General features: G+C 71.0%; 98 protein-coding genes. 42 read left to right on the plus strand and 56 right to left on the minus strand.

Annotated features, from left to right (window positions below; genetic code table 11):
• Window positions 1–245: 245 nt before the first annotated feature.
• Window positions 246–3599, plus strand: coding sequence for an AfsR/SARP family transcriptional regulator (locus AQJ46_RS13935; RefSeq protein WP_225887329.1), 3354 nt, complete (start codon window positions 246–248; stop codon window positions 3597–3599).
• 19 nt (window positions 3600–3618) lie between these two features.
• Here AQJ46_RS13935 and AQJ46_RS13940 read toward each other — a convergent pair whose 3' ends face one another.
• From AQJ46_RS13940 to AQJ46_RS13965, 6 genes are all read right to left on the minus strand, one after another.
• Window positions 3619–4440 carry an ABC transporter permease gene (locus tag AQJ46_RS13940; protein ID WP_059205916.1) on the minus strand — a complete coding sequence of 274 codons (822 nt, stop codon included), beginning with the start codon at window positions 4438–4440 and terminating at the stop codon, window positions 3619–3621.
• The gene (locus AQJ46_RS13945; RefSeq protein WP_059205917.1) at window positions 4437–5462 is read right to left on the minus strand and encodes an ATP-binding cassette domain-containing protein; all 1026 of its coding nucleotides are present in this window, start codon (window positions 5460–5462) and stop codon (window positions 4437–4439) included. Before AQJ46_RS13945 ends, AQJ46_RS13940 begins: the two co-directional genes overlap by 4 nt.
• Before the next feature lie 130 nt (window positions 5463–5592).
• Window positions 5593–6813, minus strand: a complete 1221-nt coding sequence (locus AQJ46_RS13950; RefSeq protein ID WP_059205918.1) for an MFS transporter — start codon at window positions 6811–6813, stop codon at window positions 5593–5595.
• A gap of 103 nt (window positions 6814–6916) precedes the next feature.
• Window positions 6917–7966, minus strand: a complete 1050-nt coding sequence (locus AQJ46_RS13955; RefSeq protein WP_059205919.1) for an endonuclease/exonuclease/phosphatase family protein — start codon at window positions 7964–7966, stop codon at window positions 6917–6919.
• 223 nt (window positions 7967–8189) lie between these two features.
• Window positions 8190–8813, minus strand: coding sequence for a TetR/AcrR family transcriptional regulator (locus AQJ46_RS13960; RefSeq protein ID WP_059205920.1), 624 nt, complete (start codon window positions 8811–8813; stop codon window positions 8190–8192).
• Window positions 8814–9131: 318 nt separating this feature from the next.
• Window positions 9132–10718: an MFS transporter gene (locus AQJ46_RS13965; RefSeq protein ID WP_057611697.1), complete on the minus strand. Its 1587-nt coding sequence runs from the start codon at window positions 10716–10718 to the stop codon at window positions 9132–9134.
• Between the two features lie 181 nt (window positions 10719–10899).
• Here AQJ46_RS13965 and panB point away from each other — a divergent pair, with 181 nt between their 5' ends.
• Both panB and AQJ46_RS13975 read left to right on the plus strand, forming a co-directional pair.
• Window positions 10900–11766, plus strand: a complete 867-nt coding sequence (gene panB, locus AQJ46_RS13970; RefSeq protein ID WP_059205921.1) for a 3-methyl-2-oxobutanoate hydroxymethyltransferase — start codon at window positions 10900–10902, stop codon at window positions 11764–11766.
• A 132-nt stretch (window positions 11767–11898) separates the two neighbouring features.
• Complete coding sequence (locus AQJ46_RS13975) at window positions 11899–12432, plus strand: VOC family protein (protein ID WP_059205922.1); 534 nt, start codon at window positions 11899–11901, stop codon at window positions 12430–12432.
• Between the two features lie 28 nt (window positions 12433–12460).
• Here the strand turns inward: AQJ46_RS13975 and AQJ46_RS13980 are convergent, their stop codons facing one another.
• On the minus strand, window positions 12461–14488 hold the full coding sequence (locus AQJ46_RS13980) for an NAD(+) synthase (protein ID WP_059205923.1): 2028 nt from the start codon (window positions 14486–14488) through the stop codon (window positions 12461–12463).
• Between the two features lie 102 nt (window positions 14489–14590).
• On the opposite strand from AQJ46_RS13980, the gene AQJ46_RS13985 reads away from it, so the two are divergent.
• Window positions 14591–15019 (plus strand): hypothetical protein, encoded by a 429-nt coding sequence (locus AQJ46_RS13985; protein ID WP_225887330.1) that lies wholly within the window; start codon window positions 14591–14593, stop codon window positions 15017–15019.
• Between the two features lie 79 nt (window positions 15020–15098).
• Here the strand turns inward: AQJ46_RS13985 and AQJ46_RS13990 are convergent, their stop codons facing one another.
• From AQJ46_RS13990 to AQJ46_RS14000, 3 genes are all read right to left on the minus strand, one after another.
• The gene (locus tag AQJ46_RS13990) at window positions 15099–17039 is read right to left on the minus strand and encodes a S53 family peptidase (RefSeq protein ID WP_059205925.1); all 1941 of its coding nucleotides are present in this window, start codon (window positions 17037–17039) and stop codon (window positions 15099–15101) included.
• Window positions 17040–17210: 171 nt separating this feature from the next.
• A complete protein-coding gene (locus tag AQJ46_RS13995) occupies window positions 17211–17813 on the minus strand; it encodes a DUF305 domain-containing protein (RefSeq protein ID WP_208616934.1) in 603 nt (200 codons plus the stop codon).
• 11 nt (window positions 17814–17824) lie between these two features.
• Entirely contained in the window at window positions 17825–18484 is a 660-nt protein-coding gene (locus tag AQJ46_RS14000; protein WP_059205927.1) for a DUF3105 domain-containing protein, read from the minus strand.
• Between the two features lie 339 nt (window positions 18485–18823).
• Here AQJ46_RS14000 and glnA (AQJ46_RS14005) point away from each other — a divergent pair, with 339 nt between their 5' ends.
• Window positions 18824–20185 carry a type I glutamate--ammonia ligase gene (glnA, locus tag AQJ46_RS14005; protein ID WP_057611816.1) on the plus strand — a complete coding sequence of 454 codons (1362 nt, stop codon included), beginning with the start codon at window positions 18824–18826 and terminating at the stop codon, window positions 20183–20185.
• Between the two features lie 93 nt (window positions 20186–20278).
• Here glnA (AQJ46_RS14005) and AQJ46_RS14010 read toward each other — a convergent pair whose 3' ends face one another.
• From AQJ46_RS14010 to AQJ46_RS14025, 4 genes are all read right to left on the minus strand, one after another.
• Entirely contained in the window at window positions 20279–20842 is a 564-nt protein-coding gene (locus AQJ46_RS14010; RefSeq protein WP_059205928.1) for a dihydrofolate reductase family protein, read from the minus strand.
• A 72-nt stretch (window positions 20843–20914) separates the two neighbouring features.
• Window positions 20915–21349: a VOC family protein gene (locus tag AQJ46_RS14015; protein ID WP_057611706.1), complete on the minus strand. Its 435-nt coding sequence runs from the start codon at window positions 21347–21349 to the stop codon at window positions 20915–20917.
• A 40-nt stretch (window positions 21350–21389) separates the two neighbouring features.
• On the minus strand, window positions 21390–21899 hold the full coding sequence (locus AQJ46_RS14020) for a pyridoxamine 5'-phosphate oxidase family protein (RefSeq protein WP_059205929.1): 510 nt from the start codon (window positions 21897–21899) through the stop codon (window positions 21390–21392).
• Window positions 21899–22642: a helix-turn-helix transcriptional regulator gene (locus AQJ46_RS14025; protein WP_059205930.1), complete on the minus strand. Its 744-nt coding sequence runs from the start codon at window positions 22640–22642 to the stop codon at window positions 21899–21901. The genes AQJ46_RS14020 and AQJ46_RS14025 overlap by 1 nt, the downstream gene beginning before the upstream one ends.
• A gap of 161 nt (window positions 22643–22803) precedes the next feature.
• Between AQJ46_RS14025 and AQJ46_RS14030 the strand changes: the two genes are divergently transcribed.
• Both AQJ46_RS14030 and AQJ46_RS14035 read left to right on the plus strand, forming a co-directional pair.
• Window positions 22804–23646: a hypothetical protein gene (locus tag AQJ46_RS14030; RefSeq protein ID WP_059205931.1), complete on the plus strand. Its 843-nt coding sequence runs from the start codon at window positions 22804–22806 to the stop codon at window positions 23644–23646.
• Window positions 23647–24396: 750 nt separating this feature from the next.
• Complete coding sequence (locus AQJ46_RS14035; RefSeq protein ID WP_059205932.1) at window positions 24397–27384, plus strand: bifunctional [glutamine synthetase] adenylyltransferase/[glutamine synthetase]-adenylyl-L-tyrosine phosphorylase; 2988 nt, start codon at window positions 24397–24399, stop codon at window positions 27382–27384.
• Here AQJ46_RS14035 and AQJ46_RS14040 read toward each other — a convergent pair.
• Window positions 27372–28298, minus strand: a complete 927-nt coding sequence (locus AQJ46_RS14040; RefSeq protein WP_059205933.1) for a DMT family transporter — start codon at window positions 28296–28298, stop codon at window positions 27372–27374. The two genes, AQJ46_RS14035 and AQJ46_RS14040, sit on opposite strands and share 13 nt — an antisense overlap.
• A 72-nt stretch (window positions 28299–28370) precedes the next feature.
• Between AQJ46_RS14040 and AQJ46_RS14045 the strand changes: the two genes are divergently transcribed.
• On the plus strand, window positions 28371–29252 hold the full coding sequence (locus AQJ46_RS14045) for a LysR family transcriptional regulator (RefSeq protein WP_059205934.1): 882 nt from the start codon (window positions 28371–28373) through the stop codon (window positions 29250–29252).
• A 482-nt stretch (window positions 29253–29734) separates the two neighbouring features.
• Here the strand turns inward: AQJ46_RS14045 and AQJ46_RS14050 are convergent, their stop codons facing one another.
• Both AQJ46_RS14050 and AQJ46_RS14055 read right to left on the minus strand, forming a co-directional pair.
• Complete coding sequence (locus tag AQJ46_RS14050; RefSeq protein ID WP_059205935.1) at window positions 29735–30595, minus strand: phosphatase PAP2 family protein; 861 nt, start codon at window positions 30593–30595, stop codon at window positions 29735–29737.
• Window positions 30596–30726: 131 nt separating this feature from the next.
• Window positions 30727–31761 carry a LacI family DNA-binding transcriptional regulator gene (locus AQJ46_RS14055; RefSeq protein ID WP_263972870.1) on the minus strand — a complete coding sequence of 345 codons (1035 nt, stop codon included), beginning with the start codon at window positions 31759–31761 and terminating at the stop codon, window positions 30727–30729.
• 361 nt (window positions 31762–32122) lie between these two features.
• On the opposite strand from AQJ46_RS14055, the gene AQJ46_RS14060 reads away from it, so the two are divergent.
• The 9 genes from AQJ46_RS14060 to AQJ46_RS14100 all read left to right on the plus strand — a co-directional run bounded on the left by AQJ46_RS14060 (window position 32123) and on the right by AQJ46_RS14100 (window position 47079).
• The gene (locus tag AQJ46_RS14060) at window positions 32123–33391 is read left to right on the plus strand and encodes an extracellular solute-binding protein (protein WP_059205937.1); all 1269 of its coding nucleotides are present in this window, start codon (window positions 32123–32125) and stop codon (window positions 33389–33391) included.
• Between the two features lie 133 nt (window positions 33392–33524).
• On the plus strand, window positions 33525–34529 hold the full coding sequence (locus AQJ46_RS14065) for a carbohydrate ABC transporter permease (RefSeq protein ID WP_059205938.1): 1005 nt from the start codon (window positions 33525–33527) through the stop codon (window positions 34527–34529).
• 13 nt (window positions 34530–34542) lie between these two features.
• Window positions 34543–35451, plus strand: coding sequence for a sugar ABC transporter permease (locus AQJ46_RS14070; protein ID WP_059205939.1), 909 nt, complete (start codon window positions 34543–34545; stop codon window positions 35449–35451).
• A gap of 109 nt (window positions 35452–35560) precedes the next feature.
• Complete coding sequence (locus AQJ46_RS14075; protein WP_059205940.1) at window positions 35561–37276, plus strand: glycoside hydrolase family 13 protein; 1716 nt, start codon at window positions 35561–35563, stop codon at window positions 37274–37276.
• Window positions 37277–37403: 127 nt separating this feature from the next.
• A complete protein-coding gene (locus AQJ46_RS14080) occupies window positions 37404–37970 on the plus strand; it encodes a dihydrofolate reductase family protein (protein ID WP_059205941.1) in 567 nt (188 codons plus the stop codon).
• Between the two features lie 122 nt (window positions 37971–38092).
• Complete coding sequence (locus AQJ46_RS14085) at window positions 38093–39478, plus strand: alpha-amylase (RefSeq protein WP_059205942.1); 1386 nt, start codon at window positions 38093–38095, stop codon at window positions 39476–39478.
• Window positions 39479–39604: 126 nt separating this feature from the next.
• Window positions 39605–45004: a pullulanase-type alpha-1,6-glucosidase gene (pulA, locus tag AQJ46_RS14090; protein WP_059205943.1), complete on the plus strand. Its 5400-nt coding sequence runs from the start codon at window positions 39605–39607 to the stop codon at window positions 45002–45004.
• Between the two features lie 73 nt (window positions 45005–45077).
• Window positions 45078–46697: a fused response regulator/phosphatase gene (locus tag AQJ46_RS14095; protein WP_059205944.1), complete on the plus strand. Its 1620-nt coding sequence runs from the start codon at window positions 45078–45080 to the stop codon at window positions 46695–46697.
• A gap of 28 nt (window positions 46698–46725) precedes the next feature.
• Window positions 46726–47079 (plus strand): 5-carboxymethyl-2-hydroxymuconate Delta-isomerase, encoded by a 354-nt coding sequence (locus AQJ46_RS14100; protein WP_057611721.1) that lies wholly within the window; start codon window positions 46726–46728, stop codon window positions 47077–47079.
• Here AQJ46_RS14100 and AQJ46_RS14105 read toward each other — a convergent pair.
• The 3 genes from AQJ46_RS14105 to AQJ46_RS14115 form a co-directional block, all read right to left on the minus strand.
• Window positions 47076–47765, minus strand: a complete 690-nt coding sequence (locus AQJ46_RS14105) for a TetR/AcrR family transcriptional regulator (protein ID WP_079072261.1) — start codon at window positions 47763–47765, stop codon at window positions 47076–47078. The genes AQJ46_RS14100 and AQJ46_RS14105 overlap by 4 nt on opposite strands.
• A 64-nt stretch (window positions 47766–47829) precedes the next feature.
• On the minus strand, window positions 47830–49755 hold the full coding sequence (locus AQJ46_RS14110) for a hypothetical protein (RefSeq protein ID WP_059205945.1): 1926 nt from the start codon (window positions 49753–49755) through the stop codon (window positions 47830–47832).
• 48 nt (window positions 49756–49803) lie between these two features.
• Entirely contained in the window at window positions 49804–50313 is a 510-nt protein-coding gene (locus tag AQJ46_RS14115; RefSeq protein WP_225887331.1) for a tetratricopeptide repeat protein, read from the minus strand.
• A 130-nt stretch (window positions 50314–50443) separates the two neighbouring features.
• On the opposite strand from AQJ46_RS14115, the gene AQJ46_RS14120 reads away from it, so the two are divergent.
• Window positions 50444–50878: a hypothetical protein gene (locus tag AQJ46_RS14120; protein WP_063803809.1), complete on the plus strand. Its 435-nt coding sequence runs from the start codon at window positions 50444–50446 to the stop codon at window positions 50876–50878.
• Window positions 50879–50937: 59 nt separating this feature from the next.
• Here AQJ46_RS14120 and AQJ46_RS14125 read toward each other — a convergent pair whose 3' ends face one another.
• From AQJ46_RS14125 to AQJ46_RS14135, 3 genes are all read right to left on the minus strand, one after another.
• On the minus strand, window positions 50938–52548 hold the full coding sequence (locus tag AQJ46_RS14125) for a DUF1996 domain-containing protein (RefSeq protein WP_059205947.1): 1611 nt from the start codon (window positions 52546–52548) through the stop codon (window positions 50938–50940).
• Window positions 52549–52730: 182 nt separating this feature from the next.
• Complete coding sequence (locus tag AQJ46_RS14130; protein WP_059205948.1) at window positions 52731–53384, minus strand: LuxR C-terminal-related transcriptional regulator; 654 nt, start codon at window positions 53382–53384, stop codon at window positions 52731–52733.
• Window positions 53375–54640 carry a sensor histidine kinase gene (locus AQJ46_RS14135; RefSeq protein WP_059205949.1) on the minus strand — a complete coding sequence of 422 codons (1266 nt, stop codon included), beginning with the start codon at window positions 54638–54640 and terminating at the stop codon, window positions 53375–53377. Before AQJ46_RS14135 ends, AQJ46_RS14130 begins: the two co-directional genes overlap by 10 nt.
• Window positions 54641–54897: 257 nt before the next feature.
• Here AQJ46_RS14135 and glnII point away from each other — a divergent pair, with 257 nt between their 5' ends.
• The 3 genes from glnII to AQJ46_RS14150 all read left to right on the plus strand — a co-directional run bounded on the left by glnII (window position 54898) and on the right by AQJ46_RS14150 (window position 57900).
• Window positions 54898–55926 (plus strand): glutamine synthetase, encoded by a 1029-nt coding sequence (glnII, locus tag AQJ46_RS14140; protein ID WP_057611728.1) that lies wholly within the window; start codon window positions 54898–54900, stop codon window positions 55924–55926.
• 345 nt (window positions 55927–56271) lie between these two features.
• Window positions 56272–56832, plus strand: coding sequence for a winged helix-turn-helix domain-containing protein (locus tag AQJ46_RS14145; RefSeq protein WP_059205950.1), 561 nt, complete (start codon window positions 56272–56274; stop codon window positions 56830–56832).
• Window positions 56833–56892: 60 nt separating this feature from the next.
• A complete protein-coding gene (locus AQJ46_RS14150) occupies window positions 56893–57900 on the plus strand; it encodes an SDR family oxidoreductase (protein WP_059205951.1) in 1008 nt (335 codons plus the stop codon).
• Window positions 57901–57924: 24 nt separating this feature from the next.
• Here the strand turns inward: AQJ46_RS14150 and AQJ46_RS14155 are convergent, their stop codons facing one another.
• Entirely contained in the window at window positions 57925–58374 is a 450-nt protein-coding gene (locus AQJ46_RS14155; RefSeq protein ID WP_059205952.1) for a MarR family winged helix-turn-helix transcriptional regulator, read from the minus strand.
• A 66-nt stretch (window positions 58375–58440) separates the two neighbouring features.
• Here AQJ46_RS14155 and AQJ46_RS14160 point away from each other — a divergent pair, with 66 nt between their 5' ends.
• Window positions 58441–59307, plus strand: a complete 867-nt coding sequence (locus AQJ46_RS14160; RefSeq protein WP_059205953.1) for an alpha/beta fold hydrolase — start codon at window positions 58441–58443, stop codon at window positions 59305–59307.
• A gap of 2 nt (window positions 59308–59309) precedes the next feature.
• Here AQJ46_RS14160 and AQJ46_RS14165 read toward each other — a convergent pair whose 3' ends face one another.
• Both AQJ46_RS14165 and AQJ46_RS14170 read right to left on the minus strand, forming a co-directional pair.
• Window positions 59310–59960 (minus strand): RlpA-like double-psi beta-barrel domain-containing protein, encoded by a 651-nt coding sequence (locus AQJ46_RS14165; RefSeq protein ID WP_059205954.1) that lies wholly within the window; start codon window positions 59958–59960, stop codon window positions 59310–59312.
• A gap of 107 nt (window positions 59961–60067) precedes the next feature.
• Window positions 60068–60430, minus strand: a complete 363-nt coding sequence (locus AQJ46_RS14170; protein ID WP_059206334.1) for an arsenate reductase family protein — start codon at window positions 60428–60430, stop codon at window positions 60068–60070.
• Between the two features lie 165 nt (window positions 60431–60595).
• Here AQJ46_RS14170 and AQJ46_RS14175 point away from each other — a divergent pair, with 165 nt between their 5' ends.
• The gene (locus AQJ46_RS14175; protein ID WP_059205955.1) at window positions 60596–60910 is read left to right on the plus strand and encodes a hypothetical protein; all 315 of its coding nucleotides are present in this window, start codon (window positions 60596–60598) and stop codon (window positions 60908–60910) included.
• A gap of 41 nt (window positions 60911–60951) precedes the next feature.
• Here the strand turns inward: AQJ46_RS14175 and AQJ46_RS14180 are convergent, their stop codons facing one another.
• Complete coding sequence (locus AQJ46_RS14180; RefSeq protein WP_059205956.1) at window positions 60952–62151, minus strand: winged helix DNA-binding domain-containing protein; 1200 nt, start codon at window positions 62149–62151, stop codon at window positions 60952–60954.
• Window positions 62152–62394: 243 nt separating this feature from the next.
• Between AQJ46_RS14180 and AQJ46_RS14185 the strand changes: the two genes are divergently transcribed.
• Window positions 62395–63735 carry a DUF2252 domain-containing protein gene (locus tag AQJ46_RS14185; RefSeq protein ID WP_059205957.1) on the plus strand — a complete coding sequence of 447 codons (1341 nt, stop codon included), beginning with the start codon at window positions 62395–62397 and terminating at the stop codon, window positions 63733–63735.
• A 20-nt stretch (window positions 63736–63755) separates the two neighbouring features.
• On the opposite strand, the gene AQJ46_RS14190 is transcribed toward AQJ46_RS14185, so the two are convergent.
• Window positions 63756–65390, minus strand: a complete 1635-nt coding sequence (locus AQJ46_RS14190) for an alpha/beta fold hydrolase (RefSeq protein WP_059205958.1) — start codon at window positions 65388–65390, stop codon at window positions 63756–63758.
• A gap of 106 nt (window positions 65391–65496) precedes the next feature.
• Here AQJ46_RS14190 and AQJ46_RS14195 point away from each other — a divergent pair, with 106 nt between their 5' ends.
• Window positions 65497–65784, plus strand: coding sequence for a hypothetical protein (locus tag AQJ46_RS14195; RefSeq protein ID WP_059205959.1), 288 nt, complete (start codon window positions 65497–65499; stop codon window positions 65782–65784).
• 4 nt (window positions 65785–65788) lie between these two features.
• Here the strand turns inward: AQJ46_RS14195 and pspAB are convergent, their stop codons facing one another.
• The 5 genes from pspAB to glnA (AQJ46_RS14220) all read right to left on the minus strand — a co-directional run bounded on the left by pspAB (window position 65789) and on the right by glnA (AQJ46_RS14220) (window position 70609).
• On the minus strand, window positions 65789–66373 hold the full coding sequence (pspAB, locus tag AQJ46_RS14200) for a PspA-associated protein PspAB (RefSeq protein WP_059205960.1): 585 nt from the start codon (window positions 66371–66373) through the stop codon (window positions 65789–65791).
• Window positions 66374–66375: 2 nt separating this feature from the next.
• Window positions 66376–67299, minus strand: coding sequence for a zinc metalloprotease HtpX (htpX, locus tag AQJ46_RS14205; RefSeq protein ID WP_059206335.1), 924 nt, complete (start codon window positions 67297–67299; stop codon window positions 66376–66378).
• 97 nt (window positions 67300–67396) lie between these two features.
• Window positions 67397–68794 (minus strand): hypothetical protein, encoded by a 1398-nt coding sequence (locus tag AQJ46_RS14210; protein WP_079072262.1) that lies wholly within the window; start codon window positions 68792–68794, stop codon window positions 67397–67399.
• A 25-nt stretch (window positions 68795–68819) separates the two neighbouring features.
• Window positions 68820–69077, minus strand: coding sequence for an SCO2583/SCO2584 N-terminal domain-containing protein (locus AQJ46_RS14215; protein ID WP_057611741.1), 258 nt, complete (start codon window positions 69075–69077; stop codon window positions 68820–68822).
• A gap of 122 nt (window positions 69078–69199) precedes the next feature.
• Window positions 69200–70609 (minus strand): type I glutamate--ammonia ligase, encoded by a 1410-nt coding sequence (glnA, locus tag AQJ46_RS14220; RefSeq protein WP_057611742.1) that lies wholly within the window; start codon window positions 70607–70609, stop codon window positions 69200–69202.
• Between the two features lie 200 nt (window positions 70610–70809).
• Between glnA (AQJ46_RS14220) and AQJ46_RS14225 the strand changes: the two genes are divergently transcribed.
• Window positions 70810–71280: an RDD family protein gene (locus AQJ46_RS14225; protein ID WP_059205961.1), complete on the plus strand. Its 471-nt coding sequence runs from the start codon at window positions 70810–70812 to the stop codon at window positions 71278–71280.
• A 60-nt stretch (window positions 71281–71340) separates the two neighbouring features.
• Here the strand turns inward: AQJ46_RS14225 and AQJ46_RS14230 are convergent, their stop codons facing one another.
• From AQJ46_RS14230 to lipB, 4 genes are all read right to left on the minus strand, one after another.
• Window positions 71341–72042 carry a DUF4191 domain-containing protein gene (locus tag AQJ46_RS14230; protein ID WP_057611744.1) on the minus strand — a complete coding sequence of 234 codons (702 nt, stop codon included), beginning with the start codon at window positions 72040–72042 and terminating at the stop codon, window positions 71341–71343.
• A gap of 65 nt (window positions 72043–72107) precedes the next feature.
• Window positions 72108–72320, minus strand: coding sequence for an SCO2195 family GlnR-regulated protein (locus tag AQJ46_RS14235; RefSeq protein ID WP_059205962.1), 213 nt, complete (start codon window positions 72318–72320; stop codon window positions 72108–72110).
• 289 nt (window positions 72321–72609) lie between these two features.
• Complete coding sequence (gene lipA / locus AQJ46_RS14240; protein ID WP_059205963.1) at window positions 72610–73575, minus strand: lipoyl synthase; 966 nt, start codon at window positions 73573–73575, stop codon at window positions 72610–72612.
• Between the two features lie 74 nt (window positions 73576–73649).
• A complete protein-coding gene (lipB, locus tag AQJ46_RS14245) occupies window positions 73650–74450 on the minus strand; it encodes a lipoyl(octanoyl) transferase LipB (RefSeq protein ID WP_057611747.1) in 801 nt (266 codons plus the stop codon).
• 243 nt (window positions 74451–74693) lie between these two features.
• On the opposite strand from lipB, the gene AQJ46_RS14250 reads away from it, so the two are divergent.
• Window positions 74694–76127 carry a hypothetical protein gene (locus tag AQJ46_RS14250; RefSeq protein ID WP_059205964.1) on the plus strand — a complete coding sequence of 478 codons (1434 nt, stop codon included), beginning with the start codon at window positions 74694–74696 and terminating at the stop codon, window positions 76125–76127.
• A gap of 99 nt (window positions 76128–76226) precedes the next feature.
• On the opposite strand, the gene AQJ46_RS14255 is transcribed toward AQJ46_RS14250, so the two are convergent.
• Entirely contained in the window at window positions 76227–77666 is a 1440-nt protein-coding gene (locus AQJ46_RS14255) for an NAD(P)/FAD-dependent oxidoreductase (RefSeq protein WP_059205965.1), read from the minus strand.
• A gap of 171 nt (window positions 77667–77837) precedes the next feature.
• Window positions 77838–78731, minus strand: a complete 894-nt coding sequence (locus AQJ46_RS14260) for a TIGR01777 family oxidoreductase (protein WP_208616935.1) — start codon at window positions 78729–78731, stop codon at window positions 77838–77840.
• A gap of 72 nt (window positions 78732–78803) precedes the next feature.
• Between AQJ46_RS14260 and AQJ46_RS14265 the strand changes: the two genes are divergently transcribed.
• Window positions 78804–79292, plus strand: coding sequence for a GNAT family N-acetyltransferase (locus tag AQJ46_RS14265; RefSeq protein ID WP_059205967.1), 489 nt, complete (start codon window positions 78804–78806; stop codon window positions 79290–79292).
• A 182-nt stretch (window positions 79293–79474) separates the two neighbouring features.
• Here AQJ46_RS14265 and AQJ46_RS14270 read toward each other — a convergent pair whose 3' ends face one another.
• Window positions 79475–80659: a MarP family serine protease gene (locus AQJ46_RS14270; protein WP_059206337.1), complete on the minus strand. Its 1185-nt coding sequence runs from the start codon at window positions 80657–80659 to the stop codon at window positions 79475–79477.
• A 1673-nt stretch (window positions 80660–82332) separates the two neighbouring features.
• Between AQJ46_RS14270 and AQJ46_RS14275 the strand changes: the two genes are divergently transcribed.
• Window positions 82333–83085 carry a peptidoglycan recognition protein family protein gene (locus tag AQJ46_RS14275; RefSeq protein WP_059205968.1) on the plus strand — a complete coding sequence of 251 codons (753 nt, stop codon included), beginning with the start codon at window positions 82333–82335 and terminating at the stop codon, window positions 83083–83085.
• 9 nt (window positions 83086–83094) lie between these two features.
• Here the strand turns inward: AQJ46_RS14275 and AQJ46_RS14280 are convergent, their stop codons facing one another.
• Window positions 83095–84222 (minus strand): lipid II:glycine glycyltransferase FemX, encoded by a 1128-nt coding sequence (locus tag AQJ46_RS14280; RefSeq protein ID WP_059205969.1) that lies wholly within the window; start codon window positions 84220–84222, stop codon window positions 83095–83097.
• 159 nt (window positions 84223–84381) lie between these two features.
• Between AQJ46_RS14280 and AQJ46_RS14285 the strand changes: the two genes are divergently transcribed.
• A complete protein-coding gene (locus tag AQJ46_RS14285; RefSeq protein ID WP_059205970.1) occupies window positions 84382–84618 on the plus strand; it encodes a hypothetical protein in 237 nt (78 codons plus the stop codon).
• Between the two features lie 27 nt (window positions 84619–84645).
• On the opposite strand, the gene AQJ46_RS14290 is transcribed toward AQJ46_RS14285, so the two are convergent.
• The 4 genes from AQJ46_RS14290 to AQJ46_RS14305 all read right to left on the minus strand — a co-directional run bounded on the left by AQJ46_RS14290 (window position 84646) and on the right by AQJ46_RS14305 (window position 89964).
• Window positions 84646–85164 (minus strand): DUF4240 domain-containing protein, encoded by a 519-nt coding sequence (locus AQJ46_RS14290; protein ID WP_059205971.1) that lies wholly within the window; start codon window positions 85162–85164, stop codon window positions 84646–84648.
• A gap of 56 nt (window positions 85165–85220) precedes the next feature.
• On the minus strand, window positions 85221–86219 hold the full coding sequence (locus AQJ46_RS14295; RefSeq protein WP_059205972.1) for a helix-turn-helix transcriptional regulator: 999 nt from the start codon (window positions 86217–86219) through the stop codon (window positions 85221–85223).
• Window positions 86220–86376: 157 nt separating this feature from the next.
• Window positions 86377–89079 (minus strand): pyruvate dehydrogenase (acetyl-transferring), homodimeric type, encoded by a 2703-nt coding sequence (gene aceE, locus AQJ46_RS14300; RefSeq protein WP_059205973.1) that lies wholly within the window; start codon window positions 89077–89079, stop codon window positions 86377–86379.
• Window positions 89080–89340: 261 nt separating this feature from the next.
• On the minus strand, window positions 89341–89964 hold the full coding sequence (locus tag AQJ46_RS14305; protein WP_020115869.1) for a GntR family transcriptional regulator: 624 nt from the start codon (window positions 89962–89964) through the stop codon (window positions 89341–89343).
• Window positions 89965–90177: 213 nt separating this feature from the next.
• Between AQJ46_RS14305 and AQJ46_RS14310 the strand changes: the two genes are divergently transcribed.
• On the plus strand, window positions 90178–90849 hold the full coding sequence (locus tag AQJ46_RS14310) for a hypothetical protein (RefSeq protein ID WP_059205974.1): 672 nt from the start codon (window positions 90178–90180) through the stop codon (window positions 90847–90849).
• 58 nt (window positions 90850–90907) lie between these two features.
• Here the strand turns inward: AQJ46_RS14310 and sucB are convergent, their stop codons facing one another.
• The 3 genes from sucB to AQJ46_RS14325 all read right to left on the minus strand — a co-directional run bounded on the left by sucB (window position 90908) and on the right by AQJ46_RS14325 (window position 95983).
• Entirely contained in the window at window positions 90908–92692 is a 1785-nt protein-coding gene (gene sucB / locus AQJ46_RS14315) for a 2-oxoglutarate dehydrogenase, E2 component, dihydrolipoamide succinyltransferase (RefSeq protein WP_059205975.1), read from the minus strand.
• 61 nt (window positions 92693–92753) lie between these two features.
• Entirely contained in the window at window positions 92754–94142 is a 1389-nt protein-coding gene (lpdA, locus tag AQJ46_RS14320) for a dihydrolipoyl dehydrogenase (protein ID WP_057611760.1), read from the minus strand.
• Window positions 94143–94456: 314 nt separating this feature from the next.
• On the minus strand, window positions 94457–95983 hold the full coding sequence (locus AQJ46_RS14325; protein ID WP_059205976.1) for a leucyl aminopeptidase: 1527 nt from the start codon (window positions 95981–95983) through the stop codon (window positions 94457–94459).
• 229 nt (window positions 95984–96212) lie between these two features.
• On the opposite strand from AQJ46_RS14325, the gene AQJ46_RS14330 reads away from it, so the two are divergent.
• Complete coding sequence (locus AQJ46_RS14330; protein WP_059205977.1) at window positions 96213–97004, plus strand: endo alpha-1,4 polygalactosaminidase; 792 nt, start codon at window positions 96213–96215, stop codon at window positions 97002–97004.
• On the opposite strand, the gene cobS is transcribed toward AQJ46_RS14330, so the two are convergent.
• Entirely contained in the window at window positions 97001–97783 is a 783-nt protein-coding gene (cobS, locus tag AQJ46_RS14335) for an adenosylcobinamide-GDP ribazoletransferase (protein ID WP_059205978.1), read from the minus strand. The two genes, AQJ46_RS14330 and cobS, sit on opposite strands and share 4 nt — an antisense overlap.
• Window positions 97784–97856: 73 nt before the next feature.
• Between cobS and AQJ46_RS14340 the strand changes: the two genes are divergently transcribed.
• The gene (locus AQJ46_RS14340) at window positions 97857–98615 is read left to right on the plus strand and encodes a hypothetical protein (protein ID WP_057611764.1); all 759 of its coding nucleotides are present in this window, start codon (window positions 97857–97859) and stop codon (window positions 98613–98615) included.
• A 209-nt stretch (window positions 98616–98824) separates the two neighbouring features.
• Here the strand turns inward: AQJ46_RS14340 and AQJ46_RS56535 are convergent, their stop codons facing one another.
• From AQJ46_RS56535 to cobT, 3 genes are all read right to left on the minus strand, one after another.
• Entirely contained in the window at window positions 98825–99517 is a 693-nt protein-coding gene (locus tag AQJ46_RS56535; RefSeq protein WP_059205979.1) for a hypothetical protein, read from the minus strand.
• 10 nt (window positions 99518–99527) lie between these two features.
• A complete protein-coding gene (locus AQJ46_RS14350) occupies window positions 99528–101294 on the minus strand; it encodes a phosphatidylglycerol lysyltransferase domain-containing protein (RefSeq protein ID WP_059205980.1) in 1767 nt (588 codons plus the stop codon).
• A 61-nt stretch (window positions 101295–101355) separates the two neighbouring features.
• A complete protein-coding gene (cobT, locus tag AQJ46_RS14355) occupies window positions 101356–102444 on the minus strand; it encodes a nicotinate-nucleotide--dimethylbenzimidazole phosphoribosyltransferase (RefSeq protein WP_059205981.1) in 1089 nt (362 codons plus the stop codon).
• A gap of 126 nt (window positions 102445–102570) precedes the next feature.
• On the opposite strand from cobT, the gene AQJ46_RS14360 reads away from it, so the two are divergent.
• On the plus strand, window positions 102571–103182 hold the full coding sequence (locus AQJ46_RS14360; protein WP_318656718.1) for a class I SAM-dependent methyltransferase: 612 nt from the start codon (window positions 102571–102573) through the stop codon (window positions 103180–103182).
• On the opposite strand, the gene AQJ46_RS14365 is transcribed toward AQJ46_RS14360, so the two are convergent.
• The gene (locus AQJ46_RS14365; protein ID WP_059205982.1) at window positions 103171–104373 is read right to left on the minus strand and encodes a bifunctional adenosylcobinamide kinase/adenosylcobinamide-phosphate guanylyltransferase; all 1203 of its coding nucleotides are present in this window, start codon (window positions 104371–104373) and stop codon (window positions 103171–103173) included. The genes AQJ46_RS14360 and AQJ46_RS14365 overlap by 12 nt on opposite strands.
• A gap of 115 nt (window positions 104374–104488) precedes the next feature.
• On the opposite strand from AQJ46_RS14365, the gene AQJ46_RS14370 reads away from it, so the two are divergent.
• The gene (locus AQJ46_RS14370) at window positions 104489–104704 is read left to right on the plus strand and encodes a hypothetical protein (protein WP_057611769.1); all 216 of its coding nucleotides are present in this window, start codon (window positions 104489–104491) and stop codon (window positions 104702–104704) included.
• A gap of 58 nt (window positions 104705–104762) precedes the next feature.
• Here AQJ46_RS14370 and AQJ46_RS14375 read toward each other — a convergent pair whose 3' ends face one another.
• Entirely contained in the window at window positions 104763–105464 is a 702-nt protein-coding gene (locus tag AQJ46_RS14375; RefSeq protein ID WP_057611770.1) for a class I SAM-dependent methyltransferase, read from the minus strand.
• Between the two features lie 83 nt (window positions 105465–105547).
• Window positions 105548–106225 (minus strand): DUF3043 domain-containing protein, encoded by a 678-nt coding sequence (locus tag AQJ46_RS14380; protein ID WP_007381502.1) that lies wholly within the window; start codon window positions 106223–106225, stop codon window positions 105548–105550.
• A 218-nt stretch (window positions 106226–106443) separates the two neighbouring features.
• On the opposite strand from AQJ46_RS14380, the gene AQJ46_RS14385 reads away from it, so the two are divergent.
• The 7 genes from AQJ46_RS14385 to AQJ46_RS14415 all read left to right on the plus strand — a co-directional run bounded on the left by AQJ46_RS14385 (window position 106444) and on the right by AQJ46_RS14415 (window position 113571).
• The gene (locus AQJ46_RS14385) at window positions 106444–107226 is read left to right on the plus strand and encodes a PspA/IM30 family protein (RefSeq protein WP_242435893.1); all 783 of its coding nucleotides are present in this window, start codon (window positions 106444–106446) and stop codon (window positions 107224–107226) included.
• A 22-nt stretch (window positions 107227–107248) separates the two neighbouring features.
• On the plus strand, window positions 107249–107527 hold the full coding sequence (gene pspAA, locus AQJ46_RS14390) for a PspA-associated protein PspAA (protein WP_057611772.1): 279 nt from the start codon (window positions 107249–107251) through the stop codon (window positions 107525–107527).
• Window positions 107528–107642: 115 nt separating this feature from the next.
• Window positions 107643–108863, plus strand: a complete 1221-nt coding sequence (locus AQJ46_RS14395; protein WP_059205983.1) for a sensor histidine kinase — start codon at window positions 107643–107645, stop codon at window positions 108861–108863.
• Between the two features lie 28 nt (window positions 108864–108891).
• Window positions 108892–109569: a response regulator gene (locus AQJ46_RS14400; protein ID WP_059205984.1), complete on the plus strand. Its 678-nt coding sequence runs from the start codon at window positions 108892–108894 to the stop codon at window positions 109567–109569.
• Window positions 109570–109695: 126 nt separating this feature from the next.
• Window positions 109696–110118 carry a YciI family protein gene (locus AQJ46_RS14405; protein WP_059205985.1) on the plus strand — a complete coding sequence of 141 codons (423 nt, stop codon included), beginning with the start codon at window positions 109696–109698 and terminating at the stop codon, window positions 110116–110118.
• On the plus strand, window positions 110111–111256 hold the full coding sequence (locus tag AQJ46_RS14410; RefSeq protein ID WP_059205986.1) for an RNA polymerase sigma factor: 1146 nt from the start codon (window positions 110111–110113) through the stop codon (window positions 111254–111256). Before AQJ46_RS14405 ends, AQJ46_RS14410 begins: the two co-directional genes overlap by 8 nt.
• Window positions 111257–111336: 80 nt before the next feature.
• Window positions 111337–113571 (plus strand): protein kinase domain-containing protein, encoded by a 2235-nt coding sequence (locus AQJ46_RS14415; protein WP_059205987.1) that lies wholly within the window; start codon window positions 111337–111339, stop codon window positions 113569–113571.
• Between the two features lie 18 nt (window positions 113572–113589).
• Here the strand turns inward: AQJ46_RS14415 and nadA are convergent, their stop codons facing one another.
• Window positions 113590–114774 carry a quinolinate synthase NadA gene (gene nadA, locus AQJ46_RS14420; protein ID WP_057611825.1) on the minus strand — a complete coding sequence of 395 codons (1185 nt, stop codon included), beginning with the start codon at window positions 114772–114774 and terminating at the stop codon, window positions 113590–113592.
• Window positions 114775–114882: the final 108 nt, after the last annotated feature.

The following is a 114882-nucleotide window of genomic DNA, read 5'->3' on the forward strand; positions in this document are numbered from 1 at the left end:
CCCGGGTCCGGCCCATCCGTCCGAGGGCGACCGGCCCGTCACCCCGCCGAGGGAGCCCGAGGGCCTGCCGGCCGGCGAGCTGGCGGGGCTGAGAGGGGCGTGAGTCCGCGGTGGTGGGGCCGCGGGCCGCCCGCGCTCACCGCAACTCCCCGGGCCCGGCCCGTCCATCCGTAGGCGTACGACCCTCAACACCCCGCGAGCGGAACCCCGTGACCGGCCCCGACCACACCGGAGACAATGGACCCGTGCGCTATCGCATCCTCGGCACCACCCAGGCACTCCGTCCCGACGGTACGTCCGTCCCGGTCGGCGGCACGCGGCTGCGCGCGCTGCTGACCGTTCTCGCTCTGCGGCCCGGTCGTACCGTCCCCGTGAGCCTGCTCGTGGACGAGGTGTGGGGTGACGACCCGCCGGCCGACGCCACCGGCGCGCTGCAGGCGCTGGTCGGGCGGCTCAGGCGCGCGCTCGGGGCGGACGCGGTCGCCTCGGTGGACGGCGGTTACCGGCTGACGGCGGGGCCGGACGACATCGACCTGCACCGTTTCGAGCGGCTCGCCGGTGACGGTGTGCGGGCGTTGTCCGACGGAGACCCCGCGAAGGCGGCCGTGGTCCTGGACGACGCCCTCGCTCTGTGGCGGGGTCCGGCCCTGGCCGATCTGCCCGACCGCACGGCCGAAGCGGCGCGCGCGGAGGCCCGCCGGCTGGACGCCCTGCGCGCCCGTCACACCGCCGCGCTCGCCCTCGGCCACGCCGACCAGTCCCTCCCCGAACTGACCGCCCTCTGCGACACCCACCCCCTCGACGAACCCCTCCAGTCCCTCCGGCTGCGCGCCCTGCGCGACACGGGCCGCACCGCGGAGGCACTGGCCGCGTACGAGTCCGTACGACAGCTGCTCGCGGACCAGCTGGGAGCGGACCCGGGTGTCGAACTGCGGGCGCTGCACGGGGAGTTGCTGCGGCCGGAGCCGTCCGCTGCGGACGGACAGGGCGGAAGGGGTGGCCGTCGGGAGACCGGCTCCGGCGCAGCGGGCGATCGCGCATCCGCCGACCCCGCTCGTCCGGCCACGGCCCCCACCCCGCCCTCCGGCAACCTCCGTGCCCGTCTCACCTCCTTCGTCGGCCGGGAAGCCGACATCGATGCCATCCGCGAGGACCTCGCGGCCGCGCGGCTCGTCACGCTGCTCGGGCCGGGCGGGGCCGGGAAGACGCGGCTTTCGCAGGAGGCCGCCGAGGCCGTGGGGGACGTGGTGCGGGACGGGGTGTGGCTGGCCGAACTCGCGCCGGTCGACGACCCGGACGCCGTGCCCGAGGCCGTGCTCACCGCCGTCGGCGCCCGCGAGACCGTGCTGTACGGCGCCGGTGCCGAGGCCATGCGTGCCGCCGGGAGCGAGCGGCTGGACGACCCCGTCGAGCGGCTCGCCGAGCACTGCGGCCGGCGCAGCATGCTGCTGATCCTCGACAACTGCGAGCACGTGGTCGACGCGGCAGCCCGTCTGACGGAGACGCTCCTGGAGCGCTGCCCCGGGCTGACCGTCCTGGCCACCAGCCGCGAACCGCTCGGCGTACCGGGGGAGTTGCTGCGGCCCGTGGAGCCGCTGCCCGAGCCGGTCGCGCTGCGGCTGCTCGCCGACCGGGGGGCCGCGGCCCGGCCTGGATTCCGGGTCGACGGCGACGAGGGGACCGCGGCGGCCTGTGCGGAGATCTGCCGGCGCCTCGACGGGCTGCCCCTCGGAATCGAGCTCGCCGCCGCCCGGCTCCGGATGCTGACGCCACGCCAGATCGCCGACCGGCTCGACGACCGCTTCCGGCTGCTCACCTCCGGCAGTCGTACCGTGCTGCCCCGCCAGCAGACGCTGCGGGCCGTCGTCGACTGGTCGTGGGACCTGCTCGACGGCGAGGAACGGGACGTCCTGCGGCGGCTGTCGGTGTTCGCCGGCGGCTGTGATCTGGCCGCCGCCGAGGCGGTGTGCGGCCCCTTCGCGCTGGACGCGCTCGGCTCACTCGTCGACAAGTCCCTTGTGGTGGCCGCTCCTTCGGGAGACGGCGAGATGCGCTACCGGCTCCTGGAGACCGTCGCCGAATACGCCGGCGAGCGCCTCGACGAGACGGACGGCTCGCGCGCCGAGGCCGAGCGCGCGCATCTGGAGTACTACCGCGAACTCGCCCGCACCACCGACCCGTTGCTGCGCGGCCCGCACCAACTCGCCGCCATCGAGCGCCTGGAGCGCGAGTACGAGAACCTCCGCACCGCCCTGCGCCGGGCCGTCGCCGACCGCGACGAGCAGGAGGGGCTGTGCCTGGTCCTGTCGCTGGCCTGGTACTGGCAGATGCGTGACCTGCGCATCGAGGCCCGCAACTGGTCCCGCGACGTCCAGGGCCTCGGCCCCGATCCCTTCGCCGAGCCGGTCCGCCCCGCCGCGCCGGTGTGGGAGCGCTGCACGGACACCCCGCCGCCGTGGACCGGCGAGCTGCTGGAAGAGGCCCGGCGCGGCGCGCACCTCGTCCATCTCGCCTGCATGGACACCGAGTTGGACACCTGGCAGAACCAGCACGCGCAGGCGAAGCTGCGGGCCATCGCCGCCACCTACGAGCCCGGCATGGCGCAGACCTGCCGGATGCCGGGCTCCCTGTGGTTCTTCGCCATCATGCTCACCGGGGACATGGAGCGGCTGCGGAAGGTCATCCAGGCGACCGTCGACACCTGCCGGGTCACCCCGGGCTACGAGTGGGAGCTCGCCGCGGCCCTCCAGTGGCGGGCCAACCTGCTCGCCAACCGCTCCGACTGGGCCGGCGACGCCATCCAGGACGCTGAGGAGGCGCTGGAGATCTACCAGCGGCTCGGCGACCTGTGGGGCACCGCCGAGGCGCTCTCCGCACGCGCCGAGGCCCATGAGCGCAAGGGTGAATGGCGCTTGGCCGCGGCCGACTACGAGCGGGCGATCGAGCGGGCCGAACAGCTCGGCGCCCGCGCCCAGAAGTCCGTGCTCAACGCCCGGCTGGGCAGCGTGCTGCTGGAGACGGGTGAGGCCGAGCGCGGCGAGCTCCTGCTGCGCGAGGTGATCGCCGACCGGGACGGTGCCCGCAACGAGGCGATGCCCGCCTCCCGGATGTTCCTCGCGGCCCGGCTCGGCCTGACCGGCCGCATCTCCGAGGCGCGCGAGCAACTGCGGCTGCTGCGGCAGCAGTTCGGCATCGCCCACTTCGTCATCTTCGACGCCTTCATCCTCGGCTCGGAGGCCTGGCTGGAGGCGATCGACGGCTGCTACGAGGAGTGCCTGACGCTGACCCGCCGGGCGCTGGAGAAGTCCGAGGACCCCCTGGCCCTGACCATCGCCCCGCATATGCGCACCATGTACCTGCACGTCGCCGCCCTCGCCCTCGCCAAGGCGGACGGCGGCGCCCGCGCCCGCGACGGTGCCCGCTGCCTCAGGGCCGGGGACGCGTTGCTGCCGCACAGCCACTTCCCGACGTCCGTCGAGCGCAGCGTGCGGGGCGACGCCGAGCAGGAGCTGCGCGCGGTGCTCGGCGACGCGGTCTACGAGTCGGCGTACGCCGAGGGCGGCGGCCTCTCCCCTCAGGAGGCCGCCGCCCTGGTGTGACGCGCACCGACGCCGAACTTCAGTTCTTCGTACGGAACTTGTGGATCGCGTAGGGTGCCGCCACGGCCGTGATCGCCGCCGACCAGCCGAGCGTCACCCACAGGTCGTGGGCGACCGGACCGCCCACCATCAGCCCGCGGGCCGCGTCGGCGAGCGTGGACAGCGGGTTGTAGTCGGTGAAGTGCTGGAGCCAGCCCGGCATGGAGTTCGTCGGCGCGAAGATCGACGAGCCGAACTGGAGCGGGAACAGCACCAGGAAGCCCATCGCCTGCACGGACTGCGCGTTCTTGAGGATCACGCCCAGGGTGAGGAACACCCACATGATCGAGGAGGCGAACACGGCGGACAGGCCGACCGCCGCGAGAAGCCCGGCCCAGTGATTGATGTCGAACCCGACCAGGACGGCGACGATCATCAGCACGGTGGTCGCGAACAGCATCCGCAGCAGTTCCACGGAGATCTTCGCGAACAGCACCGAGCCACGCCCGATCGGCAGGGACCGGAAGCGGTCCATGACACCGGAGTTGAAGTCCTGGCTGAAACCGGTGCCCACGCCCTGGGACAGGGTCATGCTCATCATCGCGATCATGCCCGGGATGACGTACTGGACGTATCCGTCCTGCCCGCCGCCCAGAGCCTGTCCGATCGAGCCGCCGAAGACGTAGACGAACAGCAGGGTGAAGACGACCGGCATCAGTATGGCGTCGAACATCGACTCCGGGTCCTGCCGGATCCACAGCAGGTTGCGGCGGACGAGGGCGCCGGTGTGCCGGAGATGCCCGCGCAGGGGGATCCGGGCGTCGGCGTCGACGGTGGTTGCGGTTGCGGTTGCGGCGCTCATACGGCGACCTCCTCGCGGGTGTCGGTGGGGACGGTGTCCTGCGGGGCACTGGCGCGGTGGCCGGTGAGGGACAGGAACACCTCGTCCAGGCTGGGCAGTTCGGTGGTGATGGAGGAGAGGGTGATGCCCCGCGCGGTGACCGCGCCGACCACGGCGGTCAGCTGCTCGTCGCTGAGGATCGGGACGATGACGGTGCCGCTTTCGGTGTCCACGGTGCTGGTGGCGAGCCCGGTGATGCCGAGCTCGTCGATCCACCCGGCGAGCGGCTGCAGGTGCAGCGGATCGACGGGCCGTACCCGCAGCGAGCGCCCGCCGACCTTGGCCTTGAGCTCCTCGATGGCGCCGGCGGCGATGACCTTGCCGTGGTCCACCACGGTCAGCTCGGAGGCGAGCTGCTCGGCCTCCTCCATGTACTGGGTGGTCAGCAGGACGGTGACCCCGTCCCCGACCATCCGCTTGACCTCGTCCCACACCTCGTTGCGGGTGCGCGGGTCGAGACCGGTGGTCGGCTCGTCCAGGAAGAGCACCTGGGGCCGGCCGATCATCGAGGCGGCGAGGTCGAGCCGGCGCCGCATACCGCCGGAGTAGGTGCTCGCCGGCCGCTTCGCCGCGTCCGTGAGCGAGAAGCGCTCCAGCAGTTCGTCGGCTCGGGTGCGGGCCTCCTTGCGGGGCAGGTCGAGCAGCCGCCCGATCATGTAGAGGTTCTCCCAGCCCGGCAGCTTCTCGTCCACCGAGGCGTACTGCCCGGTGAGCCCGATGACCCGGCGCAGTTGACGGGGCTGGCGCACGGCGTCGTATCCGGCGACGGTGGCCTGCCCGGCGTCCGGGGTGAGGAGGGTGGACAGAATGCGCACGAGGGTGGTCTTGCCGGCGCCGTTCGGCCCGAGCACACCCATCACGGTGCCCTCGCGCACGTCCAGGTCGACGCCGTCCAGCGCCTTGGTCTCGCCGTAGTGCTTGACCAGCCCCCGCACGGAAACGGCGGAGTCCCCGCTCTGGGGGTTCTTGTCGATTCGCGTCATACCGAGGACGGTGCCAGCCCCCACCGACAAACCACCGACAGGTCGCCTACACGGGCCTACAGGGTGCCGACAGAGCAAAAAAAGGGGGCGCCCGGCGTTCACCGGGCGCCCCTTCTCGTCGTACGACCGCTCAATGCCGTACGGCTTCCGCCTGCTCCGGCAGATGGGTCGCGACCACACGCTCCCGCCCGGGCGACACGCCCACGCGCCGCCGGTCCACGACCGCGGCCACCGCGGCGACCCCGAGGCCCAGCACGGCCAGGGCCGCACCCGTCAGTGCCGGGGACGTCGCACCGAGGCCCGCGGCCAGGGCGAGGCCGCCGATCCAGGCGCCGCCGGCGTTGGCCAGGTTGAAGGCGGCCTGGTTGGCGGAGGAGGCCAGGGAAGGGGCGGCCGACGCCTTCTCCATGACCATCAGCTGGAGCGGGGAGCCGGTCACGAAGGCCGCCGTGCCCAGCAGCACGACCGCCACGGCCGCGCTCCACTGCGTCGACATCAGCACCGGGAACAGGGCCAGGACCACGATCAGCGAGGTCAGGCCGCCGAACAGGGTGCCGCGCAGCGAGTGGTCGGCGAGCCGTCCGCCGACCAGGTTGCCCGCCGTCGCGCCGACGCCGAACAGCGCGAGCAGCAGCGTCACGCTGGAGTCGGCGTAGCCGGCGGAGTCCGTGAGCATCGGCGTGATGTAGCTGTACGCGGAGAACAGCGCGCCGAAGCCCGCGACCGTCGTGCCGAGCGCCAGCCAGACGGGCACCGACTTCAGTGCGACCAGTTCGCGGCGCAGGCCCACCGCGGGGGCGTGCGCGTGGTCGTGCGGGATGAGGAGCGCCAGGGAGGCTATCGCCGCCAGGCCGATCGCGCTGACGCCGAGGAAGGTCGCCCGCCAGCCCAGGTGCTGGCCCATGAGGGTGGCGACGGGCACGCCCGCGATGTTGGCGAGGGTCAGGCCGAGGAACATCAGGGACACCGAGCGGGCCTTGCGCTCCGGCGCCACCATCCCGGTGGCGACGACCGCGCCCACGCCGAAGAAGGCACCGTGCGGCAGACCGCTCAGGAAGCGGGCCGCGAGCAGCCAGTGTTCGCCGGGGGCGAGGGCGGAGAGCGCGTTGCCGGCCACGAACAGGCCCATCAGGCCGATGAGGACCGTACGGCGGGACATCCGGGCGGTGACCGCGGCGAGCAGCGGGGCGCCGATCACCACGCCCAGCGCGTACGCCGAGACCAGATGGCCGGCGGTGGGGATCGAGATGCCGAGGTCACGTGCGACGTCGGGCAGCAGGCCCATCATCACGAATTCGGTGGTGCCGAGACCAAAAGCGCCGACGGCCAGTGCGAGCAGGGCCAAGGGCATGAAGAGCCGAGCCTTTCAGGGGAGAGCGGAGTTCCGTACGCATGTATGTTCAAGTACGGAACAAATACTCCCGGGCCCGGTATTCCAAGGGGCTTCCGGCGAGTTACGGCGAGGTGGCGAGGTTCACACGAGCCGCCACCGGCAGATGGTCGCTGCCGGTCTCGGGCAGCGTCCACGAGCTCACCGGCTCCACGCCCTGCACCATGATCTGGTCGATCCGCGCCATCGGGAACGACGCCGGCCAGCTGAACCCGAAGCCGCTGCCCGCCGCGCCCTGCGTGGAGCGCATCTGGGAGGTGACGGCGTTGAGCGCGCGGTCGTTCATCGTGCCGTTGAGGTCGCCGAGCAGGATCTTGCGGGGGAGTTTCTCGTCGGCGATGGCCTCGCCCAGCGCGTCGGCGCTCTTGTCGCGCTGCCGGGCGGTGAACCCGGCCTCCATCTTCACCCGCACGGACGGCAGGTGGGCGACGTAGACCGCGACCTGCCCGTCCGGGGCGGCCACCGTGGCCCGCATCGCCCGCGTCCAGCCCAGCTTGATGTCGACGGCCTTCACACCGGTCAGCGGGTCCTTGCTCCACAGCCCCACGGTGCCCTCGACCGCGTGGTACTTGTACGTCGACGCCAGCGCCTTCTCGTACACCGGCACCGCCGAGGCGGTCAGCTCCTCCAGGGCGACCACGTCCGCGCCGGAGGCGGCCACGTCCCGGGCGGTGCCGGACGGGTCGGGGTTGTCGGCGTTGACGTTGTGGGTGGCCACCGTGAGGTCACCGCCGGTGGCGGACTTGTCGGAGAGCAGCCCGCCGAAGAGGTTCAGCCACACGGCCGCCGGGAGCAGCACCGCGATCAGCGCGGTCGCGGACCTGCGGAGGAAACCGCACAGGAGCAGCACCGGGACGAACAGACCCAGCCAGGGCAGGAAGGTCTCGATGAGACTGCCGAGGTTGCCGATGGCGTTGGGGATCTGCGCGTGCAGCAGCATCACCAGGGCGACGAGCACCGCGAGGGCGGTCAGGACGAGGCCGCGGCGCCAGATCCGCCGGTCACCGCGCCAGCCGGAGACCAGCCGCTCGAGCAGGCGCCGGAACCGGTCTCTCCGGCGCTCGGGTCCCGAGCCGCCTTCCGCCGTTTCCGTCATGTATGCCTGCTGCGCCATACCGTCGCCTCACTACCTGCCGTGCACGCCGTTCGCCCCGTTGCCGTGGGGTCTCGGACACCCCATAAGACCCTAGGGGATGATCGGCCTCCATCTCGTCGTCCCATGACGACCGTACGGGGGCGATGACGTACAAGTCGCCTTCCGGAGTTCCCTGTCCCGGCGGGGAAAGCGCCCTCTGTGACGAAACGCGCACACTCGGGCCCCGGGGTCCGGACAGGCTCTAGGAACTGACGGGGCGTAGGCCCTCGAGGACGGTGTCGACGATCTGTTCCGAGAGGCCCTCGGGCAGCGCGGCGTTGGGCTGCATGATGGTGCGGAAGAGCATGGGCCCGATGAACAGGTCGTTGACCAGCTCGACGTCGATGTCCGCGCGGAGTTCGCCGTTGGCCTGCCCCCGGCGCAGGATGGCGACCTGTTTGCGGCGCCGGGGCGCGACGACGATCGCGTGGTAGGCGTCCCACACCTTCGGGCTGCTCTTCATCTGGGCGAAGACACTGTGCAGCAGCGCCGAGGAACGGGTCATCAGCCCGCGCTGCCGCAACTGCTCGAGCAGCGCCACGAGATCGTCGCGCATCGAGGTGCCGGGCAGTTCGGCGTCCGGGGGCTCGGCGGTGCGCACGACGTCGACGAAGAGCTCCTCCTTGCCGTTCCAGCGGCGGTAGATGGTGGCCTTGCCGACGCCCGCGGTACGGGCGATGCGCTCGATGGACAGTTCGGCGAGCGGCACGCCGTCCTCGAGCAGCTTGATGACGGCCTCGATGATGGACCGCTCCACGGCCTCACTGCGGGGCCGGCCCCGTACGGGCCCCGTCTGCCTGCGCTGACTCTCGGCGAGGCCGCTCACGTCGCTTGGTCCTCTCTGTGGGATGAGGATGATTCTCCCTGCCCTACGGCGGCGAGGAGGGGCGGGGTTCGGCCGTTGTCCGGGACGGGACCGGTCCGAGCCCGCGCCGGTGACCTCCTCGTTTCCCGGCCCCGACGCGTTGGGCGGCGGCACCGTATCCCCCGGGCGTTACCTCGGTGCCGCCGCGTCCGGCCGCTACCGGCTTCCTGCTTCCGTCCGGTCGGGGCGCCTTGTCCGGAGGTTGGCGTCCGACTTCCGCCCGGTCCGGTCGCCCGGCCCAGGCGCCACCGTCCCGCCTCCGCCTCCGCCCCGGCCGGGTCACTCGCTCGCGGGTACCAAGTCCTGTTCCTCCTGTCCCTGCTGAGGCTCTGTCGGGCGGCCCGGCAGGAACAGGGCCACCACGAGGGCGCCGACCAGGGCCACGCCCGCTCCGCACAGCGCGGTGACGTGCATCGCGTGCAGGAAGGCGTCGTTGGCCGGGCCGACCAGGGCGTCGCCCCGGGGGCCGAGCTTCGCGGCGACGCCGAGGGTGGCCTCGATGGACTCGCCCGCGGTGTGCCGTACGCCTGCCGGAACCGACCCGAGATGGGACTCGATGCTGTTGCGGTAGGCCGTGGAGAGCACCGAGCCGAGGACGGCGATGCCCAGCGCGCCGCCGACCTGCCGGAAGGTGTTGCTGAGCGCGGACGCGGAGCCGGCCTTCTCGCGCGGCAGGGCCTGCATGATGACGACGCTGGTCGGGGTCATGATGTGCGCCATGCCGGTGCCCATGAGGAAGAAGATCACCTCGAGGAGCCAGATCGGCGTGTCCGCCTCCAGCGCGGCGAACGCGACCAGCATCGCGGCGATCAGCAGCATGCCGCCCGTGGTCGTCGCCCGGTTGCCGAAGCGGTCGACGACCAGCCGGGCACGCGGCGCGAAGATCAGCTGCGCGGCGGCCAGCGGCAGCATCAGCAGACCGGTCTGCAGCGGCGAGTAGCCCCGCACGCTCTGGGTGTAGAAGACCGAGAAGAAGGTCACGCCCATCAGCGCGAAGAACACCAGCCCTATGGCGCCGATCGCGGCCGAGAAGACCTTGTTCTTGAAGTAGGTGACATCGATCGACGGATGGTCGCTGCGCTTCTCGAACACCACGAAGGCGACGAGCACGGCGAGACCGGCACCGATGGTGGCCAGCACGGTCGCGTCCGTGAAGTCGGCGAGCTGGCCGCCCTTGATGATGCCGTAGACGAGCAGGACCAGGCCGATGACCGACAGCACGACACCGACGGGATCGATCCGGCCGGGGTTCGGGTCACGGGAGTCGGGCACCAGCCACAGCATCAGCCCGAGGGCGAGCACCACGATCGGCACGTTGATGAGGAAGACGGAGCCCCACCAGAAGTGGTCGAGGAGCACACCGCCGGTGATCGGCCCGATGGCGATGGCGAGTCCGACGCCACCCGCCCAGATGCCGATGGCCTTGGGCTGCTCGTCGCGCTCGAAGACGTTCATCAGGACGGCGAGCGTGGCCGGCATGACGAACGCCGCGCCGAGGCCCATCAGCGCGCGGAAGGTGATCAGCTGGACCGGCGAGCCGGAGAAGGCGGCGAGGGCGGAGCCGGCGCCGAACACGACCAGCCCGCCCAGCAGCACCTTCTTGCGGCCGAGCCGGTCGCCGAGCAGGCCCGCGGTGAACAGGAGGCCCGCGAAGACCAGGGTGTAGGCGTTGATCGCCCACTCCAGTTCACTCTGGGTGGCGCCCAGTCCGGTCGGCGCGGGAGTCGAGATCGTCTTGATCGCGACGTTCAGGATCGAGTTGTCGAGCACCACGATCAGCAGGCTCAGCATCAGAACGCCGAGGATCGCCCAGCGGCGCCGGTGCACCGCTTCCGGTACCCGGGAGTCAGGGACTGCGGTAGTCATGCGAGCGAGCCTAGCGTCATTACGATACGGGACCGTCTCGTATCGTAAGTCTTTACCGAGATCTTACGTGCCTGAACGGTCACATCCACCACCTCTGGCCCTGACCGGCACGAGGTGCCACCATGGAGCTGATCCGGGGACGCCGTGAGGGCGCCTCGAGATGACGTAAGGAGCCGTTGCAATGACGCAGCTTTCGGCTGCCCACACCAAGCCCTCCGACGGCAGCAAGGCGCTGTACGGGGGGAAGGGCACCCGCCGCATCACTGTTCGGGACATCGCCCTCGCCAAGGAACGCGGCGAGAAGTGGCCCATGCTCACCGCCTATGACGCGATGACCGCGTCCGTCTTCGACGAGGCCGGCATCCCGGTCATGCTCGTCGGCGACTCGGCGGGCAACTGCCATCTCGGGTACGAGACCACCGTGCCCGTCACGATGGACGAGATGACCATGCTGTCGGCGGCCGTCGTACGGGGCACCTCGCGCGCCCTGATCGTCGGTGACCTGCCCTTCGGTTCGTACCAGGAGGGCCCGGTGCAGGCACTGCGCTCGGCGACCCGGCTGGTCAAGGAGGCGGGCGTCGGCGCCGTGAAGCTCGAGGGCGGCGAGCGCTCCCACGAGCAGATCCGGCTGCTGGTGGAGTCCGGCATCCCGGTCATGGCCCACATCGGTCTGACCCCGCAGTCCGTCAACTCCATGGGCTACCGCGTCCAGGGCCGTGGCGAGGAGGCGGCCCAGCAGCTGCTGCGCGACGCGAAGGCCGTCCAGGACGCGGGCGCGTTCGCCGTCGTCCTGGAGCTGGTCCCGGCGGAGCTCGCGGCCGAGGTCACCCGGGTCCTGCACATCCCGACGGTCGGGATCGGCGCGGGCCCCGAGACCGACGCGCAGGTCCTCGTCTGGACCGACATGCTGGGCCTCACCGGCGGCCGCGTGCCGAAGTTCGTGAAGCAGTACGCCAACCTGCGCGAGGTCATGGGCAACGCCGTGAAGGCCTTCGCGGAGGATGTCGTAGGCGGCACGTTCCCGCTGGAGGAGCACTCCGTCCACTAGAGCCACAGCGGCACCACAGCGCCCCGCCGATCATCCCCCGTCGGCGGGGCGTTCCGCATCCAGGACAGGAACTGACCTATTGCGCTCCTGACGTCGTGGTCGTCGACAGCCGAGAGCCGCGAAGGAGCCGACATGTCCGAGCAGACCAGCGCCGCGCCCGAGGGCTACACCACCGTCGCGCCCTGGGTCGTCACCGACGACACCGGTGCCTTCCTCGACTTCGTCACCGAGGTGTTCGAAGGCGAGGAGCTCGCCCGGGTGGCCACCGAGTCCGGCGCGATCGGGCACGGCGAGATCCGGATCGGCGACACCGTCGTCCTGGCCTTCGACCGGAGCGCGGACTGGCCCGTCATGCCGAGCCTGCTGCGGGTGTTCGTCACGGACGCGGACGAGACGTTCGCCCGGGCTCTCAAGGCCGGCGCAACGGTGGTCACGTCCTTGGCGGACAGTGCCTTCGGTCAGCGCGGCGGCCGTATCAAGGACCCCTTCGGCAACATCTGGTGGGTGGTCGCCCACGTCGAGGACGTCCCCGAGCAGGAGATGTGGAAGCGGCTCCAGGAGCCCGTGTACGCGGAGGCGATGCGGGTGGCGCAGGAGACCTTCGACGCGGAGATGACCGGGCGGGGCAGCGGGCGCAGCAGCGCACCGGTCAGGACGGACGGCTGACCTCCGCAGCCGCCCGCCTCCCACCGGCCTAGTCGAACCGCTCCAGATCCCGCAGCCAGGCACGCGCGGAGCTGTCCGACGGGGCCCGCCAGTCACCGCGGGGCGACAGCGAACCGCCGGCCGAGACCTTCGGCCCGTTGGGCATCGCCGACCGCTTGAACTGCGCGAACGCGAAGAAGCGCTTGCAGAACACCTCAAGCCACCGCCGGATCTCGGGCAGGTCGTAGGTCCCGCGCTTGGCCTCGGGGAAGCCCGGAGGCCAGGCACCCGCATCGACGTCGTGCCAGGCGTGCCAGGCGAGGAAGGCGATCTTCGACGGCCGGAAGCCGTAGCGCAGCACATGGAAGAGCGTGAAGTCGTGCAGCGCGTACGGGCCGATCTTGGACTCGGTGGACTGCATCTCCTCGCCCGGTACGAGCTCCGGGCTGATCTCGGTGTCGAGGATCGCGGCGAGGATGTCGCCGGTCTCCTCGTCGAACTGCTCGCTGCTGATGACCCAGCGGATCAGATGCTGCATCAGCGTCTTCGGCACACCGGAGTTGACGTTGTAGTGGCTCATCTGGTCGCCCACGCCGTACGTGGACCAGCCGAGCGCCAGCTCGGAGAGGTCGCCGGTGCCGAGCACGATCCCACCGCGCTGGTTGGCCAGCCGGAACAGGTAGTCGGTGCGCAGGCCCGCCTGGACGTTCTCGAAGGTGACGTCGTAGACCGGCTCACCGGAGGCGAAGGGGTGGTCCATCTCCTGGAGCATCAGCCGTGCGGTCGGCGTGATGTCCAGCTCGGCCGCGGTGACGCCGAGGGCCCGCATCAGCCTGTGGGCGTTGCCCTTGGTGTGGTCGCTGGTGGCGAAACCGGGCAGCGTCCAGGCCAGGATGTCGCTGCGCGGGCGGCCCGCGCGGTCCATCGCGCGGGCGGCGACGATCAGCGCGTGCGTGGAGTCGAGGCCGCCGGACACCCCGATGACGACCTTCGGACCGCCGATCGCCGCGAGCCGCTGCTGGAGGCCCGCGACCTGGATGTTGTAGGCCTCGTAGCAGTCCTGGGCGAGCCGGTCGGCGTCGGCCGGCACGAACGGGAAGCGCTCCAGGCGGCGCTCGAGACCCAGGTCGCCGGACGGCGGGTCGAGCTCGAACGACACCGTCCGGAAGTCTCCGGTCCGCTCCTGATGGGTACGCCGGTTCTCGTCGAACGTGCCCATCCGCATCCGCTCCTGCCGCAGCAGGTCCAGGTCCACGTCGGCCACCGCGTACTCGTCGCCGAGCGGGAACCGGGTCGTCTCGGCCAGCAGCAGGCCGTTCTCGTAGACCATGGCCTGGCCGTCCCAGGACAGGTCGGTGGTCGACTCGCCGAGACCGGCCGCCGCGTACACGTAGGCGGCGAGGCAGCGGGAGGACGCCGAGCGGCACAGCAGCTTTCGGTCCTCGGCCCGCCCGACGGTGATCGGGCTGCCGGAGAGGTTGACCAGGACGGTCGCGCCCGCGAGGGCCGCCTCGGCGCTGGGCGGCACCGGCACCCACATGTCCTCGCAGATCTCCGCGTGCAGCACGAGCCCGGGGACGTCGGCCGCCGCGAACAGCAGGTCCACACCGAAGGGCACCTGCGAGCCGGCCACGCGGATCGACCCGCCGCGCTCGTCGGCGCCGTCGCCGATCTGCCGACGCTCGTAGAACTCCCGGTAGTTGGGCGGGTACGACTTCGGTACGACACCGAGGACCCGGCCGCGGTGCACGATCACCGCGCAGTTGTAGACCCGGTTGCGGTGACGCAGCGGGGCGCCGACGACCAGCACCGGGAGCACGTCGGCCGACCCGGCCACCACCTCCGCGAGCGCCGCCTCGACCTCGTCGAGCAGCGCGTCCTGGAGCAGCAGGTCCTCGATGGAGTAGCCGCACAGCCCCATCTCCGGGAAGACGGCGACGGCGACCCCCTCGTCGCCGCACCGGCGCGCGTGACGCAGAACCGCTTCGGCGTTGGCGGGCGGGTCCGCGATGACGGTGTGACCCGTACACGCGGCGACGCGTGCGAACCCGTGCTGATAGATCGACCAGAAGTTCAAGGCAGTCACGCGATCAGTGTAATCGTCAGAGCGACGCGATAGGGGAGGGGGTCGTGCCCCGCCCCTTGCCGGATTGTCGTGACCTTGCCTTCAATGAGCGGCATGAGCGGCATAAGTGGTATGAGCGGCACGCGAGATGACGGTCCGGGCCGTGCGGCGGGATGGGGCTGGTTCCTGGCCTGGCTCCTGGTGGGAGCGTGCGGCGGTATCGGCCTCGCGGCGATCCTGACGGTGGGCGTGGTCTTCGTCGTACTCGCCGCGGTGGCCGCGGTGTTCCTGCTCCGCACCGGGCCCGGACGCGCTGTCGTGGGCGGCGTCTCGGGAGTGGCCCTGCCGCTGTTCTACCTCGCGTACCTGAACCGGGGCGGTCCGGGGGAGGTGTGCCACGCGGTGCCGGGCGGTCAGTCCTGCACCGACGAGTACATGCCCGTTCCGTTCCTCGTCGCCGGGGTGCTCGTGCTGGTGGCGGGTTGCGTGATCCACGTGATGACCGGCCGCCGCGGGCGAGCGGGCCGCGTGTCGGGAAGCTAGCGGGGGCGGGACATGCGCGAGGGCCCGGCCCCGAAGGTTCGCACCTTCGGGACCGGACCCCTGGGAACACGCGTCCGGGTCAGCGCCTGCCGAACGACTGCACGTAACCGTTCGCGGGCGTACCCACGCCGGTGACGTCGTCGTATCCCTTCACCGCGGACAGCGAGCTGTCCTTGCCGAGGCTGCGGACCGAGACGGTCAGACCACCGCTGGCGTCATAGCCGTTGACGAAGTCGGTGCGGGCCACCGCGAGTCCGGACCCCGTGGGGTTGTCCGTGACGTCGTGGAAGGCCTTCGAGCCGTACTTCGCGTAGATCGACGGGTTGGCGAACCCGATCGCCTTGCCGCCCCGCGCCTGCTGGGCGAGCGCCTGTATGGCCGCGATCACCGGCGAGGCCAGCGACGTGCCGCCGATGCGGTACTCGCTGTACTGCTGCGAGCCGTCGGGGAAGGTCTGCGTCTGCCCCACCAGGAAGCCGGTGTTCGGGTCGGCGATCGCGGAGATGTCCGGGACGACACGGTTGCCGGCGGCGTTGTTGGCCGTGGCGAGCGCGTTCGGGACGACACCCTTCTGGTAGAAGGGCTCGGCGACCGTCTTGCTGGTGCCGCCGCCCGCGCCCGAGGTGAACGCGCCGGGGAAGTTCGTCCAGCTCTTGCCGTCCGCGGACAGCAGGGCCTTCTCGGTGCCCCAGCCGGTCTCCCACAGGTACTTGTCGCCCTTGCCGACAGCGAGGGAAGTACCGCCGACCGCCGTCACCCACGCCGAGTTGGCCGGGGTGTCGACCTGCTTCGTCCCGGTGTTGGCGACCTCGTCGCCGTTGTCGCCGGAGGAGAAGTAGAAGCCGATGCCCTCGACCGCGCCGAACTGGAAGACCTGGTCGTAGGCGGCCGCGAGATCCGGCGTCTGGTTGGCCTCGATGTCGCCCCACGAGTTGGAGACGATGTCGGCCAGGTGGTTGTCGACGACCTTGCTGAGCGAGTCGAGCAGATCGTCGTCGTAGCAGGACGCGGCACCCACGTACGTGATGTTCGCGTCCGGCGCGACCGCGTGCACGGCCTCGACGTCGAGGGTCTCCTCGCCGTACCAGCCCGACGCCCCGCACTCCTCGGTCTTGGTGTAGTTCTTCGGCAGGACCTGCTTCAGCTGGCCGCTGGAGTAGGCCGCGTCACCGTTCTTCTTCGCGTACGTGGCCGCGTCGAAGGCGATGGTCGGGGAGGCGTAGGCGTCGGTGATGGCGACGCGCACTCCCTTGCCGGTGTACGTGCCCGCACCGTAGGCGGCGCGCAGCTGCTTGCCCGTGTAGCCCTTGATCGCGTACGGGATCTTCGAGCCGTAGGCCGCGGGCAGCGTGCTCGCGGTGTTCGAGCCGTAGTACGAGGAGAACGGCCCGGCGTTCTTGAACACGGCGTCCGGCGGCGGCAGTTGTTCCTTGCTGCTCGCCTTGTGCGGCGCGTTGTCCAGGCCCGTGACGGTCAGGACGGCACCGTCGAGGGCGGCCGGCGCGGAGGCGGCCTTGGCCGGGGCGTGGTAGGTCTTCGAGCCCTTGGTGTAGTTGTGCAGCTGGGTCCCGAAGGCCTTCTCGACGGCGGCCACGTCACCGCTGACGGCGACGTAGTGCTCGGTCACGTCCGTGACCTTCAGTCCGGCGGACGTCAGCCAGGACTTGACCGCAGCGACCTGAGCGGGGGTGGCGCCGAAACGCTGCTTCACCTGCTGCGCGCTCAGGTACTTGCCGTACGACGCCGAGCTCGGGTCGGCCACGGCCTTCGCGTAGGCGGCGAGCCCGGTGGCGTCCTTGCCGGCGAGGTAGACCCGGGCGGAGACCTTGGAACTGTCCGCGGTGGCGCCCTTGTCGGCCTTGGCCGTGGCCCACGCGGGCTTGGTCCCGGCCAGCGTGTCCCGGTTCGGGTTGTCCGCGGCGTGGGCCGCGGGTATGCCGAGCGCCAGCGCGCCCGCGAGCATGGGCAGTGTCGCCGCCATGCTCACTCCGGCGCGCACCTTGGCGCGATTGGATCTCATGGAACCCCCTGTGCGGTTCGTCGCGAGTGATCACTCGACCGTCGTCACTCTTTCGATGAACGGTTCATGCCAGGGGAATGCGAATCCCAAGAAGAGCCCAATTAACCTAATGACAAAGCCATTTGAGGATTAAGACGCTGCGAAGACCGAGGGATAACCCTAAGCGACCCTCTAGGAACGCGCTTTCGCGCCCCGCTCCTTCAACATGCCCGCCATCAGGTCGATCTCCGACTGCTGCGCGTCGACCATCCCTTGCGCGAGCCGCTTCTCCACACCGACCGTGCACCTTTCGACACAGCCCTTCGCCATGTGGATGCCGCCCTGGTGATGGTCCGTCATCAACTGCAGATAGAAGATCTCGGCCTGCTTGCCGTTCAGCGTGCCCAGCTTCTTCATCTCGCTGTCGGTCGCCATGCCCGGCATCAGCGAACCCTCGCCCGCCGACGGCATGTCGCCCATGTCCATCCACGTCATCGGCGGATCCGCCGACACCTTCGGCAGCTCCCACAGATCCAGCCAGCCCAGCAGCATCCCGCGCTGGTTGGCCTGCGTCTGCGCGATGTCGTAGGCGAGCCGCCGCACCTCGACGTCCTTGGTGTGATCGCGCACGATGTACGACATCTCGACGGCCTGCTGATGGTGTACGGCCATGTCACGCGCGAAACCGGCGTCCGCGGACCCGGCGGACGGGGTGTCGGCCGAGCCGCCGTCCTCGGCCACGGCGTAGGTGATCGCGCCGGCCGCGACGAGCACGCCCGCCACGGCGACGGCCACTCCCGCGAACCTCACTGCGACAGACCGCTCGTGCACGCCGCGCCCGGCTCGGGCGTCTGGGCGCCCTGCACGAACTTCTCGAAGAACTTGTCGACGTTCGGGTCGTTCGCCCCCGTCACCGTCCGCTGGTGGCCCCACGCCGACAGCATGATCGGGTCCTTCTGCTTGTCGTCGGGGCTCATCAGCGTGTACGGCGTCTTCTTCACCTTCGCCGCGAGCGCCTCGACGTCGGACTTCTTGGCCTTGTCGGTGTACGTCACCCAGACCGCGCCGTGCTCCAGCGAGTGCACGGCGTTCATGTTGTTGAGCGCCTTGGCGTAGACGTCGCCGTTGCAGTTCATCCAGACCTGGTTGTGGTCACCGCCGACCGGCGGCTCCATCGGGTAGTCCACCGTCTTGGCGACATGGTTGCGGCCCAGCGTGCCCTTCCAGGTCTTCACACCGTCGGAGCCCGTGACGAAGTGCCCCTTCCCCTTGCCGTCGGCCGCCGTGCCGTCGTCGGACTGCGACTGCACCAGCACGATGCCGCCGACGACCAGACCGGCGACGACGACCACGCTCGCGGCGATCGTGAGGATCCGGTTGCGGCGCTCTCTGGCCTGTTCGGCGCGCCGCATCTCCTCTATGCGCGCCTTGCGTGCCGCGGCGGTGCTCTTCTTGGCGGAACCCATGAGGTGTGTCCTTCTGGGGGAAAGGGGCGGGTCGGATGGTGACGATCGGTCTGCTGATCGTAGTGGGGCGGGGGTGACTTCTCGCAGGGAGCCCACAGGAAACCCGGGCGCGGGGTGAGACGGGGAGGGCCGGGCATTACGTATGACGGTCCGAGCAGGCAAGATGGGCGGCAGAGCAGTACATCCGCCGCACGTGAGGCGTTCACTCCCGGGTCGCCGGGACGATCAAGGTCGGCAACGCGCACGAAATGCTGTTGTGGTGTGATGCTCAGGTGCCCGACCGCCTCCTGCGGGACACGGAGACAGGCGGCCTGACCAGCAAGGATGGGGAAGCGGAAGATGGACAAGCAGCAGGAGTTCGTGCTCCGGACCTTGGAGGAACGCGACATCCGGTTCGTACGTCTGTGGTTCACGGACGTGCTGGGCTTCCTCAAGTCCGTGGCCGTGGCCCCGGCGGAGCTGGAGCAGGCCTTCGACGAGGGAATCGGGTTCGACGGCTCCGCGATCGAGGGCTTCGCGCGCGTATACGAGTCCGACATGATCGCCAAGCCGGACCCGTCGACCTTCCAGGTCCTTCCGTGGCGGGCCGAGGCCCCCGGTACGGCCCGGATGTTCTGCGACATCCTCATGCCGGACGGCTCCCCGTCCTTCGCGGACCCCAGGTATGTGCTGAAGCGCGCCCTGGCCCGCACCTCCGACCTGGGCTTCACGTTCTACACCCACCCGGAGATCGAGTTCTTCCTGCTGAAGGACCGCCCGCTGGACGGCTCGCGCCCGACCCCGGCCGACAACTCCGGCTACTTCGACCACACCCCCCAGAACATCGGCATGGACTTCCGCCGCCAGGCGATCACCATGCTGGAGTCGATGGGCATCTCGGTCGAGTTCTCCCACCACGAGGGCGCCCCGGGCCAGCAGGAGATCGACCTCCGCTACGCCGACGCGCTCTCCACGGCGGACAACATCATGACGTTCCGCCTGGTCATGAAGCAGGTGGCGCTGGAGCAGGGCGTCCAGGCGACCTTCATGCCGAAGCCGTTCTCCGAGCACCCCGGCAGCGGCATGCACACGCACCTCTCCCTCTTCGAGGGCGACCGCAACGCGTTCTACGAGTCGGGCGCGGAGTACCAGCTCTCCAAGGTCGGCCGCTCCTTCATCGCGGGCCTGCTCAAGCACGCGGCGGAGATCGCGGCGGTCACCAACCAGTGGGTGAACTCGTACAAGCGCATCTGGGGCGGCTCCGAGCGCACCGCGGGCGCCGGCGGCGAGGCCCCCTCCTACATCTGCTGGGGCCACAACAACCGCTCCGCCCTGGTCCGCGTCCCGATGTACAAGCCCGGCAAGACCGGCTCGGCCCGTATCGAGGTCCGCTCCATCGACTCCGGCGCCAACCCGTACCTGGCGTACGCCCTGCTCCTGGCCGCCGGCCTCAAGGGCGTCGAGGAGGGCTACGAGCTCCCGCCGGGCGCCGAGGACGACGTCTGGGCCCTCTCCAACTCCGAGCGCCGCGCCATGGGCATCGAGCCCCTGCCCCAGAACCTGGGCGAGGCCCTCACCCTGATGGAGCGCAGCGACCTGGTGGCCGAGACCCTGGGCGAGCACGTCTTTGACTTCTTCCTCCGGAACAAGCGGCAGGAGTGGGAGGAGTACCGCAGCGAGGTCACGGCCTTCGAGCTGCGGAAGAACCTGCCGGTGCTGTAGACGCAGGTCGGGGCGGGTTGCCTGCCCTTTCGGCGCGTGGGGCTGACGATCGCGGACCGTCGGCCCCGCCGCGATCCGGCCTCGGAGGGCCCTTCAGCGCCTGGTCTCGTACCTGGTCAGCATGATGCCCTCGGGAAACGTCCGGGTCTCCACCAGGCTCAGGTTCACCCAGTTGTCCAGGGCGGTGAAGAACGGCGTGCCGCCACCCACCAGGACCGGATGGGCGACGATCACGTACTCGTCGATCAGCCCGGCCCGCATGGCCGCCGCGGCGAGTGTGGCACCGCCGATGTCCATGGGCCCGCCGTCGTCGGCCTTGAGCCTGGTGATCTCGGTGACCGCGTCGCCGGTGACCAGACGGGTGTTCCAGTCGACCGTGCTGGTCTTGGAGGAGAACACCACCTTCGGCATGTCCCGCCAGCGGCCGGCGTACTCGATCGCCGGCGGTGTGGCACCCGGCTGCTTGTCGGCGGTCGGCCAGTGGGAGCTCATCGTCTCCCACAGCTTGCGCCCGTACAGCGCCAGGCCGGTCGCGTCCACCCGGTCCGACCACCACTGGAACAGCTCGTCGCTCGGCACGCCCCAGCCGAGGTCGTCGCCGGGCGCGGCGATGTAGCCGTCCAGGCTCATGTTCATGGCGAAGGTCAGTTTCCGCATGGCGTCAGCCTCCCGTGAGTCGGTATGCGGCGTGCCGAAGGGGCGCGGCGGACCGCGCCCCTTCCGCGGTTGCTACTGCGCCGCCTGCTGGGCCAGTACCTGGTGCAGCGGCTCCGTCTCGCGGCGCTTGTACTCCTGGATCGCCCAGCCGTTGCCGTCCGGGTCCTTGAAGTACATGAACGTGGCGCCGTCCTGCGGGGCGAACTGGACCGGTTCGCTCACGTCCAGGCCGCGGGAGGTGAGTTCCTCGTACGCCGCCTTCGCGTCCGTCACACACAGTTGCATGCCGTGGTACGTCCCGGGCTGCGGGGCTCCCGTCGGCACCTGGAGGCCGTCCACCAAGGCGATGGAACAGCCGGAGCCGGGCGGGGTCAGCTGGCAGATGCGGACCCCCTCCATCACCTCGCCGTCCAGATCCACGTGGAAGCCGACCTTGTCCCGGTAGAACTCCTTGGCGCGGTCGACGTCCGTGACCGGCAGCAGGATCACTTCGAGGCTCATGTCCATGGCGTGACTCCCTTGTCGACGTCAGTGCATAGGGCCGTTCTCAGAAGCGCCACCGCGTCTGGCTGAACGGCTGCCCCTTACCGAAGCCGAAAACCGTGCGCGGCGCCACCGCATAGACAAGGGCGTGTCCCGGTCCGTGGTGGAAGGAGCCGTCCCTCACCTCGAAGCGCCAGAAGTCGCCGTACTTCGCCTCCCACGCGGCGGCCAGCTCCCTCAGACGAGTGTCGTCGGACACCCGCACCGCCTCGCCCTCCACCACCAGGTCGTAGCCCTTGTCCCAGATGTTGGTGCCGGTCGTCAGCGTCACGTGCGCGTTGTGCGCGAGGTTCTTCGCCTTGCGTTCCTCGGGGCCGGTGCAGAAGTGCAGCGCCCCGTGCGCCCATACTCCCGGCAAGGGCGTGACGTGCGGGCGCCCGTCCGGTCGTACCGTCGAGATCCAGAACAGTTCGGCGGCGGCCAGCAGCGACTCGGCGTCGGCCCAGGAGTGCGCCGTCGCGTCGGGGTCGCTGTAGCGGGGGTCGAGATGGGTCTCGGGTTCCTTCTCGGTCATCAAAGAGCCTCCGGCTCGGGGAACACCCGGGCCACCGCGGCGGTCCGGCTCGACACTCCCAGTCTGCCGAAGGCGTTCTCCAGATGCTTGCGTACGGTGCTGGGGGAGACGACGAGCTGTGCGGCGATCTGCGCTGTGCCCATGCCGAGGGCCACGCAGCGCAGCACGTCCAGTTCGCGGTGGGTGAGGTGGACGGGCTCCCTGCGACGGCGGGCGGCGTCCTTGTAGAGCTCGTACAGGTGCGGGGCCAGCATCCGCAGAGTCGTCATCTCGTGGTCGGTGAAGGCCTTCCCGTCCTCCCGGAAGAGCTGGAAGACGCGGGTGCGGTTCGGCGCGGTCGGCAGGGCGACGCACGCGATGGTCGGGTGCGGGGCGAGGAACTCCGTGTAGATGGGGAGTCTCCGCAGCTCGCGGACCGAGCGGAAGTCGGCCATCTGCGTCGTCTCGGGAGTGTCGTGGGGCCGGGAGACCTGGGTGCACTGGGTGTGCTGGTGCCGCCAGCGCCAGTACGCGTCCATGTCGAGGTCCGCGTCCTCGTCGCCTATTTCCTGGGCGTTGAGCGGTCTCCTGGTGGAGATGTCCAGCTCGCTGAAGCTCGCGGCGTCGCACGGGATGAGCCGCATCAGCGCCGGTAACAGGCACGTCGGCGGCACTCCGCCGCTCGCGAGATCCTGCCGGGCCTCCTCCAGCACGTCCGCCATGCGGCGCAGATGGGCCTCGGCGGTGGTGTGGGGTGGGGTCATGTCGGCCTCCCCGGGCCGCTTCGGATGCCTGGACCGACGCTACGCCCGACGCGTCCGGGCCACCCCGGGATTCGCCAAATGACGAATGGGCCACGGGCCTGAAAGCGCGCACGCTCGTCTCGGACGACCGGTCCGGCCGCCCGCAGACACGGAGGCAGCTCATGCGCTCACATCCGCACCGACCCGCGGCCCCGGTCGCGGGCGTCGTTCCCCTGGCCCTGGCCCTCGCCCTGCTGGCCACCGGCTGCGAGGCGTCGACCACCCCTACCGCCACCGACGACACATTCGCTTCGGTACGGTTCACGCTGGGCGCCCGCGGAGACATCCAGGTCGCCGGCACATCCCGTACGGCGGTCACCCGGGCCGGGGACCGCACGGTGACCGGGGGCCGCGCGTACCCGTTCGACCGGCCTCCCGGCAAGCTGCTCGTGGTGCTGCGGCACTGGCCGTCAGGGGTGCGCGCGGCACGCGACGGGGTACGCCTGCTGCCGCCGCCGGACGACGCCACGATCGAGAGCGCCTACCTCGTCGACACCGGCGACTGGGCGCTGGCCGAGCTCGACGGTCACCCGGTGCAGTGGCTGCGCCGCGACACGATCCGCGTCGACACGACGAAGGCGGGCGCCGTGGGACGCACCCACCTCACCCTGTCCGGACCGCGCGGGAGTCGGCCCGGACGGGTCACGCCGCCGGACGCCCGTGCGTGCGACGGCGTCGACCCGGCCGTGAACCGGTACGTCGTCCTCCCGGAGGTCGAGTCGGGCGCGGCCGTCCCGGAGGTCCTCGCGCGGCTGCGCGAGCGGTGCCTCGACGTCCAGTACGTCTCCATGCCCGGCGGTGGCCACCGGGGCACCGTGCGGTCGATCGAGATACCGGTCGCCGGCCACACGGCCCCGGTGGCCGAGCTGCCCCCCACCGACGACAGCCCCGCCCAGGGCCGCCTACCGGGCGACAAGATCCTCACGGACCCGTCCCGACCGACGAGGGTGCTGGTGACCCGCTGACGCGCCCGCGCGGCGGCCTCCGGCCGGGAACCCGCGGTGGGTGCCGCGCGGGAGTTCCTCGGCCGGGGATCGCCCGTCCGTGACCCGCCGGGGCTTCTGCCCGGGGGCACCCGCCTCTGCCCTGCCAGGATTCCTGCCCGATGGTCACATGTCCCCGCCCTGCCGATGTTCCGGTCCGCTCGCGCCCGGGTTCCTTGCGTGGGAGTCGGGCGTGTGTGCCTCGTCGGGGTTTCTGCGCGGGGTCACTCGCTTCTGTCCTGCCGGTGTTCCGGTCCGCTCGCGCCCGGGTTCCTTGCGTGGGAGTCGGGCGTGCGAGTCCCGCCGGGGCTTCTGGCCGCGGGGGCACTCACCTCGGCCCTGCCGGCGGTTCCTGTCCAGGGATCGCCCGCCCCCGCCCTGTCGGGGTTCCGGTCCGCTCGCGCCCGGGGTCCTCCTTGCCCGGGAATCCGCCGGCCGTGACCCGCCGGAGCCCCCGCCCGGAGTCACCCGCCTCCGCCCCGCCTGGGCTCCCGCCCCGGAATTGCCCGGTTTGCGCCCTCTCGGGGCCCTCAGCAGGGATCACCCATCCGCCCCCGCCGCGACCCTCTACCCAGATAACCCGCCACCGCCGCGACCCCCACCGAGGATCACCCCCACCCCGGCCCCCGCCGAGCCCCCACCCACAAATCCAGCCATCCGCGCCCCGGCGCTCATCCCCAACTCTCCGGTTAGGCTCAATCGATACGACCTTGATCGGACGGGAGGCCGGGGATGACGGCGGCGCCGGGGCGCAGGAGCAGTACCTTCACGCGGCTTCTGCGGCACGGTTTCACCGATCCGTCGGCCGCCGAGCGGCTGCTGGACAGCGGCGAGCTGAGCGGCGTACGCAATGACCCGGTGCTGCTGGAGGCGCTCGGCGCGACCGCCGACCCCGACCTCGCCCTGCACGGTTTCGTACGGCTGCTGGAGGTGCAGCCCGGCCGGGAGCTGCTCGACACCGTGATAGCGGCGAAGCCGTTGCGCGACCGGCTGCTCGGGGTGCTCGGCGCGTCCGCCGCCCTCGCCGAGCATCTCGCCCGGCACCCCGGCGACTGGCAGGCCCTCGTCACCTACGAGCCGCGCGATCTGCACCCCGGAGTCGAGGAGTTCGAGCGCGGGCTCGCCGAGGCCACCGACCCCGTCACCCTGCGCGTCGCCTACCGCCGCTGCCTGCTGTCGATCGCCGCCCGTGACGTGTGCGGCACCACCGACCTCGCCGAGACCGCCGCCGAACTCGCCGACCTCGCCACCGCGACCCTGCGCGCCGCGCTCGCCATAGCGCGGGCGGCCGCACCCGACGACGCCGCGCTGTGCCGGCTCGCGGTGATCGCGATGGGCAAGTGCGGGGGACACGAGCTGAACTACGTCTCCGACGTGGACGTGATCTTTGTCGGTGAGGCCGTCGACGGGGCCGACGAGGGCAAGGCCCTGCGCGCCGCCACCAAGCTCGCCTCGCACATGATGCGCGTCTGCTCCGAGACCACCGTCGAGGGGTCCATCTGGCCCGTCGACGCCAACCTGCGGCCCGAGGGCAGAAACGGCCCGCTCGTGCGCACCCTGGCCAGCCACCTCGCCTACTACCAGCGCTGGGCCAAGACCTGGGAGTTCCAGGCCCTCCTCAAGGCCCGCCCGGTCGCCGGCGACCTCGAACTGGGCGAGGAGTACGTCGCCGCCCTCGAACCCCTGGTCTGGAAGGCCGCCGAGCGCGAGAACTTCGTCGCCGACGTGCAGAAGATGCGGCGCCGGGTCGTGGAGAACATCCCCGTCGCCGAGCTCGACCGGCAACTGAAGCTCGGCCCCGGCGGTCTCAGGGACGTCGAATTCGCCGTACAGCTCCTGCAGTTGGTGCACGGCCGCGAGGACCGTTCACTGCGCAGCGGCACCACCCTCAACGCTCTCCAGGCCCTCGTCGCGGGCGGCTACGTCGGCCGTGCCGACGCGGCACAGCTCGACGAGGCCTACCGCTTCCTGCGGTCCATGGAGCACCGCATCCAGCTCTACCGGCTGCGCCGCACCCACCTGGTCCCCGAGGACGAGACCGACCTGCGCCGCCTCGGCCGCTCCCTCGGTCTGCGGGCCGACCCGGTGACCGAGCTGAACCGCGAGTGGAAGCGGCACACCTCCGTCGTACGACGCCTGCACGAGAAGCTGTTCTACCGGCCGCTGCTGGACGCAGTGGCCCAACTCGGCCCCGGCGAGATCAGGTTGAGTGCCGGCGCGGCGCGCGAGCGGCTGGTCGCGCTCGGCTACGCCGACCCGGCCTCCGCCCTGCGGCACCTGGAGGCCCTGGCCTCCGGCGTCAGCCGCAAGGCCGCCATCCAGCGCACTCTCCTTCCGGTCCTGCTGGGCTGGTTCGCCGAGTCCGCAGACCCGGACGCCGGACTGCTCAACTTCCGCAAGGTGTCCGACGCGTTGGGCAAGACCCCTTGGTACCTACGGCTGTTGAGGGACGAGGGCGCCGCCGCCGAGAACCTCGCACGCGTCCTGTCCGCCGGGCGCCTCGCCCCCGACCTGCTGATGCGCGCACCCGAAGCCGTGGCTCTCCTCGGGGACGGCGACGGCGGCGGCCTGGATCCGCGCGGGCGGGCCGGTCTCGAGCAGGAGATACTCTCCGCGGTCGGCCGCGCGGACGGCGCCGTCCAGGGCGTCACGGCGGCCCGTGGCGTCCGCCGCCGCGAACTCTTCCGTACGGCCGCCGCGGACATCGTCGGCTCCTACGGCACCGAGACCCAGCCGGCCGAGCCGGACCAGGGCGCCCTGGTGGAGCGCGTCGGCGCCGCCGTGTCCGACCTGACCGCCGCGACCCTCGCCGGCACCCTGCGCGCGGTCGTCCGGGAGGGCTGGGGCGACACCCTGCCCACCCGGTTCGCCGTCATCGGCATGGGCCGCTTCGGCGGTCACGAACTCGGCTACGGCTCCGACGCGGACGTCCTGTTCGTCCACGAGCCGCGCGAGGGCGTCGAGGAGCGGGAGGCCTCCGAGGCCGCCAACAAGGTCGTCTCCGAGATGCGCCGACTGCTCCAGATCCCGAGCGCCGACCCACCGCTGCTCATCGACGCCGACCTGCGCCCGGAGGGCAAGTCCGGGCCGCTGGTACGCACGTTGACGTCGTACGCGGCCTACTACCGCCGCTGGTCGCTGGTCTGGGAGTCACAGGCCCTGCTGCGGGCCGAACCGGTCGCCGGGGACGAGGAGTTGGGCCGCCGGTTCGTCGAACTGATCGACCCCCTGCGCTATCCGGCGGCGGGCCTCGGCGACGACGCCGTGCGCGAGATCCGGCGGCTGAAGGCGCGCATGGAGTCCGAGCGGATGCCTCGCGGCGCCGACCCCAAGCTGCACACCAAGCTCGGGCCCGGCGGACTGTCCGACGTCGAGTGGACGGTCCAGCTCCTCCAGATGCGGCACGGTGCCGGCGAGCCGGGGCTGCGTACGACTCGCACCCGTGCGGCACTTTCCGCCGCGCGGGCGGCCGGGCTGATCTCCGCGGAGGACACCCAGGTCCTCGACGAGGCGTGGGTGCTGGCTACGCGGGTGCGTAACGCCGTGATGCTGGTGCGGGGGCGGGCCGGGGACACGTTTCCTTCCGAGACGCGGGAACTTGCCGCTGTGGGGCGGTACTTGGGGTATGAGGCGGGGCATGTGGGGGACATGCTGGACGACTATCGGCGTACGGCTCGGCGGGCTCGGAGTGTGGTGGAGGAGTTGTTCTACGGAGCGTAGTGGGGTTTGTTCTTCGGCTGCGGGGCGGTGGGGGCTGGTCGCGCAGTTCCCCGCGCCCCTGTGGGGCGCGTCAGGGCCACGCCGGTCAGCACGATCGCCATGCCGATGAGCACGCGCGACCCCACTCGCTCGTCCAGCAGCACCGCGCCCAGGGTCACCGACACGACTGGCAGCAGGTAGCCGACCGTCGCCGCCGTCACCGGGCCCTCGTCCGCTATCAGGCGGTAGTTGAGGTAGAAGGTCACCCCCGTGCCCAGCACCCCCAGGGCCGTCACCGCCCCCAGCCCGATGAGGTCGGCGTCCACCGGGCCCGCCACCGGCACCGACAGCGTGGTCCACGCCGTAGCCATGAGGAGTTGGGCGGCGGAGTACGCCAACGGCCCCTGCCCGGAGGTGAGTTTGCGGGCCATGTACGCGAAGGCCACGGCGTAGCTCGCGGCGGCGGTCAGGAGGGCCAGGGCGCCCCAGGTCAGCAGACCCGAGCGGTGCCAGGGGGCGAAGATCAGCACGGTGCCTGCGAAGCCGAGGAGCAGGCCGGTCAGCCGTAGGGGGCGCAGGCCGCGGTCGGTGCCGAGCAGGACGCCGATCAGCAGGGACCACAGCGGGGTCGTCGCGTTCAGAACGCCCGCGACGCCGGAGTCGACGCTCTGCTCACCGACCGCGAACAGAGCGAACGGGATGGCGTTGCAGAACAGTGCGGCGACGATCAGATGGCCCCAGGTGGAGCGGGAGCGGGGCAGCCGCTGACCGGCCGCGCGGGCCAGGAGGAACAGCACAGCCGTGCCCAGCACGCACCGCGCGATGGTGATCTGGGCGGGGGAGAGGCCGTGGTCGAGGGCGAGCTTGATCCAGAGGAAGCCGGATCCCCAGAGGAGGGCGAGGGCGGCCATGCGGAGTGTGGAGGCGGGGGACATGTGCTCCACGGTCCCCGGCCAAACCCATCAGGACAAGTGAAAGATTCTGGATCTATCATTAAGCTGGAGTACATGCTTGATGTGCGACGGATGCAGATGCTGGCGGCCGTGGTGAGCAACGGCTCGGTGACGGCGGCCGCGGCCCGGCTCGGCTACACGCCCTCCGCGATCAGCCAGCAGGTGGCGGCACTGGAGAAGGAGGCCGGGACCGAGCTCCTCGAACGGGTCGGGCGGGGTGTGCGGCCCACGGCGGCCGGGCTGTTGCTCACGGAGTACGCGGACGCGATCGGCCGGCAGGTCGCCGAGGCGGAGACGGCCCTCGGTGACCTCCTGGCGGGCCGCACGGGCCGGCTCTCGGTGCGCTACTTCGCCACGGCCGGAGCCCGTCTGGTCGCCCCCGCGGTGGCGCGGCTGCGGGCCGAACACCCCGGCGTGCAGATCGACCTGAAGCTGACGGGACCCGACCCGCTGCCGGACGTGCGGGAGGGGCGGGCGGATCTCGCGCTGGTGGTGGGACCGTCGGACGAGGACGGCGTACGACTGCTGCATCTGCTCGACGACCCGTACCTGGCCGTGCTCCCCGCGGCGCATCCCCTCGCGGCCCGCCGATCGATCCGCCTGACCGACCTGGCCGACGAACCCTGGGTCGGCAGCGAGTGGCCCGGCCCCTGTCTGGAGGCCCAGCTCACCGCCTGTGCCACGGCGGGGTTCCACCCGCGCTTCGTCGTGGACAGCGAGGACTACGCCACGGCACAGGGCTTCGTGGCCGCGGGACTCGGGGTGACCCTGATCCCGCGACTGGGCCTCGGGGGCCGGCATCCGGACGTGGCGGTCCGGCAGATCCGGGGCCCGGAGCCGTCACGGGCGATCCACGCAGCCGTACGCGAGACCGCGCTCCCGCAACCGGCACTCGAGGCGTTCGTCGAGGCGCTCCGGGACGCGGCCGCGGGCTAGGGCGCCTGTCCGGCGGATGCCGACGTTGCCGGGTCTGGCACGCGCATCTGCACTGATCAGGCACCGTTGCTGGAAGTCGGCCCGATCCGCCGGACAGGCCCTGGTGTCCCGGCAGGCAGCGTCTGCCTGTCTGGGAGCGGCGTCCGCTGCGGCGAGTCGGGGCACCGCCTCTGCGGGAGCGTGCCGGGTGTCGCGACGGGGCGCGCGGTGCCTGTCGGGGCACCGGCTAGTGCTGCGGCGGGCCGCGGCGCGCGGCCTCGCGGAGCGGCGTCCACTGCGGCGAGTCGGGGCACCGCCTCTGCGGGAGCGTGCCCGGCGTCGCGACGGGGCGCGCGGTGCCTGTCGGGGCACCGGCTAGTGCTGCGGCGGGCCGCGGCGCGCGACCTCGCGGAGCGGCGTCCACTGCGGCGAGTCGGGGCACCGCCTCTGCGGGAGCGTGCCCGGCGTCGCGACGGGGCGCGCGGTGCCCGTCGGGGCACCGGCTAGGACTTGACGGGCCGGGGAGTGGCCTTCGCCTTCGGCGGTACCACTTTCGGCAACGTGTACGGCAGTGCCCCGTACCAGATCCGCGCCACCATGAAGCCGAACATCAGGCACAGGATGCCGCCGACCGCGTCGAGCCAGAAGTGGTTGGCGGTGGCGACGATGACCAGGAGCGTCGCCGTCGGGTAGAGGAGGCCCAGGACGCGTACCCACGGCACCGACGCCAGCGCGAAGATCGTCAGGCCGCACCACAGGGACCAGCCGATGTGCATGGACGGCATCGCGGCGTACTGGTTGGACATGTGCTTCAGGTCGCCGGAGGCCATCGAGCCCCAGGTCTGGTGGACCATGACCGTGTCGACGAAGTTGCCGCCATTCATCAACCGCGGGGGTGCCAGCGGATACAGATAGTAACCGACCAGCGCCACACCCGTGGTCGCGAAGAGCACCAGACGCGTCGCCGCGTAGCGGCCGGGGTGGCTGCGGTAGAGCCAGACCAGGACGCTCAGCGTCACGATGAAGTGCAGCGTCGCGTAGTAGTAGTTCATGCCGACGACGAGCCAAGTCACGGAGTTCACCGCATGGTTGACGGACTCCTCGACCGCGATGCCCAGATGGTGCTCCATCCGCCAGATCCAGTCGGCGTTGCGCAGCGCCTCCGTCTTCTGCTCCGGCACCGCGTTGCGGACCTGTGAGTACGTCCAGTAACTCACCGCGATCAACAGGATCTCGAACCAGATGCGCGGGCGGCGCGGGGTGCGCAGGCGGCGGAGGAGAGCCGGCCGGTCCGCGGCCGTGAGGGAGTCCGGAGCGGCCGCGGTCCCGCGGTCTTCCAGGCTGGTCACGGTCGAGTCACCCATAGACATGAAGTCTGCCAGAAATGCCTTACCCCACCGATCATCCCGCGGTCGGGTTCGGGTCGCATGTCCTACGACGGGAAGACTGTCCCGTTCTCCTACCAGCGCACGGGTGAAAGCCCGGCGTCTCCGCCCTACGGACGAGTGCGATCCCCAGGTGCCGAAGCCGTCGAACCCCGCACCACCAGCTCCGGCATGAACACGAACTCGCTGTGCGGCGCGGGCGTTCCGCCGATCTCCTCCAGCAACGTCCGTACCGCCGCCTGCCCCATGGCCGGCACCGGCTTGCGGATCGTTGTCAGCGGCGGGTCGGTGAAGGCGATCAGCGGGGAGTCGTCGAACCCCACGACCGAGACGTCCCGCGGCACTTCCAGCCCCCGCTGCCGGGCCGCCCGTATCGCGCCCAGCGCCATCATGTCGCTCGCGCACACCACCGCCGTGCAGTCCCGCTCGATGAGCGCCGAAGCGGCCGCCTGTCCGCCCTCCAGGGTGTACAGCGAGTGCTGGACCAGGTCCTCCTCGACGGTCGCCGCGGCCAGCCCGAGCAGGTCCTGCATGGTGCGGACGAAGCCCTCGATCTTGCGCTGGACGGGCACGAAGCGCTTCGGGCCGAGGGCGAGGCCGATCCGCTTGTGCCCCAGCGACACCAGATGCGTCACCGCCAGCGACATCGCCGCGCGGTCGTCGGGGGAGATGAACGGCGCCTGCACCTTCGGCGAGAACCCGTCCACGAGCACGTACGGCACGCCCTGCGCCCGCAGCTGCTCATAGCGCTGCATGTCCGCGGAGGTGTCCGCGTGCAGCCCGGAGACGAAGATGATGCCCGCCACGCCCCGGTCGACGAGCATCTCCGTGAGCTCGTCCTCCGTGGAGCCGCCCGGGGTCTGGGTGGCGAGGACCGGGGTGTAGCCCTGCCGGGTCAGCGCCTGGCCGATCACCTGGGCGAGGGCCGGGAATATCGGGTTCTCCAGCTCCGGGGTGATCAGGCCCACCAGGCCCTCGCTGCGCTGCCGCAGCCGGACCGGGCGTTCGTAGCCCAGTACGTCGAGTGCGGCCAGCACGGACTGGCGGGTGGTGGCGGCGACACCCGGCTTCCCGTTGAGGACGCGGCTGACGGTCGCTTCGCTCACGCCCGCCTGAGCAGCGATGTCGGCTAGCCGTGTGGTCACGGCACCGGACTGTACCGGCCGTATCGTCATCGCGGTCCCTCTGTTCTGGTCGGTGCCCTCTGTCCCGTAAGGGGATGATTCCCGTCCGGGAGGGGGATGGCAAGAGCTTGCAGAGTCTTGCACAACCCGTAGTCGTCCCGCTCAGCCCCGTAAAACAAGGGTCTCGTGACGGTCGACAAGGGATCACGACGGGGTAACTTCCGCAGCCTCTTGCACTTTTTTGCTGCAAGCTCTTTCGCAAGCCTTGCATCGCTGTTACGTTCCCACTCGCCCGGCGGCCGCAAAGGCGCAGTCGGCAGACGGGGAGGGCAGACGGGACCTCTCCCCGCAGCACACGGGCTTTCACCCTCAAGGAGAACTCATGCGGCGTGGCATAGCGGCCACCGCGTTGGTGGCGTCTTTCGCCCTCGCGGCGACGGCCTGCGGCGGAAGTGACAGCGGCGACAAGGCCGACGGTCCGGTGACCATCACCTGGTGGGACACCTCCAACGCCACCAATGAGGCGCCGACGTACCAGGCCCTGATCAAGGACTTCGAGGCCGCCAACAAGGGCATCAAGGTCAAGTACGTCAACGTGCCCTTCGACCAGGCGCAGAACAAGTTCGACACCGCCGCCGGCGCCAGCGGGGCCCCCGACGTGCTGCGCTCCGACGTCGGCTGGACCCCCGCCTTCGCCAAGAAGGGTTATTTCCTGCCCCTCGACGGCACCGAGGCCCTCGCCGACCAGGCCAAGTTCAAGCCGAACCTGATCAAGCAGGCCCAGTACGACGGCAAGACCTACGGCGTGCCGTTCGTCACCGACACCCTCGCCCTGGTCTACAACAAGCAGCTCTTCGAGAAGGCCGGCGTCGAGGCCCCCAAGACCTGGGACGACCTGAAGGCCGCCGCCGCCACGATCAAGTCGAAGACCGGCGTCGACGGCTACTGGGGCTCCACCGCTGCCTACTACGCCCAGACTTTCCTCTACGGCGAGGGCACCGACACCGTCGACGCCGCCGCCAAGAAGATCACGGTGAACTCGGACGCCGCCAAGAAGGGCTACGGCACCTGGCTGAGCCTCTTCTCCGGCAAGGGCCTGCACAAGGCCGACACCACCGCCGACGCCTACGCCCACATCCAGGACGCGTTCGTCAACGGCAAGGTCGCCGCGATCATCCAGGGCCCGTGGGAGATCACCAACTTCTACAAGGGCACGGCCTTCACGGACAAGAACAACCTCGGCATCGCCACCGTCCCGGCCGGCTCCAGCGGCAAGGCGGGCGCCCCGACCGGCGGCCACAACCTCTCGGTCTACGCCGGCTCGGACTCCGCCCACCAGAAGGCGGCCGAGAAGTTCGTGGGCTTCATGACCTCCGCGAAGTCGCAGACGCAGATCGCGCTGAAGAACTCCACGCTGCCCACCCGCGACGACGCCTACACCGCCGAGGTCAAGGCCGACCCGGGCATCGCCGGATACCAGTCGGTCCTCTCCTCCGCCCAGCCGCGCGTGGCCCTGCCGGAGTACAGCTCGCTGCTGACCCCGCTGGACACCGAACTGCTCAAGATCGCCGGTGGCAAGGAGTCCCTGGACAAGGGCCTGAGCAACGCGGAGACCGCCCTCGCCAAGCTGGTGCCCGACTTCAGCAAGTGAGCCCGTGTGGTCGCCGGATCTCCCGGTCATGGGGGGAGGGATCCGGCGGCCACCGGCCTGTGCCCGGCCACACCGGCCGGCCGCTCGGCCCAGCCACTTCTCAGAGCCGCAGAACTTCCAGAAGGTGTCGAACATGACAGTCGCCATCGACCGCGCCACCGGCAAACGCCACGGTGACCGCGCGCCGCGGCCCGGGCGGGGCCAACGCCTGAAACAGAGCTACCAGAAGCACTGGTACGCCTACGCGATGATCGCCCCGGTGGCGGTCGTCCTCGGTGTCCTCGTGCTGTACCCCCTGGTCTACGGCGTCTACCTCACGCTCACCGACGCCAACAGCCTCAACACGGCCCGCACGATCGGCGTCAACCACATCGACGCCACCTACAAGTTCATCGGCCTCGACAACTACGCCGACATCCTGTGGGGCGACACCGCCTACGACCGCTTCTGGTCCCACTTCATCTGGACGATCGTCTGGACGGCCCTGTGCGTCGCCCTCCACTACTGCATCGGCCTCGGCCTCGCGCTGCTGCTCAACCAGAAGCTGCGGGGACGGACGCTGTACCGGCTGATCCTGGTGCTGCCCTGGGCGGTGCCGACCTTCGTCACCGTCTTCGGCTGGCGTTTCATGCTCGCCGACGGCGGCATCATCAACACCGTGCTGGACGCGCTGCACCTGCCCTCACCGGCATGGCTGGAGGACACCTTCTGGCAGCGGTTCGCCGCGATCATGGTCAACACCTGGTGCGGTGTGCCGTTCATGATGGTCTCGCTGCTCGGCGGACTCCAGTCCATCGACGCCTCCCTCTACGAGGCCGCCGAGATGGACGGCGCGAGCGCCTGGCAGCGGTTCCGGTACGTCACCCTGCCGGGGCTCAGGAGCGTCAGCTCCACCGTCGTCCTGCTCGGCATCATCTGGACGTTCAACCAGTTCGCCGTGCTCTTCCTGATGTTCGGCAACACCGCGCCGGACGCGCAGATCCTCGTCACCTGGGCGTACTACCTGGGCTTCGGACAGCAGCCGCGTGACTTCGCCCAGTCGGCCGCGTACGGCATCCTGCTGCTGGCCATACTGATCGTCTTCACCTCCTTCTACCGCCGCTGGCTGAACCGCAATGACCAGCAGCTCGCGATCTGAGGCAGGAGTCCCCATGAGTACGACCACAGCTGAGAACTCCGCCGCGGTGTCCCGGACCGCGCCCGCGCAGGCACCCGGACGGATCCGCCGCCGCGGCGACAAGAGCCTCGCCGGCTCCCTCGTCTCGCACGGCATCCTGATCGTCGCGAGCCTGATCGCGCTGTTCCCGATCCTCTGGCTGGTCTTCCTGTCCCTCGGCCCGGACAAGGACGACTACCTCCACCCGGGCGGCATCTGGAAGAAGATGACGTTCGACAACTACTCGTTCGTCCTCCAGCACACGGCCTTCTTCGACTGGCTGAAGAGCTCGCTGATCGTCTCGCTCGGCACCACGGTGATCGGAGTGCTGATCGCCGCGACCACCGGGTACGCCGTGTCCCGGATGCGCTTCCCGGGCTACCGGAAGTTCATGTGGGTGCTCCTGGTCACGCAGATGTTCCCGGTAGCCGTACTCATGGTGCCGATGTACCAGATGCTCTCGGACCTCCAGCTCATCGACACCTACCTTGGACTCGTCCTCGTGTACTGCTCGACGGCGGTGCCGTACTGTGCCTGGCTGCTGAAGGGCTACTTCGACACCATCCCGTTCGAGATCGACGAGGCCGGACGCGTCGACGGGCTGACCCCCTTCGGCACGTTCGCGCGGCTGATCCTGCCGCTCGCCAAGCCGGGGCTCGCGGTCGCCGCGTTCTACAGCTTCCTCACCGCGTTCGGTGAGGTCGCGTTCGCCTCGACGTTCATGCTCTCCGACACGAAGTACACGTTCGCGGTCGGTCTGCAGAGCTTCGTGAGCGAGCACGACGCCCAGCGGAACCTGATGGCCGCGACGGCGGTGCTGATCGCGATACCGGTGTCCGTGTTCTTCTACCTGGTACAGAAGAACCTGGTGACCGGCCTCACCGCGGGCGGCACCAAGGGCTGAGGCCCACTCCAAGACCCGAGGCGGCCGCAGTGTCCATCCGACCCCGCTGTCACTGCGGCCGCCTCGCCACTTGACGACCACCATGACCCCCTTACGTTTCAAGGACGCCATGAGCCAGCAGCACTACGCCACCGCCCCGGCATCGACCCCCGCCAAAGCCCAGCGCAGCGACTGGTGGCGGGACGCGGTGATCTACCAGGTCTATCCGCGCAGCTTCGCCGACAGCAACGGTGACGGCATGGGCGACCTGGAGGGCATCCGCACCCGACTGCCGTACCTGCGCGACCTGGGCGTGGACGCCGTGTGGCTCAGCCCCTTCTACGCCTCCCCGCAGGCCGACGCCGGCTACGACGTGGCCGACTACCGGGCCGTGGACCCCATGTTCGGCAACCTCCTGGACGCCGACGCACTGATCCGCGACGCCCGCGGACTGGGCCTCAGGATCATCGTCGACCTGGTGCCCAACCACTCCTCCGACCAGCACGAATGGTTCAAGCGGGCGGTCGCCGAGGGCCCGGGATCGCCGCTGCGGGACCGCTACCACTTCCGGCCCGGCAAGGGCGCGAACGGCGAACTCCCGCCCAACGACTGGGAGTCGATCTTCGGCGGTCCCGCCTGGACGCGCGTCGCGGACGGCGACTGGTACCTGCACCTCTTCGCCCCCGAGCAGCCCGACTTCAACTGGGACCACCCGGCCGTCGGCGACGAGTTCCGCTCGATCCTGCGCTTCTGGCTCGACATGGGCGTGGACGGCTTCCGCATCGACGTGGCACACGGCCTGGTGAAGGCGGAGGGGCTGCCCGACCTGGGATCCCACGACCAGGTGAAGCTGCTGGGCAACGATGTCATGCCGTTCTTCGACCAGGACGGCGTCCACGAGATCTACCGCCAGTGGCGGCTGATCCTCGACGAGTACTCCGGAAACAAGAAGGGGACCGAAGGGCCTTCCGCAGAAGGGCGGGGGTGGGAGACGGGCGGGCGGATCTTCGTCGCCGAGGCCTGGACCCCGACCATCGAGCGCACCGCGAACTACGTCCGGCCCGACGAGCTTCACCAGGCCTTCAACTTCCAGTACCTGAGCACCGCATGGGACGCCGAGGAACTGCGCGAGGTCATCGACCGCACGCTGGAGGCGATGCGTCCGGTCGGCGCCCCGTCCACCTGGGTGCTGTCCAACCACGACGTCACCCGCCACGCCACCCGCTTCGCCAACCCGCCCGGCCTCGGCACCCAGATCCGCACGGCCGGAGACCGGGACCTGGGCCTGCGCCGGGCCCGCGCCGCCACACTGCTGATGCTGGCCCTGCCGGGATCGGCGTACATCTACCAGGGCGAGGAGCTCGGCCTCCCGGACGTCGTCGACCTGTCCGACGAGGTCCGCCAGGATCCGGCGTACTTCCGCGGTGCCGGCCAGGACGGGTTCCGCGACGGCTGCCGGGTGCCGATCCCCTGGACGCGCGAGGGATCGTCGTACGGCTTCGGCGCGGGCGGCAGCTGGCTGCCCCAGCCGTCGGAGTGGGCCGACCTGAGCGTGGCGGCGCAGACCGGCGACCCCGACTCCACCCTGGAGCTGTACCGCTCGGCCCTCGCCGTTCGCCGCGCCCAGCCCGACCTGGGTGCCGGCGACGCGGTGGAGTGGCTCCGGGCGCCCGAGGGCGTTCTCGCCTTCCGGCGCGGCGAGTTCGTCTGCGTCGCGAACACCGGCAGTGAGGCGGTGACGACTCCGGCGTACGGCCGTCTGCTCCTCGCGAGCGGCGAGGTGGCCGAGGCCGACGGCGACGCGAAGGTGCCGGCCGACACGACGGTGTGGTGGACGACGGCCTGAGCACAGGCAGGGATCACCGGGCCCACACGGGGGCCCGGTGATCCCTTGTCGGGCGTGTCGATCGGCGGGACCCGCGTTCGACGCTTGGGTGAAAGGGCGAACAGCGCCCCGCACCCGAGGAGAGACCATGCAGATCCGCGCCCGCCTGAGCATGAGTGCCGACGGCTACGTGACCACGCCGAACGGCTGGCCCGCACTGACCGCCGACCCGTCGTTCGTCTCCGGCCAGAGCCACGGCATCCGGGAGTTCCTGGCCGACTGCGAGGCCGCGCTCATGGGCCGCACGACCTTCGAACCCGCGCTGACCAACAGCCGCTGGCCGTGGCCCGACCTCGACGTCTTCGTCCTCGGCTCGCACCGTCCGGAGGGCACCCCGGACCACGTCACCACCGACAGCGACCCGGTACGTCTGCTGGAGAAACTCCGCGCGGCCAACCGGGGCGGCGACGTCCATCTCATCGGCGGCCCGCGCACGATCGGCACCTTCCACGCCCTCGGCGCGCTCGACCGCCTCGAACTGGTCGTCCTGCCCCTGCTGTTCGGCGACGGCATGCGGCTGACCCCCGCGCTCCGTCCCGAGGCCGGACTGACCTTCCAGAGCCAACGCGCCCTGCCCGGAGGGGCGGTGGAGATCGTCTACTCCTGTCGGGGCAGCCGCGGCGGCCTTCCAGGCAAGCCTGCCAGTCAGCGCTGAGCAGAGTAGGTGAAAGTTCTTTCTCTTGCTTTCAAGACTCTTGCTGTAAACATTTCGCCAGCGGTACGTTCTCGCCGGCGCCAGGCAAAGACGCCTGGCCGTCAGGCAAGGAGAACCCCCACGTGATATCGAGATGGACCGCATCCGCTGTCGCCACGGCCACCGCGTTCGCCGCCGCGGCGGCGGTGCTGGCCCCCCAGGCCGCCTACGCCTCCCCGCCCGGCACCAAGGACGTCACCGCCGTCCTGTTCGAGTGGAACTTCGCCTCCGTCGCCAAGGAGTGCACCAACACCCTCGGCCCCGCCGGATACGGCTCCGTGCAGGTCTCCCCGCCCGCCGAGCACATCCAGGGTTCGCAGTGGTGGACCTCGTACCAGCCGGTCAGCTACCGGATCGCGGGGCGCCTCGGTGACGCCACCGCCTTCAAGAACATGGTTGCCACCTGCCACGCGGCCGGTGTGAAGGTCGTCGTCGACACCGTCATCAACCACATGTCCGCGGGCAGCGGCACCGGTACCGGCGGATCGTCGTACACGAAGTACAACTACCCGGGCCTGTACTCCTCGTACGACATGGACGACTGCACGTCGACCATCACCGACTACACCAACCGGGCCAACGTCCAGAACTGCGAACTCGTCGGCCTCGCCGACCTGGACACCGGCGAGGAGTACGTCCGCGCCACCATCGCCGGCTACATGAACTCCCTGCTCGGCTACGGCGTCGACGGCTTCCGCATCGACGCGGCCAAGCACATCCCGGCGACCGACCTCGCCGCCATCAAGTCGCGTCTGACGAACCCCTCCGTCTACTGGAAGCAGGAGGTCATCTACGGCAGCGGGGAGGCCGTCCAGCCCACCGAGTACACGGGCAACGGGGACGTCCAGGAGTTCCGCTACGCCTACGACCTCAAGCGCGTCTTCAACAACGAGAACCTCGCCTACCTGAAGAACTACGGCGAGGGCTGGGGTTACATGAGCAGCTCGGTGGCAGGCGTCTTCGTCGACAACCACGACACCGAGCGCAACGGCTCCACGCTCAACTACAAGGATGGCGCGAACTACACCCTCGCCAACGTCTTCATGCTCGCCTACCCGTACGGCGCCCCGGACATCAACTCCGGCTACGAATGGTCCGACACGGACGCGGGCCCGCCCAACAACGGTTCGGTGAGCGCCTGTTGGCAGGACGGCTGGAAGTGCCAGCACGCCTGGCCGGAGATCCTGCGCATGGTCGCCTTCCGCAACGCCACCCGCGGTGAGTCGGTCACCAACTGGTGGGACAACGGCGGCGACGCGATCGCCTTCGGGCGGGGCGCCAAGGGCTACGTCGCCATCAACCACGAGTCCGGCAGCCTGAGCCGTACCTTTCAGACCTCCCTGCCCGCCGGGACGTACTGCAACGTGCAGAACAACACGAGCGTGACGGTCGGCTCCAACGGCCAGTTCTCGGCCACGCTCGGGTCCAACACGGCACTGGCGATCTACGCGGGCAAGTCCAACTGCTGAGCGACTCACCGCAACCACTGAAAATTCTTACCGGCTGTTTCAGGACTATTGCTGTAAGGCTTACGGCGGCGATACGGTCGCGCGGGGTCGGACCCACAGAGCCGTCATCGCAAGGAGTCCACGTCAGTGATACCGAGATGGCCGGTGCCGTCGAGGCGCCGTACCGCACACGCCGGACGGGTCGCCGCGGTCACCGTGACCGCGCTGGCCGCAGCGCTCGTCCAGCCGCTGTCCGCCCAGGCGGACACCCCGCCCCCACCGCCCTCCGACGCGAAGCTCGCCGCGGAACCGGCCCGGCACGACGACACCCGTGAGCAGTTCTACTTCGTCCTGCCGGACCGTTTCGCCAACGGCGACACCTCGAACGACCGGGGCGGGCTCACCGGTTCACGGCTGAGCACCGGCTACGACCCCACCGACAAGGGCTTCTACCAGGGCGGCGACCTCAAGGGCCTGACCCGGAAGCTCGACTACATCAAGGGCCTAGGCACCACGTCCATCTGGATGGCCCCGATCTTCAAGAACCGGCCCGTCCAGGGCACGGGTGCCAACGCCTCCGCCGGCTACCACGGCTACTGGATCACGGACTTCACCCAGGTCGACCCGCACTTCGGCACCAACAAGGACCTGGAGACCCTCATCTCCAAGGCCCACGCCAAGGGCATGAAGGTCTTCTTCGACGTCATCACCAACCACACGGCCGATGTCGTCGACTACGAGGAGAAGTCCTACGACTACCTCTCCAAGGGCGCCTTCCCCTATCTGACGAAGGACGGGGAGCCCTTCGACGACTCGGACTACGCCGACGGCTCCAAGGCCTTCCCCGCCGTGGACACCGACTCCTTCCCGCGCACGCCCACGGTCACCGGTGCGGGCGCCAAGGTCCCTTCCTGGCTCAACGACCCGACGATGTACCACAACCGCGGCGACTCGACCTATGCCGGTGAGTCGACGACCTACGGCGACTTCTCCGGCCTCGACGACCTGTGGACCGAGCGTCCCGAGGTCGTCTCCGGCATGGAGAAGATCTACCGGCGCTGGGTCAGGGACTTCGACATCGACGGCTTCCGGATCGACACCGTGAAGCACGTGAACATGGAGTTCTGGACCCAGTGGGCCACGGCTCTCGACGCCTACGCGGCCAGGCAGGGCCACAAGGACTTCTTCATGTTCGGCGAGGTGTACTCCGCCGACACGTCGATCACCTCGCCGTACGTCACCCAGGGCCGTCTCGACGCCACGCTGGACTTCCCGTTCCAGGAGGCCGCACGGCAGTACGCCTCCCAGGGCGGCAGCGCGCGGAAGCTCGGATCCGTCTTCGGCGACGACTACAAGTACACGACCGACAAGGCCAACGCCTACGAGCAGGTCACCTTCCTCGGCAACCACGACATGGGCCGCATCGGGTACTTCCTGAACCAGGACAACCCGAAGGCCACCGACGCCGAACTCCTCGCCAAGGACAGGCTCGCCAACGAGCTGACGTTCCTCAGCCGCGGCAACCCCGTCGTCTACTACGGCGACGAACAGGGCTTCACCGGCGCCGGCGGCGACAAGGACGCCCGCCAGACGATGTTCGCGTCCAGGACGGCCGACTACCTGGACGACGACGAGATCGGCACCGACCGCACACACGCGAGCGACGCCTACGACACGAGCGCCCCGCTGTACGAGCGGATCAGCGCCCTGTCCAAGCTCCGCAGGGCCAACCCGGCGCTCACGGACGGAGTCCAGGAGGAGCGGTACGCGGCTGACGGGGCCGGGATCTACGCCTTCTCCCGTACACAGGGGAACACCGAGTACGTCGTCGCCTTCAACAACGCGAGCGAGACCAGGTCGGCGACCTTCGCGACCGGTTCGGCGAACATGGCGTTCAAGGGAATCTACGGCGGTGCCCCGAGCGTCACCTCCGACGCCGACAAGAAGATCACCGTCACCGTCCCCGCCGGCTCCGCGATCGTCCTGAAGGCGGCCGGCAAGCTCGCCCCGCCCGCCACCAAGCCGACGATCACCCTCAAGGCTCCGGCCGCCGGTGCCACCGGCACCGTCGAGCTCACCGCCGACGTGGACGGCGGACAGCTCAACCGGGTCGTCTTCGCCGCCCAGATCGGCGGCGGCAAGTGGCGGACACTCGGCTCCGCCGACCACGCGCCGTACAAGGTCACCCAGACCGTCGGCAAGGCCGTACCGGCCGGAACGGCCCTGCGCTACAAGGCCGTTGTCGTCGACTCGACGGGACGCACCGCTTCAGCGACGGCGCAGTCCGTCACCGGTACCCCGCCCGCCGAGGAGCCCCCCACCGCCTCCTCCCGCGACTACGCGGTCGTCCACTACCAGCGCGCCGACGGCGACTACGACGACTGGGGTCTGTACGCCTGGGGCGACCTCGCCGACGGCGAGTCCACCACCTGGCCCGACAGCCACCCCTTCACCGGCCGGGACGCGTACGGTGCCTTCGCCTACGTCAAGCTGAAGCCCGGCGCCTCGAACGTCGGCTTCCTCGTCATCGACAAGGACGGCGACAAGGACGTCTCCGCCGACCGCACGATCGACGTCACCAAAACCGGCGAGGTGTGGATCGAGCAGGGCAAGGACGCCGTACAGACACAGCGGCCCGACTACCCGGCGCAGGACAGAACCAAGGCCGTCCTCCACTACCACCGCGCCGACGGGAACTACGACGGCTGGGGTCTGCACGCCTGGACGGGTGCCGCGAACCCCACGGACTGGTCGAAGCCGCTGGAGCCGGTGCGGACCGACGCCTATGGCGCGGTCTTCGAGGTACCGCTGACCGATGGGGCCACGAGCCTGAGTTACATCATCCACAAGGGCGACGAGAAGGACCTGCCCACCGACCAGTCCCTGGACCTCACGGCGAACGGCCACGAGGTGTGGCTGCTGAACGGCCAGGAGAAGTATCTGCTCCCGCAGCCCGCCGGGTCCGCCGCCGCGCTCGACCTGACCACCTCCAAGGCCGTCTGGATCGACCGGAACACGGTCGCGTGGAACGGTTCGGAGGCGGTCGCCTCCACCCAGCTGCTGTACTCCCACGACGGCTCGATCGCCGTCGACGCAGGAGCCCTGACCAGCGACGACGAGAGGTGGCTGCGGCTCAGCAGGACAACCCTCACGGACGCCCAGAAGGCCAGATTCCCGCACCTGAAGGACTACGCGGCCTGGTCCGTCGACCCACGTGATCGCGACCGCGTGAGAGAGGCCATGACCGGTCAGCTCGTCGCCTCCCAACGAGCCGCCAACGGCGCCGTGCCGGCCGCGACCGGCGTCCAGATCGCCGGCGTGCTCGACGACCTGTATCCCACCGCCACGAAGGCGGAACTGGGCCCGGCCTTCCACAACGGCCGCCCCACCCTGTCCGTCTGGGCGCCCACCGCGCAGTCGGTGAAGCTGGAGCTCGACGGGTCCCTGAAGGACATGCGACGCAACCCCGCCACCGGCGTGTGGTCCGTCACCGGCCCCACGTCCTGGAAGGGCAAGCCCTATCGGTACGTCGTGAAGGTCTGGGCGCCCAGCGTCCGCAAGGTCGTCACCAACAAGGTGACCGACCCCTACTCGGTCGCCCTCACCACGGACTCCGAGCGCAGCCTTGTCGTCGACCTGGACGACAAGTCCCTGTCGCCGCGCGGCTGGTCGCACTACACCAAGCCGAAGGCCGTGCCCCTCAAGGACGCCGAGATCCAGGAGCTGCACGTCCGGGACTTCTCGGTGGCGGACAAGACCGTGCCTGCCAAGGACCGGGGCACCTACCTCGCCTTCACCGACAAGGACGGCGACGGCTCCGAGCACCTGCGCGAGCTCGCGAAGTCGGGCACGAGCTACGTCCACCTGCTGCCGGTCTTCGACATCGCGACCGTCCCCGAGAAGAAGTCCGATCAGGCGACCCCCGCCTGCGACCTCGCCTCCTACCCGGCCGCCTCCGACAAGCAGCAGGAGTGCGTCTCCGCGGTCGCCGCGAAGGACGCCTACAACTGGGGCTACGACCCGTACCACTACACGGTCCCCGAGGGCTCGTACGCCACCGACCCGGACGGCACCGGCCGTACGGTCGAGTTCCGCAAGATGGTCAAGTCCCTCAACGACGACGGCCTGAGAGTCGTCATGGACGTCGTCTACAACCACACCGCGGCGAGCGGACAGGCCTCCACCAGCGTCCTCGACCGGATCGTCCCCGGCTACTACCAGCGGCTCCTCGCCGACGGTTCGGTGGCCAACAGCACCTGCTGCGCCAACACGGCCACCGAGAACGCCATGATGGGCAAGCTGGTCGTCGACTCCATCGTCACCTGGGCCAAGGAGTACAAGGTCGACGGCTTCCGCTTCGACCTCATGGGCCATCACCCCAAGGCCAACATCCTGGCCGTACGCAAGGCCCTCGACGCGCTGACCCTCCAGAAGGACGGCGTCGACGGCAAGAAGATCATTCTCTACGGCGAGGGCTGGAACTTCGGCGAGGTCGCCGACGACGCCCGGTTCGTGCAGGCCACGCAGAAGAACATGGCCGGCACGGGCATCGCGACCTTCTCCGACCGCGCCCGTGACGCCGTACGCGGCGGCGGACCCTTCGACGAGGACCCCGGTGTCCAGGGCTTCGCGTCCGGGCTGTACACCGACCCCAACTCGTCCACTGCGAACGGGACTTCGCAGGAGCAGAAGGCCCGCCTGCTTCACTACCAGGACCTCATCAAGGTGGGCCTGTCCGGCAACCTCAAGGAGTTCACCTTCACCGACACCGACGGCAAGGAGGTCACCGGCGCCCAGGTCGACTACAACGGTCAGCCCGCCGGATACGCGGACGCCCCCGGCGACGCCCTCGCCTACGCCGACGCGCACGACAACGAGTCGCTGTTCGACGCGCTGACGTACAAGCTGCCCGCCGGTACCGGCGCCGCCGACCGGGCCCGGATGCAGGTCCTCGCCATGGCCACGGCAGCCCTCTCGCAGGGCCCGTCGCTCTCCCAGGCGGGCACCGACCTGCTGCGCTCCAAGTCCCTCGACCGCAACTCCTTCGACAGCGGCGACTGGTTCAACGCGATCCACTGGAACTGCCAGGACGGCAACGGATTCGGCCGCGGACTGCCCATGGCGGCCGACAACGCGTCCAAGTGGCCTTATGCCAAGCCCCTGTTGGGCTCGGTGCAGGTGGGCTGCGCACAGATCCAGGGGGCCTCGGCCGCCTACCAGGACCTGCTGCGGATCCGTACGACGGAGAAGGCGTTCTCGCTCGGCACGGCGGAGCAGGTGCAGTCGAAGCTGTCCTTCCCGCTGTCCGGGAAGGACGAGACGCCCGGTGTGATCACGATGGAACTGGGTGACCTCGTCGTCGTGTTCAACGCGACACCGAAGGCGCAGAGCCAGCGGGTCGAGGCCCTTGCCGGGAGCACATACCAGCTGCATCCCGTGCAGGTGGCAGGCGCGGACTCTACCGTCAAGGGGGCGTCCTACGAGCGGAAATCGGGCACCTTCGCCGTTCCGGGACGGACCGTGGCCGTTTTCATCCGCCATCCGTAGCTGAAGGCATTACCTTGGTGGAGCAGAGCCCGAACCCCGCTCTGCTCCACCGGTGTTGCCCGAGGGCGGACAGATGGATGTAAAAGGCAAGCTGACAGGCACGACCGTGATGGTCGTGGACGACGTGGAGGCCAGCCGGTACGCCATGGGCACCGTGCTGAGCCGGGCGGGGCATCGCGTCGTACCGGTCGCCACCGGCGGCGAGGCCCTCGCGGAACTCGACACACGGCTGCGCAAGGGCACCCTGCCCGACGTGGCCCTCGTCGACGTGGGGCTGCCCGACATGAGCGGCTTCGACCTGTGCCGGCTGTTCAAGGAACGCCCGCACACGGCCGGGATGCCCGTGGTGCACTTCTCGGCCTCCGCGGTGCCCCCGGCCGTGCACTGCGCGGGCATGGACACGGGTGTCGAGGCCTATCTGAAGGTGCCCGCCGAGCCCCTGGAGATCGAGGCAGTCGTCCGGGCCGCCGTACGCAACGCACAACAGCGGGCCGGTGACCGGGCGTTGGTGCGACGGCTCACCCTGCTGTCCGAGACGATCGTCACCATTCAGTCGGCCCGCACCCTCCAGGAGCTCTCCGACGCGGCCGCCGAGGGTCTCGCGCGGCTCACCGGCACCCCCGGCGCCGTCTTCGTCCTCGACCAGGAGGACGTGCTCTACCGCGGTCTGTCCCGCGACCGCGTTCCCGTCGCCCTGCCCGACGAGGACGCCGACCGGGCCGTGGCCGCCCTGCTGCGCCGGCTCACCCGGGGGCAGACCGGGGTGCAGCTCACCAGCGTGCCCGCACCGCTGTGGCCCGCCGGGTTCTTCCGGCCCGGCGTCGAGCACGACGCCCGGCTCGCGCTCGTCGTCACCCAGGACGGCCGGGCACCGGTGTGCCTGGCCGCGCCCGCGCGCGGGATGCGCAGGGTGGGCCTGGAGGGCGAGACCCTGCTGGCCCAGCTCGCGCAGGCCACCGCGCTCGCCGCCCAGCCGCTGCTCATGTACAAGGTCGAGCGGCATGTCGCCCTCACCCTCCAGCACAGCTTCCTGCCCCAGCCGCACCGGCTGCCCGAACTGCCGGGCATCGACGTCGTGGTCCGTTACGTCCCCGCCTCCCGGCAGACCGAGATCGGCGGCGACTTCTACGCCGCCCTGCGCGTGGACGAGGGGGTGCTCACCGCGGTCGGCGACGTCGTCGGGCACTCGCTGGACGCGGCGACCGTCATGGTCGAGCTCCGGCACGCGCTGCGCGCCTACGCCGTGGACGAGAGCGATCCGGCCGTGCTCGCCGAGCGCCTCGACAGGACGCTCCAGCGCTACCACCCCGACATCACGGCCACCGTCTGCCTGGCCCTGATCGACCCGGACACCGGGCGCACCCGGATCGCCAACGCCGGCCACATCCCGCCGCTGATCGTCCGCGACAACGGCACCGCCGACTACGCCAAGGCGGCTGGACCGCTGCTCGGCGTCGGCCTGCCCCATCCGCCGGCCACCGAGCTGTTCCTCGAACCCACCGACCGGCTCCTCATGGTCACCGACGGCCTCATCGAGACCCGGGGGACCGACCTCACGGCCTCCCTGGAACACCTCCGCGCGGCCTCCTCCGGCGCCCTGCCCGGCCTGGACGCCCTGTGCGACACCCTTCTGGACACCTTCGGCCACGACCGGGAGGACGACATCGCCATGCTGGCGCTGCGGCTAGGGTGACCTGTGCCGTCGTAGAACAGGAGTCCTCATGCCGCAGATCACCGTCGAACACTCCCCGTATCTCGACCATGTCCACTGGGAGGAGTTCGCCCTGGCGCTGCACCCGGTCGTCGTCGAGACGGCGGCCGCGAAGCTCGAGGCGTGCAAGACCCGGGTCCTGCGCACCGAGGACGAGGCGGTCGGCGGCGAGACCAGGAACCACGCGATCGTGCACGTCACGCTCGCCCTGCTCGCCGGACGGTCCGAGGAGACCAAGGCGAAGCTCACCGAGGCCGTCGTGGAACTCCTGCGCAAGTACGTCGGACCCGAGGACGGCCTCACCGTGCACCTCTCCGCCGAGGTCCGCGACCTGGACGCCTCCTACACCAAGGCCGTGCTCTAGGAGGCCAGCGTGATCAGCCGGGCCGCCAGGTCGGTGAACGGGCCGTCGTTCGGTTCGTCCTTGAGCATGTGGCGCAGCAGCGCGGTCATCTCCTCGTCGTAGGCCGCGCCGACCGCGGCCAGCGCGGCGAAGCTGTGCACGAGCTGCGTCTCGAGTTCGGCGCGCGGGATGCGCCGGCCATCCAGCCAGATCAGGGCGGTCGACTCGACGAGCGAGATCCAGGAGCGGACGAGCAGTTCCAGCCGGGCGGGCGGGTCCGTCACCCGCAGATGCGACAGGATCTGTTCATAGGCGACCTGTCGTACGGAGTCGATGAGCGCGTTCGTCGCCGAAGAGCCGACCGCGGGCCCACCGCGCATCAACGCCGAGAAACCCGGGCCGTGTTCGTCCACGAAGTCGAAGAACCGGCGCATCACGCGCAGCAGCCGGCCGCCCAGCGACCCCTCGTGCGGTTCCTCGAACCGGCTCGCCAGGTCGTGCGCCGCGCGCTGCAACGCGGCCTCGTACAGGCTGAGTTTGCCGGGGAAGTAGTGGTACACCAACGGCCGCGAGATACCGGCCGCCGCCGCTATCTCGTCGATGGAGACCTCGTCGGGCGAGCGGCGGGCGAACAGTTCGAGGGCGACGCCGATCAACTGCTGACGCCGTTCCTCGACGCCCATTCTTCGACGGACCCCGGTAGTCATACGAATACCTTACCGATCGGATCCGGCCTGGAACGGGCTGGATCGACCAGCGGTGTTCACAGCTCTACCGGAGCCCGCTGACCGCCCGCCCGTCCTCCAGGGTCCCCTTCAGCTCGGCCTGGGTCCCCTGCTTCGCCTTCGCGGCCAGCAGATGGCCGTTCGCCGTCGCCCGGACTCCGCCCGACGCGTTGATCGAGGACGTCCCCCGGCTCCCCGCCGCCAGCAGGTACCAGGTACCGGCCCCCGACTTCCACAGCACCCCCGCCAGCACCTGCGGATCCTTCGCCCCGCACGCCGGCACGTTCTCGGCCTTCGCCGCGACCGCCCCGTACGGTCCGCCCGGCGTGTGGAACTGGGCCAGCACCCGCTCCCCGCCACCCTGCCAGGTCTCGGCCCGGGTGCAGACCCAGCTTGCCGTCCCGCTCGCGTCGGGCAGCGGCTGCGTCGCGTAGGCCCAGGCGTTCACACTGCGCACGCCCGCGGAGCGCATCGCGCCCAGTGAGCAGGCGTACGGCGCCCAGCCGCGCAGCGCGCCCGCCCCGGACGCGTCCTTCACGGAGCCGGGGCGGCCGGTGGTGAGGCGGGCCGGGACCAGTTCGCCGAGGTCGGTCAGCAGCCGGGTGCCGGAGGCGTCCGTCAGCTGGAGCACGTTCCAGGAGGTGCAGGGGCCGCTCTGCGCGGGGCCGGCCATCGGCGCGGTGGTGCCGCCGGTCAGCGCGAGATCCGTGGCGGCGGAGCCCGGCTTCAGCAGGTCCCGGTCGGCGGCCTTGGTCACCCAAGGGGCCGTCAGATAGCGGACGTTGCCGTCGGCCCGGCCCAGGACGACCGCGCTCGCCTCCGCCCGGCCGGCTCCGTCGACCCGCGCGAAGTCCAGGGCCGCACCCTTGGTGTTGTCCCGTGGCTCGGCATAGCGGACGATGCGCAGACCGTCGTAGAGGATCACCACGCGCGCGTTGTCGACGGTCCCCGCGTACAGCAGCTGCGGCGGGCCGGAGGGGCCGCCCGAGGGGGTGCCGGGGGTCGCGGAGACCTGGACGGTCTCGCCGGGGCGGGCCCAGACGGCGAGGGCGCGGCGCAGGAGGGCCGAGTCGCCGGTGAGGTCGCCGCGCGCGGGCCACACGGAGAAGTCGGTGCGGGCGGAGGACTCCCACGCGGCGGCCGGGACCTTCAGCAGCAGGGCCGGGTCCAGGGCTGCCCGGGCGGAAGGGTTCTGCGCATAGGGAGGCGCGGCGGCGCCGTCGGGGCCCCAGCCGTCGCCCGGCATGCCGAGCAGCGCCCCGCACACGGCGACGGCCGCCGCGGCGGCGAGCGCGGCCTTCATGTGCTGCCTGCGCCGCATCAGGTCGGTGGGCCGGGCCTGGAGCGAGCAGGGGTCGAACTCGGGGGAGTCGAGGAGGGCGTACTCGGCCTGCGCGGAGTCGGCCTCGTCGAGGGCCGCGTCCACGTCCGCCACGCCCGCCGCCGTCAGCAGACCGCGTACGTCGCTGTCGGGGAGCTTCTCCAGGCCCCGCAGGACGTAGGCGGCACGGGCCGGGCCGGCCAGGGCCGACAGGCGCTGGTCCAGGGCCAGTTCCTCGGCGCCGCCGGAGCGCGGGAAGAGCCTCAGGCCCCACACCTGGGGGAGCAGCGGCGGGAGCTGGGAACGCTTGGGCCACGCCTTGCGCCGGAGCGGCAGGCCCGCCTCCAGCGCCGTACGCACCACCTGGAGGCGGACGAAGGCGTAGCCGGGGTCGCCCTCACGGCCGTCCGGCTGGGCCGGGATCACGGGCGTCGCCGTACGGCCCCGGGGCAGGGCACGCTGGGTGAGGGCGTGCGCGGTCAGGACCCGCCGGTTGCGGCCGAGGCCCGGCGGCAGCACCAGATAGGCGAGCCGGACCAGCCGGGGGTAGTGCTCGACGAGCGCGGCCTCGGCCTGTTCGACGTCGACGACGGGGTCGGAGGCGGAGCCGGAAGCGGGTGCGGGGCGCGGGGCGACATCCTGTGACTGCACGTTCAGCAGAACGAGCGAATCGTTGGTTGGTCACCGCCCCCGGGTGAATCAGTCCTCCGGGTCGACCAGCGCGCGGGCGTAACGGGCCATCGAGCGCTGGTAGCGCGGCAGATGGGGGGCGAGGGCACCCAGGACCAGCGACAGCCCCTCGCGGTCCCGGCCGAGGCTGGACAGGCACAGCGCCAGGGTGGCCCGTACGGCATCGTCCAACTCGTCGGACGGGCCGTCCAGTTCGGGAGTGAGCAGCTTGACGCCCTCCTCCGCCTGCCCCGTGTTCCGGAGCGAACTGGACAGCTGGATCTTGGCGCGCCGCCCCTTGTAGCCGCTTTCCCGGCTGAGCCCCCTCGCGAGCGCCTCCCGGTACAGCGGGACGGCCTTGTCCGAATGCCCCGTCGAGTCCCAGGCGGAGGCCTGCTCGAACAGACCGAGCGGACTGCCGTCCGGCAGCTCGGCCACGAGCGCGTCGATCACGGCCCGGAACTCGGCCGCCCGTTCCTCCGGATAGTCGTCCAACGTCGCCCAGGCGGCGACCACGCGCTTTTCCCAGTCCTCGTTCACCGGCACACTCTCGCACAGCCGTACCCGTGGTATCACCAGGATTTGAGCGTCCCGCGCCTCGCAGCCGTATGGGAGGAGACGGACCCCCGCCGGGGCCCGTCCGAGGTGTGACCCGTGACCGGAGGAACAGATGAGGTTGACCCGACCGATGCTCGCGCTGACCGGCGCGGCCGCGGTGCTGGCGCTGGCGGGCTGCGGATCCGGCGGTGACGCGAAGGCCGCCGCGGTGCCCTCCGCGGCCACCGGCAGCCTGGAGCACCTGGCCGCCGAGGTGAAGTGCACGCCCAACATCCAGATCGACGCCGACGAGCTGCGTCAGGCGGTGTGCAAGAAGTCCAAGGACGCCGACGGCAAGTTCATCCTCGCCACCTTCGCCACCGACCGCGGCCAGCGCGAGTGGATCAACGGGGCCAAGGACTACGGCGGTCACTTCCTGGTCGGCCGCAAATGGGTCGCCGTCGGTGACACCACCAAGACGGTGACCGTGTTGCGCAAGACGCTCGGCGGGGACATCGAGGAGGGCACGGACCACTCGAAGATGGGCGCCACGCACTCGGCCCACTGAGGACGCGAACACAAGAAAGCCGGCGGTGAGAGATTCTCACCGCCGGCTTTCTCAGTGCGTCACTGGCACTTCTTGCCGGTGTTGATGCAGTTGACCATCTGGTTCATCGTGTTCGTGGAGAAGAAGTTGATGAAGTCGTTGTGGTCGGTGATCGGCTTGTGCAGCTGCTCCGGGAAGGTGTCGACCGCGTAGGGGTTGACCACCGTGCCGTTCTGGAGCTTCGGCGCCGGGACGTTGTAGACGAGCCGGACCTGGAGCTGCGGGATCGCCTTGAAGCCGTTGGCGCAGGCGCCGTTCGCCTGGGCGAACGCCACGTGGGTGCGGTGGTTGGCGCTGTCGATGTTCTGACCGTCCCAGCAGCTCTGGAAGTTGGTCGTGCGCACCACCTGGCTGCCCTGCGGGCAGATCGGGTACTTGTCGTGCAGCTGCACCTTGTTCTCGAAGCCGGTGCAGGACCAGTTCACGTTGGCGTTGGCGTTGCCGTTGACCTGGGCCTTGGCGTCACCGGTGATGATGCGCAGGGCGGTCGGCATCGCGACGACGTTGCCGGTCTTGTTGCCGACGAACTTCAGCTGGGCCTGGGCCGGCTGGAGGATCTTGCCGACGTTGCCCTCCTTGCCGCCGCCGTCGTTGTTCTGGTCGAAGTCCTGCGAGCCGTCCTGAAGGCGCAGCACCGGCCAGAAGTACGAGGACTTGTCGCCCTGGTTCTGGCAGGTGGTCTGGGCCGCCGCCAGTTCCTGGTCGCTCGCGAAGGCGTCGTTGCTCTGGTTGCCGACGTAGTCGTGCAGGTGGTGGGCGCCGTTGGCGACACCGGGGGCGACGATCACGTTGTCCGTGTTGTGGTTGTCGTTCCCGTTGGTGCCGCACTTCGTGGTGAAGGTGCCCTTCGAGCCCGAGTTGCCGTTGGCCGGGAGGCCGTTCTGGCCGACACCGAGCTGGGCGTTGCCCTGGACCTTGGTGATGTCCACGAAGTCGGCCGCCACCGGGCCGTTGCCGCCCTGACCGCCGTTGCCCTGCTGCTGGCCGCCGTTCTGCTGGCCGCCCTGCTGCTGGCCGCCGTTCTGCTGGCCGCCCTGCTGCTGACCGCCGTTCTGCTGCTGGCCGCCCTGCTGCTGGCCACCGTTCTGCTGCTGGCCGCCCTGCTGCTGGCCGCCGTTCTGCTGCTGGCCGCCGGTCTGGCCGGCGTTGGTCTGCGCGTTCTGCGTCGTGCAGGCGGCCAACTGGCTGAGCGACGTGTTGAACTGGCCACCGACCCGCTGGATGTCGAGGCGGATCCGGTCGATCGTGGCCGCCCGCTTCTCCTTCAGGGGGCCGACGATGGCGTTCTGGACGAAGCCCGAGTCACCCGCCTGAGCCTGTCGCGTCGAGGCGAGCCTGGCGTAGGCCTCGGTGATCTGCTTGTCCAGGTTGGCCAGCTCCGTGGCCACACCCTGACGCGCCGACTGTGGCACGTTCGTCAGCTTCTGACCGACATCGGGGCAGGAGATGGTCGCCACCTGCGCGGCGGCGGCCTTGGTCTGGTTCTGGGACCAGCCGTTGTTGTTGGACTCGTGCGCCGAGGCGTAGAAGTTCGCCCAGATCAGCCCGCCCCCACCGAGCGCTAGGGCCGCCGACGCGGCTATGGCCTTGTTGGCCATCGACGAGCGGCGTTTACGTGTATTGCGTCCCATGGAACTCCTCTGACTTCCTTTTCCGGGCCATCGAGGCGCCCGACAGGAGTGAAGCGGCTCCCTCCCTTACGGATGCCGTCCCAGGGGTGTTCAGCCGCCCCACAAACAAATCAGAGGTTTGCCCGGCACCGGGCCGACAACAGCCCGTTGAGCAGCAGGAGTTACAGAGAATGAGGAGTCGCTCACCGATCCTGGTCGAGATACGCGAGCACCGCCAGAACGCGCCGATTGTCGTCGTCCGACACCTCAAGGCCCAGTTTGGTGAAGATGTTGGCGGTGTGCTTGGCGATCGCCCGTTCCGTGACGACGAGCTTGGCGGCGATCGCCGCGTTCGACCGCCCCTGCGCCATCAGTTCCAGCACCTCCCGCTCGCGGGGCGTGATCCGGGCGAGCGGCTGGTCGCCGGCCGCCCGCCGGGTCAGCAGCTGCTGGATCACCTGCGGGTCCATCGCCGTACCGCCCGCCGCGACCCGTCGTACGGCATCGACGAACTGCTCCGCGTCGAACACCCGGTCCTTGAGCAGATAGCCCACCCCGCCGGTGCCGTCGGCCAGCAACTCGCGCGCGTACAGCTGCTCCACGTGCTGGGACAGCACCAGCACCGGCAGCCCGGGTCTGTCCCGCCGGGCGTTCAGCGCGCACTGCAGCCCCTCGTCGGTGTGCGTCGGTGGCAGCCGTACGTCGACCACGGCGACGTCCGGTTCCAGTTCGGCCAGCGCGCGGGCCAGCTCGGGTCCGCTCTCGACGGCCGCGGCGATCTCGAAGTCGTGCGCCTGAAGGAGCCGCACGAGACCGTCGCGCAGCAGGAAGAGGTCTTCGGCCAGGACTACGCGCAAGGGATCTCCATGGTGACCATGGTGGGGCCGCCCGCGGGGGAGCCGACGGCCAGGACGCCGTCGAATGTACCCAGCCGCCGCTCGACTCCGGCCAGTCCCGAACCGGCCGTGATCAGCGCGCCGCCCCGGCCGTTGTCGGTGACGCTGATCCGCAGCATCCCCTCGGTCTGGTGCAGGTCGATCCAGATCCGGTCGGCGCCGGAGTGCTTGACCGCGTTGGTGAGGACCTCGCTGACCGCGAAGTAGGCGGCCGACTCCACGGGCGCGTCCGGCCGGCCCTCGAGCTCCACGGTCACCTCGGTGGCGACCGGCAGCCGCAGCGCCAACGCCCGTACGGCGTCGCCCAGTCCGCGCTCGGCCAGCACCGGCGGATGGATGCCGCGCACCAGGTCGCGCAGCTCGGTGAGCGCATCCGCCGAGGACTGACGGGCCTGCGCCAGGAGCCGCTTCGCCTGCGCGGGGTCCTTGTCGAGGAGCATCTCGATGGTGCCGAGATCCATGCCCATGGCGACCAGACGGGCCTGCGCCCCGTCGTGCAGGTCCCGCTCGATGCGCCGCAGTTCGGCCGCGGAGGTGTCCACGGCGTCCCGCCGGGTCTCGGTGAGGACGCGGACGCGTTCGGCCAACTCACCCTGACCGGCGCCGAGTACGGCACGGGTGAGCCGGAAGTGGGCGGTCAGCAGCCGCGGTGCGAGGGGGACGAGGCCCAGCAGGGCGATGCCGAGGGCGCCGGCGAGGAGCGCTGAGGTCTGGTCGGTGACATGCACGAAGCCGTACCAGTAGCCGCCGCCCAGCTCGGTGAGCGGGCGCCACAGACCGGCCGCGACCGCGAGTCCCTCCAGCGGGTAGAAGACGAGCACCGCCGACAGCAGCGCCGTCACGAACCCCGCCGTCATGTCCACCTGCAACCACCGCAGATCCCGCCAGGTCGCCGGGTCGAGCAGCATCGCGTACGTGCGGGCCCAGGCGTTGGCGTTCTCCGGTATCGGCCGGTACGCCGACGGGATCCGCACCCCGCACCACTCGGCCGCGAGCACCCGACGCCAGTCCGCGAAGGCACGCACGCCCGTCAGCACCCAGGGGGTCGTGAAGACCCCGATCCCGACCGGGACGAGGGAGATGGACACCAGGCTGAGCGTGAATCCGAGCAGTGCCCCCGGCAGCGTCACCAGCGTCAGTGCGAGCCCCCGCACGGCCGCGAGCCCGATGCCCCGCGCCCTCGTACCCCAGCTGCCGTTCCGCGTCTCGATGGTCATACGGTCAGTTTCGTCGAGAGGGCGACGCGGGTCACTGGGTCTGGCCGCAGGGCCGGGGGGTGGTGCCAGGTACACCCTCCGCCGGTCTCACACAGTGAATCGCGCCACAGCACCACCCGGTAACACGGGGTTCACATTCGAGCAATGACCGGGAAATCGCCTGTTGACAGGCTCGCGGGCATCAAAGAGGCGGCGTTTCAGTGCCGCAGCGCCGCAGCACCCGCAGTGCGTAGACACATCCCCGAAGGAAGTGGCCCGTGACCTTCAAGGCTGAGTACATCTGGATCGACGGCACCCAGCCGACCGCCAAGCTCCGTTCCAAGACGAAGATCATGGCGGACGACGCCAAGGGCGCGGAGCTGCCGATCTGGGGCTTCGACGGGTCCTCCACGAACCAGGCCGAGGGCCACTCCTCCGACCGTGTCCTCAAGCCGGTCTTCTCCTGTCCCGACCCGATCCGCGGCGGCGACGACATCCTCGTGCTGTGCGAGGTCCTCAACATCGACATGACGCCGCACGAGTCCAACACGCGTGCCGCGCTGACCGAGGTCGCCGAGAAGTTCGCGTCGCAGGAGCCGATCTTCGGCATCGAGCAGGAGTACACGTTCTTCAAGGACGGCTACCCCCTCGGCTTCCCCAAGGGCGGCTTCCCGGCCCCGCAGGGCGGCTACTACTGCGGTGTCGGCGCGGACGAGATCTTCGGCCGTGACGTCGTCGAGGCGCACCTGGAGAACTGCCTCAAGGCGGGCCTCGCGATCTCCGGCATCAACGCCGAGGTCATGCCCGGCCAGTGGGAGTTCCAGGTCGGCCCGGTCTCCCCGCTGGAGGTCTCCGACCACCTGTGGGTGGCCCGCTGGCTGCTCTACCGCACCGCCGAGGACTTCGGCATCGCCGCGACCCTGGACCCGAAGCCGGTGAAGGGCGACTGGAACGGCGCGGGTGCGCACACCAACTTCTCCACCAAGGCGATGCGCGAGGGCTACGACGCGATCATCACCGCCTGCGAGTCGCTGGGTGAGGGCTCCAAGCCCCTCGACCACGTCAAGAACTACGGCGCCGGCATCGACGACCGCCTGACCGGTCTGCACGAGACCGCCCCGTGGAACGAGTACTCCTACGGTGTCTCCAACCGTGGCGCCTCGGTGCGTATCCCGTGGCAGGTCGAGAAGGACGGCAAGGGCTACATCGAGGACCGCCGCCCGAACGCCAACGTCGACCCGTACCTGGTGACGCGTCTGATCGTCGACACCTGCTGCTCCGCGCTGGAGAAGGCCGGCCAGGTCTGATCCCCGCCTTCAGCCTCCCGAGGGGCGCCCACCGGCCACGGTGGGCGCCCCTCGGCGTGTTGTCGGTGGAGCGGGCACGCCGGGGAAGTGTCCGAGCAGTGAGAGAAGGCTCCTGTCGCGGGCCCGTGTCTGCTTCAATGGGCTCATGGCCAGCTTCCGGAAGTGCAGCGCGACGGGTCGCCATGACCTCGAGCCCTTCTGGCCTTCCCGTCAGCACCACGACTTCGACCGGGTGTGTTGCCGCGCGATGAACGCGCCGGCCCTCTAAAGCCGTATACCCCGGCCTTCGGCCAGCGCGCAGACGTACGTCCCCCGACGACCCTCTCGCGCGAAAGAGCTGATCTCATGGCGACCACTCGTTCTCTCTCCACCGCCCCCCTCACCGCCCCGTCCGAGAACGGCGCACGGCACCGACTCCGAGCCGTCCGCCCCGACGAGGTTCCCGAAGCGCCGGAGTTCCTTCCGCCGGGCGCCACCTGGCTGCCCGCGCCCCAGCACACCCTGCCCATCCTGCCGGGCCAGCCCCCGATGATCGGCTACCTGGTCCTCGTCCCGGCCGACCAGCACCAGCCCTTCCGGCCGGAACCGACGGTCACGGACGCGGACGCCGGCGCCCCCCTCGTACGGATCGACACCGTGCAGCGCACCGCCGAGGTGAACGGCGAGCAACTCGACCTCACCTACCTGGAGTTCGAGCTCCTCGCCCACCTCGTCCAGAACCCCCACCGGGTGCACACCCGCGACCAGCTGGTCACCACGGTCTGGGGCTACGGCCACGTGGGCGACGGCCGTACCGTCGACGTCCACATCGCCCGGCTGCGCCGCAAGCTGGGCGCGGAATTCCGGGGCGCGATCCAGACCGTGCGCCGGGTCGGCTACAAGTACACCCCGCCGACCGGCGGCTGACCGTCTGCCCAGGGCAGATCCGGGTTCCCTCGCGGCGCTCCGGCGGGCACAGTCACCGGCATGAGACTTCTTCTGCTGGGTGGTACGGAGTTCGTCGGCCGGGCCGTCGCCGAGGCGGCCCTGGAACGCGGCTGGGACGTGACCGTCTTCCACCGGGGACGGCACGCGCCCGTGGCCGGGGTGCGGTCGCTGCACGGCGACCGCACCGCGCCCGGCGGTCTCACGGCCCTGGCCGAAGGGGGCTCCTGGGACCTGGTCGTCGACACCTGGTCGGCGGCGCCCCGCGCGGTCCGGGACGCGGCGCGGCTGCTGCGGGGCCGAGCCGACCGGTATGCGTATGTGTCGAGTCGCTCGGTGTACGCCTGGCCGCAGCCGGCCGGACACACCGAGGACGCGCCCCTGGTCGAGGGCGCCGCGGCCGACGCGGAGCAGACCGACTACGCCCGGGACAAACGGGGCGGTGAACTGGCCGCCGTCGAGGCGTTCGGCACCGACCGCTCCCTGCTCGTACGGGCGGGGCTGATCCTCGGCCCGTACGAGAACATCGGCCGCCTGCCGTGGTGGCTGGACCGTATCGCCCGCGGCGGGCAGGTCCTGGCACCGGGGCCACGGGACCTCCCTCTCCAGTACGTCGACGTCCGCGACCTGGCGCAGTGGACGCTGAGCGCCGCCGAGGCGGAGCTGACCGGCCCGTACAACCTGATCAGCCCGCGCGGCCACACCACCATGGCCGAACTCCTCGACGCCTGCGTGGCCGTGACCGGGTCGAACGCCGAACTGCGCTGGACCGACCCGGACATCGTCCTCGACGCGGGCATCGAACCCTGGACCGGCCTGCCGGTGTGGGTCCCGCCGGACACCGACCTGCACACCAGCCTCCACTGCGGGGACACCTCGCGGGCCGCCGCGGCGGGCCTGCGCTGCCGTCCGGTCGCCGAGACGGTGTCCGACACCTGGCACTGGCTGCGGGAGATCGGCGGGGTGGCACCGCAGCGCCCGGACCGGCCGGTAGTGGGTATCGACGAGGAGACGGAGGCGAAGGCACTCGCGACCGGCGCACGCGATTGAGTGCAGCGGTCGGTCCGCGCGAGGTCAGACCTCCTCGGCCGCCGCGTCCCGCACCCCCGCCAAGAACCCCCGGATCGCCGCCCGTTCCCCCTCGTCGTACCCCTGGAGCAGCTCCACCGCCCGCCCGATCAGCGGTCCGAAGAAGGCCTGCCCCAGCTCCACCGCGCGTTCGTCCACCTCGACGACCACCTTGCGCCGGTCCTCCCGCCCCCGTACCCGCCGCACATGACCGGCCCGCTCCATCCGGTCGAGCAGCGAGGTCGTCCCCGCCGAGTTGAGCCCGAGCTCCGCGCCGAGCCGCCCCGCCGTCCTCTCCTCACCCGCGCGGGAGGCGTCCATCAGGGCGATCAGGGCGCGGACGTCCGTCGGATGCATGGCGTTGCGCTGGGCGAACCGGGCACTGTGCAGGCCGAGTTCGACGGTCACCGCGCGCAGGAGATGGACGATCTCCATCTCCGGTCCCGGGGACGGCATACGCACCCTCCAGTATTATCTCGCTCATCGAGTATCTTGCTGAGCGAGATAATACGGGAGGGATCGATGGGCAGATACGACGACGACGCGTTCCAGGCCGCCTACGACAAGGTGCTGGCCAAGTGGCCCGCCGACCGGGAGGCGCTACGGGTGCCCACCCCGTTCGGCACCACCCACGTCACCGCATGCGGCCCGGCCGACGCGCCCCCGCTCGTCCTGCTGCCGGGCGGCGGGGGAGCGACCTCCACGTCCTGGTACGCCCAGGCCGCCCACCTCGCCCGCACCCGCCGGATCCTCGCCGTCGACCTGATCGGAGCCCCGGGCCGCAGCGAACCGGCCGCCGACCGTCACCCCCGTACGGTCGCCGACCTGGCCGCCTGGCTGGACGCCCTCCTCGGCGGACTCCGCGTCACGGAGGCCGACTTCGGTGGGCACTCCTACGGCGCCTGGATCGCCCTGCACTACGCCGTGCACGCCCCCCACCGGATGCGCCGCCTGTTCCTCCTGGACCCGACCCAGTGCTTCGCCGGGTTCAAGGCGGCGTATCTGCTGCACGCCCTGCCGATGCTGCTGCGCCCCACGCCGACCCGGGTCCGCGCCTTCCTGGACTGGGAGACCGGGGGAGCGGCCACCCTGGACCTCGACTGGCTGCGCCTCCAGGAGGCCGCCGCGGGATTCCCCACCGTCAGACCGGTCACCGGCCCCCGCCCCGCCCCGGACGCGCTGCGCGACCTCAACACACCGGTCCTGCTGCTCGTGGCCGCGAACAGCAGGACCCATGACCCCTACGAGGCGACGGCCCAGGCCGGCGAACTGCTGCCGCGGGCGGAGGCCGATGTCGTCCCCGGCGTCTCCCACCACGCGCTGCCGCAGTCCGCACCTCCCGAACTGGCCCGCCGCCTCAGTGAGTTCCTAGGTGAACGTCCCGAATGACCTCACCCCACCTTCTCGATCAGAGCCCGGCGGATGAGGAACTTGCCCGGCTCCCGCACCTGCTCGAAGGCCGCGTTGTTGAGCAGGGCGCAGCTTCCGGAGACCGAAGTGACCTCCACCGTCGTGGACTTGTTGTTGTCCAGGTTGGTGACCTTCAGCTTCGTGCCGGCCGGGAACTGGTTGCTGGACGCGGCGGGCGCGCCGGCCTCACCGGAGAGCGTGACGGTCGAGCCATTGCACACCTGCTGTCCGGAGGCGGCGTTGCCCGCGGGGGGAGCCTGAGAAGCGGGCGCAGACGCGGACGCGGCCTGTGAGGGCTGCCCCGCGGCGGCCTGGGAGCCCTGAGCCGACTCCCCGACCACGCAACCGGACGCCTCCTGCTGCACCTTGATCTGCGCGATCACCGCTTCCCGGTTGGCGATCCGGGCCGCCGACTGTGCGTCGGGAGCGGAGCGTTGCCCCTCGATGAACCGCTGGTTGTTGCCGAGCGCGGTGGCGAGCCCCTGGCAGACCGTCGATTCCGCCGCCGTCTGCGGACTCTGCGCGGCGTTCGAGGTGCTGGCCATCACAAAGGCCCCACCACCCGCCACCGCCGCCGCGCTCACCAGCAGCGCGACCTTCTTCTTCGTACCGAGTGTTCTCCTGCGCGACATCCGCGCCTCCTGAGAGGTAGGGGAGCGTACGCCGCTATGTACGAGATACCGAACGAGGTTACTCAGCGGTTACAGGAGTCAGCTGACGTAACCTGCGTCACAGTCCGCTATTTCCTGGCCAGGGCGTCCCGTACGGCGTCCTCGGTGCGCCCGACCACCGCGGAGCCGTCGTCCGCCGTGATGAGGGGCCGCTGGATCAGCTTCGGGTGTTCGGCGAGCGCGGTGATCCAACGGTCGCGCGAACTGTCGTCCCTGGCCCACTCCTTGAGGCCGAGCTCCTTGGCGGCGGCCTCCTGGGTGCGGGTGATGTCCCACGGTTCGAGCCCGAGCCGGTCGAGCACCTCGCGGATCTCGTCCTCGCTCGGGACGTCCTCCAGATAGCGGCGGACGGTGTACTCGGCGCCCTCCGCGTCGAGCAGGCTGATCGCGCTGCGACACTTCGAACAGGCCGGATTGATCCAGATCTCCATGGTGTCCACGGTACGCGAAAACCCGTCTTCCCCCTGCGTCACAGCACCCCCGAAAGCCCTTGTGGCCAGGGGCTTTTGTCAGTGGCGGACGGTAGAATGAAACCAGTGTTCGAGGGCGTCGCCGGGTCCCCCGGTGGCCGCCCTTACCGCGACAGGAGGATGCCTGTGCCCGCTGCCGCACTGAAGCAGAAGCCGTTCCCGACCCAGTCCACCGCGAAGCATCCCGTGCTGCTCGACCTGCCGTACACCCCCGTGGAGAAGCGCCCGTTGCCGCCGGGCCGTCCCCGCGAGTGGTATGTCACCCACAACCGCCGCCTCAAGGCGATGCGGCTCGCGATCGCCCTGCTCGACTCCGGCGTCTACGTGCCGAACCAGGCCCGCAACGAGACGATCCGGGACACGGCGGAGATGATCGGCGTCCACCCACCGTCGGACACGACGTGCCACATGGTGCGGGCGCTGATGCGCTACTCACGGTAGGCCGTGGCGCCGGGCGCCCTCCTGGGCGCCCGGCGTTCCGGTCAGCCGGTGCCCCCGGCCAACTCCTTGTCCAACGGCACCCGGAAACGCGGTGTCACGCGTGTCGCCCCCACCCACCCCCGCAGTCGCTCCGCCTCCACCGCGATGGCCGCCTCGGCCTCGCTCCCCACGCCCTCCGTGTCCAGCAACCGCCAGACGATCTCCCCGTCGGGCCGCTGGCCCCAACCGCCCGCCACCCGCCCGTTCCACCACACCGTCGGTCCCACGTTGCCGCTGCGGTCGAACAGGGCGGGCCGCAACTCCGGTGCCAGGTACCAGTCCCGTTGCTGCCAGCCCATCGCCGTCGGATCGAGGCCGGGAAGCAAGGCCGCCCAGGGCTCCACGGGTCCCGCGACCGGGTCGGCGTCGCCGTCGACGACGTAGGCCGGGCCCTCGTCGACGGACACCCGGACCGCGCGGATCGTCGTGAGCGCACGGCGGACGTCGCTCACCTTCCAGCCCGTCCACCACTTCAGGTCGGCCTCGGTGGCGGGGCCGCACACGGTGAGCCAGCGCCGCAGCAACCCGGCCTGGGCCTCGGCCACGTCGAGTTCGGGATGCGGGGGTGCCACCGCCCAGCGGAACTGCGTGGAGATCCAGGAGCCGAGCGGCCGGCCGCGGACCACCTTGCCCTCCACGCCGAGCACCTTGAGCAGGCGGCTCGAGACGGAGTGGACGCCTTCGTAGCTCTTCCCGGCCGCGTACACGAACTGCTCCCGCAGCCGCGGCTCGTCCTGGGAGAGCTCCGTCGCCGTCGCCTCGCCGCGTCGGGCGAGCGCGGCCAGCGTCGCCTCCTCGACCTCCTTCAGCCAGGTCGCGTCCGGGGCCCCGGCCTTCGCCATGTCCTTGAGGAGCTTGGCCCGCTCCCGCGCGGCGACCGTGAGGCCGGTCGAGGCGTGCACGACCGCGGTGAGCTCGGTCGGGAACGCGAACACGGTGTGCCGCATCCCGTGCATCCGCACCAACGACCGGTCCTCGTACAACGCCCGCTCGGTCTCGGCGACGGTCCCCGAGGGATCCACGAGCCGCGCGCCGACCGCCAGATACACGGTCGCGGGATCGGACCCGTGCAGCGCGACCAGAGCACCGGCCACCTCCTCGGGACTCCCCACCCGAGCCGCCCCGGCAAGCTGCTGCCGCAACGCCAGCCGAGCCCGCCGCTCGCCCACCCCGATGTACCGCTCCCCGCCACCCGTAGCCATACGGCCCATCTTGACGCATGCCACTGACAACGCGCCCCAGAGGGGCGCGGGGCCGTATTGGATGTGCGGCTACCGCCGCGTGGGCGCGACCAGCCACGACGGCGCCGCAGACGGCAGAAGGCGCTCACCGTCACCCGATCGCCGTACCCCGCATGCGCACCCTCCCCCTCCGGCCCTTCACTGCGATGAGGAGGTGAAGGACACCGGCGACCAGGAGGCGAGCGTGACCCAGAGACAGGGCCCATGAACACCCCCGCCACCCGCGCGGAGCGCGGCCGCACCGCCCGCAAACGCGTCCCCCGTTCCGCCCACGCCCTCTGGATACCGTCCGTGGACCGCCCCGACCCCGTCGCCGTACTGGAACGGCAGGGCCGCGACCGGCTCCCGGAGCTGCTGCCGATCCGGTACGGCAGGATGTCCGCCTCCCCCTTCGCCTTCCTGCGCGGCGCGGCCGCCGTGATGGCCGCCGATCTCGCCCCCCAGCCCCACACCGGCCTCACCGTGCAGCTCTGCGGCGACGCCCACCTGCTCAACTTCGGCCTGCACGCCTCCCCGGAACGCTCTCTCCTCTTCGACATCAACGACTTCGACGAGACCTTCCCCGGCCCCTTCGAGTGGGACGTCAAACGGCTCGCCGCGAGCGTCGCCGTGGCCGCCCGCGAGAACGGGCACGGCGAGGCCAAGGCCCACCGGGCGGCGGGGGAGGCCGTCACCGCGTACCGCACGGCCATGCGCCGGCTGGCCCGCATGGGCGAGCTGGAGGTCTGGTACGCGAGCGCCGACGCGGACAGCCTGTTGCCGCTCGTGCGTTCCGTCCGTCACCGCGGGCATGTGGAGTCCAGCCTCACCCGGGCCCGCCGCCGCACCAGCATCCAGGCTCTCGGCAAGCTCACGGAGGTCGTCGACGGCCGCCGCCGCATCGTCCACGACCCGCCGCTCCTCGAGCCGGCCGGCGCGTCCGACATGGCCAGCCTGCGCAAGATCTTCAGCGACTACCGCTCCACGCTCTCCGAGGAGCGCCGGCTGCTCCTGGACCGCTACCGCTTCGTCGACGCGGCCCGCAAGGTCGTCGGCGTCGGGAGCGTCGGCATGCGCTGCTTCATCGTGCTCCTTGAGGGGCGGGACGTCGACGACCCGCTGTTCCTGCAGCTCAAGGAAGCGCGGGAATCCGTACTGGAGGAGTATCTGCCGCATGGCCCGTACGACCATCCCGGCCGCCGTGTGGTCGTGGGCCAGCGGCTGCTCCAGGCAACGAGCGACATCTTCCTGGGCTGGATGAGCGGACCGCAGGGGCGCGCCTTCTACTGGCGCCGGCTGCGTGACATGAAGGTCTCCGCGGACGTCGCCGGCATGCCCCCGGCCGACCTCAGGGCCTACGCCCGCCTGTGCGGCACCACCCTGGCGCGCGCCCACGCCCGCTCCGGCGACCGCATCGCCATCGCCGCGTACCTGGGCACCTCTGACACCTTCGACCAGTCGGTCGCCGACTTCGCGCTCACCTACGCAGACCGGACCACGACCGACCACGCGGCCCTGTCCGCCGCCATCGCGGCAGGCGTCGTCACGGCGGCCCCGGGCGAGTGACCCCCGACCGCCCCACCCGCTCACCCGTACCGCTCCACCAACCCCCGCACATACGCCTCCAGCCGCCCGCCCAGTACCTGCGGTGTCAGCTCGGTGCGTCCGAGTTCGCGCCACGGTCCGGCGAGCTTCGCCGCGTCGGGGCAGTAGGCGAGCGCGTCGAGGAGCCGCCAGTACAGGTGGTCCGGCCCGTCGGCGAGCCGGTGTCCGCCGTGCGCCTCGTACCGCTGACGGAAGGCGAGGCCGTGTTCGGGGCCGTGGAGCAGGGCCAGAGCGGTCGAGCAGTGGGCGACGTCCAGGTCGGCGGGTCCCCAGGAGGTCTCCACCCAGTCGACCACCCCGCTGATCCGGAGATCGGCGCCCGCCCCGGCGAACAGCACGTTCCCGGGGTGGAAGTCCCGGTGCAGGAAGCATCCTTCGTACGGCGGCGGATCCTGGCGGATCACGTCCACGGCCCGCTCCCACAGCGGGCCCCGCACCCCCTGCACCTTCTCCGGCCGGGTCCACGCCTGGTAGGTGCGCGGCCGCTCCTCGGGAACGACCTGGTGAATCCGTACGAGTTGGGACGCCAGCAGGTCCAGGCGCCGTTCGAGATCCGCTTCGTCGACGCGCACTCGTCCCGGCAGCCGGGACATCAACAGCGAGGGATGGTCGCAGTGTTCGGCCGTCGCGTCGACGGCGACAGGCTTGGGGGCCGGAACACCGTCGGCGTCGGCGAGCAGCGCCAGGACCGAGGCCTCGCGGGCCAGCAGACCGGGGGCGTGGAGCCGGAAGAACGGCTTCACGAACGACCGCAGGACCAGCTCGGTGTCGTCGTCGAGGGTGAGCCGCCGCATCTGGGAGCTCCAACCCCCCGACAGAAAACCCGAGTCGACGATCGAACGGCCCTCGGGGAGCTGCTTGGCCACCCAGCCCCGTGTCGCCGTCCAGCCCCGGTCGCCCAGCCCGGTCAGCAGCGCGGCCACCAACTCCCGCCGGTCGTCCGCGTGATCGCACAGCCACCGGCCCAACTGGTGATCTGCCTCCGGTAGTTCGAGGCGCGTGAACTGGGCCCGGAAGGCCAGCGCCTCCTGCACGGCCTCCGTCACCTCCGGCGGGATCACCGCGTCCGTGCCCGGCACGGCGAGCACCGCCCGTCCCTGGTACGCCCGCAGCGTCTCCAGCGCCGGAGACCGCCGCCAGCTGTCCGGGCGCCGGATGATCTCGCTGAACCTCCCGTCACCGTGCCCGAACGACACGTCCCAGGCCTCGGCCGCGTACACGGCGGGCGCGCACAGCCCCAGCGCCGCCACCCGCTCGCCGTAGTGGCGGGCGAGGTCCGCCACCGTCTGACCGCTCATGCTGAACCCGACCAGCACCAGCGGCCCGTCCGCCGGGGCGTGCGCGTCGATCACGGCGACCGCCTGCTCGAACCGGCGGCGCAGACTCAACTCGCCGAGTTCACCCGAGCTTTCGCCGTGCCCCGAGAAGTCGAAGGCGAGCGCGCGGCAGCCGTGCGCCACGAACTCGTCGAGCAGCGGCAGGAGTCGCTCCTTGCTGCCGCGGCCGGCCCCGTGCAGCAGTACGGCGGTGACAGCGGTGGGGCCACTGTCAACGCCGCCGCCGTGGACGCCGCACAGGCGCTCACCGGCGTGTTCCTGGGTGAAGGGCTCGGGCATGCCGTCAACTCCGGAGTGCGGGGAAAGAGCTTCGCGCAGGGCAGGCATCACCCCGCCCCTGCGGGGCTACTCTTCTACACCACACCCACGCACACGGAGGCCCGTCATGGGCACCATGGTCATTTCCGGGACCGTCGTCCTGGTCATCCTGGGCTTCGGGAACCACACCTGGTGGCTCGTCGCCGTCGCCCTGCTCTTTGTGTACATGCAGTACGGCCGGGGCGGTACCTCGGCGTCCTCGCCGGGCGGCTCGTCCGGCGGCGCTTCGGGGGCCGGGCCTGGCAACTACCGGGCGTACCGCGACCGCCGTGACAAGCAGGCCAGGTGGGACCGCCGTTACCGCCGCGAGCGTCCCCTGGAGTCCCGTCGGCAGTCGCGCGAGAGAAAGGGCTAGGGCCTCAGAGGCCGGGGGCGCCCCACAAGGGGAACCAGCGGTTCAGGTCCTGCTCGATCCGCAGATCGTTCGTGAGCACGGCCTTCACCCGCAACTCCAACGGGTTGTCGCGCCGCTGTCCCTCACCGGAGAGCGGAGCGAAGGGGTAGAAGCTGCCGCGCTTGTAGAGGTACACCAGCGCGAGGGAGCGGCCCTCGCTGTCCTGGAACCCGGCGAGCGAGCACAGCAGTTGCGGCCCGAAGCCGTTGACCTCCATCGAACTGTTCACCGCGTGCAGGTCGTTGACCAGCTGCGGCAACTGGTCCGGGGTGCGCTCGGAGACCAGCCAGGAGTATCCGAAGTCGTCCCGCCGCAGTTCCACCGGCGGGCCGTCCCGGTCGGCGTCCGCGTCCAGCAGGGCCTGGACCTCCCGGTGCGTCTGCTCGAAGGCCGCCCCCTCGACCGTGGCGAAGCACACCGCCCCGCGTCCGGTCGGCGTGAAGGAGGCGGCCGCCTCCAGCGTGACGGCCGCCGACGGCAGCGCGAAGAGCTGGTCGAGATCGGGTGCGACGGGCTTCGTGCGCCCGAGCAGGATGTCCAGCAGCCCCATCCTCAGCCCGCCTCACCTTTCCCGGGCGTCGCCGCCTCACCCAACTCCGACGAGATCCGGCCCAGTTGCTCCAGCCGCTGTTCCAGGGACGGGTGGGTCGAGAAGATCCGCTCGATGCCGGGCTCCTTGCCGGTGGCGGGAGTGAAGTAGAAGGCGTTGAAGGCCTGGGCGGTGCGCAGGTCCTTGGTGGGGATGCGGGCGAGCTCGCCGGAGACCTTGGTGAGCGCGGAGGCGAGTGCCGAGGGCCGGCCGGTGAGGTGGGCCGCGGCCCGGTCCGCCGCCAGCTCCCGGTACCGGGACAGCGCCCTGATCAGCAGGAAGCTGAGGGCGTACACGGCCGCCGAGACACCCATCACGGCGGCGAAGATCACGGCGGTGTTCTGGTCCTTCCGCCCGCCGAACAGCTGGCTGTAGAAGGCGAACCGCACGATCAGCCCGGCGATCACGCCCAGGAACGAGGCGATGGTGATCACGGCGACGTCCTTGTGCGCCACATGCGACAGCTCGTGCGCGAGCACCCCCTCCAGCTCGGCGGGGTCCAGCCGCCGCAGCAGCCCCGTGGTCACACACACCACGGCGTTGTCCGGGTTCCGGCCGGTGGCGAACGCGTTGGGCATGTCCATCGTGGACACGGCGATCACGGGCTTGGGCATGTCGGCGATGGCACACAGCCGGTCGACCACCGCATGCAGCTCGGGATACTCCTCGCGCCCCACGACCTTCCCGCGCATCGCGAACATCGCGATCTTGTCGGAGAACCAGAACTGCGCCACGAACATCACAGTGATCAGGGCCACGACCAGCAGCCAGGACTTCAGCAACACGATCAGCGCGGCGAAGAAGGCCACGTACAGCAGTCCGAGCAGGAACATGGTGACCGTCATCCGCACGGTCAACCGCCGGTCGCTCCGGAAACGACTCCGCATCTGCACCACCCCGCAGTCAGGCACTCGTCCCACCGTCCAGTGTGCACCTGGCCCTGCCCATGAAGAGGTCGCGATCAGCCCTGGGGCCGGCAAAGGCTCAGGCCTTGAGACCGGCCTCCCACTTGAGCCTGTGCAACCTGGACGCGTCGAACAGACCTGCCCGGTCCAGCAGCTCACCCACCTCCGCCGACCCGGGCGGCACCTCCGCCGTCGGACGCCAGCGCAGCACGGACTGCCGGGCCCAGTGCCGCAGCCTGTCGTCCGGATCGCCGACCAGCGCGACGGCGGCCCTCAGTCGTACGAGCCCGCCGTACGCGCTGAGCAGCCGGAACGCGGAGACCCGCGTCTCCCGGGCCCGCTCGACCGCCAGCCGCTCCAGCAGCCACCCGTCGTCCAGCATCCGCGCGGACGGCACCAGCGCCAGGGTCGCCTCCCGCACCACACCGGGCGCGGGATCGTCGAGCAGCGCCCGCAGCCGCCGTACGTCCAGCACGTCCAGGGCCCGCAACCCGCCCACTGCGCGCGCCCTGACCACCGGATCCGGATACGAGGTCAACGCCCACAGCACCTCGGCGTCGCTCCGGTCCCCGCACTCCGCGAGCCCGCTCACCATCCCCGCCGACAGCGCGGCATCGCCGGCCTCGGCACACCGCCGCCGGTACCACTCCACCGGATCACCCCCGGACCGCCGTACGACATACCGCGCACAGGCCCGCACCACCGCGGCCCGGTCGTCGAGAAATCCGACCGCCCGCTCCTCGCGCCCGGCCCGCCGCAACGCGGTCACCCCGGCCGACCGCGCCCGCGGATTGCGGGCGGCGAGCAGCGGTTCGAGTACGTCGTCGTCCGCGTCGCCCTCCGCCAGGGCGGCCAGGGTGGCCTCCGCGCAGAGGCCCTGGACGACCGTGTCCTCGTCCCGGGCGGCGCTGCGGGCCAGCTCGGCGGGGGAGAGGAGGCCCTCCTCGACGGCGAGCCGGTGGGCGAAGCGGCGCACGGTGCGGTCGGCATGGGTGAGGAGCGGAAGCAGCGCCTCGCGGTCCGCCGTGCGCAGCACCTTGTCGATCAGGCCGAGGGCGAAGTCACCCCGGTACCGGATGCCGATCCGCAGGGCGAGCGGGGCCAGCGCGACCGCGGTCTCCACGGTGACCGCCTCGGTCCACCGCGCCCGGGCCCGGTCCCGCACCGGTTCGGCCCAGTCCGCGCACCGGATCACGACCAACGGCAACAACTCCGGCCGCCCCGCGACCTTCCCCAGCGCCCGCTCGCGGATCCTCCCGTCCCGGTGGCACAGGGCGAGCGCGAGCTGCGCGTCGGTCGGCGTCTGCCAGGCCGGCAGCCAGGTGCCGTCGGCCGAGGACCGGACACTGTGCCGCACCGCGTCGTCCAGCGCGATCCAGACAGCCGGGTCGGCCACGTCGAACATGGCCTCCCGCAGTACGGCCCCCTTCGCGAGGCGTACCGCCGCCTGCGCCCCGTTCCAGATACTGCTGCGCACGTGCGCCCCTTACCTGCTCAGCGCGCTAGAACGGACGGAAGTCCGCATACCCCAGCACCAGGATGATCACTGCCACGGTCCCGAGGACGATGGCCGTCGACCTCCAGGACGAGCGGCTCGGTGCCCTCGGCTCCGGGTCGGCACGGAACGGCTGTGGCTTCGGCGGGTTCTCCTTCCAGCGGGCGGCGAGCATCCGGGCCCGGGCAGAGGGCTCCTTGAGCTCGGCCCCGTCGGCCCACTTGATGTCGAACTCCCGCTCGCCGTCCTCGTCCTGCGCGGACATCCCCGTATCCCCCGTCGTCTCCTGTCGAACAGCCGTGCAGGAAACGATACGACGGCGCCCCCGTCCCGGGAAACGGGAACGGGGGCGCCGTAAAGCCGCCGTAGGACTGGCCTACGGGCCGATCACACGTCGAAGTACAGCTCGAACTCGTGCGGGTGCGGACGCAGCTGGAGCGGGGCGATCTCGTTCGTCCGCTTGAAGTCGATCCACGTCTCGATCAGGTCCGGCGTGAAGACGTCGCCCTGGAGGAGGAACTCGTGGTCGGCCTCGAGGCGGTCGAGGACGGCCGGGAGCGAGGTCGGGACCTGGGCGACGTTCGCGTGCTCCTCGGGAGCCAGCTCGTACAGGTCCTTGTCGATCGGCTCGGCCGGCTCGATCTTGTTCTTGATGCCGTCGAGGCCCGCGAGCAGCAGCGCCGAGAAGGCCAGGTACGGGTTGCCGGAGGAGTCGGGCGCACGGAACTCGACGCGCTTGGCCTTCGGGTTGGAGCCCGTGATCGGGATACGCATGGCCGCGGAGCGGTTGCGCTGCGAGTAGACGAGGTTGATCGGCGCCTCGAAGCCCGGGACCAGACGGTGGTAGGAGTTCACCGTCGGGTTGGTGAAGGCCAGCAGCGACGGGGCGTGCTTGAGGATGCCGCCGATGTAGTAGCGGGCGGTGTCCGACAGGCCCGCGTAACCGGCCTCGTCGTAGAAGAGCGGCTGGCCGCCTGTCCACAGCGACTGGTGGACGTGCATGCCCGAGCCGTTGTCACCGAAGATCGGCTTCGGCATGAAGGTCGCGGTCTTGCCGTTGCGCCAGGCGACGTTCTTCACGATGTACTTGAAGAGCTGGAGGTCGTCGGCCGCGGCGAGCAGCGTGTTGAACTTGTAGTTGATCTCGGCCTGGCCGGCGGTGCCCACCTCGTGGTGCTGGCGCTCGACCTGGAGACCGGACTTGGCCAGCTCGAGGGAGATCTCGGCACGCAGGTCGGCGAAGTGGTCGACCGGCGGGACCGGGAAGTAGCCGCCCTTGTAGCGGACCTTGTAACCGCGGTTGTCCTCCAGCGCACCGGTGTTCCAGGCGCCCGCCTCGGAGTCGATGTGGTAGAAGGACTCGTTCGACGAGGTGGCGAAGCGCACGCTGTCGAACACGTAGAACTCGGCCTCGGGGCCGAAGTACGCGGTGTCGGCGATGCCGGTGGAGGCGAGGTAGGCCTCGGCCTTCTTCGCCACGTTCCGCGGGTCACGGCTGTACTGCTCGCCGGTGATCGGGTCGTGGATGAAGAAGTTGATGTTCAGCGTCTTGTCGCGGCGGAAGGAGTCGACCCGGGCGGTCGACAGGTCCGCGCGCAGCGCCATGTCGGACTCGTGGATGGCCTGGAAGCCACGGATCGACGAGCCGTCGAACGCGAGCTCCTCGTCCGGGTCGAACGCCTCGACGGGCAGCGTGAAGTGCTGCATGACGCCCGGCAGGTCGCAGAAGCGGACGTCGACGAACTTGACGTCCTCGTCCGCGATGAACTTCTTGGCCTCGTCGGCGTTCTGGAACATCCAGCTCCTCCTACTCCCGACCGTTCCTGGACCGGGGTGGTAGTTCGTTCGTGCGGCCAGTGCGGTGGCACACGCTGTCCACGACCCTAGGGACGGGTGGTTTCTCGGGCGTGACCCATTTGTTTCGCACAAGTTAACCGGACATCGTGGGCCCCGCCCCACCTGTCCGTATCCCGAAACGCCGGCGGTACCGTGGACGCGTGGACAAGAGGGATGCAATCGGATCGTGGCTCTCGGGCCCCCGCGCGGCCGCCGAGGATGCCGGTGTCGACTTCGGATACCGCGGACAGCAGCTCGGCCTGCCGGAGGAGGGGCCGGGCTCGATCGCCCGCCCCGGACGGCGGCTGGGCGCACTCGCCGTGGACTGGGCGATGAGCGTCCTGATTGCATCCCGGTTGATCACTCAGAGCTACGGCGGCCCGGCGACCTCGAACTGGGCGCTGCTGGTCTTCTTCGTGATGGGCGTCCTCACCGTCGGCACCATCGGCTTCACCCCCGGCAAGCGCCTCTTCGGCCTGAAGGTGATCGCCCTCGACACCGGCCGCGTGAACCCGGCACGCGCCCTCCTGCGCACGGTCCTGCTCTGCCTCGCCCTCCCGGCCCTGATCTGGGACCGCGACGGCAGGGGCCTGCACGACCGGCTGGCGAAGACCGCGGAAGTACGTATCTGACGTACGACGATGGGGGCGCCCGGTGTCACACCGGGCGCCCCCATCGTCGTACGAGAGGATTCAGCGGGCCTTGGGTCCACCCTTGGGGAGCTTCATGCCCTTGGGCATGGGGCCCTTCGGCAACGGCATGTTGCTCATCAGGTCGCCCAGCGCCCGCAAGCGGTCGTTCGTGGCCGTCACCTGGGGGCCGGTCAGCACGCGCGGCAGCTTGAGCATGGTGGTCCGCACTTTCTTGAGCGGGACCTGGCCCTCGCCCGTGCCGACGAGGATGTCGTGCACCGGCACGTCCGCGACGATACGGTTCATCTTCTTCTTCTCGGCGGCCAGCAGGCCCTTGACCCGGTTCGGGTTGCCCTCGGCGACCAGGACGATGCCGGCCTTGCCGACGGCCCGGTGCACCACGTCCTGGCTGCGGTTCATCGCCACCGCGGGGGTCGTCGTCCAGCCCCGGCCGATGTTGTCCAGCACGGCTGCCGCGGCGCCCGGCTGACCCTCCATCTGCCCGAACGCGGCCCGCTCGGCCCGGCGCCCGAAGATGATCGCCGTCCCGAGGAAGGCGAGCAGGAAGCCCAGGATGCCGAGGTAGACCGGATGTCCGATCAGGAAACCGATCGCGAGAAAGACACCGAGGATGAGGATGAAGACACCCGCGAGTACCAGGCCGATCTTCTTGTCGGCCTTGCGGGTCATCTTGTACGTCAGGGCGATCTGCTTCAGTCGCCCGGGGTTCGCGGCATCCGCCGCACTGTCACTTCTCGCCATGCCCCGAAGTCTACGTGGCCCCGCAGGCGCCTTCGACGGCAGTGTCCACCGTCGAAGGGGAGGATTCAGGAGCGGGCGGTGACCGTCTCGGTGAGCGTCTGCTCCAGGACACGCTGCGCCTCGACCCTGTCCTTGGCGCGGCGGCGGTCCTCCAGGACGGACGTCCAGGCGTTGCGGCGGGCGGTCCGCTGACCGCTGCTCATGAGCACGGACTCGACGGCACGGAGTGCATCGGTGAACGACGGGATGGCGGTGGCGCGAACCGGCGCGGCCTGCATGATGGGGGTCCCCCTCGGGAGTGACGGCAAGGGTGAGTGGTGCACGGGCTGTACAGCCAGGGTCACTGAATGGTGTTACCAGGGCGTGACCGACCGGTCAAACACCCATGAAGCCTTGATGTGCTGCCCGAAAACACGGACGCGGCCCCGATGACCCCCCTATCTGCGGGGATGTCCGGGACCGCGTCAATCGGCCACTACCGAGCGGTAGTTGCTTGTGCTCGGATTCACACGTTTGGAGTGGCACTCCGTGCCATCCGGAAATGCTCAGGCAGTGCTCACGCAGTGCTCAGACGGCCTGCGAAGCGACGTAGGCACCACGCTTCTCGACGGCCATCTGGTAGAGCCGGCCCGCCCGGTAGGAGGACCGGACGAGGGGTCCGGACATCACACCGGAGAAGCCGATCTGCTCGGCCTCGTCCTTCAGCTCCACGAACTCCTGCGGCTTGACCCAGCGCTCCACGGGGTGGTGGCGCACGGACGGGCGCAGGTACTGGGTGATGGTGACGAGCTCGCAGCCGGCGTCGTGCAGCTGCCGGAGCGCCTCGCTGACCTCCTCGCGGGTCTCGCCCATGCCGAGGATCAGGTTGGACTTGGTCACCAGGCCGAAGTCGCGGGCCTCGGTGATGACCTTCAGCGAGCGCTCGTAGCGGAAGCCGGGGCGGATGCGCTTGAAGATCCGGGGGACCGTCTCGACGTTGTGCGCGAAGACCTCGGGGCGGGACTCGAAGACCTGCTGCAGCAGCTCCGGCACGGCGTTGAAGTCGGGGGCCAGCAGCTCGACCTTGGTGCGGCCGGCCTCACGGCCCGCGGTCTGCTCGTGGATCTGCCGGACCGTCTCGGCGTACAGCCACGCGCCGCCGTCCTCCAGGTCGTCGCGCGCGACGCCGGTGATGGTGGCGTAGTTCAGGTCCATGGTGACCACGGACTCGCCGACGCGGCGCGGCTCGTCACGGTCCAGCGCCTCGGGCTTGCCGGTGTCGATCTGGCAGAAGTCGCAACGCCGGGTGCACTGGTCGCCGCCGATGAGGAAGGTCGCCTCGCGGTCCTCCCAGCACTCGTAGATGTTGGGACAGCCGGCTTCCTGGCAGACCGTGTGCAGGCCCTCGCTCTTCACGAGCTTCTGCATAGCGGTGTACTCGGGACCCATTTTCGCCCGGGTCTTGATCCACTCGGGCTTGCGCTCGATGGGGGTCTGGGCGTTACGGACCTCCAGGCGCAGCATCTTGCGTCCGTCGGGTGCGACTGCGGACACGACCGGCTCCCTAGCGATTGATTCTTCGGCGTTGTTCAGGGTACGCCCGTTGATTTGAAAGTCAGCGGCGGTGTTCAGGCCGCCGGTGTCTTCTCGATCACTCTCGGCTTCAGTTCCGCGTTCTCCAGTACGTCCCTCAGGTGCCGCTCGACGACCGGGAGCACCTCGCCGATGGTCACGTCCCGGCCGAGTTCGCCCGCGAGGGAGGCGACCCCCGCGTCGCGGATGCCGCAGGGGATGATCCGGTCGAACCACTTGTTGTCCGGGTTCACGTTGAACGAGAAGCCGTGCATGGTGACGCCCTTGGCGACGCGGATGCCGATCGCCGCGATCTTGCGGTCCTCGCGCCGCTGGCCGGCGTTGGACGGGGCGTACTCCGGGCCGTTCAGGCGCGGGTCGAACTCCTCGTCCGTGAGCCGGGGGTCGAAGTCCAGGGAGAGACCGCCGATCGCCGGACGCGTCTCGACCGGGTCGCCCAGCACCCATACGCCACTGCGGCCCTCGACCCGGCTCGTCTCGAGCCCGTACTCCGCGCACGTGCGGATCAGGGCCTCCTCCAGGCGCCGTACGTGCGCCACCACGTCCACCGGACGCGGGAGCTTCTGGATCGGGTAGCCCACCAGCTGGCCCGGACCGTGCCAGGTGATCTTGCCGCCGCGGTCCACGTCGATGACCGGGGTGCCGTCGAGGGGGCGTTCGTTGTCCGCGGTGCGCCGGCCCGCCGTATACACAGGGGGGTGTTCGAGCAGCAGGACCGTGTCGGGGATCTCGTCCTCGAACCGCGCCGCGTGCACCCGGCGCTGTTCGTCCCACGCCTCCTGGTACTCGACCGCGTCCGCACCGAAGCCCATACGGACGAACCGCAACCCACTCACGGCAAGCGCCTCCCTAGAAGGTCGTAAGGCACGAAGGGTGCCCACGCCACTGTACGTCCGGCCCGCGGGCGTCAGCTCCGGGGCCAATCCTCACACGATCGGATGAACGAACGTCGAAGTGTGCGATCGTCTGCTCACTCTCCGCTACATTCGCCGTTCGCGCAGGCCATAAGGGCTGCTCACAGGCAATCCGGGCACCACGTGGCCACGTGACAGCCCGAAAGGCAGGAGACCGCACCGCAGATGACGGAACGACCCGCGCAGCGCACTCCCAATCGACAGCTCGCCGCGCTCATCGCAGAAGCGGGGTTCTCCAACGCGGGTCTCGCCCGACGCGTGGACCAGCTCGGTCTCGAACATGGGCTGGATCTCAGATACGACAAGACGTCCGTGACCCGGTGGCTGCGCGGGCAACAGCCCCGGGGCACCACGCCCGCCCTCATCGCCGAGGTCTTCACCCGGCGTCTCGGCCGCCGGCTCTCCGCGCAGGACCTGGGCCTCGACGCCTGTGCGCCCGTCTACGCCGGCCTGGAGTTCGCCGCGGGTCCCGAGGAGGCCGTCGACATCGTCAGCGGGCTGTGGCGCAAGGACTCCGGCAGCCACGCCGAACTGCGCAAGATCGCCTTCACACCCGCCGGACTGGTCGTGCCGAGCCGTGACTGGCTGATCGGCCGCCCCGACGACAGGGTCGCCCGCGGCGAGCCGGTCCGGGTCCCTCCCCAGGGGCGCCCGGTGGTGCCACGGCAGCGCGGCCAGGCCGAGCGCGCGCCCGGTCAGAAGGTCACCGGGGGCGACATCGCCGCGCTCGGTTCGGTCGGCGACCTCTTCCGCACCCTCGACGACCAGTACGGCGGCGGCCACGCCCGGCAGGCCCTGGTGCGCTATCTGGAGCACGAGTGCGAGCCGATGCTGCGCGGCACCTACGGGGAGACGACCGGCCGCAGGCTGTTCGCCGCTGCGGCGGACCTGACCCGGCTCGCGGGCTGGACGTCGTACGACATCGCGGCGCACGGTCTCGCACAGCGGTACTTCGTGCAGGCGCTGCGGCTCACGCAGGCGGCCGGGGACCGGGCGTACGGGGCGTATGTGCTGGTCACCATGAGCCGTCAGGCCGTGTATCTGGGGCACGGGCGGGAGGCGATCCAGCTCGCGCGGGTGGCCCAGCAGGGCGTCGGTACGACGGCCCCGCCGGTCGTGCAGGCGCTGCTGCACTCGGCCGAGGCGCGGGGGCACGGGGTGCTGGGGGAGGTGCGGGCGTGCACGGCGTCACTGGTGCGCGCGGAACGGGCCCTGGAGGCGGCCCGTCCCGGTGACGAAGTCCCGCACTGGGCACGGTTCTTCGACGAGGCGCAGCTGGCGGACGAGTTCGGGCACTGTCACCGGGATCTGCAGCAGTTCCGGGCGGCGGCGCAACACGCCGAGCGCTCGCTTCAGTTGCGTGCGCCCGCGTATGCGCGGAGCCGGTTGTTCTGCCGGGTGGTCCTTGCCTCCGCGCGACTCGGTCTGGGGGAACTGGACCAGGCCTGTGCGCTGGCGGCGGAGGCGGCGGGGCAGGCCGCGGAGATGCGGTCGGTGCGGGCGGTGGAGTATGTGCGGGACTTCGAGCGGCGGTTGGAGCCGTACAAGGATGCGGCGCCGGTGCGGAGTTATCGCGACAAGGTCGCGGCACTGGGGTAGAGGTCGCCTCGCCGTAACTCCGACGGTCCGGTGACGGGTGCAGCGCCGTCGTGGCTTGTCGCGCAGTTCCCCGCGCCCCTGAAGGGGCGCGGGTGATCCTCACGCTGCCTGAGCTGTAGGAGTCGGATCTGCGCGGTGCATCGAACCCGCAGCTCCCAGGTCTTTCAGGATTGCCGTCGCCGCCCTGTGGGCCGAGTGCAGGGCGCCCTGGATCGTGCTGGTGTCCCGGTGGTCGCCGCACACGTACAGGCCCGCCAGCAGGCGTACCGGGCGGCGCAGGTCGTGCGGGGCGGGCATGGCCGGGACCGCCTCCCGGGTGTGGTGGACCGCGAGGGTCTCCCAGCGGTGCGTCGGCGTGCCGTACAGGCGGCCCAGGTGGGTGCGTACGGCCGTCTCCAGGTCCGAAGGAGGGCTGCCCAGGACCGTCGAGGAGATCAGGGCCCGGCCGGAAGGGGCCCGGCTCGGGTCGACCTCGCTGATCACCGCCGTGTGGGCCACCGGGCCGCCCCGGTCGGCGTCGAGCAGCAACGCGGCACCCGTGCGGGGCGGTTCGTCCGTCGTGTGGTGGACGACCGTCACCGGGTGGAAGTCCGGCACCCGCAACCCCGGCAGCAGCTCGGCCGCGGCCTGCGCGTCCGTCGCCAGCAGCACCGCCCGGCACCGGATCTCGCCGTGCTCGGCCGTGGTCACCGACGTCGTCGAGACGGACGTGACCCGCACCCCCGTGTGCACGGTTCCCGTCGGCAGCGTCTGCGCGAGCAGCTCCGGAAGGGCCTCCGCGCCGCCCTCGGGCACACACAGCCGCCCACCCGCGAAGGCCCGCAGCGCGAGGTCGGCGCAGCGGCTGGACGTCGTCAGCGCGGGGTCGCACAGCAGTGCGGCGAGCAGGGGACGCAGAAAGCCGTCGATCGTGCGCGCGGGCAGCCCCCGGGCCGCGAGCGACTGCCCGGCGGGCAGCTCGGGACGGGCGAGGAGGCGTTCGACGGGCACGGTGGAGAACCGGGTGAGCGCGGCACCGAGCCGGGCCTGGTCGACGGCACCGCCGAGCGGCGCGGCGGCGCGGGCGGCCCTGGACACGGTCCCCTGACCGGCACCGGGCAGCACCCGGAACGTGGCCCTACGCGATACGGCCCTCCGGGATGCGGTCACCAACCTCGGCCCCGGCATCCCCCGAGGGGCGCTCGCCAGGGCGCGCACCGCATGCAGTGCGCCCCTTGCGCTCCGGGCGCCCGCCGGAGCGTCCACACGGTGGTGGCGTCCGTCGCCATGCAGCAGGACGCCCGGCGCGAAGGGCCGCAGCACGAGCCCGTCGAGCCCGGGCGCGAGCCGTAGTTCGGGATACGCCGTGGACAGCAGCTGTCCGATCCGGTCGAGCCGGAAGCCGTCGACCTTCTCGGTCGACATCCGGCCGCCCACACACGGGGCGGCCTCCAACACCGCGACGGTCACTCCTTGACTGGTCAGCCGATGCGCCGCGGAGAGTCCGGCGACCCCGGCTCCCACGATCACGACGTCCGCCTGGTACGCGGGCTCAAGCACGTGCCCCTCCTCGAGGTTGCGCGGCCGGTGGGGACGTCATGCCCCCAACAGGCTCCGGGGATACCCGAGTTCGGGTCGAGGGTAGGGCGATGACCGGTCAGGAACAGTCGCGCATCGACAGGGCACGGTCGCACACCGGTCGCATGTCGTCACAGACGGCCACTGGAACGCTCACGCCGCCCGGATCGCCTCCTCGATGTCCGGGAACGCGAACGTGAACCCCGACTCCAGCAGCCGCGTCGGCCGCACCCGTGCGCTGCCCAGCACGTCCCCGGCCATCTCGCCGAGCACGGCCCGCAGCACCGGCGCGGGGACGGCGAAGAGGGTCGGCCGGTGCAGCACGCGGCCCATGGCCTCGGTGATCTCACGGTTCGTCAGGGGCTGCGGGGCAGTGAGGTTGAAGGGTCCGGACAGCCCGTCGGTCTCCAGAAGATGGCGGATCGCGGCCACCTCGTCGTGCAGTGCGATGAACGACCAGTACTGCCGCCCGTCGCCCATCCGCCCGCCGAGCCCCGCCCGGAACAGCGGGAACAGCTTGCCCCAGGCCCCGCCGCCGCGGCCCACCACGAGCCCGGTGCGGGTGAACGCGGTCCGTACGCCGGCCTGTTGCGCGGGTGCGGCCGCCCCCTCCCACTCCACGCACAGCTCGGGCAGGAAGCCCTGTCCTGCGGGGGAGTTCTCGTCGACGATCCGGTCGCCGGTCTCGCCGTAGTACCCCATCGCGCTGCCGTTCACGAAGACCCGCGGCGGCTCGTCCAGGGCGGCGACGGCCTTGGCGAGGGCGGTCGTGCCGTTGACCCGGCTGTCGTGGATCCGCTTCTTGTACGCGTCCGTCCAGCGCCGCGAACCGACCCCCGCCCCGGCGAGGTTGACCACGGCGTCGCATCCGGCGAGCCCGGCCGTGTCGACCCGCCCGGCCTCGGGGTCCCACCGGACCTCGGTCTCGTCCCGGGGTTCCCGGCGCACCAGCCGGACCACCTCGTGCCCATCCGCCGTCAGGGACCGCGTCAAGGCCGATCCGATCAGTCCGGACGCTCCGGCCACCGCGATTCTTGAAAGTTGCATGACCTCATCCTGCCTGGTGGGTGCGTAAGAGCGATGTCTGGTTCCGGTAACCCCCACCGTAGGGTGGCGCTCATGTCCCAGCTGTCCATACGCCACGCCCTCCCCGACGACGAAGAGGAGCTGGCCCGCCTCGAGCGTGCCGAATGGTCGCCCCTGCACGACGTCCTGCCCGAGCAGCAGCCGCCCTACCGGCCGTTCTTCGACGAGCGGCACCTCCCCGACGACTGTCTGGTCGCCGAGGCCGACCGCCGCATCCTCGGGTACATCCGTCTCGGTTTCCCGACCGGGCTCGAGGCGAGCGCCCATGTGCGCCAGATCCAGGGCTTCGTCGTCAGCGCCCGGGCCCGGGGCCGCGGTGTCGGCCGGGCCCTGATCCGCGCCATCACCGAGGAGGCCCGGCGCCGGGGCGCCCGCCGCCTCACCCTGCGCGTCCTCGGGCACAACACGCCCGCCCGGGGGCTCTACGAGTCCGAGGGCTTCGCGGTCGAGGGCGTGCTGCCCGAGGAGTTCCTGCTGGCGGGGGAGTACGTCGACGACGTGCTCATGGGGCGCCGTCTCTGAGTACCTGGTCGGCCGCGGCGGTCGTACGGCGTCTGCGCACCACGAGGCAGAGCGCGACCCCCGCCACGAGCAGCGAGATCAGGAAGAACACGGGCACGGGGAGCCTCCGGGGTGCCATGCGGGACCGGTGCGGGACCGGTGCCGTGCGAGACCGTGGCCCCATCATCCGGGAGGCCGGCGCGTTACGACGTGACCAGCTCGCCCGTGTCCACCGGCGACGTGGCGCCCGCGGCCTTCTCGGCGTCGCCGGCGACCTCGTCGACCGTCAGGACGTAGCCCGTCTCGTCGTCGGAGGTGGAGCGGGCGAAGACCACGCCGTAGACCTTGCCGGAGGCGGTCAGCAGCGGGCCGCCGGAGTTGCCGGGGCGGACGGTCGAGCGGATCGAGTAGATCTCGCGGGTGACGGTGGCGTCGCTGTAGATGTTCTGGCCGGTCGCCTTCACCCGGTTGGCCACCGTGGCCGCCTGGAGGTTCAGGTCACCGTCCTGCGGATAGCCGGCGACCACAGCGGAGTCGCCCCGCGCGGCGCTGTCGTCGAAGCGCAGCACCGGCGCCCGGAGGTCAGGGACGTACAGCACGGCCACGTCCCTGTTCGGATCGAACAGCACCACCCGCGCCTTGTACGGCTGCCCGACCCCGCCGACCCGGACGCTCGGCTCGTCGATGCCGGCCACGACGTGGGCGTTGGTCATCACGTGCTGCGGGGCGTACACGAAGCCGCTGCCCTCGCGGCCCTGGGTGCCGGAGGCGCCCTCGATCTTGACGGTACTGAGCTTGGCCGCGTTGGTGGCGGCGGCCGTGACGCTGTCGCCGGTGGGCTTGGCGACCTCGGCCGTCGACTCGTTCTCGAACGGGTTGAAGACCTGCGGGAAGCCCGCCTCGGTCAGCGCGGAGGTGGCCCGGGAGAACCAGGACGGTGTGGTCTCCGGCATGGAGTCCTGGACGGCGCCGAGCAGGGCGGAGTCCCGGATGGCGGTGGTGACCAGCGGGGACGAGGACGCGCCGAGCACGCTGGCGGCGACCCAGGCCACGATGAGCACGGCCACGGAGTTGGCGGCGGCCCCGCCGACGCCGTCCGCGACTCTCAGCGGGCCCTGGTCCAGCTCCCGGCGCAGCCTGAGCGCCAGCCGGCCGGCCAGCTCGTGCCCCACCGCAGCCGGGACCAGCACGGTCAGCACCGCGGTCACCGTCGCGGCCGTGCTCCCCGGTGCCACGAGGTCCATCATCCACGGCAGCACCCACACGCCCACGACCGCGCCGCCGACGAAGCCGGCGAGCGAGACGCAGCCGGCCACCAGGCCGCGCCGGTAGCCGGAGGCCGCATAGGCGGCGATCACCAGCAACAGCAGGATGTCGAGCACGTCCACGGAGCCGCCCTTCTCTCTCGGAACCTTCAGTACGCAGGCGAGGCGTCCAGTGATCAGCGGCACGCGTGCGTGCACCTGGGAAAACGTCGCGGACCAGGACGATGGTTCCACCGGGTGGCACAGCCCACATCGCGGACGGAGCGGATCCGGCCGATCGTGGAACCATGCGTGTCCGAAGAGCGCGGGGGATGCGAGGACGGCGGACGGCCCGAATACGCGACGCGAGCCGTACAGGACTCGCGGCCCGAATACGCGACGCGAGCCGAATAGGCCTCGCGCTCCAAAGCCGGCTGGCCCACAAACACCGCTCGACGACCACCGCTGCCGTGCCTACGGTTCCTGACAGTCCTGCGGCGCCGACCGGCCTCGCCGCACCGGTCGCCCCGACGGCGTCTGCCGGGTCTGTGGCCGCTGCTGGGGAGAGGGTGCCTGCCGGTCAGGCGCCCGCCGACGGGCCTGCGGTTTCTGCCGCGCCCGCCGCTCCTGTCGACCCGACGGCGTGCGCTGATCCTGCGGCGTCCTCCCGCCCGACGCCTTCCGCGGGGCCTGCGTTCCCCGCGGAGCCTGCGTCTCTTGCCGGGGAGGGGCCCGCTGCCGGGCCGGACGATCCTGTCAGCCCCGCGGCTTCCACCGGACCTGCGGCTCCTGCCGGGCCGACGCCTTCCGCGGGGCCTGAGATCCCTGCGGAGCCTGCGTCTCCTGCCGGGGCGGGGCCTGCTGGCGGTCCGGACGATTCTGTCAGCTCCACGGCTTCCGCCGGGCCTGCGGCTCCTGCCGGGCCTTCGGCGTCTGTCGGGCTCATCGGTCCAGTCGCTCCGACGGCGTGTGCCGGGTCTACGGTTCCGGTGGCGCCTACGGCGTCTCTTGCCGGTGCGGGGCCTGCTGGCGGTCCGGACGATCCTGTCGGCCCCACGGCTTCCGCCGGGCTTACTGATCCAGTTGCCCCGACGGCGTCTCCCGGGTCTAGGCCTCCTGCCGGGCCGGGGCCCGCCGATTCTGTCAGCCCCACGGCTTCCGCCGGGCCTGCGGCTCCTGCCGGGCCTTCGGCGTCTGTCGGGCTCATCGGTCCAGTCGCTCCGACGGCGTCTGCCGGGTCTACGGTTCCGGTGGCGCCTACGGCTCCTGCCGGGGAGGGGCCTGCTGCCGGGCCGGACGATCCTGTCAGCCCCACGGCTTCCGCCGGGCCCGAGGCTCCTCCTGGGCCCGCGGCCCCTACCGGGCCTTCGGCCTCCGCTGGGCCCGACGTTCCTGCCCGTCCGACGGCGTCTGCTGGACAGACGGTCCCTGCAGGGGTGGAGGCGTCTGCCGGGCCTGCGGACCCCGCACGTCCAGCGGCCGCGGACGGGCCTGGGACCGCCGGCCCCGGCGGGGTGGACGCTGCCGGCGGGTCCGCGGTCTCCCCTGGGGCTGCCGCTTCGGTTCGGCCAACGGTCCCTGTCCGTCCCGCGACTCCCATAAGGTCGGCGGCCCTCGCCGGGCCCGAGAGTCCCGTACCGTCGGCGGCCTCCGCCGGGCCGAAGAGTCCCGTACCGTCGGCGGCCCCCGCCGGGCCCACGCCCCCCGTCCGACCTGCTGTTCCCGCCGACCTCGCCGCCCCCACCGGTCCCGCACCCCCCGTCCGCCCGCCGGCTCATGTTCGGTCCGTGCGGGTATTCCCGTCCGTCGGGCGAGCGTTGCTCGGGTGTGTTCCCGGGCTCGGTGCCGTTCTCGCGCTAGTGCTGTGTGTCAACGGTGTCGAGCGGGCGGTGGACGCCAGGCCCACTGCCGAAGTGGCCCGGCACGGGCGCGTCGCGCACCACGCGGCCCGGCCGCACATCGTGCCGCGGTCGGTGTGGGCCGCAGGCACCGGTGAGGCGAACTCCGCCGCCCGCACCCCACCGCCCCCGCACTACGACGACAAGGTGCTCGCAGTCTTCGTGCACCACACCGACTCGCCCAACGACTACGACTGCGCCGACGCGCCGCGCATCATCCGCTACCTCGCCGCCGGCCAGACCGGTGCCCGGGACTGGGACGACATCGGCTACAACTTCCTCGTCGACCGCTGCGGCACCATCTACGAGGGCCGTGCGGGCGGCGTCACCCGGGCCGTCACCGGTGCACACACCCAGGGCTTCAACCACCGCACGGCGGGCATCGCCGCCATCGGCACCTTCACCGCGGGCGCCCCCGTCCCGCGGGCGATGACCGACGCGATCGCCGCACTGGCCGCCTGGAAACTCGGCCTCACCGGCATCGACCCGCGCAGCACCGTCCGCCTCACCTCCAGCAACAGCCTCAGCCGCTACACCGCCGGCACCGTCGCGAAGCTGCCCGCCCTCGCCGGCCACGGCGACGGCTACATGACGACCTGCCCCGGCGCCGCCCTCAGGGCACGTCTGCCGGAGATGAGGGAGACAGCGGCCCGCCTCCAGGGCAGGACCTGAGCCGCCGGGTCACCTGCGCCCCAAATACACCCCCAAAGCCCGCTGCAACACCCTGCCCTGGAGCCCCACCGGCCTCTCCCACTCCCCGAGGTACTCCACGACCCGGCCGCCCGCCCCCGTCTTGAACCGGAGCCGGCCCAGCAGACGGTCCTCGCCGAGGGAGGGGTTCACCGAACGCAGGTCGTACGTCTCGGCACCGGCCGCCCGCGCATCGCACAGCATCCGCCACAACAGCGCGCTGCTGGGCCGCAGTTCCCGCCCCCGTCGACCGGACGCGGCATAGGAGTGCCAGACGCGGGACCCGACGTTGATCATCAGCGCGGCGGAGAGCACCTCGCCGTCGTACTCGGCCAGATAAAGCCGCAGCCGGTCGGAGTCCTCCGCGTTCATGGACTCCCACATGCGCCGGAAGTAGACCGGCGGACGGGCCCGGAAGCCGTCGTGGGCGGCGGTCGCGGCATAGAGACGGTAGAAGTCGGGCAGATCGGCGGCCGTCCCCCAGGAGACCCGGACGCCCGCCGACTCGGCCGTGCGCAGGGACTGCTCGAAGTGCGGTGCGAGGGCTCCGCGCAGCTCGTCCACCGAGCGGCCCGCGAGCGGGATGTGACAGCCGTAGCGCGGCTGCCCGAGCCCGAAGCCGCTGTCCTCGTCCTGCGCGCACCTCCGCCACCCCAGCCCGCGCAGCCGCTCCCCGGCGTCCAGCGCGAACCCGTCGACGCCGGCCGCGGGCACCTCGCGCACATGGCGTACCTCGGGGTCGGCGATGCCGGCCGTCACCGTCTCGGGGTCCCAGTACCGCACGACGACGGGTGGCCCGATCCGCACCGAGAACGCCCCGCGCTTCTCCAGGTGGGCGACCAGTGGATCCAGCAGGCGCTCGGGTCGCGGGGCGCGCCAGTCGATCGCGGGCCCGTCGGGGAGGTAGGCGAGACAGCGCCGGGTGCCGGGCAGCGGCCGGTACAGGACGAGTGCCGTCGCGACCCTCGCCTCGTCCTCGAACCAGCCGACGCTCTCCGCCACCCAGTCGGGCTTCACGTCGGCCCACTCGGGGATCTGGAGATGGCTCGCGTCGGGGTTCAGCCGCAGGTGGGCGAGATGTTCCTCGCGCGTGATCTCGCGCACATACGGGCTGGTCATGGGCGGGGTGCTCCTGTCCGGGGCGGCCACGGTAAGCCGGGAGTCACGGCAGGGGTCAAGAGCCCGAGCCCTCACAGGTTTCTCGTAGGCGGCTCAAGGACCACTCCGAAGCAGCCGCCCTATCGTCATGCACACGCACTGACTGGAGGTGGGGAAGAAATGAACAGCAGTCACACGAACACCATGGAGCAGACCCGCGGAGGGGCCCGGACCGCCCGTGGACCCTGGGCGGTCGTCTGCGCGGTCGCGGCCGTGATCCTCGGCCCGGCCGCCGTCACCGCGTCCGCGCTCGACCAGGCCAACGCGGCCCCGTTGCACCACGCCGTGAAGGCCGACCAGACCCAGGCGTACATTCCGACGGACACGACCCGGCGCAGGGCCGCGACGGCGGCCTGAACACGGTGCGAGCGGCCTGACCGGGACTCAGCCCCTGAACCGGTCCCACAGCTTGGGATACCGCTCCGCCAGTACCCGGTCGCTCTCCAGGTCGACCGGCGCACCGAGCGGCTCGGAGGCCCCGGGCGGGATACCCAGGTCGGGAGCGACGGTACCGGTGAGCTGCTCGTAGGCCTCGTCGGCCGCGTAGCCCAGTTCCTCGCCGTCGCCGTCGATCTCCTCGTCGAAGTCGGCCAGCACGTCGGCGAGCGAGTCGGGGTCGTGCACGCCGCCCTCGTACACCTCGCGCCCCTGGCCGATCAGCCAGCACCGGAAGGAGTCGAAGGCGTCGTCGCTCACCCCGTCAAGCAGGATCGAGGCGGCGCCCCACAGGTCCCAGGTGTACGCACGGTTGAAGCGGGCCTCGAAGTGACGGGCGAAGTCGAGGACCATGTCCGGGTCCAGCGCCAGGAGCCGGTCCACGAGCAGGTCGGCCTGCTCCTCGGGGTCGCCCTCGGCGGCCTCGCGGGTGGCGTCCACCAGCTCCCAGAACTCCGTCTCGTCCATCACGGGTCCAGCATCGGGCCTGGAAGGGTGGGGCGCACGTGGAGTGCGGCGGATTGTTATGTCCCGAACAGGGTCCCGTCCCTCCCGTACAGCCCCGCCAGACGTACGGCGTCCCTCGCGAACCGCGTCCGCAGGCTCTCCGGAGCCAGCACCTCGGCCTCCGGCCCCAGCGACGCGAGCTGCGCGTAAGCGACCTCCTCGGACTCCACCGGGAGGCTCACCGTCACCCACCCGTCGTCGTCCGGCGGCCCGGCGGCCGCCAGCGCCTCCCGGGCGGGACCGGCGGGATCGACGGCGTACGGCAGTCTGCGCGCCCCCGCACCGGACAGCCGTACGACGACCTCGGCCCGCAGGATCGAGCGCGCGAACTGTTCGGCGCGCTCCTCCCAGAACCCGGGCAGGTCGAACTCCTCGTCGCGCACGAACCGTTCCCCGGCGGCCGTCACCGCCATGAACCGGTCGATGCGGTACACCCGGAAGGAGCCGTTCCCCGGGATCCGTGCGCACAGGTACCAGACGCCCGCCTTGAGCACGAGCCCGTACGGCTCCAGCTCCCGCTCCACTTCGCGCTCCCGGCCGCGGTAGCGCGCGCTGACCTGTCGGTCGTCCCACACGGCGTCGGCGACGGCGGGCAGCAGCTCGGGGGACTTCGGCTCGGTGAACCAGTTGGGCGCGTCGAGATGGAACCGCTGAGCGGCCGTACGGGAGGCGTCGCTGACGGAGGGGAGCAGCGCGGCGGACACCTTCAGCCGGGCGGCGGAGGCGGCGTCCTCGAGCCCCATCTCGCGCAGCGCCCCCGGCACACCGGACAGGAACAGTGCCTCCGCCTCGCCGCGGGCCAGGCCGGTGAGGCGGGTGCGATAGCCGCCGATGAGGCGGTACCCGCCCGCCCTGCCCCGGTCCGCATACACCGGAACCCCGGCCTCTGACAACGCCTGCGCATCCCGGGTGACCGTCCGCTCCGACACCTCCAGCTCCCGCGCCAGCTCGGCGGCGGTCATGGAGGGACGGGACTGGAGCAACAGCACCATCTTGATGAGCCGGGCAGCACGCATGGGGCCATGATGCCGGGGGTTCGTGGTCGGGTGCGGCCCGGATGTGGCCGGTCGCGCGGTTCCTCGCGCCCCTCAAAAGACAGGCCCGCTCGGACGCACCTGTCTTTTGGGGGCGCGGGGAACCGCGCGACCAGCCCCCACCGGGCCCGCAGCCGAACTACAACCCGTACCGCTCCCGCGCTTCCTTCACGGCCGTCGCCTTGACCTCGCCGCGCCGGGCCAGCTGGGCAAGGGCCGCGACCACCACGGACTCCGCGTCGACGCCGAAGTGGCGGCGGGCGCCCTCGCGGGTGTCGGAGAGGCCGAAGCCGTCCGCGCCGAGCGAGGACCAGTCCTGCTCGACCCACTGCGCGATCTGGTCGGGGACCTGGCGCATGTAGTCGGAGACCGCGAGCACCGGGCCCTCGGCACCGTGCAGCGCCTGACGGACGTACGGGACCCGCTCCTCGCCGCGCAGCAGACCGGCGTCGGCCTCCAGCGCGTCACGGCGCAGTTCCGTCCAGGACGTCGCGGACCACACGTCGGCGGCCACGCCCCACTCCTCGGCCAGCATCCGCTGCGCCTTCAGCACCCAGTGGATCGCCGTGCCGGAGCCCAGCAGCTGGATGCGGGCGGCGTTGGCGACCGGGGTCAGGCCCGCGGACTCCGCCGTGTTGAAGCGGTACAGACCCTTGACGATGCCCTCGTCGACACCGAGACCGGACGGCTTGGCGGGTTGCGGAAGCGGCTCGTTGTAGACCGTCAGGTAGTAGAAGACGTTCGGGTCCTCACCGGGCGCGGCCTCGCCGTACATACGGCGGATGCCGTCGCGCACGATCGTGGCGACCTCGTACGCGAACGCCGGGTCGTACGTCAGCGCCGCCGGGTTCGTCGCCGCGATCACCGGCGAGTGACCGTCCGCGTGCTGCAGGCCCTCGCCCGTCAGCGTGGTACGGCCCGCCGTGGCGCCGACGAGGAAGCCGCGGCCCAGCTGGTCGCCGAGCTGCCACATCTGGTCGGCCGTGCGCTGCCAGCCGAACATCGAGTAGAAGATGTAGAACGGGATCATCGCCTCGCCGTGCGTCGCGTACGCGGTGGACGCGGCGATGAAGTCGGCCATCGAACCGGCCTCGGTGATCCCCTCGTTGAGGATCTGGCCGTTCTGGGCCTCCTTGTAGTACATCAGCTGGTCGCGGTCGACCGGCTCGTACGTCTGGCCCTTGGGGGAGTAGATCCCGAGCGACGGGAACAGCGACTCCATGCCGAAGGTGCGCGCCTCGTCGGGGACGATCGGCACCCAGCGCTTCCCGGTCTCCTTGTCGCGGACCAGGTCCTTGATCAGGCGGACGAAGGCCATCGTCGTCGCCACGTTCTGCGAACCCGAGCCCTTGTCGAAGGAGGCGAAGGCCTTCTCGGCGGGGGCCGGCAGCGGGGCCACCGGGTGCACACGGCGGGCCGGGGCCGGACCGCCGAGGGCCGCGCGGCGCTCCTGGAGGTAGCGGACCTCGGGGGAGTCGGCGCCGGGGCGGCCGTAGGGGACCACGCCGTCGACGAAGTCACTGTCCTTGATGGGCAGTTCAAGCAGGTCGCGCATCGTCTTGAACTCGTCCACCGACAGCTTCTTCATCTGGTGGTTGGCGTTCTTCGACGCGAAGCCTTCACCGAGGGTGTGGCCCTTGACCGTCTGGGCCAGGATGACCGTCGGCGCGCCCTTGAACTCGACGGCGGCCTTGTAGGCGGCGTAGACCTTGCGCGCCTCGTGGCCACCGCGGGAGAAGTGGAAACACTCGAGGATCTTGTCGTCGGACAGCAGCTTCGCCATCTCGACGAGGGCCGGGTCCTTGCCGAAGAAGTCCTGGCGGATGTAGGCGGCGTCGCGTGTCTGGTACGTCTGCACCTGCGCGTCCGGTACCTCGCGGAGCCGTCGTACCAGCGCGCCCGTGGTGTCGAGCTGGAAGAGCTCGTCCCAGGCGTTGCCCCACAGCGACTTGACGACGTTCCAGCCGGCGCCGCGGAACTGGGCCTCCAGCTCCTGCACGATCTTGAAGTTCGCGCGGACCGGGCCGTCGAGGCGCTGCAGGTTGCAGTTGATGACGAAGGTGAGGTTGTCGAGGCCCTCGCGGCTCGCGAGTGCGAGTGCCGCCGTGGACTCCGGCTCGTCCATCTCGCCGTCGCCGAGGAAGGCCCAGACGTGGGAGTCCGAGACGTCCTTGATGCCGCGGGCCGTCAGGTAGCGGTTGAAGCGCGCCTGGTAGATCGCGGAGAGCGGGCCGAGGCCCATGGAGACCGTCGGGAACTCCCACAGCCAGGGCAGGCGGCGGGGGTGGGGGTACGACGGGAGGCCGTTGCCGCCCGACTCGCGGCGGAAGTTGTCGAGCTGCTGCTCGTCCAGCCGGCCGTCGAGGAAGGCGCGGGCGTAGATGCCGGGGGAGGCGTGGCCCTGGATGTAGAGCTGGTCGCCGGACCCGTCGGCCTCCTTGCCCTTGAAGAAGTGGTTGAAGCCGGTCTCGTAGAGCCAGGCCGCGGAGGCGAAGGTGGCGATGTGGCCGCCGACGCCGTATTTGGAGCCGCGGGTGACCATCGCGGCCGCGTTCCAGCGGTTCCACGCGGTGATCTTCCGCTCCATCTCCTCGTCACCGGGCGCGGACGGCTCGGCGGCGGTGGGGATGGTGTTGACGTAGTCGGTCTCGAGGAGCTTGGGCAGCGCGATGCCGTTGCCCTCCGCCCTCTCCAGCGTGCGGCGCATCAGGTACGCGGCTCGGTGCGGGCCGGCCGCCTTGGCGACCGCGTCCAGCGAGGCCTGCCATTCGGCGGTCTCCTCGGGGTCCCGGTCGGGGAGCTGGTCGAGCTCGCTCGGCTGGATGGCGTAGGGGTCGGTCATGTCGCCGCCTTCCTCAGTCGAAGGGGGTTCCCTCAATCAGGCAGGGTTTCGGGGGTGCCCTTTGTCTTTGGCAGGACAGGGCGGAGGGCCCCGGTAAGGGCCCGTCGGCGACTCTAACTCGCTGATCGATGATCGATCAAAGGGTTGAGGGGCAAAACTTCTCGATGACGAGAAAGTAGGCACGGGGTGCCTCCGACTAAGACACCGGGTGCCTTGCTTTCGAAGGGTTTCCGCAGGTGAGCGCAGGTGTGCTCGGCTGCGTCAGGCCCGCGGCGCGCACCCCAGGACATGCGCCTTCACGATCTCCGGGATCCGCGGGTCCCGGCGCTTGAACGCCGCCACCAGCTCCTCGTGCTCCTCCGCGTACGACTGCTGGACCGTCCCCAGCCAGCGGATCGACAGGGCGGTGAAGACCTCGATGCCCAGGCCCTCCCAGGTGTGCAGCAGCACCGAGTTGCCGGCCGCCCGCACCAACTCGCGGTGGAAACCCACCGTGTGCCGCACCTGCCCGGTGCCGTCCGAGTCGCGGTCGGCCTCGTAGAGCGCGGCGACATGCGGCTCCAGGGCCGAGCAGTCCTGCGCCAGCCGCTCCGCCGCCAGCTCCGCCGCGATGGCCTCCAGACCGGCCCGCACGGGGTAGCTCTCCTCCAGGTCGGCCGCCGTCAGATTCCGCACCCGTACGCCCTTGTTCGGCGCGGACTCGATCAGCCGCAGCGACTCCAGCTCGCGCAGCGCCTCCCGCACCGGCGTCTGGCTGACCTCCAGCTCGGTCGCGATACGGCGCTCCACGATCCGCTCACCCGGCTGCCAGCGCCCGCTGACGATCCCCTCCACGATGTGCTCGCGGATCTGTTCGCGCAGCGAGTGGACGACGGGCGCGGTCATGAGAGCTCCTTAAGGGCGTTTGACGTTTAGACAATAAGGCCGAGTGCCCGCTCGGGAGGGGCGCACGGGGGCGCTTTCATGCAGGTGAGACGAGGCTTACACGCTCCCAGCCGCACGACTTCTGTCAAGACACGGAACCCCACGGCTCCGAGGAGTGTCGCGTTCGTCAGGGGTTCCCGCGCGGGGCGCCCCTTCGCACCACAGGGGGACGGCATGAACATCGGAGGACAGCGCGGACTGGCGTTCGCGGCCGTGATCGGCGCGATCGTCGCCGTGACGGGCTGCGGTCAGCCGGCCGCACGGGCGACGGCCGACGTGACACAGAGCAGTACCGAAGCGACCGGAGCGATCACCGGCATGGCGGGCGCGGCCGGGGGCGGCGGCGCCGCTTGCGTCTTCGTCAAGCCCGACGGAGCGCAGAAGTTCGGGCACGTCGGCTGGGGCTTCAAGGTCCCGGGCGCCGGTCGCTGGGTCTACGGCGCCGTCGAGAACCCCAGCGCGAAGCTGTACACCCCGCCGGGCGGCGACATCGGGGCCTGGCACGCGGAGGGGACGTACGACCGCATGCTCAGCGAGATGTCGACGGACGCCCACTACCCCGGCACGTCGCAGCACCCGTACAGCCGCTACCGCTGCACGAAGTCCTCGACGTACGACGTGAACAGGGCCCGGGCGATGGTCCGTACGGTCGAGGCGCGCGGTTTCCTCGTCGGCGTGGACCCGAGGACCGGCAAGCTCACTTCACGGGACTGCCTCGATGCCACCTACGACGTCCTGAAGGCATACCGGACCAAGGGGCTCACGCCGGCCCCGAAGCTGTCCATCCCGAACGTGTGGGTGGAGGAGCTGTGGGGCTGGTCGGACAGGCAGCTCGCGCCCAGGTGAGAGAACGCCGGTGCCCCCGCCCGGAAACCGGACGGGGGCACCGTACGAGCGAAGGCGCTTACAGGCCGAGCTCGACCTCGAACTCGCCTGCCTCCAGGATCGCCTTGACCGCGGTCAGGTAACGGGCCGCGTCGGCGCCGTCCACCAGACGGTGGTCGTAGGAGAGGGTCAGGTAGGTCATGTCGCGAATGCCGATGACCGTGCCCTCCTCGGTCTCGATGACCGCCGGCCGCTTGACCGTGGCACCGATACCGAGGATCGCGACCTGGCCCGGCGGCACGATGATCGTGTCGAAGAGCGCACCGCGCGAACCGGTGTTGGAGATGGTGAAGGTCGCGCCGGACAGCTCGTCGGGCGTGATCTTGTTCGCGCGGACCTTGCCCGCGAGCTCCGCCGTGGCCTTGGCGATGCCGGCGATGTTGAGGTCGCCCGCGTGCTTGATGACCGGGGTCATCAGGCCCTTCTCGGAGTCCACCGCGATACCGATGTTCTCGGTGTCGAAGTAGGTGATCGTGCCCTCGTCCACGTTGATCCGGGCGTTGACGGGCGCGTGCGCCTTCAGCGCCTGGGCCGCGGCCTTGACGAAGAACGGCATCGGGGAGAGCTTGACGCCCTCACGGGCCGCGAAGCCGTCCTTGGCGCGGGCGCGCAGCTTCATCAGGCGGGTGACGTCGACCTCGACGACCGAGGACAGCTGCGCCTGCTCGTGCAGCGCCTTGACCATGTTGTCGCCGATGACCTTGCGGATGCGCGGCATCTTGACGGTCTGGCCACGGAGGGGGGAGGCCTCCAGGGACGGCGCCTTCTTGGCGGTGGCGGCAGCCGGAGCGGCCGCGGCGGGAGCCGGAGCAGCGGCGGCGGCCTTCGCGGCCTCGGCGGCGGCGATGACGTCCTGCTTGCGGACCCGGCCGCCGACGCCGGTGCCCTTGACGGCTGCCAGGTCGACGCCGTTCTCGGCGGCGAGCTTGCGCACCAGCGGGGTCACGTAGGCGCCGTCGTCACCGGAGGTCGCGGCGGGAGCCGGGGCCGGGGTGACCGGGGCGGGCGCCGGAGCCGGAGCGGCGGGTGCCGGAGCCGTCTGCTGCTGCGGGGCCGGAGCCGAGGGCGCCTGCGGGGCAGGAGCCGGAGCGGGCGCCGGAGCCGCGGGGGCGGGCGCCGGGGCGGGGGCCTCGGCAGCGGGGGCCGGAGCGGCGGGGGCCGGGGCAGCGGCCGGAGCCGCGCCCGGGGCGCCGATGACGGCGAGCTTCGCGCCGACCTCGGCCGTCTCGTCCTCGCCGACCACGATCTCCAGCAGGACGCCGGCGACCGGCGCCGGGATCTCGGTGTCGACCTTGTCCGTGGAGACCTCGAGCAGGGGCTCGTCCTCCGCGACCTCCTCGCCGACCTCCTTCAGCCACCGGGTGACGGTGCCCTCGGTGACGGACTCGCCCAGCGCGGGCAGGACGACGTCCGTGCCCTCGGCGGAGCCGCCGCCGGAAGCGGCCTCGGCGGTGGGAGCCGGCGCGGGGGCGGCCTGCTCGGTGGACGGGGCGGCCTGAGCCGGCTCCGGGGCGGGCTCGGCGACCGGCTCGGCGGCCGGTGCCGGGGCAGCGGCGGGGGCGCCGGTGCCGTCGTCGATCACGGCCAGCTCGGCGCCGACCTCGACCGTCTCGTCCTCGGCGACCTTGATGGAGGCCAGGATGCCGGCGGCGGGGGAGGGGATCTCGGTGTCGACCTTGTCGGTCGACACCTCGAGCAGCGGCTCGTCGGCCTCTACACGCTCACCCTCGGCCTTCAGCCAGCGGGTGACGGTGCCCTCGGTGACGCTCTCGCCGAGCGCCGGAAGGGTTACGGAAACCGCCATGGTTTCGGTTGCTCCTTACGAATTGCGGAAGTCTGTGATCGTCGCTTCGTCGACCGAGGGATCAGTCGTGCGCGTGCAGCGGCTTGCCCGCAAGGGCCAGGTGCGCCTCGCCGAGCGCCTCGCTCTGCGTCGGGTGGGCGTGGATGAGCTGGGCGACCTCGGCCGGCAGCGCCTCCCAGTTGTAGATCAGCTGGGCCTCGCCGACCTGCTCGCCCATGCGGTCGCCGACCATGTGGACGCCGACCACGGCACCGTCCTTCACCTGGACGAGCTTGATCTCGCCCGCGGTACCCAGGATCTTGCTCTTGCCGTTGCCCGCGAGGTTGTACTTCAGAGCGACGACCTTGTCCGCGCCGTAGATCTCCTTGGCCTTGGCCTCGGTGATGCCCACGGAGGCGACCTCGGGGTGGCAGTAGGTCACCCGCGGGACGCCGTCGTAGTCGAGCGGAACGGTCTTGAGTCCGGCCAGACGCTCCGCGACCAGGATGCCCTCGGCGAAGCCGACGTGCGCGAGCTGGAGCGTGGGGACCAGGTCACCGACGGCGGAGATGGTCGGGACGTTGGTGCGCATGTACTCGTCGACCAGGACGTAGCCGCGGTCCATCGCGACGCCCTGCTCCTCGTAACCGAGACCGGCGGAGACGGGCCCGCGGCCGACGGCCACCAGCAGTACCTCGGCCTCGAACTCCTTGCCGTCGGCAAGGGTGACCTTGACGCCGTCCTGGGTGTACTCGGCCTTCTGGAAGAAGGTGCCCAGGTTGAACTTGATGCCGCGCTTGCGGAACGCGCGCTCGAGCAGCTTGGAGGAGTTCTCGTCCTCGAGCGGGGCGAGGTGCTTGAGACCCTCGATGATCGTGATGTCCGACCCGAAGGACTTCCACGCCGAGGCGAACTCGACGCCGATGACACCGCCGCCCAGGATGATCGCGGACTTCGGCACGCGGTCGAGGACGAGGGCGTGGTCCGAGGAGATGATCCGGTTGCCGTCGATCTCCAGGCCCGGCAGCGACTTCGGCACGGAGCCGGTCGCGAGGAGCACGTGGCGGCCCTGGATGCGCTGTCCGTTGACATCGACGGAGGTCGGCGACGACAGCCGGCCCTCGCCCTCGATGTAGTGGACCTTCCGGGAGGCGACAAGCCCCTGGAGGCCCTTGTACAGGCCGGCGACGACGCCGTCCTTGTACTTGTGCACCCCGGCGATGTCGATGCCCTCGAAGGTGGTCTTCACACCGAACTGCTCGCTCTCGCGGGCCTGGTCGGCGATCTCGCCCGCGTGCAGCAGGGCCTTGGTGGGGATGCATCCCCGGTGCAGGCAGGTACCGCCGACCTTGTCCTTCTCGATCAGGGCGACGTCAAGCCCCAGCTGAGCCCCGCGCAGGGCCGCGGCGTAACCGCCACTACCACCGCCGAGGATCACTAGGTCGAAAACGGTGCTGGCGTCGTTCGCCACGTCACGTCCTCCATGCATGTGCGCCGTACGCCGGTCTCCAGTGACCGCGCGGCGGCTGGTGTCCGGCCGCTCTTTCTTCGGCCCTGTGGTGGGGGCCCTGTCCTGCCGAGCCCCATCTTCGCACTTGTCCGCCCTGAACGAGACGCCGGGCCGGGGTGTGAGACACCACACGCTCACATGAGAAGAGGGGACATGGTGAGACACGTCAGGGGCGCGGGGGCTGTATCCGTTTGCGGCTCCGCCGCGTGGCGCGACCAGCCCCCACGCCCCTGCAGACGCCACACAACCGATGGCACCGAGCTAGTGGGCGACCATCACCCCAGGTCACCCGAGGCAGTCAACTCAGCGAGCCGCACCAGCGTCCGCACCGCCGTCCCCGTCCCGCCCTTCGGCGTGTACCCGAACGGACCGCCGTCGTTGAACGCGGGACCCGCGATGTCGAGGTGCGCCCAGGTGATCCCCTCGCCCACGAACTCCCGCAGGAAGAGCCCGGCGACCAGCCCACCGCCCATCCGCTCACCCATGTTCGCGATGTCGGCGGTGGGAGAGTCCATGCCCTTGCGCAGGTGCTCCGGCAGCGGCATCGGCCAGGCAGGCTCCCCGACCTCCTCGGCGGCCTCGTACACCGCGGAGCGGAACGCGTCGTCGTTGGCCATGATCCCGAACGTCCGGCTGCCGAGCGCCAGCATCATCGCGCCGGTGAGGGTCGCGACGTCCACGATGGCGTCCGGCTTCTCCTGGGACGCGGCCCACAGCGCGTCCGCGAGGACGAGCCGCCCCTCCGCGTCGGTGTTGAGCACCTCCACGGTCTTGCCGCTGTACATCCGCAGCACGTCACCGGGACGCGTGGCCGACCCCGACGGCATGTTCTCGGCGAGCGCCAGCCACCCGGTGACGTTGACCTCGAGACCCAGACGCGCGGCCGAGACCACGGCCGCGAACACCGCCGCCGCCCCGCTCATGTCGCACTTCATCGTCTCGTTGTGGCCCGCCGGCTTCAGCGAGATACCGCCCGAGTCGTACGTGATCCCCTTGCCGACCAGCGCGAGGTGCTTCTTCGCCTTGGACGAGGTGTACGACAGCTTCACCAGCCGCGGCCCCGACGCCGACCCCGCGCCGACGCCGAGGATGCCGCCGTAGCCGCCCTTCTCCAGCGCCTTCACGTCGAGCACCTGCACCTTGAGGCCGTGCTCCTTGCCCGCGGCCTGCACGATCGAGGCGAACACCTCGGGGTTCAGGTCGTTCGGCGGCATGTTGATGAGGTCGCGCGCGCGGTTGAGTTCCTCGGCGACCGCGGTGGCCCGGGCGAGCGCGGCCTTGTACGCGGCGTCCCGCGGCTTGCCGCCCAGCAGCGCGGCCTCGGCCAGCGGAGCCTTGCCGTTCTTCGCCTTGGCGTCCTTGCCGTTCTCCTTGTACGTGGTGAAGGAGTACGCCCCGAGCAGCACGCCCTCGGCGACCGCGCCGGCGTCGGCGGCGTCGCCGAGCGGCAGCACGAACACGGCCTTCTTCGCGCCGACCAGCGCGCGGGCGGCGACACCGGCGGCCTTGCGCAGCGCCTCCGGGTCGAAGGAGGAGTCCTTCTCGGGCTCGGCGCCCAGGCCCACGGCCACCACGAGCGGCGACTTGATGCCGGAGGGCGCCGGCAGCTTCGTCACCTCGCCCTCGGCGCCGGAGGCACCGAGCGTCTCCAGGACGCCGGCGAGCCTGCCGTCGTAGGCCTTGTCCACGGATTCGGCGCCCGGCGCCACTACCAGGCCCTTCGCGCCCTTGGCGACACCGATCACGATCGCGTCGGCCCGCAGGCCGGGCGCCGCGGAGGTGCTGAGAGTGAGAGCAGTCACGGTGGTGAATTCTCGCTTCCGATGTGAAGTTGCTGTGGTCGAGAGGGTGGGTCGACCGGGCCCGACGGCCGACCCTATTTCGTGTCCGAGCACGGGCCCCGATCGGGGCCTTCACCCCTGTCGGCGACCACCCGGGACGAGCCTACGCTCGGGTCGGCCGAGCGTACCTCCGGCTGCGGCACACGAGATCATCCCTGGGTACGCCGTCGCACTGTCTGGAGCCCGTCCGTTGAAGCGCCCTCTCCTGCTCGTCGTCCTGTTCCTCCTGGTGACGGGATGCTCGACCACCCCCGACTCCACCCCCGACTCCGCGTCCGGCGACGCCCGTTGGCGGCCCCGCCCCGGCGTCGCCTGGCAGTGGCAGCTGACCGGCCGTGTCGACACGTCCGTTGACGTGCCGGTGTACGACATCGACGGTTTCGACCAGTCCGAGGCGGTGGTGTCGTCCCTGCACCGCAAGGGCCGCAAGGTCATCTGCTACCTCTCCACCGGCGCATGGGAGGACTGGCGCCCCGACGCCGACAGGTTCCCCGAGTCGGTGATCGGGCGCGGCAACGGCTGGAAGGGGGAGCGCTGGCTCGACATCCGCGCCACGGACGCCCTGGAACCCCTGATGGCGGACCGCCTCGACATGTGCCGCGAGAAGGGCTTCGACGCGGTGGAACCGGACAACATGGACGGCTACAAGAACCGCTCGGGCTTCAAACTGACGGCGGGGGACCAGCTCCGCTACAACCGTCTGATCGCCGACATGGCCCACGACCGCGGACTGTCGGTCGGCCTGAAGAACGACCTCGACCAGATCCCGGAGCTGGTGGGGGACTTCGACTTCGCGGTCAACGAGCAGTGCGCGCAGTACGCCGAGTGCGCGGACATGGAGCCGTTCGTCAAGGCGGACAAGGCGGTCTTCCACGTCGAGTACGAACTGCCCACCAGCCGCTTCTGCGCCGAGTCCCGGCGGCTGAAGCTGAGTTCGATGCTGAAGAAGTACGAGCTCGGGGTGTGGCGCGAGGCCTGTTAGACGTTCACCGACAGGATCACCAGTGCCGTCGTCGCCGCCGTCTCCGCCAGCCCTCCGAACACGTCCCCGGTCACTCCGCCGAAGCGGCGCGTGCAGTGCCGCAGGAGAAGCTCGGCCGCTGCCACGGCGGCGGCGACCGCCAGGACCGTGCGGACGATGTCGTACGACCCGAGGAGCGCCCCCGCTCCGGCCGCCCCCAGCGTCACCGCGACGGCCACCGGTATCGCGCCTCGTACCGGGACCACCCCCGCCACCGCGGCCCCCAGCCCCTCCGGCCTGGCCGGCGGGACCCCGGCGCGGGCCGCCAGCGTCAGGACCAGGCGCGCGGCCGTCGCCGAGACCACGGCCGCCGTCGCACCCCGCGCCCACGAGTCGCCGTACAGCTGCGACAGCGCGGCCACCTGGGCGAGCAGCACGAAGACGAGGGTGATCACTCCGAACGGTCCGATGTCGGACTGCTTCATGATCCGCAGGGCGTCCTCGGCGGGCTTGCCGCTGCCCAGGCCGTCGGCGGTGTCCGCGAGGCCGTCGAGGTGCAGACCCCGTGTGAGGACCGCCGGTACGGCGACGGTGGCAACCGCGGCGAGCAGTGCGGAGGAGCCCAGGGCCAGGAGCAGGAGGCCCAGCGCGGCCGACACGGCCCCCAGTGCCAGCCCGACCAGCGGAGCGCACAGCATGCCGCCGCGTGCCGCCTCCCGGTCCCAGCGGGTCACCTTCACCGGGAGCACGCTGAGCGTGCCGAAGGCGAAGCGGAGGCCGTCGAGCGGGGGCGGGGTCATGGACACGTCGGCAGGGTAGCCCGGACGCCGTGGCCGCCGGGCGGCCCACCCCCGCCGGTCGGAGACTGGGGACATGGGTCACTGGCTGGAGCGCAACATCGTGGAACCGGGCAAGCTGCCGCTGCTCCTCGCCCTGACCGCGTTCGTCCTGACCTTCGTGATCACGCGGGTCATCACCCGGCTCATCCGGGCGGGCAAGGGTCCCTTCGGCAACGTCAGCACCGGAGGGGTGCACATCCACCACGTGGTGCCCGGAGTCGTCCTCACCGTCGTCGGCGGCTTCGGCGCGGTCACGAGCGGGCGGCACGGTTTCGTGGCGGGGCTGTGCGCGGTCGTCTTCGGCATGGGCGCGGGTCTGGTGCTGGACGAGTTCGCGCTGATCCTGCATCTCGACGACGTCTACTGGACCGAGGAGGGCCGCAAGAGCGTCGAGGTCGTGGTCCTCACCGCGGCGCTGGTCGGCCTGATGCTCGCGGGGTTCTCGCCGTTCGGTGTCAACGACGTGACGCAGGAGGAGGCCCAGGACCGCGGCGGCGTGATCACCAGCGTGGTGGTCAACTTCGTCTTCGCGATGCTGGTCCTGTTCAAGGGCAAGACCCGGATGGCGATCTTCAGCGTGATCGTCCCGCTCGTCGGCCTGATCGGTGTCATCCGCCTGGCCCGCCCGGGTTCCCCCTGGGCCCGCCGCTTCTACCGCAGCCGCCCGCGCGCCCGCGCCCGGGCCACCCTGCGCGCCTACCACCGCGACAAGCGCTGGTCGGGCCCCCGCCGGAGGTTCCAGGACCTGATCGGCGGCAAACCGGACCCGACGCCGTCGCTGGAACGCCGCTGACGCGCCGCGGGGATCTTGGTCAGGGCGCGGGGCGGTCGGCGTCAATGCCGGGTTCCGGAGCCCGGGGCCCGAGGACGCATGGGCTGCGCGGGGAGAACCCTGGCCGGGGGCGATCGGGCCGTGGCTCGCCGAGGCGCGGGCGCACGGGTCGCTTCCGGCGGGATCGGCGCGGGTGAGGACGCGGGACGTGGTCCGCGTCGGTGCTCGTCTCAGGGCTCGCCGGGCGGCAGCCCCGACCCGGCCTCTTCCCTCGCACGCCGCCGGCGTGCCGTCGAGATCGCACACAGCGCCAGCATCGCCGCGATCGCCGCGAGGTGTTCCCTGCCGGCGAGGTTCTCCTTCACCAGCACCTCCGCCACCATCGCCGCGATGACGGCGCCCGCGGTGACCCGGGCGCCGTAGCGCAGGCCGAGGAAGACGGCGAGGCCCACCACGGCCGCCGACGGGCCGGTGTCGACGACGTGCGCGTCCGAGGCGGACAGGCCGAGCGGGCTGTCGGGGCCCAGCCAGACACCCACGCGGGCGTACAGCGTTCCGGCGAGCGTGGCCGCGTAGGCCAGAGCGAGCGTCCGCCACCGGCCCAGACAGATCTCGGCGATCCCGAACACGAACAGGATCTGCGCCAGCGCGCCCCACACCGGCAGGTCCAGGGCCGGCACGAACAGGGAGAGGGGAGTGCGGAGCAGAGCGAGCCACAGCGGGTCCGCGGCGCGTACGGCACCGACGTCCTGGACGACGTCATAACCCCACGACTGGTTGTGCACGAAGTGCAGGGCAGCCGTCAGACCGACGGCCGTCAACGCCAGGGGGACCGCCCGCCACGTCCGCCGCAGCAGCGGTCCGCGCACGGTGACGTACAGCGGCCCCCACTCCGCGCGGGCCCAGCGGGCGAGCGTCTTCATCCCATCGTCCTCATCTGTGCGTGCTCAGGTGCTCCCGCCGCCGCAGCCACCCCGGCAGTCCCGGCACCTCCAGGAACCCCTCCGCGCGGGCCGAGGCGATGCCGATGCGCGGCAGGTCCGCGCTCTTCTCGAAGAGGAGGAACCGCGGCTCCCAGATGGGCCGGTACTTGGCGTTGGCCCGGTACAGGGACTCGATCTGCCACCAGCGCGAGAAGAAGCTGAGCAGCGACCGCCACAGCCGCAGCACCGGCCCGGCACCAAGGCGTGCACCACGTTCGAAGACCGAACGGAACATGGCGAAGTTGAGCGAAACCTGGGTGATCTGAATCTCCTGGGCGCGATTCAGCAGCTCGATGACCATGAACTCCATGAGTCCGTTGTCCGCGTCGCGGTCCCGGCGCATGAGGTCGAGGGACAGCCCGTGCGGCCCCCACGGCACGAAGGAGAGCACCGCCTTCAGCTCACCGTCGCCGGCCCTGCACTCCAGCGCGACGCACCGGCCGTCCTCCGGATCCCCGAGCCGCCCCAGCGCCATGCTGAACCCGCGCTCGGTGGCACCGTCCCGCCAGTCGTCCGCACGCCGTACGAGAGCCGCCATCTCCTCGGCGGGGATGTCCTCGTGGCGCCGGATCCGTACCGTGTACCCGGCCCGCTTGACCCGGTTGTAGGCCTGCCGGACGGTCCGCATCGCCCGCCCCTCCAGCGTGAACTCGGCGACCTCGACGATCGCCTCGTCGCCCAGCTCCAGCGCGTTCAGGCCGTGCCGCGCGTACACCGTCCCCGCGTCCTCGCCCGCGCCCATCACCGCCGGCAGCCACCCGTGCGCCCGCGCTTCGGCGAGCCACGGCTCGATCGCCCCCGGCCAGGCCTCCGGGTCGCCGATCGGATCGCCGGAGGCCAGCGAGACCCCGCTGACGACCCGGTAGGTCACGGCCGCCTTCCCGGTCGGTGACCAGACGACGCTCTTCTCCCTGCGCAGCGCGAAGTACCCGAGCGAGTCCCGCTCGCCGTGCCGCTCCAGCAGCTCCCTGAGGCGCCGCTCGTCGTCCTCGGTGAGCGGGTCGACCGCACGCCGGGAGCGGAAGGCGGCGTAGAGGACGGCGAGGACGAGGATCGTGCTGAGCACGTTGATGACGACGTTGACCCAGTTCGGCGTCAGGATCCCGTCGAAGCGGGAGTCGTCGGCGGCGACGGAGACCAGCCGCAGTGTGCCGTACCACCACCGCTCCCCGAAGGACGAGGACCTCGAGGCCTTGTTGGTGGCGGTCACCAGCAGCGCGGCCAGCAACGAGGACACGAGCAGTCCGCCCACGGCCACGGCGGCGGCGAGCCGCGGATTGGACCGGTCACCCTTGGCGTAGAACTCCCGCCGGCCGACGAGCAGCGCGGCGACGAACGCGGCCGTGAGGCCGAGCGAGATCCAGTTCTGCGCGTACCGACGGATCTCCGGGAACGCCATCGCGAAGAGGAACAGCGCGAGGAACGCCCCCGACAGCACCAGGTTCAGGATCCACGCCGCGCGCTTGCGCCGCCGCATGGTGATGGCGAGGAAGGCCGTGAACACCCCGGAGGCGAAGCCCGCCGTCAGCAGATACGGCGTGAAGAAGTCCTCCTGGTTGTGCCGCCGCACGTCCTGCCCCAGCGAGACCCACACCGCGCTGAGGAAGTTGACGAACGCGACGACCCGCAGATACCAGACGGCGAATCCGGCGGCCCGCCGCGAGGCGGTGGTGGACCGGCGGACCTTCCGAACAGGTGCAACTCGGACATCTCCCATGAAGGGCGATCATGCCCCTTGCGCCGGTGATTCCCTCGCAAGGGCACCCACCTGTCCGGGACTACTCCTCCTCGGACACCTTCTCCGGCTCCTCCTCGGAAACCGCGGGCCTCTCCGGCAGCTCGGCGGCCAGCGCAGCCGCGGCCTGCACCAGCGGCAGTGCCAGCAGTCCGCCCGCACCCTCCCCGACAGTCACACCATGGTCGAGCAGCGGTTCCAGGGCCATCCGGTCCAGCGCCTTCGTCTGTCCCGGCTCACCGCTGTTCTGCCCGGCCAGCCACCAGTCCGGCGCCCGGAACGCGATCCGCTGACCCACCAGCGCACAGGCGGCCACGACCACCCCGTCCAGCACGACGGGCAGTTTGCGCACCGCGCTCTGCAGGAGAAAGCCCGTGATCGCGGCGAGGTCGGCCCCGCCGACGGCCGCCAGCAACTGCAACTGGTCCCCGAGCACCGGCCGCGCCCGCCGCAGCGCGTCCCGGATCGCCGCGCACTTGCGCATCCAGGCCAAATCGTCGATCCCGGTCCCGCCCCGCCCGGTCACGACGGACGCGTCGGTCCCGCACAGCGCCGCGACCAGCACCCCGGCCACCGTGGTCCCGCCCACACTCACATCGCCGAGCACCACGAGATCGGTACCGGAGTCGGCCTCCTCGTCGGCCACCGCGATCCCGGCCCGGAAGGCGGCCTCCGCCTCCTCGAGGGTCAACGCGTCCTCGACATCGATTCGACCGCTCCCGCGCCGCACCCGATGCCGTACGACATCCTCCGGCAGCTCGGCCGGATCGCAGTCCAGCGCCATGTCGACGACCCGCACCGGCACACCCAGCCGCCGCGCGAGGATCGACACCGGACGGCCGCCCTCCAGGACCTCCCGCACCAGCTCCGAGGCGCTGCCGGCGGCCCGCCCCGAGACGCCCAGTTCGGCGATCCCGTGGTCACCGGCGAACAGCACGACGCGCGGCCGCTCGACCGGCCGTACCGGTACGGCCGACTGCGCCGCTGCCAGCCACTCACCCAGGTCGTCGAGGCGGCCCAGCGCCCCGGGCGGCACGATCTGACGCTCCCGGCGCGCCTCGGCGTCGCGACGCACCCCGCCGTCGGGGCGCTCGATCAGATCGGTGAAGTCGTCGAGATTAAGCGAGCTCATTCGCCGAACAGTACCGGCCCTGATCGAACACGGGGGCGCCACGTGGCCACGACGTCGTTGCACCCGGGATCGGGATCCCATACGTTCCGATTTGCAGCGAATTGCCGTACGTTCCCGGGAGGCCTCATGCCCGCACCGACCGCCCCGTCCGTACGGCGTCTTCGCTCCACCGCCCGCGCGATACTGCGGTTCCCCGAACCGGAGAGCTGGCTGGACGTGGAGACGGGGGACGCGGACTTCCCGGAGGCAGCGAGAAGGTTCTTCCCCTACACGGCCTTCGACGGCCTGGACCTCAGTCACCGCGTCCTGCACGCCCAGGCGGTCGAACGCCTGGAGGAAGGCCACCTCGGCCGGCTGACGGACCCGCAGATCACCGCCCGTCTCCGCGCCCGCTACGACGTGGTCAGCCTGCTGAACCAGCGGCCCCGCACCAAGGACTTCCAGGCCGCCCTCGCCGTCCTGCGCCCCGGCGGCCACCTCCTCGTGGAATGCCAGGACGACCCCCGCGCCGAGTTGGAGTCGCAGGGCTGCACGATCGTGACCACGGCCCGCAGATCCGCGCACATCCCGGGCCGCGTGACGACCCGCCTGTCCCCGAGGGCGATCGGGCCGCTGGCCTTCGCCGCGAGAGCGCTGGACCACACCCTGGCCCTCCTCCTCGCCGGCACCCGCTTCGCGAAGGCGTACCGGGTGATCGCCCGCAAGGACCGTGAAGGCACCGCCACCTCAGCCCCGTAGCACCATCGCCTGCCCCGCCACCACCAGCACCACCTGCTCGCACTCGCCCGCGAACGCCGCGTTCAGCCGCCCCAGTTCGTCCCGGTACCGGCGCCCGGACGCGGTGGCCGGCACGATCCCCGACCCCACCTCATTGGACACGGCCACCACGGTCCGCCGCGCACCCCGCACCGCCTCCGTCAACTCCCGTACCCGTGCTCGCAGTTCGCGCTCCCCGCCGTCGGCCCACTCCGCGTCGTCCCACGCTCCCACGGCGTCCATCGCGTCCGTCAGCCACAGCGACAGACAGTCGATCAGCAGCGGCGCCCCGTCGTCCTTCAGCAGCGGCACCAGATCGCACGTCTCGGTGGTACGCCACGACCCGGGCCGCCGCTCCCGATGCGCGAAGACCCGGGAGGCCCACTCGGTGTCCCCGTTCCGCGACCCGCCGGTCGCCACGTACAGCACCTCGGGGAAGGCCTCCAGCCGCCGCTCGGCCTCCACCGACTTCCCGGACCGCGCCCCGCCCAGCACCAGCGTCCGCCGCGGCACATCCGGTACGTCCTCGTAGACCCCGACGGCCAGCGTCGTCCCGTCGGGCACGGCCCGCGCCCCCGCCGCGGCGAGCCGCCGCCGCAACTCGGCCCCCGGTGGCACGTCATGATCGATATGCACGGCGACGACATCCGTGGTGGGCCCGACAGCGCCCACGGCCCGCAGCCGGGCCAGCGCGTCCGGCCGCCGTACGACATCGACGAGCACCATGTCGTACGACTCGACGGCCCCCTCCTCCAGCCCGGCGGGCGAACCCCCCGGCGGCAGATACAGCGCCCGCTGCCCGGCGGGTCCGGTGACGGCGTACCCGGTCCCCGGCGCGTCCATCGCCACGGCCCGCACCCGATGGCCCGTCAGCAACGTCAACTCCCGTCCGTCCGGCACCCGCCCCGGCTGCGGAAGCCCGGCGGGCACCTCGACGGGGGGTCCGTCGTGGGGGTGCGACAGCAGAACCTGCCGTACGCCACCGAGCGAGTGCCCGACGCGGGCGGCCGCGAAGGCGGCACCGGGGGTGAGATCGAGCAGCAGGGTCTCGTCGACGAGGACGGCGGTGGCACCCCGCGCGTCCGCCCCGACGGCGACCGCGCAGGCGGCACAGGGACAGCCGGGGCGGGGAAGGCCGTTGGGGGCACCGGTACCGAGCAGAGTGAGTTCCACGGAAACGATTCTCGCCGGTACCCGTTGATCTTGCGCGAGCAACCCCCACAGGCCCGCGGCCGACGAACTACCGCTTAGGGTGCTCTTCGTAACGGATCAAACACGGGAGGCTCGCATGGCGACATGGACCTGGCGATTCGAGAAGGCCGACGGCGCGGAGACCCAGCCCGCCGTGGAGCCGGAGGAGTTCACCACCCAGGGAGACGCCGAGTCCTGGCTCGGTGAGTACTGGAAGGCCCTGCTCGCGGGCGGCGCGGAACAGGTACGGCTGTTCGAGGACGCCACGGAGATCTACGGTCCGATGAGCCTGCGCGCGGCCGAGGAGGCCTGACCCCGACGGGCGAGGGTGCCATGGCCCCCTCGCCCCCCTCCGCACAGCGACGGAGCGCTCAGCCCCGCACTCCGCACAGGTGCAGCAGCGCGGCGACCCCTCGATACGGATCCGTCCGCCCGGCCCGCTCCTCGCAGGCCAGCAGCGCCTCCACATCGGCCGGCGCCTCGGTCCCGTCCGACGCCGTGTCCGTGAACACCCGCACGCCGTACCAGGCCTGGAGCGGTGCCCCGATGCCGGCGAGGGTCGCGGTCAGCGTGCTCAGCCGGTCGGCCCGCACATCGAGCCCCAGCCGGTTGCGGTACGCGGTGGTGTCGAAGGCGCCCAGCGCTCCGGCCCAGTCCCCGGCGAGCCCCGGCCGCATCGCCAGCGCGTCACCGTTGCGCACGAGCAACGACAGCAGCCCGCCCGGTGCCAGCATCCGCGCCAGCCCCGCGAGAAGCGGATCCGGCTCCTCGACGTACATGAGCACACCGTGGCACAGCACCACGTCGAAGCTGCCCGGCAGGAAGTGCACCCCGGTGTCCCGGCCGTCGCCCTCGATGATCCGCATCCGCTCCCGGATGCCCTCGGGCTCGGCGGACAGGGCCTCCCGGGCCGCCGCGACCATCGTGGAGTCCTGTTCGAGCCCGGTCACCTGATGCCCGGCCCGGGCCAGCCGCAGCGCCTGGGTGCCCTGGCCCATGCCCACGTCGAGCACCCGCAGCCGCTGCCCGACGGGGTACCGCTGGACAATCTGCTCGTCGAGCTGCCGGGCCACCAGCTCCTGTCGTACGACATTCCGCAGCCCGCCCAGCTTGTTCAGCCAGGCATCCGCCGCGCCCCCGGAGAAAGACGTCGTACTCAGGGCCGCTCTCCGCGCTTGACCTGCGGCTTCGGCAGCCGGAGGCGACGCATCTGGAGGGAGCGCATCAGGGCGTAGGCGACCGCGCCCTTGCGGTTCTGGTCCGGGAAGCGCTCGGCGAGCCGCTTCTTCAGACGGAAACCGGTGAGGATGGAGTCGAGCACGATGAGCACGATCACGACGAGCCACAGCAGCAGCGCGATGCTCTGCAGCGCGCCCACCCGCACCAGGCTCAGCACGAGGATGACCACGGCCATCGGCAGGAAGAACTCCGCCACGTTGAACCGCGCGTCGATGGTGTCGCGGGCGAACTTGCGCACCGGGCCCTTGTCCCGCGCGGGCAGATACCGCTCGTCGCCGCCGGCCAGCGCCTGGCGCTGCCTCTCCAGCGCGCTGCGGCGCTCCTCGCGCTGGCGCTTGGCGGCGTCCTTGCGGGTCAACGACGTATTGGCGACGCTGCGGCGCTGGGACTGGGCCTCACTGCGCTTCGGCGTGGGCCGGCCCTTGGGGGCCTGCGGGTCGCGGGGCTGCTTGGAGTCGGTCAGCTGCGCCTTGTCGGCGACGGCGGCCTTCTCTTCCTTGGTGGCACGGCTACGGAACACAAAACCCAAGGGTAAGGGGTGTCCGGGGTTGGACCCCAGCCCGGTGGGGAACGATCCGGCAACACCAGTCGTCATGTAGGGGGACAGAGGGGACGTCCGGTGATCGGTTGCTCACCCTGAAGGTCACCTACTCCTTACGCCGGAGCAGGGGATTGGTCAGTCGTCCTTGGGGATGAGCGCATCCGTCCCGGAACAGTGCGTCAATGGATGCAGGGCCCGTACTGTGGGTTCTGTCGCAGAGCTGGAGCTGGAAGTCCGTCAGAAGGGGGCGCGCGAAGCCCATGAGCGGTGTCATGAAGCGTATGGGGATGATCTTCCGCGCGAAGGCGAACAAGGCCCTTGACCGGGCCGAGGACCCGCGCGAAACCCTCGATTACTCGTATCAGAAGCAGCTGGAGCTGCTCCAGAAGGTGCGCCGGGGCGTGGCCGATGTGGCCACCTCCCGCAAGCGCCTGGAACTCCAGCTCAACCAGCTGCAGTCCCAGTCGGGCAAGCTGGAGGACCAGGGCCGCAAAGCCCTCGCACTGGGCCGTGAGGACCTGGCCCGCGAGGCGCTCTCGCGCCGGGCCGCTCTCCAGCAGCAGGTGACCGACCTCGAGACCCAGCACTCCACGCTCCAGGGCGAGGAGGAGAAGCTCACCCTTGCGGCCCAGCGCCTCCAGGCCAAGGTGGACGCCTTCCGCACCAAGAAGGAGACCATCAAGGCGACGTACACCGCGGCCCAGGCCCAGACCCGTATCGGTGAGGCGTTCTCCGGCATCTCCGAGGAGATGGGCGACGTCGGCCTGGCGATTCAGCGGGCCGAGGACAAGACGGCACAGCTCCAGGCCCGGGCCGGCGCGATCGACGAACTGCTCGCCTCAGGCGTCCTGGACGACCAGTCCGGCATGCACAAGGACGACATCCAGGCCGAGCTGGACCGGCTCTCCGGTGGTACGGATGTAGAGCTGGAACTGCAGCGCATGAAGGCGGAGCTGGCGGGAGGCTCGTCGTCGCAGCAGGCCATCGAGGGCGGCACCGGCCAGTCGCAGTCCCAGCAGCAGCCGCAGGACACCCCACGCTTCGACAAGCAGTAGGGCCCACGCCGAGGAGGGCGACATGATCGTACGGATCATGGGGGAGGGGCAGGTGAGGCTGGCCGAGAGCCACCTCGCCGACCTGAACAAGCTGGACGACGAGCTGCTCACCGAGATGGAGAACGGCGACGGCCCGGGTTTCCGACGCACTCTCCAAGCCCTCCTCACCAGGGTCCGCGAACTGGGCGAGCCGCTCCCGGACGACTCCCTGGAACCCTCGGAACTGATCCTCCCGTCCCCGGACGCCACCCTGGAGGAGGTCCGGGACCTGCTCAGCGACGACGGCCTCATCCCGGGATGACCGGGCGCACGGCGCGCTCCCGGGGACGACGGTCACCGCGTCCCCGGCCCGGCCACCCGGGACGTACAGGTAGCCTCCGTTCCGCCCCCGCCAGGGCACCCGTACCGTTGCGGACGTGAGCACTCTCCAGCGCGCCAGACAGCAGCTCAAAGCGCACCCCCTGGCCCTGGACGCCGTCCTCGCGGCGGGCGTCCTCGCCTGCATGATGGCCGGCTCCTTCGTCGAGCCCCATGAGAAGGACGCCGTCAGCTGGAGCCTGCGCACCCCGGCCCCCCTCAGCCTCGTGCTCATGGTCCTCGCAGCTCTGGCCCTGGTCTTCCGCCGCCGGGCCCCGCTCACGGTCCTCGCCCTCACCGGCACCGCCTCCATCATCGAGTGCGTCACCGGCGATCCCCGGGCCCCGGTCGCCATGGCCGCCGTCATCGCCCTGTTCACGGTCGCCTCCACCACCGACCGCCCCACCACCTTGCGGGCCGGCCTGCTCACCATGACCGTGCTGACGGGCGCCGCGATGCTTGCCGGGCCGCTGCCCTGGTACGCCCAGGAGAACCTCGGCATCTTCGCCTGGACCGGGATCGGCGCCACCGCGGGCGACGCCGTCCGCAGCCGCCGCGCCTTCGTCCAGGCCATAAGAGAGCGCGCGGAGAAGGCCGAGCGCACCCGCGAGGAGGAGGCCCGCCGCCGCGTCGCCGAAGAACGCCTGCGTATCGCCCGCGACCTGCACGACGTCGTCGCCCACCACATCGCCCTGGTCAACGTCCAGGCCGGAGTCGCCGCGCACGTCATGGACAAGCGCCCCGACCAGGCCAAGGAAGCCCTCGCCCACGTCCGCGAGGCCAGCCGCTCCGCGCTCAACGAACTCCGCGCCACCGTCGGCCTGCTGAGACAGTCCGGCGACCCCGAGGCCCCCACCGAGCCCGCCCCCGGGCTCGCCCGCCTCGACGAACTCGTCGGCACCTTCCGCAGCGCGGGCCTCCATGTCGAGGTCGCCCGCGCCGACCACGGCACCACCCTCCCCGCCGCCGTCGACCTGGCCGCCTACCGGGTCATCCAGGAAGCCCTCACCAACGTCCAGAAGCACGCCGGCACGGAGGCCAAGGCCGAGGTCAGCGTCGTACGCGTCGGCCCCAACGTGGAGATCACCGTCCTCGACAACGGCGCCGGCGAGGACGACGACCCCGACAGCGGCGGCGGCCACGGCCTCCTCGGCATGCGCGAGCGGGTCACCGCCCTGCGCGGCACCCTCACCACCGGTCCCCGCTACGGCGGCGGTTTCCGCGTCCATGCGATCCTGCCGGTCAAGACCCGCACCCCGGCCGCCGGCGGCGCCGTATGACCCCCACCCCTGCCACGGGAGAGCCCGTATGACGATCCGTGTCCTGCTCGCCGACGACCAGGCACTGCTGCGCAGCGCGTTCCGTGTGCTAGTCGACTCGGAGCCGGACATGGAGGTGGTCGGCGAGGCGTCCGACGGCGCCGAGGCGGTCCGGCTGACCAGGAAGGAGCGTGCCGACGTCGTCCTCATGGACATCCGGATGCCCGGCACGGACGGCCTCGCGGCCACCCGCATGATCAGCGAGGACCCCAGCCTCGCCCATGTCCGCGTGGTCATCCTGACCACCTTCGAGGTCGACGACTACGTCGTGCAGTCCCTGCGGGCCGGTGCCTCCGGCTTCCTCGGCAAGGGCAGCGAACCCGAGGAACTCCTCAGCGCCATCCGGGTCGCGGCCGGCGGCGAGGCCCTGCTCTCCCCGGCCGCCACCAAGGGGCTGATCGCCCGCTTCCTCGCCCAGGGCGACGCGGACGACAACGACCCGGTGCGCTCCGAACGCCTGGCCGCCCTCACCGTCCGCGAGCGCGAGGTCCTCGTCCAGGTCGCCGGTGGTCACTCCAACGACGAGATCGCCGAGCGCCTCGAGGTCAGCCCGCTCACCGTCAAGACCCACGTCAACCGGGCCATGGCCAAGCTGGGCGCCCGGGACCGGGCCCAGCTCGTGGTGATCGCGTACGAGTCGGGGCTGGTACGGCCGAGGGTGGACTGACCCGACGGGGGCCGTCGACGTGGGCCGCGAAAGAATCCCCGCGGTGATGTCGAGAACCCGTGCCCCGCTCCGTCCCCGTGGTGAGAGCGGCCAGAATGGGCCGCAACGGGACCGAGGAGAGACACCATGGCCAAGTACCTGCTGCTGAAGCACTACCGCGGCGCTCCGGCTCCGGCCAACGACGTGCCCATGGAGCAGTGGACGCCTGAGGAGATCTCGGCGCACGTGCAGTACATGCGGGACTTCGCGGACCGGCTGGTGAAGACCGGGGAGTACGTCGACGGGCAGGCGCTCGCTCCCGAGGGGACGTGGGTGCGGTACGACGGCGAGGGGCGCCCGCCCGTCACCGACGGGCCGTTCGCCGAGACCAAGGACCTCATCGCCGGCTGGATGGTGATCGACGTCGACAGCTACGAGCGGGCCGTCGAGCTGGCCGGGGAGCTGTCGGCCGCCCCCGGGGCGGGCGGGAAGCCGATCCACGAGTGGCTGGAGCTGCGCCCGTTCTACGCGGCGTCACCCACCGACCCGGAGTGCCACCCCGGTGGATGAGGTGCTGCTCAGAAGCCTCACGCCGAGCGTGCTCACCGTCCTCGTCCGCCGCGGCGCCGACTTCGCGGCGGCCGAGGACGCCGTCCAGGACGCGCTCGTCGAGGCCGTCCGGGTCTGGCCGGCCGACCCGCCGCGGGACGCGAAGGGCTGGCTGGTCACCGTGGCCTGGCGCAAGTTCCTCGACGCGACCCGCTCGGACACCGCTCGCCGCCGCCGTGAGGACCGTATCGAGGAGGAACCGGCGCCCGGACCCGCGCCCGCCGTGGACGACACGCTCCAGCTCTACTTCCTGTGCGCCCACCCCTCGCTCACCCCGTCCTCCGCCGTCGCCCTCACCCTGCGCGCCGTCGGCGGACTCACCACCCGCCAGATCGCCCAGGCCTACCTCGTGCCCGAGGCGACCATGGCGCAGCGCATCAGCCGGGCCAAGCGGACCGTCTCCGGGGTCCGCTTCGACCAGCCCGGCGATGTGGCCACCGTGCTCCGCGTCCTCTACCTGGTCTTCAACGAGGGCTACTCCGGCGACGTCGACCTCGCCGCCGAGGCCATCCGGCTCACCCGGCAGCTCGCCACCGCCATCGACCACCCCGAGGTCGCCGGGCTGCTCGCCCTCATGCTGCTCCACCACGCCCGCCGCGCCTCCCGCACCGCTCCCGACGGCGGTCTGGTGCCGCTCGCCGAACAGGACCGCACCCGCTGGGACACCGTGGCGATCGCCGAGGGCGTCCGGATCCTGCAGGCCGCCCTCGCCCGCGACCGGCTGGGCGAGTTCCAGGCCCAGGCCGCGATCGCCGCCCTGCACGCCGACGCACCCACCGCCGGGGAGACCGACTGGGTGCAGATCGTCGAGTGGTACGACGAGCTCGCCCGCCTCACCGACAGCCCCGTCGTCCGCCTCAACCGCGCGGTCGCCGTGGGCGAGGCGGACGGCCCCCGCGCGGGCCTGGCCGCCCTGGCCGCGATCGAGGACTCGCTGCCCCGGCACACCGCGGTCGCCGCCTACCTCCACGAACGCGACGGCGACCTGACCACCGCGGCCCGTCTGTACGCGGAAGCCGCACACCGGGCACCCAACCTCGCCGAACGCGACTACCTGACCCGTCGGGCCGCCCGGCTCAACACCCGCCGCGAGCGCTGATGTCCACAGGGGGCGAAGCCCGTCCCTTGGTTTACATATGCTGGCCCTCGAACTGCCGTACACGGGAGAGGGATTCGGGCGTGCCACTGCACAAGGACGACCCGAAGTCGGTCGGCGGGTACAGACTGGTCGACCGGCTCGGCACCGGTGGCATGGGCATCGTCTACCGGGGCAGGGCGCGCTCCGGGCGCGAGGTCGCGGTGAAGGTCGTGCACGCCCAGTACGCCGAGGACAAGGTCTTCCGCGCCCGCTTCCGTCAGGAGATCGAGTCCGTCCGCAAGGTGAGCGGCGCCTTCACCGCCCCGGTCGTGGACGCGGACCCCGAGGCGGTACGGCCCTGGATGGCCACCCAGTACGTACCCGGCCGCTCCCTCGCCGACCGGATCCGCGAGCGGGGCGCGCTGAAGGACACCGAACTGCGGCAGCTGGCCCTCGGGCTGGTGGAGGCGCTGCGGGACATCCACCGGGCCGGGGTCGTGCACCGAGACCTCAAGCCGGCCAACGTGCTGCTGGCCCCGGACGGGCCCCGGGTCATCGACTTCGGCATCTCCCGCGCGGCCGAGAACCACAACACCCTCACCGAGACCGGGCAGATGATCGGCACCCCGCCCTTCATGTCCCCGGAGCAGTTCACCGACGCCCGCACGGTCGGCCCCGCCTCCGACGTCTTCTCACTCGGCGCGCTGCTGGTGTTCTCGGCGACCGGACGCGGGCCGTTCGACGCCGACAGCCCCTATCTGACGGCCTTCCGGGTCGTCCACGAGTCCCCCGTCCTCGACGGCGTGGCCCAGCCGCTGCGCGCGATCCTGGAGCGCTGTCTGACCAAGGAGGCCGCGGACCGCCCCGAACTCGACGCGCTGGCGAAGGAGTTCGCGGACGTCCTGCCCGAGGCGGACCGCACGGCACCGGACACCGTGACGCTCCGCCGGGACGCTCTGCGCCGCGTCGAGGAGACGTACGCCGAGGCCGCGCCGGCGGCGCTCACCCGCACCGGGCGGGTCCGCCGGATCCGCCGCCCCCTGCTCGCCGTGACCGGTACCGTCTGCGCGCTGGCCCTGGGCGTGCTCGGGTACATCCGGTTCGGGCCGGGATTCGGGGACGGTCCGCAGGTGGCGGGCGCCTCCTCGTCCGCGGACTCCCGCTGGGCGGCCGTGCCGTCCGGCTGGCAGCCCTGGCAGACGACGGTGCACGAGACGGCGGCCCGGGGCGAGGTCCAAGCGCTGGGAAAGGACCGCGGATCCCCGGGCGACGCCACCTGCCGGAGGTACCAGGACGCGGTCTACTGCGCGGGCAACGACATCCTTCCGGTGCGCCTGGACGGCCGTACGGGAAAGACCGTCTGGCGCTCCTCGCTCGCGTCCGCCGACTCCGGCGAGACCGGGCTGAACGAATTCACGCTTCTCGGCGTACGCGACGGCGCGGTGATCGTCCGGCAGGTCGTCTACCCGGACGACGGCGGGGACGGCACGGTCACCGCCGTCGCCCTCGACACGGACAGCGGCGAGCGGCTGTGGTCCCGCAAGGTGAACGACACCAGCGTCGACCTGGCCGTGTCCGGCGACCTCGTCCTGACCACCGACCCGAGCGGCCGACTGGTGACGGCCCGCGATCCGCGCACCGGCGACGACCGCTGGACCGCACAGATGCCCGCCGGCAACTACTGCATGTTCCCGACGGCCGGCTCCGCCCTGTACGCGCAATGCTTTCCGGGTGACGAGACGCGGGCCGCCGCGGTCCTGGAGCTGAACCGGACCGACGGCTCGGTCGTCCGGCGCCTGAAGACGCCGTACCAGAGCGGCCTGCTCGGTGTCGCCGACGGCCGGCTGGCTTTCGTGATCGGGGGCAGCACGGGCCCGGCGCGTCCCGAGGACCTGACGTTCGGCAAGATCCTGCTGGTCGACCCGGACACCGGCGCCGGCACCACGACGAAGCTGGCGAAGGACTACGAGGGCTCGGTGACCCTGGCCGCCGACACCCTGTGGATCACCGGGGCCAACGGCCAGGTGACCGCCGTGTCCCCGCTGACCGGCAGACAGCTGTGGCAGACCCGGACCGGTGCCGAGGGCTCGGGCCAGCCCGTGTACGACGCCCGCACCGGCACGCTGTACCTCGTCAGCACCAGCGGCCGGGTCGCGGCCCTGGACGCCCGCAAGGGCACCCTGCTGTGGGAGACGGGCGCGCACGCCGAGCAGCTCGCGAGCGGTGACGTGATCAAGTCCGAGGTGCTGCCGTACGGTGGCGCGCTGATCGCGAGCACCCCGGACGGCACCGTCTTCAGCCTCGACCCGGCCCACCCCGAGCGGAACCCGGGGTGAGCCCGCGGGGGCAGGGGACTACGGCAGCGCCAGCATCCGCTCCAGCGCCAGCTTCGCGAACGCCTCCGTTTCCTTGTCGACCTCGATCCGGTTGACGAGCTTGCCCTCGGCCAGCGACTCCAGGGTCCAGACCAGGTGGGGCAGGTCGATGCGGTTCATGGTCGAGCAGAAGCAGACCGTCTTGTCGAGGAAGACGATCTCCTTGCCCTCGGGGGCGAAACGGTTCGCGAGCCGGCGTACGAGATTGAGCTCCGTGCCGATGGCCCACTTCGAGCCGGCCGGGGCCGCTTCCAGCGCCTTGATGATGTACTCGGTCGAGCCGACGTAGTCCGCCGCGGCCACGACCTCGTGCTTGCACTCGGGGTGCACGAGGACGTTCACGCCGGGGATCCGGGCGCGGACGTCCTCCACCGAGTCCAGCGAGAAGCGGCCGTGCACCGAGCAGTGGCCGCGCCACAGGATCATCTTCGCGTCGCGCAGCTGCTCGGCGGTCAGGCCGCCGTTCGGCTTGTGCGGGTTGTAGAGGACGCAGTCCTCCAGCGTCATCCCCATGTCCCGCACGGCGGTGTTGCGGCCGAGATGCTGGTCGGGCAGGAACAGCACCTTCTCGCCCTGCTCGAAGGCCCACTCGAGAGCCTTCTTGGCGTTGGACGACGTGCAGATGGTGCCGCCGTGCTTGCCCGTGAACGCCTTGATGTCCGCCGAGGAGTTCATGTAGGACACCGGCACGACCTGCTCGGCTATGCCGGCCTCGGTGAGCACGTCCCAGCACTCGGCGACCTGCTCGGCCGTCGCCATGTCGGCCATGGAGCAGCCGGCGGCGAGGTCGGGGAGGACCACCTTCTGGTCGTCGGACGTGAGGATGTCCGCCGACTCGGCCATGAAGTGCACACCGCAGAACACGATGTACTCGGCCTCCGGGCGCGCGGCCGCGTCCCGGGCCAGTTTGAACGAGTCACCCGTGACGTCGGCGAACTGGATGACCTCGTCACGCTGGTAGTGGTGGCCGAGGACGAACACCTTGTCCCCGAGTTTCTCCTTGGCCGCGCGGGCGCGCTCGACCAGGTCGGGGTCGGAGGGCGAGGGCAGGTCGCCGGGACACTCGACGCCCCGCTCGCTCCTCGGGTCGGCCTCGCGGCCGAGCAGCAACAGGGCGAGCGGAGTCGGCTGTACGTCGAGCTCCGTGGTCTGGGCGGTGGTCACGACACGCACCCTTTCTACTTTTCGTCGAACTGACGCTATCTATCATAACCCGGTTCACGTCACTTTGACGATGGCTATAGCGTCGATGTGACGTGAATCCCGGTCCTC

Origin of the sequence: Streptomyces canus (assembly GCF_001514145.1) — a bacterium.
Taxonomy (GTDB): domain Bacteria; phylum Actinomycetota; class Actinomycetes; order Streptomycetales; family Streptomycetaceae; genus Streptomyces; species Streptomyces canus.

Coding starts and splice junctions, on each gene's coding strand:
- pspAA (WP_057611772.1), top strand. CDS start 107,249: ATGATCGTACGGATCATGGGGGAGGGGCAGGTGAGGCTGGCCGAGAGC.
- AQJ46_RS13945 (WP_059205917.1), bottom strand. CDS start 5,462: ATGACGCGAATCGACAAGAACCCCCAGAGCGGGGACTCCGCCGTTTCC.
- AQJ46_RS14095 (WP_059205944.1), top strand. CDS start 45,078: ATGGATGTAAAAGGCAAGCTGACAGGCACGACCGTGATGGTCGTGGAC.
- AQJ46_RS14045 (WP_059205934.1), top strand. CDS start 28,371: ATGCTTGATGTGCGACGGATGCAGATGCTGGCGGCCGTGGTGAGCAAC.
- AQJ46_RS14070 (WP_059205939.1), top strand. CDS start 34,543: ATGAGTACGACCACAGCTGAGAACTCCGCCGCGGTGTCCCGGACCGCG.
- AQJ46_RS14105 (WP_079072261.1), bottom strand. CDS start 47,765: ATGACTACCGGGGTCCGTCGAAGAATGGGCGTCGAGGAACGGCGTCAG.
- AQJ46_RS14120 (WP_063803809.1), top strand. CDS start 50,444: ATGAGGTTGACCCGACCGATGCTCGCGCTGACCGGCGCGGCCGCGGTG.
- AQJ46_RS14310 (WP_059205974.1), top strand. CDS start 90,178: ATGAACATCGGAGGACAGCGCGGACTGGCGTTCGCGGCCGTGATCGGC.
- AQJ46_RS14040 (WP_059205933.1), bottom strand. CDS start 28,298: ATGTCCCCCGCCTCCACACTCCGCATGGCCGCCCTCGCCCTCCTCTGG.
- AQJ46_RS14360 (WP_318656718.1), top strand. CDS start 102,571: ATGCCCGCACCGACCGCCCCGTCCGTACGGCGTCTTCGCTCCACCGCC.
- AQJ46_RS14060 (WP_059205937.1), top strand. CDS start 32,123: ATGCGGCGTGGCATAGCGGCCACCGCGTTGGTGGCGTCTTTCGCCCTC.
- pspAB (WP_059205960.1), bottom strand. CDS start 66,373: ATGGGGCTGCTGGACATCCTGCTCGGGCGCACGAAGCCCGTCGCACCC.
- AQJ46_RS13940 (WP_059205916.1), bottom strand. CDS start 4,440: ATGAGCGCCGCAACCGCAACCGCAACCACCGTCGACGCCGACGCCCGG.
- AQJ46_RS14020 (WP_059205929.1), bottom strand. CDS start 21,899: ATGACCGAGAAGGAACCCGAGACCCATCTCGACCCCCGCTACAGCGAC.
- AQJ46_RS13990 (WP_059205925.1), bottom strand. CDS start 17,039: ATGAGATCCAATCGCGCCAAGGTGCGCGCCGGAGTGAGCATGGCGGCG.
- AQJ46_RS14305 (WP_020115869.1), bottom strand. CDS start 89,964: ATGACCGCGCCCGTCGTCCACTCGCTGCGCGAACAGATCCGCGAGCAC.
- AQJ46_RS14260 (WP_208616935.1), bottom strand. CDS start 78,731: ATGCAACTTTCAAGAATCGCGGTGGCCGGAGCGTCCGGACTGATCGGA.
- AQJ46_RS14075 (WP_059205940.1), top strand. CDS start 35,561: ATGAGCCAGCAGCACTACGCCACCGCCCCGGCATCGACCCCCGCCAAA.
- glnA (WP_057611816.1), top strand. CDS start 18,824: ATGGACAAGCAGCAGGAGTTCGTGCTCCGGACCTTGGAGGAACGCGAC.
- AQJ46_RS14025 (WP_059205930.1), bottom strand. CDS start 22,642: ATGACCCCACCCCACACCACCGCCGAGGCCCATCTGCGCCGCATGGCG.
- cobT (WP_059205981.1), bottom strand. CDS start 102,444: ATGAGCTCGCTTAATCTCGACGACTTCACCGATCTGATCGAGCGCCCC.
- AQJ46_RS14180 (WP_059205956.1), bottom strand. CDS start 62,151: ATGGCTACGGGTGGCGGGGAGCGGTACATCGGGGTGGGCGAGCGGCGG.
- AQJ46_RS14370 (WP_057611769.1), top strand. CDS start 104,489: ATGGCGACATGGACCTGGCGATTCGAGAAGGCCGACGGCGCGGAGACC.
- AQJ46_RS14280 (WP_059205969.1), bottom strand. CDS start 84,222: ATGACCAGCCCGTATGTGCGCGAGATCACGCGCGAGGAACATCTCGCC.
- htpX (WP_059206335.1), bottom strand. CDS start 67,299: ATGCGGAGTCGTTTCCGGAGCGACCGGCGGTTGACCGTGCGGATGACG.
- AQJ46_RS14195 (WP_059205959.1), top strand. CDS start 65,497: ATGGGCACCATGGTCATTTCCGGGACCGTCGTCCTGGTCATCCTGGGC.
- AQJ46_RS13985 (WP_225887330.1), top strand. CDS start 14,591: ATGAGCGGCATAAGTGGTATGAGCGGCACGCGAGATGACGGTCCGGGC.
- panB (WP_059205921.1), top strand. CDS start 10,900: ATGACGCAGCTTTCGGCTGCCCACACCAAGCCCTCCGACGGCAGCAAG.
- AQJ46_RS14250 (WP_059205964.1), top strand. CDS start 74,694: ATGACGGAACGACCCGCGCAGCGCACTCCCAATCGACAGCTCGCCGCG.
- AQJ46_RS14015 (WP_057611706.1), bottom strand. CDS start 21,349: ATGGACATGAGCCTCGAAGTGATCCTGCTGCCGGTCACGGACGTCGAC.
- glnA (WP_057611742.1), bottom strand. CDS start 70,609: ATGTTCCAGAACGCCGACGAGGCCAAGAAGTTCATCGCGGACGAGGAC.
- AQJ46_RS14295 (WP_059205972.1), bottom strand. CDS start 86,219: ATGCGTGCTGCCCGGCTCATCAAGATGGTGCTGTTGCTCCAGTCCCGT.
- AQJ46_RS14000 (WP_059205927.1), bottom strand. CDS start 18,484: ATGGGTTCCGCCAAGAAGAGCACCGCCGCGGCACGCAAGGCGCGCATA.
- AQJ46_RS14160 (WP_059205953.1), top strand. CDS start 58,441: ATGGGCAGATACGACGACGACGCGTTCCAGGCCGCCTACGACAAGGTG.
- AQJ46_RS14135 (WP_059205949.1), bottom strand. CDS start 54,640: ATGACCATCGAGACGCGGAACGGCAGCTGGGGTACGAGGGCGCGGGGC.
- AQJ46_RS13955 (WP_059205919.1), bottom strand. CDS start 7,966: ATGGCGCAGCAGGCATACATGACGGAAACGGCGGAAGGCGGCTCGGGA.
- AQJ46_RS14405 (WP_059205985.1), top strand. CDS start 109,696: ATGGCCAAGTACCTGCTGCTGAAGCACTACCGCGGCGCTCCGGCTCCG.
- AQJ46_RS14285 (WP_059205970.1), top strand. CDS start 84,382: ATGAACAGCAGTCACACGAACACCATGGAGCAGACCCGCGGAGGGGCC.
- AQJ46_RS14170 (WP_059206334.1), bottom strand. CDS start 60,430: ATGGAGATCTGGATCAATCCGGCCTGTTCGAAGTGTCGCAGCGCGATC.
- AQJ46_RS14100 (WP_057611721.1), top strand. CDS start 46,726: ATGCCGCAGATCACCGTCGAACACTCCCCGTATCTCGACCATGTCCAC.
- AQJ46_RS14080 (WP_059205941.1), top strand. CDS start 37,404: ATGCAGATCCGCGCCCGCCTGAGCATGAGTGCCGACGGCTACGTGACC.
- AQJ46_RS56535 (WP_059205979.1), bottom strand. CDS start 99,517: ATGAAGACGCTCGCCCGCTGGGCCCGCGCGGAGTGGGGGCCGCTGTAC.
- AQJ46_RS14050 (WP_059205935.1), bottom strand. CDS start 30,595: ATGGGTGACTCGACCGTGACCAGCCTGGAAGACCGCGGGACCGCGGCC.
- aceE (WP_059205973.1), bottom strand. CDS start 89,079: ATGACCGACCCCTACGCCATCCAGCCGAGCGAGCTCGACCAGCTCCCC.
- AQJ46_RS14235 (WP_059205962.1), bottom strand. CDS start 72,320: ATGCAGGCCGCGCCGGTTCGCGCCACCGCCATCCCGTCGTTCACCGAT.
- AQJ46_RS14010 (WP_059205928.1), bottom strand. CDS start 20,842: ATGCGGAAACTGACCTTCGCCATGAACATGAGCCTGGACGGCTACATC.
- AQJ46_RS14380 (WP_007381502.1), bottom strand. CDS start 106,225: ATGACGACTGGTGTTGCCGGATCGTTCCCCACCGGGCTGGGGTCCAAC.
- AQJ46_RS13950 (WP_059205918.1), bottom strand. CDS start 6,813: ATGCCCTTGGCCCTGCTCGCACTGGCCGTCGGCGCTTTTGGTCTCGGC.
- AQJ46_RS13965 (WP_057611697.1), bottom strand. CDS start 10,718: ATGACTACCGCAGTCCCTGACTCCCGGGTACCGGAAGCGGTGCACCGG.
- AQJ46_RS14265 (WP_059205967.1), top strand. CDS start 78,804: ATGTCCCAGCTGTCCATACGCCACGCCCTCCCCGACGACGAAGAGGAG.
- AQJ46_RS14145 (WP_059205950.1), top strand. CDS start 56,272: ATGGCGACCACTCGTTCTCTCTCCACCGCCCCCCTCACCGCCCCGTCC.
- AQJ46_RS14065 (WP_059205938.1), top strand. CDS start 33,525: ATGACAGTCGCCATCGACCGCGCCACCGGCAAACGCCACGGTGACCGC.
- AQJ46_RS14230 (WP_057611744.1), bottom strand. CDS start 72,042: ATGGCGAGAAGTGACAGTGCGGCGGATGCCGCGAACCCCGGGCGACTG.
- sucB (WP_059205975.1), bottom strand. CDS start 92,692: ATGGCGGTTTCCGTAACCCTTCCGGCGCTCGGCGAGAGCGTCACCGAG.
- AQJ46_RS14350 (WP_059205980.1), bottom strand. CDS start 101,294: ATGGGAGATGTCCGAGTTGCACCTGTTCGGAAGGTCCGCCGGTCCACC.
- AQJ46_RS14030 (WP_059205931.1), top strand. CDS start 22,804: ATGCGCTCACATCCGCACCGACCCGCGGCCCCGGTCGCGGGCGTCGTT.
- AQJ46_RS14215 (WP_057611741.1), bottom strand. CDS start 69,077: ATGTCCGCGCAGGACGAGGACGGCGAGCGGGAGTTCGACATCAAGTGG.
- AQJ46_RS14385 (WP_242435893.1), top strand. CDS start 106,444: ATGAAGCGTATGGGGATGATCTTCCGCGCGAAGGCGAACAAGGCCCTT.
- AQJ46_RS14190 (WP_059205958.1), bottom strand. CDS start 65,390: ATGCCCGAGCCCTTCACCCAGGAACACGCCGGTGAGCGCCTGTGCGGC.
- AQJ46_RS14150 (WP_059205951.1), top strand. CDS start 56,893: ATGAGACTTCTTCTGCTGGGTGGTACGGAGTTCGTCGGCCGGGCCGTC.
- AQJ46_RS14185 (WP_059205957.1), top strand. CDS start 62,395: ATGAACACCCCCGCCACCCGCGCGGAGCGCGGCCGCACCGCCCGCAAA.
- AQJ46_RS14035 (WP_059205932.1), top strand. CDS start 24,397: ATGACGGCGGCGCCGGGGCGCAGGAGCAGTACCTTCACGCGGCTTCTG.
- AQJ46_RS14155 (WP_059205952.1), bottom strand. CDS start 58,374: ATGCCGTCCCCGGGACCGGAGATGGAGATCGTCCATCTCCTGCGCGCG.
- AQJ46_RS14400 (WP_059205984.1), top strand. CDS start 108,892: ATGACGATCCGTGTCCTGCTCGCCGACGACCAGGCACTGCTGCGCAGC.
- AQJ46_RS14165 (WP_059205954.1), bottom strand. CDS start 59,960: ATGTCGCGCAGGAGAACACTCGGTACGAAGAAGAAGGTCGCGCTGCTG.
- AQJ46_RS13975 (WP_059205922.1), top strand. CDS start 11,899: ATGTCCGAGCAGACCAGCGCCGCGCCCGAGGGCTACACCACCGTCGCG.
- cobS (WP_059205978.1), bottom strand. CDS start 97,783: ATGACCCCGCCCCCGCTCGACGGCCTCCGCTTCGCCTTCGGCACGCTC.
- AQJ46_RS14340 (WP_057611764.1), top strand. CDS start 97,857: ATGGGTCACTGGCTGGAGCGCAACATCGTGGAACCGGGCAAGCTGCCG.
- AQJ46_RS14290 (WP_059205971.1), bottom strand. CDS start 85,164: ATGGACGAGACGGAGTTCTGGGAGCTGGTGGACGCCACCCGCGAGGCC.
- AQJ46_RS14125 (WP_059205947.1), bottom strand. CDS start 52,548: ATGGGACGCAATACACGTAAACGCCGCTCGTCGATGGCCAACAAGGCC.